The 113,467-nt window shown below is 59.3% G+C and carries 104 protein-coding genes (1 of these 104 cut by a window edge); 57 read left to right on the forward strand and 47 right to left on the reverse strand.

The window, feature by feature from the left end; all coding sequences use genetic code 11:
* Positions 1 to 192: 192 nt before the first annotated feature.
* Positions 193 to 726: a chalcone isomerase family protein gene (locus AC07OP_RS21980; protein WP_495101233.1), complete on the reverse strand. Its 534-nt coding sequence runs from the start codon at positions 724 to 726 to the stop codon at positions 193 to 195.
* A gap of 234 nt (positions 727 to 960) precedes the next feature.
* On the opposite strand from AC07OP_RS21980, the gene sthA reads away from it, so the two are divergent.
* The gene (gene sthA, locus AC07OP_RS21985) at positions 961 to 2,355 is read left to right on the forward strand and encodes a Si-specific NAD(P)(+) transhydrogenase (RefSeq protein WP_003189670.1); all 1,395 of its coding nucleotides are present in this window, start codon (positions 961 to 963) and stop codon (positions 2,353 to 2,355) included.
* A gap of 42 nt (positions 2,356 to 2,397) precedes the next feature.
* On the opposite strand, the gene AC07OP_RS21990 is transcribed toward sthA, so the two are convergent.
* Positions 2,398 to 3,120, reverse strand: coding sequence for a glycerophosphodiester phosphodiesterase (locus AC07OP_RS21990; protein ID WP_027604230.1), 723 nt, complete (start codon positions 3,118 to 3,120; stop codon positions 2,398 to 2,400).
* A gap of 44 nt (positions 3,121 to 3,164) precedes the next feature.
* Positions 3,165 to 3,749, reverse strand: a complete 585-nt coding sequence (locus AC07OP_RS21995; protein WP_027604229.1) for a PilZ domain-containing protein — start codon at positions 3,747 to 3,749, stop codon at positions 3,165 to 3,167.
* Positions 3,750 to 3,843: 94 nt separating this feature from the next.
* Between AC07OP_RS21995 and AC07OP_RS22000 the strand changes: the two genes are divergently transcribed.
* From AC07OP_RS22000 to AC07OP_RS22010, 3 genes are read left to right on the forward strand one after another with little or no spacing between them, the layout of a single operon-like run.
* Entirely contained in the window at positions 3,844 to 5,094 is a 1,251-nt protein-coding gene (locus AC07OP_RS22000; protein WP_027604228.1) for a lipoprotein-releasing ABC transporter permease subunit, read from the forward strand.
* Positions 5,095 to 5,101: 7 nt separating this feature from the next.
* Complete coding sequence (gene lolD, locus AC07OP_RS22005) at positions 5,102 to 5,785, forward strand: lipoprotein-releasing ABC transporter ATP-binding protein LolD (RefSeq protein ID WP_024074097.1); 684 nt, start codon at positions 5,102 to 5,104, stop codon at positions 5,783 to 5,785.
* Positions 5,786 to 5,843: 58 nt separating this feature from the next.
* On the forward strand, positions 5,844 to 7,088 hold the full coding sequence (locus AC07OP_RS22010; protein ID WP_092358983.1) for a lipoprotein-releasing ABC transporter permease subunit: 1,245 nt from the start codon (positions 5,844 to 5,846) through the stop codon (positions 7,086 to 7,088).
* Between the two features lie 104 nt (positions 7,089 to 7,192).
* Here the strand turns inward: AC07OP_RS22010 and AC07OP_RS22015 are convergent, their stop codons facing one another.
* A complete protein-coding gene (locus tag AC07OP_RS22015) occupies positions 7,193 to 8,548 on the reverse strand; it encodes a heavy metal sensor histidine kinase (protein WP_495101234.1) in 1,356 nt (451 codons plus the stop codon).
* On the reverse strand, positions 8,545 to 9,225 hold the full coding sequence (locus AC07OP_RS22020; protein WP_092490356.1) for a heavy metal response regulator transcription factor: 681 nt from the start codon (positions 9,223 to 9,225) through the stop codon (positions 8,545 to 8,547). The genes AC07OP_RS22015 and AC07OP_RS22020 overlap by 4 nt, the downstream gene beginning before the upstream one ends.
* A gap of 157 nt (positions 9,226 to 9,382) precedes the next feature.
* Between AC07OP_RS22020 and copI the strand changes: the two genes are divergently transcribed.
* Positions 9,383 to 9,904: a copper-resistant cuproprotein CopI gene (gene copI, locus AC07OP_RS22025; RefSeq protein ID WP_495101235.1), complete on the forward strand. Its 522-nt coding sequence runs from the start codon at positions 9,383 to 9,385 to the stop codon at positions 9,902 to 9,904.
* 66 nt (positions 9,905 to 9,970) lie between these two features.
* A complete protein-coding gene (queF, locus tag AC07OP_RS22030; protein WP_495101236.1) occupies positions 9,971 to 10,801 on the forward strand; it encodes an NADPH-dependent 7-cyano-7-deazaguanine reductase QueF in 831 nt (276 codons plus the stop codon).
* A 63-nt stretch (positions 10,802 to 10,864) separates the two neighbouring features.
* Here queF and AC07OP_RS22035 read toward each other — a convergent pair whose 3' ends face one another.
* A complete protein-coding gene (locus AC07OP_RS22035) occupies positions 10,865 to 11,131 on the reverse strand; it encodes a DUF4404 family protein (RefSeq protein WP_027604221.1) in 267 nt (88 codons plus the stop codon).
* A gap of 110 nt (positions 11,132 to 11,241) precedes the next feature.
* Positions 11,242 to 11,850 (reverse strand): HAD superfamily inactivated hydrolase PcrP, encoded by a 609-nt coding sequence (gene pcrP / locus AC07OP_RS22040; RefSeq protein WP_027604220.1) that lies wholly within the window; start codon positions 11,848 to 11,850, stop codon positions 11,242 to 11,244.
* A gap of 194 nt (positions 11,851 to 12,044) precedes the next feature.
* Between pcrP and AC07OP_RS22045 the strand changes: the two genes are divergently transcribed.
* Positions 12,045 to 12,734 (forward strand): MlaA family lipoprotein, encoded by a 690-nt coding sequence (locus tag AC07OP_RS22045; protein ID WP_027604219.1) that lies wholly within the window; start codon positions 12,045 to 12,047, stop codon positions 12,732 to 12,734.
* A gap of 62 nt (positions 12,735 to 12,796) precedes the next feature.
* Here AC07OP_RS22045 and AC07OP_RS22050 read toward each other — a convergent pair whose 3' ends face one another.
* Entirely contained in the window at positions 12,797 to 13,093 is a 297-nt protein-coding gene (locus AC07OP_RS22050; protein WP_115485935.1) for a PilZ domain-containing protein, read from the reverse strand.
* Between the two features lie 276 nt (positions 13,094 to 13,369).
* On the opposite strand from AC07OP_RS22050, the gene rssB reads away from it, so the two are divergent.
* Positions 13,370 to 14,551, forward strand: coding sequence for a two-component system response regulator RssB (rssB, locus tag AC07OP_RS22055; RefSeq protein ID WP_027604216.1), 1,182 nt, complete (start codon positions 13,370 to 13,372; stop codon positions 14,549 to 14,551).
* The gene (gene rssC / locus AC07OP_RS22060) at positions 14,551 to 15,033 is read left to right on the forward strand and encodes an anti-sigma factor antagonist RssC (protein ID WP_003172602.1); all 483 of its coding nucleotides are present in this window, start codon (positions 14,551 to 14,553) and stop codon (positions 15,031 to 15,033) included. The genes rssB and rssC overlap by 1 nt, the downstream gene beginning before the upstream one ends.
* An 88-nt stretch (positions 15,034 to 15,121) precedes the next feature.
* Here the strand turns inward: rssC and tal are convergent, their stop codons facing one another.
* Both tal and dusA read right to left on the reverse strand, forming a co-directional pair.
* Positions 15,122 to 16,048: a transaldolase gene (gene tal / locus AC07OP_RS22065; RefSeq protein ID WP_027604215.1), complete on the reverse strand. Its 927-nt coding sequence runs from the start codon at positions 16,046 to 16,048 to the stop codon at positions 15,122 to 15,124.
* A 187-nt stretch (positions 16,049 to 16,235) separates the two neighbouring features.
* Positions 16,236 to 17,222: a tRNA dihydrouridine(20/20a) synthase DusA gene (gene dusA, locus AC07OP_RS22070; protein WP_495101237.1), complete on the reverse strand. Its 987-nt coding sequence runs from the start codon at positions 17,220 to 17,222 to the stop codon at positions 16,236 to 16,238.
* Positions 17,223 to 17,556: 334 nt separating this feature from the next.
* Here dusA and AC07OP_RS22075 point away from each other — a divergent pair, with 334 nt between their 5' ends.
* Entirely contained in the window at positions 17,557 to 17,778 is a 222-nt protein-coding gene (locus AC07OP_RS22075; RefSeq protein ID WP_115485983.1) for a hypothetical protein, read from the forward strand.
* Positions 17,779 to 17,876: 98 nt separating this feature from the next.
* Here AC07OP_RS22075 and AC07OP_RS22080 read toward each other — a convergent pair whose 3' ends face one another.
* Positions 17,877 to 19,064 carry an MFS transporter gene (locus tag AC07OP_RS22080; RefSeq protein ID WP_065939319.1) on the reverse strand — a complete coding sequence of 396 codons (1,188 nt, stop codon included), beginning with the start codon at positions 19,062 to 19,064 and terminating at the stop codon, positions 17,877 to 17,879.
* A 479-nt stretch (positions 19,065 to 19,543) separates the two neighbouring features.
* On the opposite strand from AC07OP_RS22080, the gene mqo reads away from it, so the two are divergent.
* Positions 19,544 to 21,190, forward strand: a complete 1,647-nt coding sequence (gene mqo, locus AC07OP_RS22085; RefSeq protein ID WP_495101238.1) for a malate dehydrogenase (quinone) — start codon at positions 19,544 to 19,546, stop codon at positions 21,188 to 21,190.
* Positions 21,191 to 21,277: 87 nt separating this feature from the next.
* On the opposite strand, the gene AC07OP_RS22090 is transcribed toward mqo, so the two are convergent.
* Positions 21,278 to 21,943, reverse strand: a complete 666-nt coding sequence (locus tag AC07OP_RS22090; RefSeq protein ID WP_115485986.1) for an NADPH-dependent F420 reductase — start codon at positions 21,941 to 21,943, stop codon at positions 21,278 to 21,280.
* Between the two features lie 99 nt (positions 21,944 to 22,042).
* On the opposite strand from AC07OP_RS22090, the gene AC07OP_RS22095 reads away from it, so the two are divergent.
* Positions 22,043 to 22,939, forward strand: a complete 897-nt coding sequence (locus tag AC07OP_RS22095; RefSeq protein ID WP_115485987.1) for a LysR family transcriptional regulator — start codon at positions 22,043 to 22,045, stop codon at positions 22,937 to 22,939.
* A 131-nt stretch (positions 22,940 to 23,070) separates the two neighbouring features.
* Positions 23,071 to 23,400: a YXWGXW repeat-containing protein gene (locus tag AC07OP_RS22100; RefSeq protein WP_053132380.1), complete on the forward strand. Its 330-nt coding sequence runs from the start codon at positions 23,071 to 23,073 to the stop codon at positions 23,398 to 23,400.
* Between the two features lie 7 nt (positions 23,401 to 23,407).
* On the opposite strand, the gene AC07OP_RS22105 is transcribed toward AC07OP_RS22100, so the two are convergent.
* The 5 genes from AC07OP_RS22105 to AC07OP_RS22125 all read right to left on the reverse strand — a co-directional run bounded on the left by AC07OP_RS22105 (position 23,408) and on the right by AC07OP_RS22125 (position 27,052).
* Positions 23,408 to 23,779: a hypothetical protein gene (locus tag AC07OP_RS22105; protein ID WP_115485988.1), complete on the reverse strand. Its 372-nt coding sequence runs from the start codon at positions 23,777 to 23,779 to the stop codon at positions 23,408 to 23,410.
* Between the two features lie 69 nt (positions 23,780 to 23,848).
* Positions 23,849 to 24,244 carry a type II toxin-antitoxin system VapC family toxin gene (locus tag AC07OP_RS22110; protein WP_053132385.1) on the reverse strand — a complete coding sequence of 132 codons (396 nt, stop codon included), beginning with the start codon at positions 24,242 to 24,244 and terminating at the stop codon, positions 23,849 to 23,851.
* Entirely contained in the window at positions 24,241 to 24,498 is a 258-nt protein-coding gene (locus AC07OP_RS22115) for an AbrB/MazE/SpoVT family DNA-binding domain-containing protein (RefSeq protein ID WP_115486032.1), read from the reverse strand. Before AC07OP_RS22115 ends, AC07OP_RS22110 begins: the two co-directional genes overlap by 4 nt.
* A gap of 207 nt (positions 24,499 to 24,705) precedes the next feature.
* Positions 24,706 to 26,079 (reverse strand): nucleotide 5'-monophosphate nucleosidase PpnN, encoded by a 1,374-nt coding sequence (gene ppnN / locus AC07OP_RS22120; protein WP_027604203.1) that lies wholly within the window; start codon positions 26,077 to 26,079, stop codon positions 24,706 to 24,708.
* Between the two features lie 148 nt (positions 26,080 to 26,227).
* Positions 26,228 to 27,052 carry an aspartyl/asparaginyl beta-hydroxylase domain-containing protein gene (locus AC07OP_RS22125; protein WP_115485990.1) on the reverse strand — a complete coding sequence of 275 codons (825 nt, stop codon included), beginning with the start codon at positions 27,050 to 27,052 and terminating at the stop codon, positions 26,228 to 26,230.
* 309 nt (positions 27,053 to 27,361) lie between these two features.
* Here AC07OP_RS22125 and fabV point away from each other — a divergent pair, with 309 nt between their 5' ends.
* Positions 27,362 to 28,558: an enoyl-ACP reductase FabV gene (fabV, locus tag AC07OP_RS22130; RefSeq protein ID WP_065939312.1), complete on the forward strand. Its 1,197-nt coding sequence runs from the start codon at positions 27,362 to 27,364 to the stop codon at positions 28,556 to 28,558.
* A gap of 62 nt (positions 28,559 to 28,620) precedes the next feature.
* Here the strand turns inward: fabV and AC07OP_RS22135 are convergent, their stop codons facing one another.
* Positions 28,621 to 29,790, reverse strand: coding sequence for an anthrax toxin-like adenylyl cyclase domain-containing protein (locus AC07OP_RS22135; RefSeq protein WP_495101239.1), 1,170 nt, complete (start codon positions 29,788 to 29,790; stop codon positions 28,621 to 28,623).
* Between the two features lie 304 nt (positions 29,791 to 30,094).
* On the opposite strand from AC07OP_RS22135, the gene AC07OP_RS22140 reads away from it, so the two are divergent.
* A complete protein-coding gene (locus tag AC07OP_RS22140; RefSeq protein ID WP_115485992.1) occupies positions 30,095 to 30,718 on the forward strand; it encodes an HAD family hydrolase in 624 nt (207 codons plus the stop codon).
* On the opposite strand, the gene AC07OP_RS22145 is transcribed toward AC07OP_RS22140, so the two are convergent.
* Positions 30,715 to 31,620 carry a LysR family transcriptional regulator gene (locus tag AC07OP_RS22145; protein WP_115485993.1) on the reverse strand — a complete coding sequence of 302 codons (906 nt, stop codon included), beginning with the start codon at positions 31,618 to 31,620 and terminating at the stop codon, positions 30,715 to 30,717. The two genes, AC07OP_RS22140 and AC07OP_RS22145, sit on opposite strands and share 4 nt — an antisense overlap.
* Before the next feature lie 103 nt (positions 31,621 to 31,723).
* Between AC07OP_RS22145 and AC07OP_RS22150 the strand changes: the two genes are divergently transcribed.
* Positions 31,724 to 32,893, forward strand: coding sequence for an aspartate aminotransferase family protein (locus AC07OP_RS22150; protein WP_495101240.1), 1,170 nt, complete (start codon positions 31,724 to 31,726; stop codon positions 32,891 to 32,893).
* Here AC07OP_RS22150 and punR read toward each other — a convergent pair.
* Positions 32,882 to 33,802 carry a DNA-binding transcriptional activator PunR gene (gene punR, locus AC07OP_RS22155; protein ID WP_495101241.1) on the reverse strand — a complete coding sequence of 307 codons (921 nt, stop codon included), beginning with the start codon at positions 33,800 to 33,802 and terminating at the stop codon, positions 32,882 to 32,884. The two genes, AC07OP_RS22150 and punR, sit on opposite strands and share 12 nt — an antisense overlap.
* A 122-nt stretch (positions 33,803 to 33,924) precedes the next feature.
* Here punR and punC point away from each other — a divergent pair, with 122 nt between their 5' ends.
* Positions 33,925 to 35,109 carry a purine nucleoside transporter PunC gene (gene punC / locus AC07OP_RS22160; RefSeq protein WP_495101242.1) on the forward strand — a complete coding sequence of 395 codons (1,185 nt, stop codon included), beginning with the start codon at positions 33,925 to 33,927 and terminating at the stop codon, positions 35,107 to 35,109.
* Here the strand turns inward: punC and AC07OP_RS22165 are convergent.
* Positions 35,106 to 35,939, reverse strand: a complete 834-nt coding sequence (locus AC07OP_RS22165; RefSeq protein WP_027604195.1) for a hypothetical protein — start codon at positions 35,937 to 35,939, stop codon at positions 35,106 to 35,108. The genes punC and AC07OP_RS22165 overlap by 4 nt on opposite strands.
* Positions 35,940 to 36,098: 159 nt before the next feature.
* Here AC07OP_RS22165 and AC07OP_RS22170 point away from each other — a divergent pair, with 159 nt between their 5' ends.
* A complete protein-coding gene (locus tag AC07OP_RS22170) occupies positions 36,099 to 37,601 on the forward strand; it encodes a nucleobase:cation symporter-2 family protein (protein WP_495101243.1) in 1,503 nt (500 codons plus the stop codon).
* A gap of 96 nt (positions 37,602 to 37,697) precedes the next feature.
* Here AC07OP_RS22170 and AC07OP_RS22175 read toward each other — a convergent pair whose 3' ends face one another.
* Positions 37,698 to 38,630 (reverse strand): proline iminopeptidase-family hydrolase, encoded by a 933-nt coding sequence (locus AC07OP_RS22175; protein ID WP_065928127.1) that lies wholly within the window; start codon positions 38,628 to 38,630, stop codon positions 37,698 to 37,700.
* A gap of 92 nt (positions 38,631 to 38,722) precedes the next feature.
* Positions 38,723 to 39,487 carry a LuxR family transcriptional regulator gene (locus AC07OP_RS22180; protein WP_027604192.1) on the reverse strand — a complete coding sequence of 255 codons (765 nt, stop codon included), beginning with the start codon at positions 39,485 to 39,487 and terminating at the stop codon, positions 38,723 to 38,725.
* 183 nt (positions 39,488 to 39,670) lie between these two features.
* On the opposite strand from AC07OP_RS22180, the gene AC07OP_RS22185 reads away from it, so the two are divergent.
* From AC07OP_RS22185 to AC07OP_RS22210, 6 genes are read left to right on the forward strand one after another with little or no spacing between them, the layout of a single operon-like run.
* Positions 39,671 to 40,558 (forward strand): proline iminopeptidase-family hydrolase, encoded by an 888-nt coding sequence (locus AC07OP_RS22185; protein WP_115486000.1) that lies wholly within the window; start codon positions 39,671 to 39,673, stop codon positions 40,556 to 40,558.
* A gap of 3 nt (positions 40,559 to 40,561) precedes the next feature.
* Positions 40,562 to 41,509 (forward strand): ABC transporter permease, encoded by a 948-nt coding sequence (locus AC07OP_RS22190; RefSeq protein ID WP_027604190.1) that lies wholly within the window; start codon positions 40,562 to 40,564, stop codon positions 41,507 to 41,509.
* Complete coding sequence (locus tag AC07OP_RS22195) at positions 41,506 to 42,363, forward strand: ABC transporter permease (protein ID WP_065928124.1); 858 nt, start codon at positions 41,506 to 41,508, stop codon at positions 42,361 to 42,363. Before AC07OP_RS22190 ends, AC07OP_RS22195 begins: the two co-directional genes overlap by 4 nt.
* On the forward strand, positions 42,360 to 43,316 hold the full coding sequence (locus tag AC07OP_RS22200) for an ABC transporter ATP-binding protein (protein WP_115486001.1): 957 nt from the start codon (positions 42,360 to 42,362) through the stop codon (positions 43,314 to 43,316). Before AC07OP_RS22195 ends, AC07OP_RS22200 begins: the two co-directional genes overlap by 4 nt.
* Positions 43,313 to 44,332 (forward strand): ABC transporter ATP-binding protein, encoded by a 1,020-nt coding sequence (locus AC07OP_RS22205; RefSeq protein WP_495101244.1) that lies wholly within the window; start codon positions 43,313 to 43,315, stop codon positions 44,330 to 44,332. Before AC07OP_RS22200 ends, AC07OP_RS22205 begins: the two co-directional genes overlap by 4 nt.
* On the forward strand, positions 44,314 to 45,828 hold the full coding sequence (locus AC07OP_RS22210; protein WP_495101245.1) for an ABC transporter substrate-binding protein: 1,515 nt from the start codon (positions 44,314 to 44,316) through the stop codon (positions 45,826 to 45,828). The genes AC07OP_RS22205 and AC07OP_RS22210 overlap by 19 nt, the downstream gene beginning before the upstream one ends.
* 121 nt (positions 45,829 to 45,949) lie before the next feature.
* On the opposite strand, the gene AC07OP_RS22215 is transcribed toward AC07OP_RS22210, so the two are convergent.
* The 4 genes from AC07OP_RS22215 to AC07OP_RS22230 all read right to left on the reverse strand — a co-directional run bounded on the left by AC07OP_RS22215 (position 45,950) and on the right by AC07OP_RS22230 (position 49,558).
* On the reverse strand, positions 45,950 to 46,690 hold the full coding sequence (locus AC07OP_RS22215; RefSeq protein WP_495101246.1) for a YciK family oxidoreductase: 741 nt from the start codon (positions 46,688 to 46,690) through the stop codon (positions 45,950 to 45,952).
* A 97-nt stretch (positions 46,691 to 46,787) separates the two neighbouring features.
* On the reverse strand, positions 46,788 to 47,459 hold the full coding sequence (gene mupP / locus AC07OP_RS22220) for an N-acetylmuramic acid 6-phosphate phosphatase MupP (protein ID WP_065928119.1): 672 nt from the start codon (positions 47,457 to 47,459) through the stop codon (positions 46,788 to 46,790).
* A gap of 4 nt (positions 47,460 to 47,463) precedes the next feature.
* Positions 47,464 to 48,162, reverse strand: a complete 699-nt coding sequence (gene ubiG / locus AC07OP_RS22225) for a bifunctional 2-polyprenyl-6-hydroxyphenol methylase/3-demethylubiquinol 3-O-methyltransferase UbiG (RefSeq protein ID WP_003172645.1) — start codon at positions 48,160 to 48,162, stop codon at positions 47,464 to 47,466.
* Positions 48,163 to 48,226: 64 nt separating this feature from the next.
* On the reverse strand, positions 48,227 to 49,558 hold the full coding sequence (locus AC07OP_RS22230) for a TRZ/ATZ family hydrolase (protein WP_495101247.1): 1,332 nt from the start codon (positions 49,556 to 49,558) through the stop codon (positions 48,227 to 48,229).
* Positions 49,559 to 49,667: 109 nt separating this feature from the next.
* On the opposite strand from AC07OP_RS22230, the gene mtnA reads away from it, so the two are divergent.
* The 12 genes from mtnA to AC07OP_RS22290 all read left to right on the forward strand — a co-directional run bounded on the left by mtnA (position 49,668) and on the right by AC07OP_RS22290 (position 63,991).
* Complete coding sequence (gene mtnA, locus AC07OP_RS22235; protein WP_495101248.1) at positions 49,668 to 50,738, forward strand: S-methyl-5-thioribose-1-phosphate isomerase; 1,071 nt, start codon at positions 49,668 to 49,670, stop codon at positions 50,736 to 50,738.
* Between the two features lie 421 nt (positions 50,739 to 51,159).
* Positions 51,160 to 53,814: a DNA gyrase subunit A gene (gene gyrA / locus AC07OP_RS22240; RefSeq protein ID WP_495101249.1), complete on the forward strand. Its 2,655-nt coding sequence runs from the start codon at positions 51,160 to 51,162 to the stop codon at positions 53,812 to 53,814.
* Positions 53,815 to 54,026: 212 nt separating this feature from the next.
* Positions 54,027 to 55,112: a 3-phosphoserine/phosphohydroxythreonine transaminase gene (serC, locus tag AC07OP_RS22245; RefSeq protein ID WP_495101250.1), complete on the forward strand. Its 1,086-nt coding sequence runs from the start codon at positions 54,027 to 54,029 to the stop codon at positions 55,110 to 55,112.
* Positions 55,112 to 56,206: a prephenate dehydratase gene (pheA, locus tag AC07OP_RS22250; RefSeq protein WP_003172650.1), complete on the forward strand. Its 1,095-nt coding sequence runs from the start codon at positions 55,112 to 55,114 to the stop codon at positions 56,204 to 56,206. The genes serC and pheA overlap by 1 nt, the downstream gene beginning before the upstream one ends.
* A 9-nt stretch (positions 56,207 to 56,215) precedes the next feature.
* Positions 56,216 to 57,328, forward strand: coding sequence for a histidinol-phosphate transaminase (gene hisC, locus AC07OP_RS22255; protein WP_495101251.1), 1,113 nt, complete (start codon positions 56,216 to 56,218; stop codon positions 57,326 to 57,328).
* Between the two features lie 28 nt (positions 57,329 to 57,356).
* Positions 57,357 to 59,567, forward strand: coding sequence for a bifunctional prephenate dehydrogenase/3-phosphoshikimate 1-carboxyvinyltransferase (locus AC07OP_RS22260; protein ID WP_495101311.1), 2,211 nt, complete (start codon positions 57,357 to 57,359; stop codon positions 59,565 to 59,567).
* Positions 59,564 to 60,253, forward strand: a complete 690-nt coding sequence (gene cmk / locus AC07OP_RS22265) for a (d)CMP kinase (RefSeq protein WP_003172653.1) — start codon at positions 59,564 to 59,566, stop codon at positions 60,251 to 60,253. The genes AC07OP_RS22260 and cmk overlap by 4 nt, the downstream gene beginning before the upstream one ends.
* Positions 60,254 to 60,373: 120 nt before the next feature.
* Positions 60,374 to 62,059 carry a 30S ribosomal protein S1 gene (gene rpsA / locus AC07OP_RS22270; RefSeq protein WP_027604177.1) on the forward strand — a complete coding sequence of 562 codons (1,686 nt, stop codon included), beginning with the start codon at positions 60,374 to 60,376 and terminating at the stop codon, positions 62,057 to 62,059.
* Positions 62,060 to 62,218: 159 nt separating this feature from the next.
* On the forward strand, positions 62,219 to 62,500 hold the full coding sequence (locus tag AC07OP_RS22275) for a hypothetical protein (protein ID WP_115486007.1): 282 nt from the start codon (positions 62,219 to 62,221) through the stop codon (positions 62,498 to 62,500).
* A 128-nt stretch (positions 62,501 to 62,628) separates the two neighbouring features.
* A complete protein-coding gene (locus tag AC07OP_RS22280; protein WP_495101252.1) occupies positions 62,629 to 63,291 on the forward strand; it encodes an acetyltransferase in 663 nt (220 codons plus the stop codon).
* 148 nt (positions 63,292 to 63,439) lie between these two features.
* A complete protein-coding gene (ihfB, locus tag AC07OP_RS22285) occupies positions 63,440 to 63,733 on the forward strand; it encodes an integration host factor subunit beta (RefSeq protein WP_115486009.1) in 294 nt (97 codons plus the stop codon).
* 9 nt (positions 63,734 to 63,742) lie between these two features.
* Complete coding sequence (locus AC07OP_RS22290) at positions 63,743 to 63,991, forward strand: lipopolysaccharide assembly protein LapA domain-containing protein (protein ID WP_227451275.1); 249 nt, start codon at positions 63,743 to 63,745, stop codon at positions 63,989 to 63,991.
* 40 nt (positions 63,992 to 64,031) lie between these two features.
* On the opposite strand, the gene AC07OP_RS22295 is transcribed toward AC07OP_RS22290, so the two are convergent.
* From AC07OP_RS22295 to AC07OP_RS22320, 6 genes are read right to left on the reverse strand one after another with little or no spacing between them, the layout of a single operon-like run.
* Positions 64,032 to 65,156, reverse strand: coding sequence for a glycosyltransferase family 4 protein (locus tag AC07OP_RS22295; protein WP_495101253.1), 1,125 nt, complete (start codon positions 65,154 to 65,156; stop codon positions 64,032 to 64,034).
* On the reverse strand, positions 65,149 to 66,189 hold the full coding sequence (locus tag AC07OP_RS22300) for an NAD-dependent epimerase/dehydratase family protein (RefSeq protein WP_115486011.1): 1,041 nt from the start codon (positions 66,187 to 66,189) through the stop codon (positions 65,149 to 65,151). Before AC07OP_RS22300 ends, AC07OP_RS22295 begins: the two co-directional genes overlap by 8 nt.
* Positions 66,190 to 66,200: 11 nt before the next feature.
* Positions 66,201 to 67,484 (reverse strand): nucleotide sugar dehydrogenase, encoded by a 1,284-nt coding sequence (locus tag AC07OP_RS22305; RefSeq protein ID WP_495101254.1) that lies wholly within the window; start codon positions 67,482 to 67,484, stop codon positions 66,201 to 66,203.
* A 30-nt stretch (positions 67,485 to 67,514) separates the two neighbouring features.
* Positions 67,515 to 69,461 carry an asparagine synthase (glutamine-hydrolyzing) gene (gene asnB, locus AC07OP_RS22310; RefSeq protein WP_495101255.1) on the reverse strand — a complete coding sequence of 649 codons (1,947 nt, stop codon included), beginning with the start codon at positions 69,459 to 69,461 and terminating at the stop codon, positions 67,515 to 67,517.
* Positions 69,462 to 69,479: 18 nt separating this feature from the next.
* Positions 69,480 to 70,709, reverse strand: a complete 1,230-nt coding sequence (locus AC07OP_RS22315) for an O-antigen ligase family protein (RefSeq protein ID WP_495101256.1) — start codon at positions 70,707 to 70,709, stop codon at positions 69,480 to 69,482.
* 3 nt (positions 70,710 to 70,712) lie between these two features.
* Positions 70,713 to 72,125, reverse strand: a complete 1,413-nt coding sequence (locus AC07OP_RS22320; protein WP_495101257.1) for an oligosaccharide flippase family protein — start codon at positions 72,123 to 72,125, stop codon at positions 70,713 to 70,715.
* 665 nt (positions 72,126 to 72,790) lie between these two features.
* Between AC07OP_RS22320 and AC07OP_RS22325 the strand changes: the two genes are divergently transcribed.
* From AC07OP_RS22325 to AC07OP_RS22345, 5 genes are all read left to right on the forward strand, one after another.
* Positions 72,791 to 73,387, forward strand: a complete 597-nt coding sequence (locus tag AC07OP_RS22325) for a sugar transferase (RefSeq protein WP_115486016.1) — start codon at positions 72,791 to 72,793, stop codon at positions 73,385 to 73,387.
* Between the two features lie 183 nt (positions 73,388 to 73,570).
* Entirely contained in the window at positions 73,571 to 74,749 is a 1,179-nt protein-coding gene (locus AC07OP_RS22330; RefSeq protein ID WP_495101258.1) for a DegT/DnrJ/EryC1/StrS family aminotransferase, read from the forward strand.
* A 430-nt stretch (positions 74,750 to 75,179) separates the two neighbouring features.
* Positions 75,180 to 76,220 carry an MraY family glycosyltransferase gene (locus AC07OP_RS22335; protein ID WP_413770992.1) on the forward strand — a complete coding sequence of 347 codons (1,041 nt, stop codon included), beginning with the start codon at positions 75,180 to 75,182 and terminating at the stop codon, positions 76,218 to 76,220.
* Positions 76,221 to 76,296: 76 nt separating this feature from the next.
* Positions 76,297 to 78,291, forward strand: coding sequence for a polysaccharide biosynthesis protein (locus AC07OP_RS22340; RefSeq protein WP_115486034.1), 1,995 nt, complete (start codon positions 76,297 to 76,299; stop codon positions 78,289 to 78,291).
* Between the two features lie 111 nt (positions 78,292 to 78,402).
* On the forward strand, positions 78,403 to 78,735 hold the full coding sequence (locus tag AC07OP_RS22345; RefSeq protein WP_115486019.1) for a ComEA family DNA-binding protein: 333 nt from the start codon (positions 78,403 to 78,405) through the stop codon (positions 78,733 to 78,735).
* A 17-nt stretch (positions 78,736 to 78,752) separates the two neighbouring features.
* On the opposite strand, the gene AC07OP_RS22350 is transcribed toward AC07OP_RS22345, so the two are convergent.
* Positions 78,753 to 79,331: a TetR/AcrR family transcriptional regulator gene (locus AC07OP_RS22350; RefSeq protein WP_495101259.1), complete on the reverse strand. Its 579-nt coding sequence runs from the start codon at positions 79,329 to 79,331 to the stop codon at positions 78,753 to 78,755.
* A 131-nt stretch (positions 79,332 to 79,462) separates the two neighbouring features.
* On the opposite strand from AC07OP_RS22350, the gene AC07OP_RS22355 reads away from it, so the two are divergent.
* On the forward strand, positions 79,463 to 80,107 hold the full coding sequence (locus AC07OP_RS22355; protein ID WP_495101260.1) for a GntR family transcriptional regulator: 645 nt from the start codon (positions 79,463 to 79,465) through the stop codon (positions 80,105 to 80,107).
* 15 nt (positions 80,108 to 80,122) lie between these two features.
* Positions 80,123 to 80,971: an urea carboxylase-associated family protein gene (locus AC07OP_RS22360; RefSeq protein WP_027604148.1), complete on the forward strand. Its 849-nt coding sequence runs from the start codon at positions 80,123 to 80,125 to the stop codon at positions 80,969 to 80,971.
* A gap of 6 nt (positions 80,972 to 80,977) precedes the next feature.
* On the opposite strand, the gene AC07OP_RS22365 is transcribed toward AC07OP_RS22360, so the two are convergent.
* Both AC07OP_RS22365 and eat read right to left on the reverse strand, forming a co-directional pair.
* Entirely contained in the window at positions 80,978 to 81,145 is a 168-nt protein-coding gene (locus AC07OP_RS22365) for a DUF2897 family protein (RefSeq protein ID WP_003172675.1), read from the reverse strand.
* Between the two features lie 110 nt (positions 81,146 to 81,255).
* Entirely contained in the window at positions 81,256 to 82,620 is a 1,365-nt protein-coding gene (gene eat / locus AC07OP_RS22370; protein WP_027604147.1) for an ethanolamine permease, read from the reverse strand.
* Positions 82,621 to 83,032: 412 nt separating this feature from the next.
* Between eat and kdpF the strand changes: the two genes are divergently transcribed.
* From kdpF to AC07OP_RS22400, 6 genes are all read left to right on the forward strand, one after another.
* A complete protein-coding gene (gene kdpF, locus AC07OP_RS22375) occupies positions 83,033 to 83,122 on the forward strand; it encodes a K(+)-transporting ATPase subunit F (RefSeq protein ID WP_003218754.1) in 90 nt (29 codons plus the stop codon).
* A gap of 9 nt (positions 83,123 to 83,131) precedes the next feature.
* A complete protein-coding gene (kdpA, locus tag AC07OP_RS22380; RefSeq protein WP_065928096.1) occupies positions 83,132 to 84,826 on the forward strand; it encodes a potassium-transporting ATPase subunit KdpA in 1,695 nt (564 codons plus the stop codon).
* Between the two features lie 9 nt (positions 84,827 to 84,835).
* Entirely contained in the window at positions 84,836 to 86,899 is a 2,064-nt protein-coding gene (gene kdpB, locus AC07OP_RS22385) for a potassium-transporting ATPase subunit KdpB (protein ID WP_495101261.1), read from the forward strand.
* Between the two features lie 64 nt (positions 86,900 to 86,963).
* Positions 86,964 to 87,509: a potassium-transporting ATPase subunit KdpC gene (gene kdpC, locus AC07OP_RS22390; protein ID WP_495101262.1), complete on the forward strand. Its 546-nt coding sequence runs from the start codon at positions 86,964 to 86,966 to the stop codon at positions 87,507 to 87,509.
* 30 nt (positions 87,510 to 87,539) lie between these two features.
* Positions 87,540 to 90,191 carry a DUF4118 domain-containing protein gene (locus AC07OP_RS22395; RefSeq protein WP_092359063.1) on the forward strand — a complete coding sequence of 884 codons (2,652 nt, stop codon included), beginning with the start codon at positions 87,540 to 87,542 and terminating at the stop codon, positions 90,189 to 90,191.
* A gap of 37 nt (positions 90,192 to 90,228) precedes the next feature.
* Positions 90,229 to 90,918: a response regulator gene (locus AC07OP_RS22400; protein WP_027604142.1), complete on the forward strand. Its 690-nt coding sequence runs from the start codon at positions 90,229 to 90,231 to the stop codon at positions 90,916 to 90,918.
* Between the two features lie 216 nt (positions 90,919 to 91,134).
* Here AC07OP_RS22400 and AC07OP_RS22405 read toward each other — a convergent pair whose 3' ends face one another.
* Complete coding sequence (locus AC07OP_RS22405) at positions 91,135 to 92,172, reverse strand: patatin-like phospholipase family protein (protein WP_065947440.1); 1,038 nt, start codon at positions 92,170 to 92,172, stop codon at positions 91,135 to 91,137.
* Positions 92,173 to 92,388: 216 nt separating this feature from the next.
* Between AC07OP_RS22405 and AC07OP_RS22410 the strand changes: the two genes are divergently transcribed.
* The 3 genes from AC07OP_RS22410 to AC07OP_RS22420 all read left to right on the forward strand — a co-directional run bounded on the left by AC07OP_RS22410 (position 92,389) and on the right by AC07OP_RS22420 (position 94,362).
* Complete coding sequence (locus tag AC07OP_RS22410) at positions 92,389 to 92,667, forward strand: hypothetical protein (RefSeq protein WP_017848818.1); 279 nt, start codon at positions 92,389 to 92,391, stop codon at positions 92,665 to 92,667.
* 44 nt (positions 92,668 to 92,711) lie between these two features.
* Positions 92,712 to 93,473 (forward strand): CHAD domain-containing protein, encoded by a 762-nt coding sequence (locus AC07OP_RS22415; RefSeq protein ID WP_065928093.1) that lies wholly within the window; start codon positions 92,712 to 92,714, stop codon positions 93,471 to 93,473.
* Between the two features lie 91 nt (positions 93,474 to 93,564).
* Positions 93,565 to 94,362: an acyl-CoA thioesterase gene (locus AC07OP_RS22420; protein ID WP_495101263.1), complete on the forward strand. Its 798-nt coding sequence runs from the start codon at positions 93,565 to 93,567 to the stop codon at positions 94,360 to 94,362.
* Between the two features lie 3 nt (positions 94,363 to 94,365).
* Here AC07OP_RS22420 and AC07OP_RS22425 read toward each other — a convergent pair whose 3' ends face one another.
* The 5 genes from AC07OP_RS22425 to AC07OP_RS22445 form a co-directional block, all read right to left on the reverse strand.
* Positions 94,366 to 94,728 (reverse strand): Mpo1-like protein, encoded by a 363-nt coding sequence (locus AC07OP_RS22425; protein ID WP_027604139.1) that lies wholly within the window; start codon positions 94,726 to 94,728, stop codon positions 94,366 to 94,368.
* A gap of 143 nt (positions 94,729 to 94,871) precedes the next feature.
* On the reverse strand, positions 94,872 to 95,288 hold the full coding sequence (locus AC07OP_RS22430; protein WP_081744390.1) for an Imm50 family immunity protein: 417 nt from the start codon (positions 95,286 to 95,288) through the stop codon (positions 94,872 to 94,874).
* Positions 95,285 to 100,003, reverse strand: coding sequence for an RHS repeat-associated core domain-containing protein (locus AC07OP_RS22435; RefSeq protein ID WP_495101264.1), 4,719 nt, complete (start codon positions 100,001 to 100,003; stop codon positions 95,285 to 95,287). Before AC07OP_RS22435 ends, AC07OP_RS22430 begins: the two co-directional genes overlap by 4 nt.
* Before the next feature lie 198 nt (positions 100,004 to 100,201).
* Entirely contained in the window at positions 100,202 to 101,683 is a 1,482-nt protein-coding gene (locus AC07OP_RS22440) for a methyl-accepting chemotaxis protein (RefSeq protein ID WP_115488056.1), read from the reverse strand.
* Between the two features lie 96 nt (positions 101,684 to 101,779).
* Positions 101,780 to 102,586: a TatD family hydrolase gene (locus AC07OP_RS22445; protein ID WP_115488057.1), complete on the reverse strand. Its 807-nt coding sequence runs from the start codon at positions 102,584 to 102,586 to the stop codon at positions 101,780 to 101,782.
* 236 nt (positions 102,587 to 102,822) lie between these two features.
* Between AC07OP_RS22445 and AC07OP_RS22450 the strand changes: the two genes are divergently transcribed.
* The 3 genes from AC07OP_RS22450 to AC07OP_RS22460 all read left to right on the forward strand — a co-directional run bounded on the left by AC07OP_RS22450 (position 102,823) and on the right by AC07OP_RS22460 (position 105,352).
* Complete coding sequence (locus AC07OP_RS22450) at positions 102,823 to 104,244, forward strand: MltF family protein (protein ID WP_495101265.1); 1,422 nt, start codon at positions 102,823 to 102,825, stop codon at positions 104,242 to 104,244.
* Positions 104,245 to 104,347: 103 nt separating this feature from the next.
* Positions 104,348 to 104,782 (forward strand): DoxX family protein, encoded by a 435-nt coding sequence (locus AC07OP_RS22455; RefSeq protein WP_027606966.1) that lies wholly within the window; start codon positions 104,348 to 104,350, stop codon positions 104,780 to 104,782.
* A gap of 261 nt (positions 104,783 to 105,043) precedes the next feature.
* Entirely contained in the window at positions 105,044 to 105,352 is a 309-nt protein-coding gene (locus AC07OP_RS22460) for a hypothetical protein (protein WP_065924423.1), read from the forward strand.
* A 4-nt stretch (positions 105,353 to 105,356) separates the two neighbouring features.
* Here the strand turns inward: AC07OP_RS22460 and AC07OP_RS22465 are convergent, their stop codons facing one another.
* From AC07OP_RS22465 to AC07OP_RS22475, 3 genes are read right to left on the reverse strand one after another with little or no spacing between them, the layout of a single operon-like run.
* Positions 105,357 to 107,102, reverse strand: coding sequence for a Gldg family protein (locus AC07OP_RS22465; protein ID WP_495101266.1), 1,746 nt, complete (start codon positions 107,100 to 107,102; stop codon positions 105,357 to 105,359).
* A 15-nt stretch (positions 107,103 to 107,117) separates the two neighbouring features.
* The gene (locus tag AC07OP_RS22470) at positions 107,118 to 107,843 is read right to left on the reverse strand and encodes an ABC-2 transporter permease (protein ID WP_495101267.1); all 726 of its coding nucleotides are present in this window, start codon (positions 107,841 to 107,843) and stop codon (positions 107,118 to 107,120) included.
* Positions 107,840 to 108,766, reverse strand: a complete 927-nt coding sequence (locus tag AC07OP_RS22475; protein WP_495101268.1) for an ATP-binding cassette domain-containing protein — start codon at positions 108,764 to 108,766, stop codon at positions 107,840 to 107,842. The genes AC07OP_RS22470 and AC07OP_RS22475 overlap by 4 nt, the downstream gene beginning before the upstream one ends.
* Positions 108,767 to 108,978: 212 nt before the next feature.
* On the opposite strand from AC07OP_RS22475, the gene AC07OP_RS22480 reads away from it, so the two are divergent.
* Together AC07OP_RS22480 and greB are read left to right on the forward strand one after the other, a co-directional pair.
* Positions 108,979 to 109,941 (forward strand): hypothetical protein, encoded by a 963-nt coding sequence (locus AC07OP_RS22480; RefSeq protein ID WP_495101269.1) that lies wholly within the window; start codon positions 108,979 to 108,981, stop codon positions 109,939 to 109,941.
* A 111-nt stretch (positions 109,942 to 110,052) separates the two neighbouring features.
* Positions 110,053 to 110,526, forward strand: coding sequence for a transcription elongation factor GreB (gene greB, locus AC07OP_RS22485; protein ID WP_027606972.1), 474 nt, complete (start codon positions 110,053 to 110,055; stop codon positions 110,524 to 110,526).
* Between the two features lie 46 nt (positions 110,527 to 110,572).
* Here the strand turns inward: greB and AC07OP_RS22490 are convergent, their stop codons facing one another.
* Together AC07OP_RS22490 and AC07OP_RS22495 are read right to left on the reverse strand one after the other, a co-directional pair.
* Positions 110,573 to 113,083 carry an ABC transporter permease gene (locus AC07OP_RS22490; RefSeq protein WP_495101270.1) on the reverse strand — a complete coding sequence of 837 codons (2,511 nt, stop codon included), beginning with the start codon at positions 113,081 to 113,083 and terminating at the stop codon, positions 110,573 to 110,575.
* Positions 113,083 to 113,467 carry the 3' portion of an ABC transporter ATP-binding protein gene (locus tag AC07OP_RS22495; RefSeq protein WP_005786391.1) on the reverse strand. Its footprint extends 299 nt past the window's final position, so 385 of the gene's 684 nt are visible here — the last part of the coding sequence; its start codon lies off the right edge, out of view; its stop codon occupies positions 113,083 to 113,085. The genes AC07OP_RS22490 and AC07OP_RS22495 overlap by 1 nt, the downstream gene beginning before the upstream one ends.

Genomic DNA, 113,467 nt, shown 5'->3' on the forward strand with positions numbered 1-113,467 from the left:
TGCCAGTCAGTTAAGGCTTTTTGTAGGAGCGAGCTTGCTCGCGAAAAACTCACAGGCGCCGCGTTCATTCAGGAAGCATGCGTTATCGTTGACGTTTTTCGCGAGCAAGCTCGCTCCTACAGGAGGCAATGTACGCTTAACTGACTGGCGTTAGGGCTTGCCCCCGATAGTGATCGTTCAGTGGATGCATACTCATTTCAGCAGTTTGCCGCGCAAGTCATCGGACAAGCCCTTGGGCGCCAGCCAAATGCCCAGGTAGGCCCTTGCCAGCGCGTCATTGCGGCTGCTGAACACCACCTGCCCATTGATCTCCAGATTCAGGCCACGGCCGGGGTGAAAGTCCAGGGCGTAGCGATCACCGCTGCGGATGTTACGAAAGCTGGCGTGCAACTGGTCGACTTCAAGCCTCAGGCGAGGGCTGGCTTGCTGGCGCTCCAAGGTGGCCATCGCCGCCTTGATCACATCGTTGCGGCCGATGTCGCGAAAGTAATACAGCACAAGGCGCAGCGGCTGTTGCGAGTCCCATGCCTGCCTGGCGCTCACAGTCTGCGGGGTATACAGCGCAGCCGCGTACACATCCGCCCAGAGGTAGGTGAACACCGTCTGGTTTTTCAGCGCCAGTCCGGGGGCTTGCGCAGGAAAATCGGCTTGCCGGAGGCGGTCTGCTTCATTCGCATGCACCACAACCGAAAAAATCATCATTAAACAGAAAACGACATGCCGCATAATGGCCCGTCCTGCAAAGGTGCGTGTCAGCAGTGTAATGCCGGTTTCCTGTTCCTGTAGTAAAGGCAAAACTGGCCTACGACGCGACCAAGGGTTAATGTGCGCGGCGTTGAGCCTTATATAGACTGTGCCCCGGTTCACACACTTGAGCCAAATTGTCCTTCATGACCGCTGGCCGCGGCATGATTTAGCCAGGCGTCCAACCGTGCGCCTGGCCTGTTCTGAGGAGTACGCATGGCTGTCTACAACTACGACGTGGTGGTACTGGGTTCCGGCCCGGCTGGAGAAGGTGCGGCGATGAACGCCGCGAAGGCAGGGCGCAAGGTGGCGATGGTCGATAGCCGTCGCCAGGTCGGCGGTAACTGCACCCACCTGGGCACCATCCCGTCCAAGGCTTTGCGTCACTCGGTGCGCCAGATCATGCAGTTCAACACCAACCCGATGTTCCGGGCCATTGGTGAGCCGCGCTGGTTCTCGTTCCCGGACGTGCTGAAAAGCGCCGAGAAGGTCATCTCCAAGCAAGTCGCTTCGCGCACCGGCTACTACGCCCGTAACCGTGTCGACCTGTTCTTCGGCACCGGCAGCTTCGCCGACGAGCAAACCGTCGAAGTGGTGTGCGCCAACGGCGTGGTCGAGAAGCTGGTGGCCAAGCACATCATCATCGCCACCGGTTCGCGCCCGTATCGCCCGGCGGATATCGATTTCCACCACCCGCGTATCTACGATAGCGACACCATCCTCAGCCTGGGCCACACCCCGCGCAAGCTGATCATCTACGGCGCCGGCGTGATCGGCTGTGAATACGCCTCGATCTTCAGTGGCCTGGGCGTGCTGGTGGAGCTGGTGGACAACCGCGACCAGTTGCTGAGCTTCCTCGACTCGGAAATTTCCCAGGCGTTGAGCTACCACTTCAGCAACAACAACATCACCGTGCGTCACAACGAAGAATATGAGCGGGTCGAAGGCCTGGACAACGGCGTGATCCTGCACCTCAAGTCCGGCAAGAAGATCAAGGCCGATGCCTTGCTGTGGTGCAACGGCCGCACCGGCAACACCGACAAGCTCGGCATGGAAAACATCGGGGTCAAGGTCAACAGCCGTGGCCAGATCGAAGTCGACGAGAACTATCGTACCTGCGTGCCGAACATCTACGGCGCCGGCGACGTGATCGGCTGGCCAAGCCTGGCCAGTGCGGCGCATGACCAGGGCCGTTCGGCGGCCGGCAGCATTGTCGACAACGGCAGCTGGCGTTATGTGAACGACGTGCCGACCGGGATCTACACGATTCCCGAGATCAGCTCGATCGGCAAGAACGAGCACGAACTGACCAAGGCCAAGGTGCCTTACGAAGTGGGCAAGGCGTTCTTCAAGAGCATGGCGCGTGCGCAGATCGCCGGTGAGCCGCAAGGCATGCTCAAGATCCTGTTCCACCGCGAAACCCTGGAAGTCCTCGGCGTGCATTGCTTCGGCTACCAGGCTTCGGAGATCGTGCACATCGGCCAGGCGATCATGAACCAGCCGGGTGAGCAAAATACCCTCAAGTATTTCGTCAACACCACGTTCAACTACCCGACCATGGCCGAAGCCTATCGGGTAGCGGCCTACGACGGCCTCAACCGGCTTTTTTGAGCGGCTCCGGCCGGTGGCCTGAGCCGGCCGGGGAGACCGATTTCAGTAATTCTCGAGGGTGGCAGTGGCCAAACCGGGAAAGTCTGTAATCAGGCTATCTACGCCGAAGTCGGCGAGCCTGCGCATCAGCGCAGGTTCGTTGACCGTCCACACGGACACGTGCAGGCCCTGGCGCTGGGCTTTTTCCAGGCGTTCGGGGGTGCACAACGTCCAGTTCAACGCCAGCATCTCACAGCCGTAGTTCTGCGCGACCTTCAGCGGGTCGAGCCAGGCATATTCGGCGACCAGGCCGCGTGACAGGTCGGGGGTGAGTTCAACCGCCGCCTTCAACACTTCCCGCGAGCTTGAGGTCACGGTGACCTTGTCCATCAGGCCGAAACGCACGGCCATCTCACGAATGGCCAGCACGGTGGTCGCGGCGCGGGTGCGCGAGGCGCTTTTGACTTCCAGTTGCCAGTGATCGAAGTCGCACTGTTCGAACAGCTCTTCCAGGCGCGGAATCGGGCAAGGCTTGACCCAGCCCGGGCCGCCTTTGCGCGCGTCCATCTTCACCAGGTCTGCCGCCGAATACTCGACGACTTTGCCGCGCCGGTCGGTGGTGCGCTTGAGGGTTGGGTCGTGGATGACCATCAGCTCGCCGTCCATGGACAGGTGCAAATCCAGTTCGCAGCGGCGTACACCGTGCTTGAGACACGCCTGGAAGCTGGTCAGGGTGTTTTCCGGTGCTTCGCCTTTGGCACCGCGGTGGCCGTAGATCAGGGTCACAGTTGCTCCTTTACGCCAGCTTGTCTGGCGGGGTAAATACGAATTCAGGTGTCTTGGGCGTCGCTCTGTTCCCGTGCCAGGCGCCGTTCCTGCGCCTGTTTCTGCAGGATGTAGCGCGCCAGTAGCTGGCGTTGGGCATCGGTCATGGCTTCGAATTCCGTGCCGACGTCGAAGCCTGTGCCCTTGGGATCGCAATGGGTGACCCGCGCGCGCAGCAGCAGGCCGAGCGCCTGGGGCATCAGCACCAGCTTGACCGCCAGGTGCGCACCCACCGTCAGGGGGGAGGGGTGTTGGAAATCGATGCCGCCTTCGGAAATGATCACCGGCTGCGGAGCGCCGACCTCATCCAGCAGGCCGCGGGCCATGATTTGGCTGAGCAAATCCAGGCGTTTGTTCTGCACCCGGAGAAAGGCCACGAGGGTGCGATCCTTCTCGCTGAGCTGGCGCAGCAGGTGCTGGGCTTCAAATTCGCTCAGGTGCAGTTCACTGAGCAGATTGAACAGCGGTGAATCATCCAGCAACACTTCCTTGCTCGCCGCTTCGGGGGCAGACAGGCTTTTGATTTGGAGTGCGATCATGTCGTCGATACGGTAGTATTCGCGGCGCTCTTCTTCATCTAATGTCGACATGGCGAACCCCAGGTAACGGTAATGGTCTGAGTGTAAAGCTGCTTACCAGACCCCGCCACCGGGACGTCTTCTTTTCCTCCGAACAAGCCCCGACATGTTCAGACCTCTCTTCGTATTTATTGGCACGCGTTATACCCGTGCAAAGCGTCGCAATCATTTTGTGTCGTTCATTTCCTTGACCTCGATGATCGGTCTCGCCCTTGGCGTGGTCGTGATGATCGTGGTGCTGTCGGTGATGAACGGCTTCGATCATGAGATGCGCACCCGCGTGCTGGGCATGGTGCCCCACGCGACCATCGAGGGCGATGCGCCCATCAGCGACTGGCAAAGCCTGGCCGCCAAGGTCAAGCAGAACCCCAAGGTAGTGGCCGTGGCGCCGTTTACCCAGATGCAGGGGCTGCTGACCAACGACGGCAAGGTGCAGAAAATCCTGCTCAATGCCATCGACCCGGCCCAGGAACGCAACGTCTCGATCATCGACAAGTTCATGTTGCAGGGCAAACTCGACGATCTGGCCCCCGGCAGTTTTGGCATTGTCATCGGTGACAAGGCGGCGGCCAAGCTCGGCGTCGGCATCGGCGACAAGCTGACCTTCGTCGCGCCGGAAGTCACCGTGACGCCGGCCGGCATGTTCCCGCGCATGAAGCGCTTTACCGTGGTCGGCACCTTCCACGTCGGCGCCGGCGAGATCGACGGCTACCTCGGCCTGACCAACCTCACCGACCTGGCCCGCCTGCATCGCTGGCAGCCGGACCAGGTGCAAGGCCTGCGCCTGAAGTTCAACGACTTGTTCGATGCCCCGCGCGGCGCCTGGGAAATCGCCCAGCACCTGGGTGAAAGCCAGTACTACGCCCGCGACTGGACCCGCACCCACGGCAACCTGTACCAGGCCATCCGCATGGAAAAAGCCATGATCGGCCTGCTGTTGCTGCTGATCGTCGCGGTCGCGGCCTTCAACATCATCTCCACGCTGGTGATGGTGGTGAATGACAAGAAGGGCGACATCGCCATCCTGCGTACCCTGGGTGCTACGCCGGGGCAGATCATGGCGATTTTCATGGTGCAGGGCACCGTGATTGGCGTGGTCGGCACCTTGATCGGCACCGCGGTAGGCATCTTGGCCGCGCTGAACGTCAGCGCCGCCATCGCCTTGCTTGAAAAGGTGATCGGCCACAAGTTCCTCAACGCCGACGTCTACTTCATCGATTACCTGCCGTCCCAGGTGCAAGCCCAGGACGTGCTGATGGTGGGCGGCGCCGCGTTGGTCCTGAGTTTCCTTGCCACCCTGTATCCAGCCTGGCGCGCGGCACGTACCCAGCCAGCACAGGCCTTACGTTATGAGTGAATCGGGCATGAGTGAAAAAGCAATCCTGAGCTGCCGCAACCTGGGCAAATCCTACGAGGAAGGCCCGGAATCGGTCGTGGTGCTGTCCAACCTGCAACTGGAACTGCATCCCGGCGAGCGCGTGGCGATCGTCGGCAGTTCCGGTTCCGGCAAAAGTACCTTGCTCAACCTGTTGGGCGGCCTCGATACGCCGTCCCAGGGCAGCGTATGGCTGGCCGGTGAAGAACTGTCGGCCCTGAATGAAAAGGCCCGAGGCCAGTTGCGCAACCGCTCGTTGGGCTTTGTGTACCAGTTCCACCACCTGTTGCCGGAATTCACCGCCCTGGAAAACGTGTGCATGCCGTTGCTGATCGGCAAGACCGCGATCCCGGAAGCGCGCCAGCGCGCCAAGGCGTTGCTCGAGCGCGTCGGCCTTGGCCATCGCCTGGAACACAAGCCGGCCGAACTGTCCGGCGGTGAGCGCCAACGTGTGGCGATTGCCCGTGCCCTGGTGAACAACCCGGGGCTGGTGATGCTCGACGAGCCCACCGGCAACCTCGACTCCCACACGGCCCAGGGCATCAAGGACTTGATGCTGGAACTGAGCACCCAGATGCGCACTGCGTTCCTGGTGGTGACCCATGACATGAGCATGGCCCGCCAGATGGACCGTGTGCTGCACCTGCAGGAAGGTCATCTGGTCGCCATCTGACCTGTTTCAAGCCCGGTGCCTGACGCCGGGTTTTCTATTTTTCCAACGGTGCCCGCGAATGTTCAGACCGTTATCGATTTTCATCGGCACGCGCTATACCCGCGCCAAGCGCCGCAACCGTTTTGTTTCGTTCATCTCGATGACCTCGATGATCGGCCTCGCCTTGGGCGTGCTGGCGATGATCGTGGTGCTATCGGTGATGAACGGCTTCCAGCGTGAAATGAGCTCGCGCATCCTTGGCATGGTGCCGCACGCCACTGTCGTCGGGGTGAATCCGATCGACGATTGGCAGCCGGTGGCCGCTGCGGCGATGAAGAATCCGCAAGTGACTGCCGCCGTACCGTTCACGCAGATGGACGGGATGTTCTCCTACAAGGGCGCGATGCAGCCGATTGAGATCAGCGGCGTCGACCCGGCCCAGGAAGGCAAGGTGTCGATCGTGGCCCAGCATATCGTGCAGGGCAAACTGGAAGACCTGAAGCCCGGCGAGTTCGGCGTGGTGGTCGGCGAAATCACCGCCCGGCGTTTTCGCCTGAATGTGGGCGACAAATTGACCCTGATCGTCCCGGAAATCAGCAGTGCGCCCGGTGGTATCACCCCGCGCATGCAGCGTCTGAACGTAGTGGGTATCTTCAAGGTCGGCGCCGAGCTGGATGGCTCCATGGCCCTCATCCACATGGCTGACGCTGCCGAGATACAGCATTGGCAGCCGAACCAGGTGCAGAGCGTGCGCCTGGCGTTGAAAGACCTGTACGCAGCGCCCAAGGTCTCGGCGGACATCGCCGCCAGCCTCGGCAGCGGCTACAAGCCCGATGACTGGACCCACACCCAGGGCAGCCTGTTCAGTGCGATGAAGATGGAAAAGACCATGATCGGCCTGTTGTTGCTGATGATCGTCGCTGTTGCGGCGTTCAACATCATCGCCACGCTGATCATGGTGGTGAACGACAAGGGCGCGGACATCGCGATCCTGCGCACCATCGGCGCCACGCCACGGCAGATCATGGCGATCTTCATGGTGCAGGGCACGGTGATCGGCATTGTCGGCACCTTGATTGGCGGCGTGCTGGGGGTGATTGCGGCGCTGAACGTGAGTGAGCTGGTGGGCTGGCTGGAGCGGGTGAGCGGGCAGCATATCTTCAGTTCGGATGTGTACTTCGTCAGCAACCTGCCTTCGGAGCTGCAAAGTGGCGATGTGGTGCTGATTTGTACGGCCGGGTTTGTGTTGAGCTTCCTGGCGACGATTTACCCGGCGTATCGGGCGGCGAAGATTGAGCCGGCGCATGCCCTTAGGTATTCGTAGTCTTTAAGACCGCTATCGGGGGCAAGCCCCTCCCACATTTGAATGTATTCACGGATCAACGTGTGGGAGGGGGCTTGCCCCCGATAGGGCCGGCCTGGCTTGCATCAATTTCCCCTGGGCAACTCAATCACAAACCTCGTCCACCCCGCCGCGGATTCACAAAAAATCCTCCCCCCGTGTGCCCGCACAATCGACTGGGTAATCGCCAATCCCAGGCCCGCATGCTCGCTGCTGCCTTCATGGCGCGCCGGGTCGGCTCGGTAGAACCGGTCGAACAGCCTCGGCACCACGTCCGCTGGAATACCTTCCCCGCTGTTTTCTACCGTCAGTGTCACGCCCCGTGCGCCTTCAACCATCCGCACGCGCACTTGGCCGCCGGCCGGGGTAAACCTGAGGGCGTTATCCAGCAGGTTCGACAGGGCCCGGCGCAGCATGCCGCGATCGCCGACGGTTTGCGCGCCGCCTTCGCGTACCAGCGAGACCTGTGCGTCTTCTGCCAGCAACGCGAAAAACTCCAGCAACGTCTCCACTTCATCCGCCAGTACCAACGGCTCGCGCTTGGGCACCAGCAAACCGTGGTCCGCCTTGGCCAGGTACAGCATGTCATTCACCAACTGCGCCATCCATTGCAGCTCTTCCAGATTGCTGTGCAGCGCTTCGCGGTAATCCTCCAAGGGGCGCGGTTGGGTCAGGATGACCTGGGTCTGGGTCAGCAGGTTCGACAGGGGCGTGCGCAGTTCATGGGCAATGTCGGCGGAGAAGGCCGACAGGCGTTGGAAGGCGTCGTCCAATCGCCCGAGCATGGCATTGAAGGCCTGGGCCAGTTCGGCCAATTCCGCCGGCATTTGCTGTTGAGGCAGGCGCTGGGTCAAGGAGTGGGCCGATACACTGGCAGCCACTTCGCCCATGCGCCGCAACGGCCGCAAGCCGCTGCGTGCAGCCCAGGCGCCCAGCAGCGCGGTGGCCAGGGCCGACAGGCCGACGGTGAGCCAGATCAAGTGTTGCATGCGTTGCAGGAAGTGCTGGTGATGGGTGATGTCGAGCATCAGGGTCAGTTGCGGTGAGGCGGGCTGGCCGGGCCTCAAGGGGGCGTTGTACACGCGGTAGTCGGTGCCGGCGTTTTGCAGGGTGTGCAGGCCAGGCGCCTCGGGCAGACTGACGCTTGGCGCATCGTCCAGCCAGCGCTGGCCGGCGGCGGTGATGCGCAATGTCAGGTCAGGCTGGCGATTGAGTTCGGCTCGCAGCTGCGCTTCGCGTTGGGCGAATGAGTCCAGTGATTCGACGCCCTGCAAGGTACTGCGCAGCGCCACCAGCTTGCTGTCGAGTTGCTGTTGGTCCAGCTCAATGAAGTGCGCCTCGCTGGCACGGTTGAACAGCACGCCGGCGAGCAACGAGACCACCGCGGTGCACGCCGCAAACAGCAGGGCCAGGCGGCTGGCCAGGGACAGACGCTGGATCAATGGCTCCGCTCCTCCAGCACATAACCCATGCCGCGCACGGTATGGATCAGCTTGGTGGGGAAGGGATCGTCGACTTTCAGGCGCAGGCGCCGGATCGCGACTTCGATGATGTTGGTGTCACTGTCGAAATTCATGTCCCACACCTGGGAGGCAATCAGCGACTTGGGCAGGACTTCGCCCTGGCGGCGCAGCAGCAGTTCCAGCAGGGAGAACTCCTTGGCGGTGAGGTCGATGCGCTGGCCGTCCCGTTCGACGCGGCGGCGGATCAGGTCCAGGCGCAGGTCGGCCAGTTGCAGGGCGGTTTCCTGCGGCGTGCTGCTGCCACGGCGCAACAGGCTGCGTACCCGCGCCAGCAGTTCGGAGAAGGCAAAGGGCTTGACCAGGTAATCGTCGGCACCCAGTTCCAGGCCGTGCACCCGGTCTTCCACGGCATCCCGGGCGGTCAGAAACAGCACCGGGATTTCCAGGCCGGCACTGCGCACCGCTTGCAGGATTTGCCAGCCGTCGCGACCGGGCAGCATCACATCCAGGATCAACAGGTCATAATCGCCGGTCAGCGCCAGGTGCTGGCCGCTGGTACCGTCGGCCACCAGTTCGGTGGTGAAGCCCGCCTCGGCCAGGCCTTGGCGCAGATAGTGGCCGGTTTTCGGTTGGTCTTCGACGATCAGCAATTTCATGGGCGGCTCTTGGCAACAGTTCACGAGGGGCTTTATACCCTGGGTGCCAGGGGAAGGGCGCAACCTGACAAAGTTGTAATCTAGCAGTCAGCTGGCTGGCAGCGGCGCACTCTTAGAGTGCTGTCCAAGCAGGTTGCACACTTTTTGGAGAATCGAGATGGCATTGCGTACACCCCTGTTGTTGGCGGGCTGCCTGTTGGCGTTGAGTTTCAATGCAATGGCGGATGCGGCCCATACCTATGCGTTCGGCCAGCCGGCATCGGCGGATAAGGCCACACGCACCGTGGAAGTGACGCTGCAGGATATTTCTTTTTCGCCCACGTCCCTGGACGTCAAGGCCGGTGAGACGGTGCGCTTTGTACTGGTCAACAAAGGCCAGTTGCTGCATGAATTCAACCTCGGTGACGCGGCGATGCACGCCGAACACCAGAAGGAAATGCTGCAGATGCAGGCCAGCGGCATGCTCACTTCCACGGGAATGGGCAAGATGGATCATAGTGCCATGGGCCACGGTGAAATGGGCGGCATGAAACACGACGATCCCAACAGCGTGCTGGTGGAGCCCGGCAAGACCGCTGAGCTGACCTGGACGTTCACCAAGGCCACCGGCCTGGAGTTTGCCTGCAACCTCCCCGGGCATTACCAGGCGGGCATGGTCGGCAAGCTGACCGTCGAGTAAGGCGTTTCTTAAGGGCGGGGGCAAAGGCTGGTAGACTGGCGCGGTTTATTTAGCCAGGTTTCCGCCATGCATCCCGCAGCCGAACATTCGCCGCTGGGCAAGTCCAGTGAATACATTTCCACCTACACCCCTTCGTTGCTGTTCCCGATTCCACGCGCCGCCAAATGGGCCGAGCTGGGCCTGAGCGCCGAGACCCTGCCGTACAAGGGCGTGGATTTCTGGAACTGCTTCGAGTTGTCCTGGCTGCTGCCGTCGGGCAAGCCGGTGGTGGCCATCGGTGAGTTCAGCATCCCCGCCGACTCGCCGAACATCATCGAGTCCAAGTCGTTCAAGCTGTACCTCAACTCGCTGAACCAGACCGCGTTCACCGATACACCAAGCCTGGAAGCGACCCTGCGCACCGACCTCAGCGCCGCCGCCGGCAAGCCTGTTACCGTGCGTATCCGCAGCTTGGCCGACATTGAGGCCGAAGGCGTGATGGCGTTGCCGGGCACGTGCATTGACGAACTGGATATCAGTGTCAGCAACTACGAACACCCGCGCCCGGAGCTGCTGCGTTGCGATGACTCGCGCATTGTCGAGGAGAGCGTGCACAGCCACCTGCTCAAGTCCAACTGCCCGGTGACCAGCCAGCCCGACTGGGGCAGCGTGGTGGTGGAGTACCGTGGTTCGGCGTTGGATCACGGGAGTTTGCTGGAATACCTGGTGAGCTTTCGCCAGCACTCGGATTTCCATGAACAGTGCGTGGAGCGCATTTTCCTCGACCTGCAGCGTTTGCTGAAGCCGGAGAAGTTAACGGTGTATGCGCGCTATGTGCGGCGCGGCGGGTTGGATATCAACCCTTACCGCAGTACTGAGGATGTGGCGTTCCAGAACGTGCGCCTGGCCCGTCAGTAAGCAAAGGTGGGAGGGGGCAAGCCCTCTCCTACCTTTTGGTTCTGCGCCTGGCTTGGGCTCGGGTCAGATCCCCATATTGCCCAAGGTGATCATGATATTGCGCAGTGTCCCGGAAATCACCGGGTGCTCAGCGTCGAACTCTATGGCAGCTTGGCTCACATCGTCGGAAATACTCGGCGTTTGAGTGGCTGGTTCAAGTTCAAGTTGCAATTCAAACTTGGCAATCAAGGCTTGCAGAGCATCACGTTTTTCTTCCGACAGCGGCGGCTCCTGTTCCAGCTGCCCGCGCAGGATCTCGACCTGTTCTTCCAGTTTTTTGCGATCAGGCATGACGTTCTTCCTTTTATCGATAGGCACTGGCATAGACCACGGCACGCCGTGAAAGGTCTACGGACTGACCTGTAGATTAATCCACGGGCGCCGACTGTGCATGATCTCGATCAGGGCTTCTCGCCTTTGAGCTGGCGCAGGCTGATGTCGGCCAGGCAGGTGCCGAGTTCACCGAGGTGATCGATCACCGAGTGGACCCCCAGGCCATAGAGCTCAACGGTGGCTTTGCCGCGCCTGTGCTCGCGTTCCTTGTCGCTCAGCGCCTGCCACTGCTCAGGCGCCAGGCCGCACAATGAACCACAGGAGGCCAGGCCAATGGTCCACAAGCCGGCATTCAGGCCCGATTGCAACAGGCGCGGCTCGCCGCTGACCAGTACGCAACCTTCCAGGCGTTCAATGTTGAGTTCCATCAAGGCTTGCCAGCAGGCATGAGGGGCGGGCCAGCGGATGGAGGAGGGGGATGCGGCCTTGAGCCAGTTGGGCAGTACGGCGGCCAGTGGTGTGGTTACCGAAGGCGGCAGTTCATCCAGCCAGGCACAGGGGACGCCTTGTTCCTTGAGGCTGCGCAGGATTTTCAGGGCGCCGGGTGTGGCTTGGGAGTCCGGGGAGGGGGAATCGGTGCGTGCCCGGGAACCAAAGTCCACCAGGCAACCACTCAGGCCAAACAGAACAGCAGTCAAGGCGGGCGCGTTGGCGATGGCTATCTCGGCGTGAGGCATGTCGACATCCCTGAAATAGCTGTGACGCTATCGGGGCAGGATGACAAGCAGATGACAGGCGGCTAATTGTAGGAAAATTGTCCATTTGTGTTAGGACGATTCCTGGCAGCTGCCTAATTGGACACTTCCGTCATATACTGACGGCCTTATTCAGGGCATAGCGCCCATGACAGACCATTCAAGGAGCAAAAGCTATGCGCTGGAGCCACTACTTCGCTCAGCTATCGGTGTGTGCCACTGTCCTACTGGCGCCTTTCGCTGCACAGGCTGCATCGGAAGATGATCCATGGGAAAGCGTCAACCGCCCGATCTTCACCTTCAACGACACCGTTGATACCTACGCCCTCAAGCCATTGGCCCAAGGCTATCAGTGGATCACCCCGCAATTTGTCGAAGACGGTATCCATAACTTCTTCCGCAATATCGGCGATGTCGGCAACCTGGCCAATAACGTGCTGCAGCTCAAGCCCCACAATGCTGGGGTCGACACTGCGCGCTTGCTGGTTAACACCACGTTCGGCGTGCTGGGCTTTATCGACGTCGGCACCAAAATGGGGCTGCAACGCAGTGATGAAGACTTCGGCCAGACCCTCGGTTACTGGGGCGTGGGCAGCGGTCCCTACGTGATGATCCCGCTGCTGGGACCGAGCACCTTGCGTGATGCACCGTCCAAATACGTGGACAGCTACACCCAACCGTACCGCTATATGAACGATATCGGCTGGCGCAACAGCACCATGGGCCTGAACATCGTTGACACCCGTGCCAGCCTGCTCGACAGCGAGAAATTGATCACCGGCGACAAGTACACCTTTATCCGCAATGCCTACCTGCAGAACCGCGAGTTCAAGGTCAAGGATGGCAAGGTCGTCGACGACTTTTAAGCTGTGATGTTTTGAAATGAAAAAAAGGCGACCCTGGCGGTCGCCTTTTTTATGCGCGGGTTTCAGCGCATTTTCAGGATCCTAAGCCCGAGTTGTTGCTCGTCGCCCGTGGTTTTGGTCCAGACCACTTTCGTGTCAGCCTCCAGGCCCTTGAGCGCCGCGTGCTCTGAATCAATGCGCACGGTGAGCAGGTCTCCCACGGCGAACTGGCGCGGTGCCTGCACCTGCATCCCGGAGCTGGAAAGGTCCACGCAAACCCCGGCAAACTCCTGGCCTTCGTGGAGCAAAGATACTTCGGCATCCACCCGCATGCGGATGAAATCGCGTTTTTCGGCGTAGTCGCGCTCGTGTTCGCCCATCGGTTCCATCCTTACTTTGTCTTGTGGTCTTGGCTGTTCTTATAACTCTCGGTGATTTGCGATGTAAAGACGCCCGGCGACCATCGGCATGAGCTTGAAACCCCTGGCGGATGGGAGTACCGTCTGCGCCTTAGAAGGGCACCTCTGCTTTACAGTTGTGCATGGGGAAAATCCCATTGCGTTGTAGTACAGAGAGGCTAGAAAGCGAATCCAGTACGTGAGCCCGGCCATTGCCGAGCCACCTACGCCAACCTAATTCTGGCGCCGTTTGCCCACATGCAAAAAACCAGTGCCACGCTGCTGATAATCGATGACGACGAAGTAGTGCGCGCGAGCCTTGCGGCCTATTTGGAAGACAGTGGCTTCAGCGTCCTGCAGGCCAGTAATGGCCAACAGGGTCTCCAGGTATTCGAGCGCGACCAGCCCGACCTCGTGATCTGCGACCTGCGCATGCCCCAGATGGGCGGCCTGGAGCTGATTCGCCAGGTGACCGAGCTTGCCCCGCAGACGCCGGTGATTGTCGTGTCCGGTGCCGGCGTCATGAACGATGCCGTCGAAGCGTTGCGCCTGGGCGCTGCCGACTACCTGATCAAGCCCCTCGAAGACCTGGCGGTACTGGAGCACTCTGTGCGCCGCGCCTTGGATCGTGCGCGCCTGCTGGTCGAGAACCAGCGCTACCGCGAAAAGCTCGAAACCGCCAACCGCGAACTCGAAGCCAGCCTTAACCTGCTTCAGGAAGACCAGAACGCCGGTCGCCAGGTGCAGATGAACATGCTGCCGGTCAGCCCCTGGACCATCGACGAATTCCAGTTTGCCCACCAAATCATCCCGTCGTTGTACCTGTCGGGCGATTTTGTCGATTATTTCCGCGTAGACGAGCGGCGTGTCGCGTTCTACCTGGCCGATGTCTCCGGCCATGGTGCTTCCTCTGCTTTTGTCACCGTGCTGTTGAAGTTCATGACCACACGGCTGTTGTTCGAATCCAAGCGTAATGGCACCTTGCCGGAGTTCACCCCCTCCGAGGTGCTGGGCCACATCAACCGAGGCCTGATCAGCTGCAAGCTGGGCAAGCACGTGACGATGGTGGGCGGCGTGATTGATGAAGAAACCGGTCTTTTGACCTACAGCATCGGCGGCCATCTGCCGATGCCTGTTTTATACACTCCCGACAGTGTGCGTTACCTGGAAGGGCGTGGTCTGCCCGTAGGCTTGTTCAATGAAGCTACTTACGAAGACCACATCCTGGAGCTGCCGCCGACGTTCAGCCTGACGCTGATGTCCGATGGCATCCTGGATCTTCTTCCAGAGCCTACACTCAAAGAGAAAGAAGCCGCCTTGCCCCAGAAGGTCAAGTCGGCGGGCGGCAGCCTGGATGGCCTGCGGCAGGTTTTTGGATTGGCCACGCTAGGGGAGATGCCGGATGATATCGCCCTATTGGTGTTGAGCAGGAATCTTTGATGAGTACCGGAAGAATCCAATTCGCCGAGCAAGACGGGACCTTCGTCCTGAAGTTTGTCGGTGAAGTGCGCCTGACCTTGTGTTCGGCGCTGGATGCGACGATTGAGCGGATTTTCACGGCGTTGAATTTCTCGGCGATCGTGATCGATCTGACCGAAACCCGCAGCATCGATAGCACCACCCTTGGGCTGTTGGCCAAGTTGTCCATTCTGTCCCGGCAGAAGGTCGGCCTGTTGCCGACCGTCGTCACCACCCACGAAGACATCACCCGTCTGTTGCAGTCCATGGGCTTCGACCAGGTGTTCAACATCGTTGATCGCCCGATCCCTTGCCCGGAATGCCTCACCGACCTGCCGTCCCAGGATCAGTCCGAGGAAGTGGTGCGGGTCAAGGTGCTTGAAGCGCACAAGATCCTGATGGGCCTGAACGAGTCCAACCGCGAAGCCTTCCACGACCTCGTCAACGCCCTCGAGCGGCACTGATCCCGGGGATCGCCTGCTACTTAGGGACAACAGAGCAAAAAAAGGGCGGTACCCTCACAGGTACCGCCCTTTTTGCCGCCTGCGCCGTTTACAGCTTGGCGGACAACAGTGCCTCAAGCTTCTCCTGGTCCCGGGCAAACTGACGAATCCCCTCCGCCAGCTTCTCAGTCGCCATCGCATCCTCGTTGGACTCCCAACGGAACTGCGCTTCAGTCAGATGCACTCGCGCTTCTCCGGCGTGCCCTGGTGACAACTTGCGTTCCAGCTTGCCGTCATCCGCCGCCAGCTTCTCCAGCAGGTCCGGGCTGATGGTCAAGCGATCACAGCCAGCCAGCTCTTCAATCTGGCTCAGATTGCGGAAACTCGCACCCATCACCACGGTCTTGTAGCCATTAGCCTTGTAGTAGTTGTAGATGCGCGTCACCGACTGCACGCCCGGATCATCAGCGCCAGTGTAGTCGTTGCCATTGGCTTTCTTGTACCAGTCGTAGATACGGCCTACGAACGGTGAAATCAGGAACACGCCGGCCTCTGCACACGCCACCGCCTGGGCAAACGAGAACAGCAGGGTCAGGTTGGTCTGGATGCCTTCTTTTTCCAGCTTCTCCGCCGCGCGGATGCCTTCCCAGGTGGATGCGATCTTGATCAGTACGCGGTCACGGCTAACCCCGGCTTTGTCGTACAGGTCGATCAGACGGTGCGCACGCTTGAGTACGGCGTCAGTGTCGAACGACAGGCGCGCGTCTACCTCGGTGGAGATGCGTCCCGGCACGACTTTAAGGATCTCTTGGCCCACGGCCACCGCAAACCGGTCGCTGGCCAGGCCGACATCACCGTTGCAGTCCTGCACGCACTCATCCAGCAGCTTGGCATAGCCCGGAATCGACGCGGCCTTGAGCAGCAGGGAAGGGTTGGTAGTGGCGTCTTGGGGCTTGAGCTTGGCGAGGGTAGAAAAATCGCCGGTATCGGCTACGACAGTGGTGAATTGCTTGAGTTGTTCCAGCTTGGAAGTCATGGGCGTGCTCTGTCCTATGGGTCTGATGACATTACCCGAGCGCTGGCAGGCGCTCAAGGGCGCAAATGCGTTCGATCGTTTGCGAGGGCAACAACCTGAAAACAGCCGTTTGAATGCCCGGCGGTACTGCTGAATAGGAGGCCAAAACCGCCAGCAGGTTCAACCCAATTGCCCCATGACTGGATACTCAGCGTCCTTCTAACAAAGCGCCGGCTTGATCCAGCAACGCCAGCGGATCACTGGCCTTGTGAATATCCACCGACAATAACTGCCGAAACTTCCTCGCCCCCGGAAACCCCGTCCCCAATCCCAGCACGTGGCGGGTTATATGGTGCATCGTCCCGCCGTTCGCCAAATGTTCCGCAATATAGGGTCGCAACTGCGCCAACGCCTCCGCCCGACTGATCACAGGCTGCGCACTATCAAACAACTGCTGATCCACCTCCGCCAGCAGATACGGATTGTGATAAGCCTCACGGCCCAGCATCACCCCGTCAAACGTCTGTAAATGCTCATGGCATTGCTCCAACGTCTTGATCCCGCCGTTGAGAATAATCTCCAGCTCCGGGAAATCCTGCTTCAACTGCGCCGCCACGTCATACCGCAACGGCGGAATGTCGCGATTTTCCTTCGGCGACAAGCCCTCAAGAATCGCAATCCGCGCATGCACGGTGAAACTGGTGCAGCCGGCGTCCTTCACCGTCCCGACGAAATCACACAATTGGGCATAACTGTCCCTGCCGTTGATGCCGATACGGTGCTTCACCGTCACCGGAATCGACACCGCATCACGCATCGCCTTCACACAATCGGCTACCAGGGCCGGGTGAGCCATCAGGATCGCGCCGATCATGTTGTTCTGGACGCGGTCGCTGGGGCAGCCGACGTTCAGATTCACTTCGTCATAACCGGCAGCCTCGGCCATACGGGCGCAGGCTGCCAGGTCAGCGGGGACACTGCCACCGAGCTGGAGCGCCAGAGGGTGCTCGGCTTCGTTATGGCGCAGGAAACGGTCGTGGTCGCCGTGGAGGATTGCGCCAGTAGTGACCATCTCGGTGTAGAGCAGGGCGTGCTTGGAGAGCAGGCGCAGGAAGAACCGGCAGTGGCGGTCGGTCCAATCCATCATCGGGGCGACGGAAAAGCGGCGGGATAGAGGAGCGGTTTGTAGGGGCATTGGGCATCTGAATCAACGTGGCGAATGGCGCGCAGTTTATCAGGGATGGATCCAGGGTGTGGGAGAGGCGTGTTTTGTGGCATTCACCACTTCGAACGCGGGCGTTGCCGTGTGTGGAATATGCCGAGGATTTGCAGACGATCTCCGCGAACCCGATACGGGATCGGGTAGCGAGTATCGGGGGCAGCCCACTAACCCCGCCGCCTTATCCTCAAGGCGACAACCTGAACCCACCCTGTCACCCAGCAAAGTTTCATAATTTCCTTTGCCGTTGAGGTCTACGATCTTACTCAAGAGAGGCCCCCACGCCTCCAGCCCACAGGGAACTGAAAAAATGATTTCGAACCTCGTCAAAGTCGTGATGATTGCTGGCACATTGCTGTTGGGCGCTTGTTCTTCGGGTTCGTCCGGTGTGAGCGGGGACCCTTGCTTTTCAGGCGGATGCCAGGCGTTTGGGGACCACAGCCCCAGCAAGGCCGCGAAGATGAATTTTGGCGGCAGTGGGCTGGGGAGTAGTTATGGGGAGTACGGGTCGGGTTTGTTGCATGATGATTGATGGGGTGGTGGGTCAGCCATTGGTGTGTTGACTGACCCACAGCGATCGGGGGCAAGCCCCTCCCATATTCGATCTGTAGGGGGGCAACATTGTGGGTGTCAATGGCCGCCCTTCATGCGGCGGGCGATCAGGTAGATACCCAGGCCGACCAGTGCCGTCGCCGCGCCGATGTAGCCGGTGCTGGTCCAGCCAAACCCCGCCGTAATCGCCATGCCGCCAAACCATGGCCCCAGCGCATTGGCCAGGTTGAACGCTGCATGGTTGGAGGCTGCCGCCAGGCTCGGGGCTTCGTGGGCAATGTCCATCAGGCGGATCTGCAGCGGCGCAGCCAGCGACACCATGGTGCCGACCAGGCCCATGCTCAGCAACACGCCCCATAGCGAGGACGCCGCGAGGGGGAAGAACAGCAACACGGCGATCGACCACACCAGAATCCAACCCACCGCACGAAACTGCAGGCGATCAAACAGCTTGCCGCCGGCGATGTTGCCGATAATCCCGCCCACGCCAAACGCTGCCAGACCAAATGGAATCCACTGCGGCGATACCTTGGTCACTTCCAGCATGGTCGGCGCCAGGTAGCTGAACACGCAGAACATTCCGGCAAAGCCAATGGCGCCAATGGACAGCGCCATCCACACCTGGGGTTTGGTGAAGGCGCGCAGTTCCTTGCGTGGGTCGCTGCGTTGTTCGTCATGGCGATGGGGCACGAATTGCCAGACCAGGGCGATGGTGCACAGGGCGATCACGCTCACCAGCGCGAACGCCGAGCGCCAGCCCAGGTGCTGGCCGAGGAAGGTGGCGATGGGGTTGCCCAGCAGCATGGCCAGGGTCAGGCCCATCATTACCCGCGCCACGGCGCCGGCACGTTTGTCGTTGGGCACCATGCTCGAGGCGACCACGGCAGCAATGCCGAAGTAGGCGCCGTGGGGCAGGCCGCTGATAAAGCGGAACGCCACCAACGAGCCGAAGGTCGGGGTGAACGCGGTGGCGAGGTTGCCCAGGGCATACAGGCCCATCAGCAACAGCAACATATGTTTGCGCAGCAACTTGGCGCCGAGGATGGCCAGCAGTGGGGCGCCGACCATCACGCCGAGGGCGTAGGCGCTGATGGCGTGGCCGACCTGGGGTTCGCTTAAACCCAGGTTTTGCGCGATGTCGGGCATCAGGCCCATGATGGCGAATTCGCCGGTACCGATCGCGAAGGCGCCCACGGCCATGGCAGCTTCCATTTTGGCGGCGCTGCGCGCGGGCAGTACGTGCCCGGGAGTTTGGTGGATAGACATGGATCGCTCTGTATTGAAGGGGTACGAGGGAAAACCGTCGATGCTACGCAAGCAGCGACGAAGGAGTCTAGAACAGCCTTTTGCCTGAGAGTTCCTGCCCTGTGACCTCAGGTCGCGTTTGCCACACTTGACACTCGCGCGTTAAAACCGGCGATTTAGAGTTGTCAATTGGCCAAACGACGCATAAACGCCGTGTGGCGTGATATTCTGCGCGCCGTCTTGGTCTGGTCTTTCCCGGTACGTACACCCGTATACGTTCCGGCGTTTGGCTGTCGCCCAGGTAGCTGAAGCCAATAATGATAAGAAGTCAGCGCAGAAGGGACATAAAAGTGAGGTCGATACGTCGGCCTTGTGTGCCCACCCTGCGGTCCCCGAGTGAATGTGTAAACCTCGCGGTGCGTTGCCTGGCGCAGCGTGATTGAGGGTTGCCCATGACCAGGGGCGGTGGGGCGGATGGCGTTTTATCATAGGTGCTACTGATGTTTAAAAAAGTAAACACTGCCCTGCTGGGGCTGGCTTTGTCGATGGGGATCACGTCCGTTCACGCGGAAGAGGCAAAGAAAGTCGATGTGCTGCTGATCGGCGGCGGCATCATGAGTGCCACCCTGGGTGTCTGGCTCAACGAGCTGGAACCGGGCTGGTCGATGGAAATGGTCGAGCGCCTCGATGGCGTCGCCGAAGAAAGCTCCAACGGCTGGAACAACGCAGGTACCGGTCACTCGGCCCTGGCTGAGCTGAACTACACCCCGGAAGACAAGAACGGCAACGTTGAGATCCCGAAAGCGGTCGAGATCAACGAAGCGTTCCAGATCTCCCGTCAGTTCTGGTCCTGGCAGGTCCAGCAGGGCGTGCTGAAGAACCCACGTTCGTTCATCAACTCCACACCGCACATGAGCTTTGTGTGGGGCGATGACAACATCAAGTTCCTCAAGAAGCGCTACGAAGCCCTGCAAGCAAGTCCGCTGTTCGCCGGCATGCAGTACTCCGAAGACCCGGCGCAGATCGCCAAGTGGGTTCCGTTGATGATGGAAGGGCGTGACCCGAACCAGAAAATCGCGGCCACCTGGAGCCCGCTGGGTACCGACATGAACTTCGGCGAGATCACCCGCCAGTTCGTCGCTCACCTGCAAACCACGCCAAAGTTCGACCTGAAACTGTCGAGCGAAGTGCAGGACATCACCAAGAACGCCGACGGTTCGTGGCGTGTCAGCTACAAAAACCTGAAAGACGGCACCAAGACTGAAACCGACGCCAAGTTCGTGTTCATCGGCGCCGGTGGCGGCGCACTGCACCTGCTGCAAAAGTCGGGCATTCCTGAAGCCAAGGAATACGCCGGCTTCCCGGTCGGCGGCTCGTTCCTGGTGACCGATAACCCAACCGTCGCCGAGCAGCACCTGGCCAAGGCCTACGGCAAGGCTTCGGTTGGCGCGCCACCGATGTCGGTTCCGCACCTGGACACCCGCGTGCTGGATGGCAAGCGCGTGATTCTGTTTGGCCCATTCGCCACCTTCTCGACCAAGTTCCTGAAAGAAGGCTCGTACCTGGACCTGCTGACCAGCACCACTACCCACAACATCTGGCCAATGACCAAAGTCGGTATTCGTGAATACCCACTGGTCGAGTACCTAGCAGGCCAACTGATGCTGTCGGATGACGATCGCTTCAAGGCGCTGCAGGAGTACTTCCCGAACGCCAAGCAATCCGACTGGCGCCTGTGGCGGGCCGGCCAGCGCGTGCAGATCATCAAGCGTGACGAAGAGCAGGGCGGCGTCCTGAAACTCGGTACCGAAGTGGTCAGCTCCGCCGACAACACCATTGCAGGTCTGTTGGGTGCATCGCCAGGCGCGTCCACCGCGGCTCCGATCATGCTGACCGTGCTGCAGAAAGTGTTCAAGGACAAGGTTGCGACCCCTGAGTGGCAGGCAAAACTGCACCAGATCGTGCCAAGCTACGGCACCAAGCTGAACGACAGTCCTGAGGCTGTTGCCAAGGAATGGGCCTACACCGCCAATATCCTGCAACTGCCTACACCGCCTGCGATTCCGCAACAGGCTGCTGTCAAGGCGCCCGAGGCTGCCAAGCCTGCGGCTGAGCCGAGCAAACCGGCGTCTGACCTGGCGCTGTAAGCCGCTGGCGAGGTCCTGGGTAAGGACCTTACCGGTAACAAAAAGCCCGCTGAACCGGTAACGGCCAGCGGGCTTTTTTGTGCGTGTCTAACGGCGGGTGCGTTCGACAGGCGGCAGTTCAACCGTACGCTCTGCGGCGGCCAGCGCTGCCTTCAAGCCAGCCTGGTCCAGCGGCACGCAATAGGCCGGCTTACCGCGTTCCAGCCGCCAGCTGTCATCCAGGCTGCCGGCATCCACGGCGTCGAACCCCAGTTCGTCGAGTAACGTGATGACGCGTGCCTTCGCTGCGGCGTCATCCGCTGCCACCGGCAACGCCCGGCGGTCGGGGGCACCGTGGGGGCGGGCGTCCTGCGTCAGGTCGGGAGCGAAGATCGCGTTGAACACTTTGACTACATGTGAATGGGGCAAATGCTCGGCGAGCAACCGGCTGGTGGTGGTTTCGAAGCGATCCAGTACCGGTATATGGCCGTCGCGGTTCGGGTAGTAATTATTTGCGTCCATCACGGTCTTGCCCTCCAGCCATTGCGCCGGGACGCTGCGGTAATGCTCCAGGGGGATCGCCACGAGCACCAAATCGCCGAATTTGGCGGCGTCGTCGGCACTGCCCACCTGTACGCCGAGTATGCCGCTCACGACGCTGCTCATGGTGTGGGGGCCACGGGAGTTGCTCAACATCACTTCGTGCCCGGCCGCCAGCGCCAGTTGGGCCACGGCGCGCCCGATAAAGCCTGCTCCAATAACACCAATCTTCATGGTCTTGCTCCGATGCATGGGGGGAGCGGTTATGATGATTGGCAACCCATTGGCGATAAATTGTCGTTTTGGCGTGGATGTTGTTATTGGGAGTAGGGAATGATGGATCGCCTGTCGAGCATGAATGCTTTTGTGATGGCTGCAGAGTTGGGCTCGTACGCGAGGGCTGCCGAGCGCTTGGGGATGTCGCCGCAGATGGTGGCCAAACATGTCACCGCGCTGGAGCAGCGTCTGGGCGCTCGCTTGCTTAACCGCACCACACGAAGGCAAAGCCTGACGGAGTTGGGGAGCGCGTACTACGAGCGTTGCAAACATATCCTGGTAGAAGCCGAGGCTGCCGATTCATTGGCGCAGATCATGAACGACACGCCGCGCGGCAAGCTGAAAATCACCGCGCCCGTCACCTTCGGCTCCTACAGCCTGATGCCGTTGATTACCGGGTTCCTGCGCGACAACCCGGATGTGGAAATCGACCTGCACCTGACCGACCGTTTCGTGGACCTGGTGGAGGAGGGCTATGAAGCCGCTTTTCGTATCGGCCCCCTGGCGACCACCGGCCTGACAGCCAGGCCACTGGCACCTTACCGCCTGGTGGTCTGCGCGTCGCCGGAGTACCTGGCGGCACGTGGTACCCCACAGGCCCCGGCGGACCTTGAGCGTCATGAATGCCTCGGCTACGCCTTCTGGTCGCGGCCGGCGGATCGCGAGTGGGTGTTCTACCAGGCTTCGACGCCTTACAAGGTGCAGGTTGCCAGTCGCTTGCAGATCAATGAAAGCAGGGCCTTGATGTCCGCCGCGCTGGATGGTTTTGGCATCGTGCTCGGTCCGGAAGACTTCTTGCGTGGGGCATTGGCCAGGGGCGAATTGGTGAGAGTGCTGCCGGACTTTGAAGCGCCGAGCCGGCCGATGCACCTTGTCTACACGGCGAACCGCCAGCGTACGGCCAAGCTGAAACGCTTTGTCGAAGCGGTGTTGGGACGCTTCGGTCACCCTTGATGTGTGCTGCTTCAGCAATCCGACAGACACAACCTGTTAAAAAAGTACCCAGGCCTGAGCAGGAGCACGGCTGAAACACGGGGGCATTTTTACCGGTGCAGGTGGTGGGCGATAACGCCCGAGGGGGTTGTATGTTGTTACGTTACGCGGCATTAGCGGCAGTTGTGGTCGCGGCGTCCGGGTGTGTGCAGGAGCGCGTGGTGCATGAGCGCCGGCCTGTACAACGTGAATATGTCGAGGTGGTCGCACCACAACCGCCGCCGGCCCAGGTCATCGAAGTCGAGCCTGCCGTACGTGAAGGTTACATATGGTCACGTGGTTACTGGCGCTGGGAGGGCGGGCGCTACGTTGCCGTACACGGCCATTGGGAGCCGGTGCGCGAAGGCTATCGTTATGTGCATCCGCATTGGGTGCAGCGCAATGATGGCTACCACTGGCAGGTGGGTGGCTGGGTTCGTTGAACCCCGACTAGGAGGGCTTCTTTGTACCCAGGAGCCGTACTTCCCGCAGCAGCGCGGCACCGAGTTGATCGGTGCCCAGTTCCTTGTATCCCACGGCCTTGACCTCTCCGTTCTCTTCGGCCTGGATGATGATCACCGGTGTCTCTTTGCCGCTGGCTTCGTCGATGTGAAAAGCGTATTGGGGAATATCCACCTTGATCGGCGTACCTGCGGCCTTGCCTTGCACATTGATCAGGAACGCTGCGCAGCCGGTGTCGACATCCACACTGGTGGCAGAACGCCCGCTGACGAAGCAGCTCTTTGGCAGGTCGGGCCAGATGATCTCGGCCAGTGCGAGGGGCGGCGTCAGGGCCAGGGCAGCAAGAAGAAGCGTGCGCACGTGGGGCGTTCTCTCGTTCAGGGATTAGCGACTTTTACCAAAGCCTGCCCCTTGCCGCAATGTTGCCGCTCAGCCCAGACGCTTCATACCCGCTGCCTTGGCCGCACCGAGGTCAAAGGTAGCGGTGTATTCGCACCCGGCCGCGTGGGCGCAGCGCTCTATCAGGCAATCGGCAAAATCGGCGTTGTTGGCCGTGAACCGTCGAAGCGCCTGCCAGATGACCTCGGCATGTTCGACGGTCAATTCACGGGTGCGCAGCAGTGTTTCCAGAACGACGACAATGTCATTTTTGGCACATTGGTAGCAGCTCTGTAATACCCATACCAGCTCCACCACGGACACCAGGCTGACAAACCCTGGCGAAAGCGTGGTGAGGGATTCGATCAATTCGCACGCCTTGGGGGATTGAACGGGATCATCCTGGGTGACGTAGCGCACCAGCACATTGGTATCCAGCCCGATCATCCAGCCTTCGCTCCCTGTGCTGCGATAGCGTGGTTCATGTCGTCAATGGACACGGCCCTGGCAGGCTTCCGGATCAGCCCCTTGAGATCATGGACAGTCTTGCTCGCTGCAATGATGGAAAACTTGCCATCTTCCGTTTCGACGAACTCGACGCGGTCGCCTGTTTCCAGGCCAAGTGCGGTCCTGACTTGGACGGGGATGGTGATTTGCCCTTTTGAGGTAAGTGTGGCGGTCGCCATGGTAAAGATCTCCAGCATGATGCTCCTTACCTTAGGGTAAGGAGTGATGGAGGACAATATCCGTTGGTCCATAGGTCGCTCTTCAGGTGGAGGATGAGTCGGGGTCATGAAAACCTAGTCCGAACTCAGCCCTCCCGCACGCTTACCCATGCTGCAAAGAAATACAAACTATGACCGACCGCCAGTAAAGCCTGGCGGCTGTAAGCAAATTACCTGACGAGCTCACTGCACTACGCGATAACACGGCACATACGCCGCGCCACCCGGCAACTTCATGCGATGCTGGGCAACGAACGCCTGCAACAGCTCATCCAGTGGCTTCATGATGGCCGGGTCGCCGTGGATCTCGTACGGGCCATGTTCTTCGATCAGGCGAATGCCCTTGTCCTTCACGTTACCCGCCACGATCCCCGAAAACGCACGGCGCAGGTTGGCTGCCAGTTCATGGGGCGGCAGTGCGTGGCTCAGTTGCAGGCTGGCCATGTTTTCGTGGGTCGGGTCGAACGGGCGCTGGAAGCCTTCGTCGATCTTCAGCAGCCAGTTGAAGTGAAACGCGTCGTTGCGCTCACGGCGGAACTGTTTCACCGCCTTGAGGCCGGCAGTCATCTGGCGGGCCACTTCGGCCGGGTCGTCGATGATGATCTGGTAGTGTGCCTGCGCGGCTTCGCCGAGGGTGGCGCCGACGAAGGCATGCAACTGTTGCAGGTACGGCGCGGCTTGTTTCGGCCCGGTGAGAATGACCGGGAAGGGCACGTCGCGGTTGTCCGGGTGCATCAGGATGCCCAGCAGGTACAGGAACTCTTCGGCCGTACCGGCGCCGCCGGGGAAGATGATGATGCCGTGGCCCACGCGCACGAAGGCTTCAAGGCGTTTTTCGATGTCCGGCAGGATCACCAGTTCGTTGACGATGGGGTTCGGCGCTTCGGCGGCGATGATGCCCGGCTCGGTCAGGCCCAGGTAGCGCCCGCCGGTAATGCGTTGCTTGGCGTGGGAAATGGTCGCGCCCTTCATCGGGCCTTTCATCACGCCCGGGCCGCAACCGGTGCACACGTCGAGGCTGCGCAGGCCGAGTTCGTGGCCGACTTTCTTGGTGTATTTGTACTCTTCGGTATTGATCGAATGCCCGCCCCAGCACACCACGATCTTCGGTTCCACGCCGGGACGCAGCGTGCGGGCGTTGCGCAGCAGGTGGAACACGTAGTCGGTAATGCCCTGGGAGTTGCTCAGGTCGATGCGCTGGCTGTCGAGCTCGTTCTCGGTGTAGACGATGTCGCGCAGGGCGCTGAACAGCATTTCGCGGGTGCTGGCGATCATTTCGCCATCGACGAACGCATCGGCGGGGGCGTTCAACAGCTCCAGGCGCACGCCACGGTCCTGCTGGTGGATGCGCACTTCAAAGTTTTTGTAGGCGTCGAGGATGGTCTTGGCGTTATCGATATGGGCGCCGGTGTTGAGGATCGCCAGGGCGCACTGGCGAAACAGGGTGTAGATGCTGCCGGTACCGGCTTCGCTCAGTTGCTGGACTTCACGTTGGGACAGGGTTTCGAGGCTGCCCTTGGGGCTGACGGAGGCATTGATGACTTGGCGTTGGGGCATTCTGATTCCTTGAAAAACGCAGCCATCGCACCTGTCGAGGTGCGATGACGTGAGAATGGTGGGCGCAGGTTAAGGCGCACGAGCCGGATATTTACCTCAGGCGCAGGGCTGAGCGCAAATACCGTCCAACACCATCATGCCGCAGAACTTACTCAATCAGCTTCCAGTTTTTGTAGAAAACCCGACGCAGGGTAAAGACCAGCCCGGCAAATCCCGCGATGACGGCGTTAAGTACCGACGGCAGCGGCGTCGGCCGTACGATGTCGATGAACAGGCAGTAGCGCTTGGCGTCGTTCTTGTTGAAGGACGCATGCATCAGCGTGTCATCAAAGATAAACAGCGGGTCGTCATGCCAATAGTGCTTGTGCTTGCCGACCTGGATGTACACGCCATCGTGATGGGGCGCCGGTGCCATGTTGTAGAGCACGCGGAACATCATGCGCAGGGGGCCGAAGTGAAAGGACGTCGAGCGGTTCTCGTTGAACACCGACACGCCGATGGTTTTCACGAACGGCAGTTTTTTGCGCAGTTCAGGAATATCCAGCCTGGTTTCGATCGGTCGCCCGTACCACTGGAAGAACAACATGCCGCGCTTCTTCTCGGCCATGCGTTCGTCCAGGTAGCCGATGATTTCATCCTTGTGGGCCATGGCGTCATCAAGCACCTGTTGCAGGTCTGTGCGCCAGGCCGGTGGCAGGTCGCCCATCGTGTAGACGTGACGGTTACGCGCGCTCAGCAGGTCGAACAGGGTGTTGAACGGCGCCAGCAGCCAAGTGTTGCGACCGCTGCCGATAAAGTATTTCTTGAAGGTCGGCTTGTCATACAGGCCGTTTCGCAGGAAGTCGTAAACGCCGCACACCAGTACCAGGCAGAGGAACACCAGCGTGGTTTCGGGGAACACATCGATAATCAGCAACACGCCGAGTACCCAGGCGACTGATACCGCTTTCTTACGCAAAGCAGACTTGTTCATGCAACTCAGCTCCAGGAGGACGCCATTCGACAGGTCCGGATCCGTGGCCGCGAGTGGTGGGGTTTTGAAACATAATGAAACATCTTCGTCATGATAAGGCGTCCAGCAGCGGATTGGCGTTTTAAATAGTGCGAAATTGTGAACGCTCGACACAGTCTTTAACCCTGATGGGCTCGTGTGGATTGGATTTTGTAAACAGAAGATTTGCGACTATCGTGACGCTTCGGTTTTTCGGACGTCATAGACCGGTACGATTGAAGTTGAATGGCCACCATTGGCCTTCGGCACCTTGGAAGAGGCAGAAATTTTATGATCATCAAACCGCGGGTTCGTGGCTTTATCTGTGTGACCGCTCACCCTGTTGGCTGTGAAGCGAACGTCAAGGAACAGATCGACTACGTAACTGAGCACGGCGCCATCAAAAACGGCCCGAAAAAGGTGCTGGTTCTGGGCGCTTCCACCGGCTACGGCCTGGCCGCGCGCATCAGTGCTGCGTTTGGCTGCGGCGCCGACACCCTAGGCGTGTTTTTTGAGAAAGAAGGCGAAGAAGGCAAGCTGAGCTCCGCCGGCTGGTACAACAGCGCTGCGTTCGAGAAGTTTGCCGTTGAAAAAGGCCTGTACGCCAAGAGCATCAATGGCGACGCGTTTTCCGACGAGATCAAGCGCCTGACCATCGAAACCATCAAGAAAGACCTGGGCAAGATCGACCTGGTCGTCTACAGCCTGGCCGCGCCACGCCGCACCGATCCCAAGACCGGTGAAGTCTACAACTCCACCCTCAAGCCAATCGGCAAGGCTGTGACCCTGCGCGGTATCAATACCGACAAAGGCGTGGTGGTCGATACCACCCTCGAGCCTGCGACCCAGGAAGAAATCGACGGCACCGTCAATGTCATGGGTGGCGCCGACTGGCAACTGTGGATCGACGCCCTGCGTGACGCCGACGTACTGGCCGAAGGTGCCAAGACCACCGCGTTCACCTACCTCGGTGAGAAGCTGACCCAGGACATCTACTGGAACGGCTCCATCGGCGAAGCCAAGAAAGACCTGGACAAGAAAGTCCTGACCCTGCGCGACAACCTCGCTGCACTGAAGGGCGATGCCCGCGTATCGGTACTCAAGGCGGTGGTCACCCAGGCCAGCTCCGCGATCCCGATCATGCCGCTGTACTTGTCGTTGCTGTTCAAAGTGATGAAAGAGCAGGGTACCCACGAAGGCTGCATCGAGCAGGTCTACGGCCTGTTCAAGGACAGCCTGTACGGCAGCGAACCGAAGCTTGACGCCGACGGCCGCCTGCGTGCCGACCTGGCCGAACTGGAGCCGAAGGTCCAGGACGCCGTGGCGGCACTGTGGAACCAGGTTACCGACGAGAACGTCAACGAGATCAGTGATTTCGCCGGTTACAAGGCAGAGTTCCTGCGCTTGTTCGGCTTTGAAGTCGATGGCGTGGACTATGAGGCTGACGTCAATCCGACCGTGAAGATCAACGGCTTGGTCCAGGCGTAAATGATGTGACTGATAGCGGCCTGATCATCGGGTTATCAGGCCGCTGTCTTCGCTGTCATGATTCAGGCAAGGCGATTTTTTGCCTGGGTGAAGGCCGACCGCCTCACGTTGGTCACTTCTTTCTCCCACAGGGGATTCAGCGGCACGTGATAACCGCTGTCCTTGGCGGTCTTGATCAGTTCTGCCATTTCCCTGCTGTCGTGGATGATGCTGATTTCATCGAATCGACCCAGTTTTGCCGGTAGGAAAAACGTCGCCGGGTAATTGGCAGCCACTTCCGTGGCCGGGCTGCCCGAGTCCGCATTGTGATGAACCACTCTCTCGCCCTCGCCGACCAATTTTTGATTGATCAGCCCTATCATCTGCTCTATCCGTGGTGTTGCGTTGCCAAGGTGGGGATCTTCTTTCCGGTAAAAATGGCCGGGGCTGTCGAAGTCTGCGCGTAGCGCCTCAGGAACTTGCTTATAGCGTTCAACTCGACCCTTGAAGACACTGTGCGCGACGTCCGGTACGGGGAGTTTGTCCTGGGGGCCGACGTCGCTGATATGGGGCGCGATCAGGTGCAGGTCGTAATCGGCAGTCAACGGTTTGCCTGCTGCCTGCTTGGCCAGGACTTCCAGGGGCTTGCCCTGATGGGTAATGAAGTAGCTGTCGCTTGAAGGTGACGTGCGATGGCCTTCGAATGTATAGGTTTGCTGACTGGGCCCGCGGGCGCTTAATTGCAATGTGCCTTCAGCACCTTGAACGGCCAGTTGGGTTATGTGGCCGAGCTTGACCAATACATCAAGGCGCTGGCTCGACAGCTGCAGGGGCGTTGCAACGGCATGGCCTTCCTGGATGCACGCCTGGATTTGCTCATTGGCCTTGGCCACTTTGGCCGGTGTTTTTCCGGCGACTTGTTCAAGTTTGCTGAACGCCTGGTCTGTACAGATCAGACCTGCCTGAGGCCCCCAGTTGGCGCTCTTGCCTTTGATATGGAAGTCCTTGGTGGGATGCCCGGCTTCTATCAGGCCTGTTGCGATGGATTCGACCGGGCGTATGCCTATGATGGAGTTGGTGGTCAGTGCGATGTCTTGTAAGGGGGCAAGATGGCTTGGCACGATGCCTGTTTCGTACTTGACCCGATCGACCAGCACTGCTGTGGGAGTATTTGCGCCTTGGGCCAGGTAGTTTTGCAGCGCAGCAAGGCTGTAGGCGGAAGGGGAGGTCACTGAAGAGGTCATGCTTGTCATTGAAGTTTCTCCAAGTCATATCTACAGCGAAATTCGATGATTCCCTTCAGGCGCCAGCTCCTTGAGTTGTACGCCCGAGATTAAAGTGAGGGCATCTTCAAACGGGAGGAACAAGTGTGACCATCTATGTGAGATAGAATCCGTGCATTAAAGCTAAAGGCTTGTATTCACAAGGGACGCTGCTGGTTCTCAGCGCAAGTCTTGTTTGAATCTCAGAACAATCCTACTCGTGCTTACTTGCTGCCAGGGGCCGGGTACATGCCAAACTGTCCTGACTCTGGCGTTGCACAAAAGGGAGGCGCCCATGGAGATCCGCGCAGTAGTATTTGACTTTGGCGGTGTACTGTTCGACTGGAGCCCGCAGCATCTGTACCGCAAACTGATTGCCGACGATCAAGAGCGGCAATGGTTCCTCGATAACATCTGTACCCAGGCCTGGAACACCGAGCAGGATGCGGGGCGGCCGCTGGCCGAAGCCACGCAGGTCCTGCTCGATCAATACCCCGAGCATGAACCCTTGATCACGGCCTATTACGGCCGCTGGCACGAAATGCTGCGTGGCCCGTTGCCCGAAGGCGTGGCGATTCTCAACGCGCTGCATCAGGCCAACATGCCATTGTTTGGGCTCACAAACTGGTCGGCCGAGACCTTTCCCTATGCGCTTGCCCATTACCCCTTCCTTCGGAAATTCCGCAACATCGTGGTGTCCGGCGAGTTGAAGTTGATCAAACCCGATGCGGCGATCTACCACGCCAGCCTCAGCCAGGTACGGGTGTACCTGCCGGATATCCAGCCGGGGGAAGTGGTATTTATCGATGATGTCGCCGGCAATATCGAAGCGGCCATCGCCCTCGGCTGGCAAGGCATTCACCATGTGTCTGCGGAACAGACGGCGGCGCGATTGCGCGAGTTGGGCGTGGGCTTCTAGCGCGCCCACTTTTCCATGGCGAAATCCACAAAGGCGCGCAGCTTCGGCAAGCGATAACGGTCCTGGCCGTACAGTAAATGCATGGGTCGGCTGGGCAGTTGATAGGTGGTCAGCAAGGCCACCAGCTTGCCGGTTTGCAGGTCGGGCTGCACCAGGGCATCCGGCAGCATGACGATCCCCATGCCTTGCACGGCGGCCTGGCGCAAGGCCTGGGAGCTATTGATGGTCAGCGAGCCGGACACCGGGATTTCCACTTCGCCTTCTGCGCCGGTCATGCGCCACAGCTTGTCGGCGTTGCGCCAGTCATCGGTGGAAGGGTAGGCGAACGCCAGGCAGTCGTGCTGTTGCAGGTCCTCGGGCGTCTGGGGTGTACCACGTCGCGCCAGGTAGTCCGGTGAGGCGCACAGGGTGATGGTGTAGTCCTGCATCGGTCGGGCGATCAGGCTTGAGGGTTCCAGCTCGCCCAGGCGGATAGCCACGTCAAAGCCGCTGTCGACCATGTCCATGCGCTGGTTGCTGAGTACCACGTACAGCTTGATCAGCGGGTAGCGCTGGGAAAACTCGCTCAGGGCCGGCGACAGGCGTTCAGTGCCGAACGCCGGTGGCGCGGTGATGCGCAGTGTGCCTTTGGGGACGTCGCCGTGGGCCTGTTCGGCCCATTGCTCGGAGTCTGCCACCAGTCCGAGTACTTCCAGGCAACGCTGGTAATACTGGCCGCCGAACTCCGTGAGGCTCTGTTTGCGGGTAGTGCGCTTGAGCAGGCTGACGCCCAGGCGTTGTTCGAGGGCGCGCAAGTGGTTGCCGACCATGGTGGTCGACATCCCGCAGGCGTGGGCGGCGGCGGTCATGCTGCCGCTCTCCACCACTTTCACGTACACCGACATCGCTTGGAACAGGTCCATTATCAATTCCTGGTTTAAAGTCATTGCAGGAGGGCGCAGTTTATCCAGCTGGGATGGCTAACGATACTGTTGCTATCTCAACGATGCACTGGAGTCCGCCGCCATGACCGCCGCCTGCCTGATGACCACCTATCAACCCCTGGCCCTGAGCTTCACCCGTGGCCTCGGCACGCGCCTGTGGGACCAGCAGGGGCGCGAATACCTGGACGCTGTGGCGGGTGTGGCGGTGACCAACGTCGGGCATTCCCACCCAAAACTGGTAACGGCCATCAGCGAGCAGGCCGGCCTGTTGTTGCACACCTCCAACCTCTACAGCATCGACTGGCAACAACGCTTGGCCCAGCGCCTGACGCGGCTGTCCGGCCTGGACCGTGCCTTCTTCAACAACTCCGGCGCCGAAGCCAACGAGACGGCGCTGAAACTGGCGCGGTTGCATGGCTGGAAAAAAGGCATCGAAGAGCCCTTGGTGGTGGTGATGGAGAATGCCTTTCATGGTCGTACGCTGGGCACCATGGCGGCCAGCGATGGCCCCTCGGTGCGCTTGGGTTTCCAACGTTTGCCGGGGGATTTTCTCAAGGTCAGGTTTGGTGATCTGGCGGCGATCGAGGCAATCACCCAGGCGTTTGGCACACGTATCGCGGCGGTCTTGCTGGAGCCCATCCAGGGTGAAAGTGGTGTACTGCCCGCGCCGTCGGGTTACCTGCACGCCCTGCGTGACCACTGCACACGGCACGGCTGGCTGATAATGCTCGATGAAATCCAGACCGGCATCGGCCGCACCGGCGCCTGGTTTGCCTTCCAGCATGAAGGCATTGTCCCGGATGTGATGACCCTGGCCAAAGGCCTCGGCAATGGCGTGCCCATCGGTGCGTGCCTGGCCAGGGCAGCGGTAGCCGCGCTTTTCACGCCCGGCAGTCACGGCAGCACCTTTGGCGGCAACCCGCTGGCGTGCCGGGTGGGCTGCACGGTGTTGGACATTATCGAAGAGCAAGGCTTGTTGCAGAACGCTGCACAACAGGGCGAGCGCTTGCTGGCGCGGTTACGCATGGAATTGGAAGAGCACCCGCAGGTGCTGGCGATTCGCGGGCAGGGCCTGATGATCGGTATTGAACTGGCCAGCCCCTATCGCGACCTGGCGCAGCGCGCTGCCCAGGAGCATGGGCTGCTGATCAACGTGACGCGGGGCAAGGTCATTCGCCTGCTGCCGCCGCTGACCCTGGATGCCAAGGAGGTGGAGATGATCGTGCGGGCCATCACTCGGCTATTGAGCTAGGTCCTTTCCGTTGAGCCACTCCTGGTTCATGGTTTCGGTATCCCCCAGGTACTCCAGCAACCACGCCATGGCCGGGGACAGTTTGCTCTGTGCCCAGGCCACGCACGAGGGGCTGGCCGGGAAGGGGCGCGTCAGTTGCAGCGCCACCAATTCACCGCGTTCGATCCAGGGCAATACCTGATGCGCCGGTGCCATGCCGACGCACAGGCCATCGCGCAGGCAATCGATGGCGGAGGCCCAGTTCGGCACCACCAGCCGCCGTTGGTTATCCAGGGTCCAGGTGTCGCGCTTGGGTAGGTTGCGCGAGGTGTCGGTCATGCACAGCGAGGCGAAGGGGCGCAGTTGGTCGTCATTGAGCAACCCGTCCACGGCCGCCAACGGGTGCTGGGCGCTGACCACGCACAGCCAGTTCAATAAGCCCATATCGCGAAAGGTGAAGTGACTGGCCACCGGCACCGCACTGGTGGCACCGATGACAATATCGGTGCGCTCATCCGCCAAGGCATCCCACACGCCGTTGTACACCTCGTATTCCAGCAGCAATTCCACCTCGGGAAACTGTCGATAGAAATCCAGCACCAACTGTCGGCAGCGCTGGGGTTTGACGATGGAATCCACGGCCACCTTCAACTGGCCACTCCAGCCATTGGCCACCTGCTGGCACAGGCGCCGTGTGCCGAGCATTTTTTTCATTACCCCGCGGGCCTCGTCGATAAACAGACGGCCGGCGGGTGTCAGTTCCACATCACGATGCCGGCGCACAAACAGCGGCACTGCGAGCCACTCTTCAAGTTGACGTACGGTGTAACTGATGGCTGACGGCACGCGGTGCAATTCCTGGGCGGCGGCGCTGAAGCTGCCATGGCGCGCTACCGCATCGACGACATCCAGGGAGTATTCGGACCACATGAGGGTTGCCTTCAAAATTATTGATAATATTCGCCAATTATTATCGCTTCACACAAAAACTGTCAGCTTCATAATGGGCGGCAGTCAGCAAATAGTTTGATGGCAAGATTAACAAGGCTTCAATGAAAAATTCTTTTGGTTTCACCTGGTATCTGGCGGGGCTGAGCATGCTCGGTTATCTCGCCATGGACATGTATTTGCCGGCGTTCGGCGCCATGGGCGAGCAGTTGCAGATTGGTGCGGGCGCGGTGGGCGCCAGTTTGAGTATTTTCCTCGCGGGCTTTGCGGTGGGGCAGTTGCTGTGGGGGCCGTTGTCCGACCGCCTGGGTCGCAAGCCGATCCTGCTCGCGGGCTTGAGCCTGTTTGTCGTGGGCTGCGCGGGAATGTTTTGGGTCGAGACCGCGCCGCAGTTGCTGGCCTTGCGCTTTATGCAGGCGATTGGCGTGTGTTCTGCGGCCGTGAGCTGGCAGGCGCTGGTGATCGACCGCTACCCGGCCGACAAGGCCCACCGTGTGTTCGCCAGTATCATGCCGTTGATGTCGTTGTCACCGGCGCTGGCGCCGCTGCTGGGCGCGATGGTGCTGAACCACTTCGGTTGGCAGGCCATCTTCGGTGTATTGCTGGGGGTGTCGTTGCTGTTGCTGCTGCCGACGTTGTTCCTGCGCCGTGTACCGAAACCTCAGACGCGGGCAGACGAACCTTCGCGCCTTGGCTATTGGCAGTTGCTCACCTCCCGGGTGTTTACCGGCAATGTGATGATCTTCGCCGCCTGCTCGGCCAGTTTCTTCGCCTGGCTGACCGCTTCACCCTTCATCCTCGGCGACATGGGCTATAGCCCGAATGACATCGGCCTTAGCTACGTGCTGCCAACCTTGGCGTTTCTGGTGGGTGGCTACAGTTGCCGTAGCGCCTTGCAGCGTTTCCAGGGCAAGACGCTGTTGCCGTGGCTGCTGCTGGCCTATTGCATCAGCATGGTGGCGTTGTACCTGGTCGCCACCTTGACCGTGCCGACGCTCACCACCTTGCTGATTCCGTTCTGCCTGATGGCGCTGGTCAACGGCGCGAGTTATCCGATCGTGGTGGCGAATGCGCTGATGCCGTTTGCAGAACATTCCGGCAAGGCGGCGGCACTGCAAAACACCCTGCAATTGGGTCTGTGCTTTCTCAGCAGCCTGTTGGTGTCGTCGATGATCGAACAGCCCTTGCTGATTACTGTGATGGTGATGCTGGCGACCGCGCCCTTGGCCGTCTTGGGCTATTGGCTGGCGCGGCCGAAAGCAGACAAGTCGGAACTGGCCGCCGCCTAGAACGTCACTTCCATGTTCACCGTCGGCGTTGACGTACGGCTGCCCCGGCCGCCGTCCACGCCGAACTTGTTGTGCCAGTACTCGTAACCCACCCCGAGGTACAGGTTCGGCTTCACGCTCTTGCCCGGTCGCACCGCGACCATCAGCGCGCTGCGCATCAGGGTTTCCGGTGCCGTGTCACGGCCATGGTAGTCCGCGCCTTTTTCCCCGACGTAGTTCACAAAGCCCTGGAATTTCGCCGCATGGTTGGCGATCTCGAAAGGGCGCATCCACGTCAGGTTGAGCATGTAGGTGTCGTCAAACGTGTGGTTTGACTCACGTGCACCGGGGATGCCGGTGTGGTTGCGCTCCTTGTAGTACAGAAGGCTCAGGTCCAGCACGCCCACGGTGTTGAACTTCAATGTCGGGCCGAGCACCAGTGCGCGTTTTTTCGCCGAAGCGACGTTGTTGTTGCGGTTGGCATCAAAGCCCAGGGTCAGTGCGTAATCCTTGACCAGCCCGGTGCCCAGGGGCACATCCAGCACCCGTGATGCATACAACTGATGCCGGTATACCGCGTACACCTCGCTGCCGCCGTGGTCGGTGCCCTTGCGCGGGTCGCGGTTGTCGGACAGGAACACGTCCAGGTTCAGGAAGTTGCTGCCATACCGGTAGCCGCTGGCGTGGGTAACGCTGTAGATGCGCTTGCTGAATTCGTCGGGGTTATTCGGATTGGTGAACTGCTGGCCGTAGCGAAAACCTACGCTGTTGTTCATCCATTCCACCGCGACGGCCTCCCCGCCGCCGAGGAGGGTGAGTGCAACGGTTGCCCCCTGTAATGCCTTTTTCATGGTTTCTGCGTCCTTTGGCGTTCTGGCTCATCACGGCCGGGTTGTTTTTGTAACGCCGATGGAGGGTATCTTGTTCGAGTGATTGTATACAACTCTATGGACATCCAGTCTAAACATTGCATACAGTGTCCCCACAACAAAAACAGAGAACCCCTCACCATGACTATCCCGAAGGCGTCACCGCAGCGGCCGGAAGATGAGAATCTAGGCGTCGCCGCCAACATGGCTTACGGCCTGCAGCATGTGCTCACCATGTACGGCGGCATCGTCGCGGTACCGTTGATCGTGGGCCAGGCGGCCGGGTTGTCACCGGCAGATATCGGCCTGTTGATCGCCGCGTCGCTGTTTGCCGGTGGCCTTGCCACCCTGTTGCAAACCCTTGGCCTGCCGTTTTTTGGCTGTCAGTTGCCGCTGGTGCAGGGCGTGTCGTTTGCCGGTGTGGCAACCATGGTGGCGATTGTCGGCAGCGATGGCGCCGGCGGGGTATCGGCGATTCTCGGCGCGGTGATGGCCGCGTCGTTTATCGGGCTGTTGATCACCCCGGTGTTCTCGCGGATCACCCAGTTCTTCCCGCCGTTGGTGACCGGTATTGTGATCACCACCATCGGTCTGACCCTGATGCCCGTGGCGGCGCGCTGGGCCATGGGCGGTAACAGCCGCGCGGCGGATTTCGGCAGCATGCCCAATATCGGCCTGGCGGCGTTGACCCTGGTGCTGGTGCTGCTATTGAGCAAGATCGGCAGCGCGACTATCTCGCGCCTGTCGATCCTGCTGGCGATGGTGATCGGCACGGTGATCGCGGTGTTCCTCGGCATGGCGGATTTTTCCGGGGTCAGCCAGGGGCCTATGTTCGGTTTCCCTGCGCCGTTCCATTTCGGTATGCCGACCTTTCACATCGCGGCGATCATTTCCATGTGCATCGTGGTGATGGTGACATTGGTGGAAACCTCGGCCGACATCCTGGCGGTGGGGGAAATCATCGATACCAAGGTCGACTCCAAGCGTCTGGGTAATGGCCTGCGCGCCGATATGCTGTCGAGCATGTTCGCGCCGATCTTCGGTTCGTTCACCCAGAGTGCCTTCGCCCAGAACGTTGGCCTGGTGGCGGTGACCGGAGTGAAGAGTCGTTTTGTGGTGGCAACCGGTGGCTTGTTCCTGGTAATCCTCGGCTTGCTGCCATTCATGGGGCGCGTGATCGCGGCGGTGCCGACCTCGGTACTGGGCGGTGCCGGGATTGTGCTGTTCGGCACCGTGGCGGCCAGTGGTATTCGCACCTTGTCCAAGGTGGATTACCGCAACAACATGAACCTGATCATCGTCGCCACGTCCATCGGGTTTGGCATGATCCCGATTGCCGCACCGAGTTTCTATGACCAGTTCCCCAGCTGGTTCGCGACCATTTTCCATTCGGGTATCAGTTCATCGGCGATCATGGCGATCCTGTTGAATCTGGCGTTCAACCATTTCACCGTAGGCAATTCGGACCAGCAGTCGGTGTTTGTGGCGGGGACTGAGCGCAGTTTGTGTTTCCACGACGTAGCGGCGTTGCGTGATGGGGACTATTTCAGGGGGGGCAAGTTATTTGATGCCGAGGGCAAGGAAATTCCATTGGTGGCGCAGGAGCCAAGGAAAGCCCCACACGCAGAAACCACAGAGGTCTAAAAATGTGGGGGCTTGCTCCCGATAGCGGTGGGTCAGTCACAAATACAGTGGCTGACACTCTGCTATCGGGAGTAAGCCCCCTTCCACATTTGGAACTCAACCAGCCTTGCGGACTGTGTGCGGAACAGAGCACGCCTCATCCAGAAACTTCACCACGGTGCCCATGCACGCCTGGCGTTCTTCCACGTGGGGCATGTGGCTGGAGTCTTCGAACAGCGCCCAGCGCACATCCGCGATTTCATCCAGGAACGGCTTGACCACCAGTGGCGTGGCCTCGTCATGCCGGCCGGAAATCACCAGGGTCGGCACCTTGATGGCCGACAGGCGGCCAATGGATTTCCAGTCCTTCAGGCTGCCGATCACGTGGAACTCGGTCGGGCCGCTCATGGCGTGATACACCGTGGGGTCCGAGTCGACCTGGGCGAAGGTGCGCGCCACTTCTTCCGGCCATGGGTTCACCCGGCACACATGCTGGTCATAGAACACCCGCGAGGCGGCGAGGTATTCCGGGTCGAGGTAAGTGCCGGCGGCTTCATGCTTGAGCAGGGTTTCATGTACGCCTTGGGGCAGCAGCTTGCGCAGGCGGTTGGCTTCGCTGACCCAGGTGCGCATGCAGGTCGGTGAGTTGGCCGGGATAAACGCACGCAGGCCCTTGGGTTGCAGGATGGCGTGCTCGCTGCCGAGCATGCCGCCCCAGGACTGACCAAGGATCGCGTAGTTATCGCTGATCTGCAGGTGGTCCAGCAGGTTGTCCAATTCTTTAAGGAACAGATCGACGGTCCAGAAGGACGGGTCTTTCTCAGGCAAGTGCGTGGAGCGGCCGTTGCCCAGTTGGTCGTAGTGGATGACCGCATGACCGCTGGCCGCGACGTCCTTGAACGCGTCGACATAATCATGGGTGCAGCCCGGGCCGCCGTGGATGACCACCAGCGGCGTGCGGCCGCTGGCCAGGTCGCCAGTGACGCGGTACCAGGTCTGGTAGTCGCCAAACGCGGCATACCCTTCGCGGATTTTTTCGATGAAGTCCATTTCCTACCCTGCCCTGAAAAAATGATCAGGAACACGATAGTCTGCGGGCGAGATTTAGGTAACTAGCAAAACAGCTAGGTTTTGCCGGGGGATCAGTCTTCCAGCAGGCGGTAATGGGTGGCGCGGACCACCGCCTGCACGCGGTTCTTGGCGCCCAGTTTGTGCATCGCCGAGGCCAGGTGCAGGGTGACGACGGCCAGTGAGCGGCTCAGTTGCGTGGCGATTTCGGCGGCGGTCAGGCCGTCGGCGGCCCATTTGAGGCATTCGCGTTCACGTTTGGTCAGGTGAATGTGCGGATAGGTGCGCAGCTCCTTGCCGAACAGCGGGTAGGCCGCTTCCTGCAACGCGTGGGAAATCAGGCTGAAGTCCGACAAGGTCTGCTGCGCGTCCTGCAGCACGGTAGGCGTTTTGCCGGTGCGCAAGCCGGTCAGTGAGGCAAAGCCGCCACGGGGCAGATGCATCGGCACGCTGACGCCGCAGGTCAGTTGCTGGTCGTGCAGGTAGGACGAGACGGGGGCGTGGCAGGGGTCGATGATGGTTTGCAGGGCCGTGTCAGCCTTGGCTTCGTAGGACCACACGAACGGCGATACCGTGCGCAGGGCCAGGTGTTGCACCGGGTCGATCTGGTAGAAACCCTTGCTGCACCATAGTGCATGCCAATCGGTCGGCGTGTTACGCAGCTCCAGCACCGAGGGGGTGATCAACGCACCATTCTGGTCGATCGGCACCGGGGTGTAGTCGTATACCAGTGCATCGAAGCCCAACTGCTGGGCGAGGATAAAAGTGTTGTCCATCTGCTCATCCAGGCTCCTGCCCGGCATCAGACGATTATTGAAGGCAGTTAGCTTGGCCAGCATCCGTTCTGCTCCCGAATTCATTTGAATCTCCACTTCCTGCAAGTAGAATGCCACGCCCCGGCGAAGGACTGCCAGGCCAAACCTATAAGAAATACCAGGTTATGGACGCGCGGCATCCTCGGTAGTGTTGGCCTGATAAACGGCCGCTGCCCGCCAGGCCGATACAACACAAGGAATGTATGCATGTGGCGTGAAATTGCCCCCGACCAGCAGTACAACGTGCAAGTCGATGGCCACAACCTCGTGGTCTACAGCTTCGGCGAAGGCGATGAGGTGCTCTTGTGTCTCAACGGCGGGCCGGGCCTGCCGTGTGACTACTTGCGCGACGCCCATGGCTGGCTCAAGGACCATGACCTGCGAGTGGTTGCATTCGACCAGCTTGGCACAGGCGCATCAGCCAGACCGACCGATGTTTCCCTGTGGGAAATCCGCCGTTATGTCGAAGAAGTCGAAACCGTACGCCAAACCCTTGGCCTCGGCCGCGTGCACCTGCTCGGGCATTCCTGGGGTGGCTGGCTGGGCATCGAATACGCCATCCATTACCCCGACAGGCTGAAAAGCCTGATCCTCGAGAACACCGTCGGCGACATTCCGCATCTTTCTCAAGAACTCGAACGCCTGCGCGGCGCCCTGGGCAGTGAGACCGTGGCGATGATGCAACGCCACGAAGCCATGGGTACCCTGGATCACCCGCAATACCAGGCCGCGATCACCTTGCTCAACTATCGCCATGTCTGCCGCCTGGACGAATGGCCCGAGCCGGTCAAGCGCTCCCTCGGCGACTGGAACATGGGCCCCTACGAAACCATGCAGGGCCCCAACGAATTTCTCTACGTCGGCAACCTCAAGGACTGGAACCGCATCCCCGAGATGGCCGCTTTCAACATGCCGATCCTGATCACCACCGGCCAGCACGACGAACTCACCCCAGCCTGCGCCATGCGCATGAAGATGGCGGCCAGACACGCCGAACTGCATGTATTTCCCAACAGTAGCCATATGCCGTTCTATGAAGAGCCACAGGCTTATTTTCCGGTACTGTTGGACTTTCTCGCTCGCCACCGAGGCTGACAGATGAACCTGGCGCGCTACCGTTTTGTACTGTCCCGGCCGCTGCAATTGCTGCCGGTACTGTTTGGCATCAGCCTGATCACGTTTGTGCTGGTGCGCTCGATTCCTGGCGACCCGGCACGGGCCCTGCTGGGCTCGCGCAGCACGCCGGACGCCTTGCTGAAAATCCGCGCCCAGTACGGCCTCGACCAGCCTTTGTGGCAGCAGTATTTCTATTTCCTGAAGAACCTGCTCAAGGGCGATCTCGGCCAATCACTGCTGTACAAAGTCGACGCCTTGAAATTGATCGTCACCCGCATCGAACCCACCCTGGTGCTGGTGCTCGGCAGCGTGGTGCTGGCACTGCTGATTGCGGTGCCGCTGGCGACGTGGGCCGCGCGCAATAAAGGCGGGTGGGCGGACAACCTGATCCGCGTGTTCACCACCGTGGGCCTGGGCATGCCGGCGTTCTGGCTGGGCCTGATGCTGATCCTGCTGCTCAGTGTGCAATGGGGCCTGTTCCCGGTCTCCGGCTACGGCCGTACCTGGCTGGACAAGGCGCACCATATGGTCTTGCCGTGCCTGACCATCGCCCTGGCGCTGTCGGCGGTGCTGGTCCGCAACCTGCGGGCGAGCATGTTGATGGAGCTGCAGGCCGACCACGTCACTGCCGCGCGGGCCCGCGGGCTGTCGGAAGCGGCGGTGTTCCGTCGCCATGTGTTGCCCAATTCCCTGGTGCCGGCGGTCAACCTGCTGGCGGTGAATATTGGCTGGCTGATCAGCGGCACCGTCGTGATCGAAAGCTTGTTCGCCATTCCCGGCATCGGCCAGTTGCTAGTGCGCGGCATTTTTACCCGCGACTACATGGTGGTGCAGGGCGTGGCGATGGTGCTGGCGTGCGCGACGGTGGTGGTCAACTTTATCGCCGACGTGGTCACGGTGGCCCTCGACCCTCGGGTGAAAATGCAATGAGCAGCCGTCCTCTGATTGCTCCATGGCGCCTGCGTCTGCGTTTTGGCTTTCGCAATGGCCGCCTGACGGCCGCGTGGGGGCTGTTGATCCTGCTGGTGTGGTTGGTCCTGGCGCTGTGTGCGCCGTGGATCGCGCCCTATGACCCGATTGCGCAGAACACCGACATCAGCTTGCTGGGGCCGAGCCTTGCCCATCCATTTGGTACGGATAACTACGGTCGAGACATCCTTTCGAGGGTGATCTGGGGCGCACGCGTCGACCTGCAGCTTGCCATCATCGGGGTGATTTTCCCGTTCATGATCGGCACGTTTGTCGGCGCGGTTTCCGGCTATATCGGCGGGCGCTTCGACAGTTTCTGCATGCGCGTGATCGATGTGATCCTGGCGTTCCCGTTCCTGGTGTTGATGCTGGCGATCATGGCTATCCTCGGTCCGGGCTTGAAGAGTTTTTATATCGCCATGGCGCTGGTGGGCTGGGTGTCGTATGCACGGCTGATCCGTTCACAGATCCTGGTGCTCAAGGAAAGCGACTTCGCCCTCGCGGCCAAGAGCCTGGGCTTTGGCCATGGGCGCATCCTGTTCCGGCATTTGCTGCCGAATGCAATGTTTGGCTCGATTGTGTTTTCCATGTCTGACGCGGTGCTGGTATTGCTCAACGGTGCCGCCGTGAGCTACCTGGGCCTGGGCGTGCAACCGCCGACGGCGGAGTGGGGGACGATGATTGCCGAAGGGCAGGCGTTTATCACCACGGCCTGGTGGATCTGCACCTTTCCGGGGCTGGCCATCGTGACCCTAGCCATGGGCTTCAGCCTGCTGGCCGATGGTGTGGCGCAAGTGCTGGGGGATCGCTCATGAGTCTGCTTCAAGTGCGGGATCTTAGTGTGATCGCCAATAACAGCGGGCGCGATGTGACCCTGGTCGACCGCGTGTCCTTCGACCTGGCCGAAGGCGAGATCCTCGGCCTGGTGGGTGAAAGCGGCTCGGGCAAGACCATGGCCTGCCGTGGCCTGATGCGCTTGTTGCCGTCACCCAACCTGCGCGTGCAGGGCGGTGCGGTACGCCTGGCGGGCCAGGACCTGCTGCAACTGGATGACACCGGCATGCGCGCGGTGCGTGGCGGGCAGTTGGGCATGATTTTCCAGAACCCCAGCAGCCACCTTGACCCCTTGATGCGCATCGGCGATCAGATCGCCGAAGGCATCCGCCTGCATCAGGGCGCGTCGAAAAAACACGCGCGCCGACAAGCCATTGAAGTGTTGCGCCAGGTGGGCATTCCCGATCCCCAGGCACGGGTCGACAACTATCCCCATGAGTTTTCCGGTGGCATGCGCCAGCGCGCGATGATCGCCGTGGCCCTGGGCTGCAACCCGAAAGTGCTGATTGCCGACGAGCCGACCACGGCGTTGGACGTGACCGTGCAGGCGCAGATCCTGCGCCTGTTGCTGGACCTGCGTGACCAGCGCGGCCTGTCGCTCATCATGATCACCCACGACCTCGGCGTGGTTGCGCAAACCTGCGATTCCATCGCCGTGATGTATGCCGGGCGCCTGTGCGAGCACGGCAGCAAGTACGACGTGCTCGCCCATCCGCAACACCCCTACACAGCGGGCCTGATTGATTGCCAGCCGGCCCACGGCAGTGGCCCTGGGTTGCTGCGTACCATTCCCGGCCAGCCTCCCTTGCTCGATGCATTACCCGGCGGCTGCCGCTTCAACCCGCGTTGCCCGCAGGTCGGCGCGTTGTGCACCGAACGGTTGCCCGAAGGCGCGCGCGTGGCCTGTCACTACCCGTTGGGAGCGCGCCCATGAGCCTGTTGCAGATCAAGAACCTCGAGGTGCGGTTCGCCGCGTCCGGCACGGGGGTGTTCGGCCTGAACAAGCAGTGGGTGAAGGCGGTGAACGGCGTGTCGCTGAACCTTGCAGCCGGTGAAACCCTGGGGTTGGTGGGGGAGTCCGGCAGCGGCAAAAGCACCCTGGGCCGCGCGATCCTGCACCTCAACCCGATCAGTGCCGGGCAGGTGCTGTTCGATGGCATCGACATGGCCCATGGCAGCGCGATCGACATCGCGCGCCTGCGCCAGGAAACGGCGATGATCTTCCAGGACCCCTACGCCGCGTTGAACCCGCGCCACACCATCGGCGAAACCATCGCCGAGGTGCTGCGGGTGCAGCGCAAAGTCCCGGCAGAGCGTATTCCGGCTCGCGTCAACGAACTGCTTGACCTGGTCGGCCTGCGTCCCGAACTGGCCAGTCGCAAACCCGGCGCCCTCAGTGGCGGCCAATGCCAGCGTGTCGGTATTGCCCGGGCGCTGGCGGTGGAGCCGCGCTTGATCATCGCCGATGAATGCGTGGCGGCCCTGGATGTATCGATCCAGGGCCAGATCATCAACCTGCTGTTGGAACTGCAACAGCGCATGAACCTGGCGATTTTGTTTATCGCCCACGATTTGGCCATCGTGCGGCGCCTGTGCGACCGCGTGGCGGTGATGTACCTGGGCAAGATCGTCGAGGAAGGGCCGGTGGAAGCGGTCTTCACCGCGCCGCGCCATCCGTATACCGCGGCGTTGATCGAGGCGATTCCGGAGATCGATCCGCACCGGCCTTTGCCGACGCAGCCGTTACCTGGCGAGCCGCCGAGCCCACTGAATTTGCCCACGGGCTGTGCCTTTCACCCGCGTTGCCGGTACGCTCGGACGATGTGTTCCGTGGTATTGCCGCCTATCCATTCCCTGCACGAGCATCGATACAGTTGCGTGCTTGAAGAACCGTTGACCCTTCCTGCCCATCATGAACAAGGAGTTATGACATGCAATCGCGCCACTTGAAATTGCTCGCCGCTGCCACGCTGACCGCCTGGTCGTTGACCGCCGGCCTGGCCCATGCCGCCGGCGTCCTGACCATCGGTTGCCGTGAAGACAGCACCACGTTCGACCCGATCAAAAGCGCGCAAAACCGCGATACCTGGGTATTTGCCAACGTCTACGACACCCTGGTACGCGTGGACAACCTAGGGACCAAGATGGAGCCGGGCCTGGCTGAAAGCTGGGATATTTCCAAGGACGGCCTGACCTACACCTTCAAGCTGCGCGATGCGAAGTTCTCCGATGGCTCGGCGATCACCGCCGAGGATGCGGCGTTCAGCCTGCTGCGCATTCGCGACAACAAGGCGTCGCTGTGGGCTGACCCCTTCAACCTGATCAACACCGCCAAGGCAACGGACTCGAAAACCCTGGTTGTCACACTGAAGACTCCGGCGGTCGCCTTCCTGTCGCAACTGGCCTCGCCGACGGTGTCGATCCTGTCGGAAAAAGCCATGACCAAAATGGGGGAAGACGCCTATTCGGAGAATCCGGTGACCTCCGGCGCGTTTACCGTGGACGAATGGCGCAAGGGCGACCGGGTCATCCTGAAGAAGAACCCGAACTTCTGGCAGGCCAAGAAGGTCAGCCTGGATGGTGTGGAGTGGGTCTCCGTGACCGACGACAACACGCGGATGCGCATGGTGCAGAACAACGAGCTGGACACGGCGATCTTCGTACCGTTTTCCCGGGTTGAAGAGCTGAAGAAAGACAAGAACGTGGTGATCCACTCCGACCCGTCCACCCGTGAAGATCACCTGCTGATCAACCACGCCCACGGTCTGCTGGCCAAGCAGGAAGTACGCGAGGCGTTGGACATGGCGATCGACAAGCAGTCGCTGGTGAAAACCGCGACCTACGGTCAGGGCACGGTGGCCTATTCCTACATCCCGAAAGGCTCGTTGTTCCACTACGCCAACAACCTGCAACGCCCGTATGACCCGACCGCCGCCAAGAAACTGTTGGAAAAGGCTGGCGCGAAGGACTTGAAGCTCAACTATGTGGTCAACGCCGGCAACGAAGCCGACGAGCAGATCGCGGTGATCATCAAGGACCAGTTGGCCAAGGTCGGCGTGACCGCCAACCTGCAGAAGGTCGACCCGACCCAAAGCTGGCAGATGTTGGTGGACGGTGAGTACGATATTTCGGTGATGTACTGGACCAACGACATCCTCGACCCGGACCAGAAGACCACCTTCGTACTGGGTCACGACACCAACCAGAACTACATGACCCGCTACAAGAACGACAAGGTCAAGGAGCTGGTGGCGGCGGCGCGCATCGAGGCTGACCCGGTCAAGCGTGAGCAGATGTATGTCGAGTTGCAGAAACTGGCGAAACAGGATGTGAACTGGATCGACCTGTACTACAGCCCGTACATCAACATCTCACGCAAGAATGTGAGCAACTTCCTGCAAAACCCGTTGGGTCGTTTCACGCTTGAAGATGTCGTGAAAAACTAAGGCCCAGAGAACACCGCAATACAAATGTGGGAGGGGGCTTGCCCCCGATAGCGGTGGGTCAGTCACAGATACAGTGACTGACACCTTGCAATCGGGGGCAAGCCCCCTCCCACATTTGGTTTCACTGCGCGTCAAACGCCTGCCCATTGATGCCGGTACTGTCCGGGCCCATCAGGTACAGATACACCGGCATGATTTCTTCCGGCGTCGGGTTGTCGCTTGGGTTTTCACCTGGATACGCCTGGGCCCGCATGCTGGTACGCGTGGCGCCGGGGTTGATGCTGTTGGCGCGTACTGGTGCGACGGTGTCGAGCTCATCCGCCAGGGTTTGCATCAGGCCCTCAGTGGCGAATTTCGACACCCCATAAGCGCCCCAATACGCCCGACCCTTGCGCCCGACGCTGCTGGAGGTGAACACCACCGACGCATCCTGGGACAGCTTGAGCAGCGGCAACAACGTGCTGGTGAGCATGAACATCCCATTGACGTTGATGTGCATCACCCGCATGAAGTTCTCGCCGGACAACTGCTCGATCGGCGTACGTGGGCCGATGATCGAGGCGTTGTGCAGCAGGCCATCGAGGTGGCCGAATTCTTTTTCGATCATCGCTGCCAGCTCATCGTATTGATGGGGCAGGGCGGTCTCCAGGTTGAAGGGGATCACCACCGGCTGCGGGTGGCCGGCCGCTTCGATCTCGTCATACACCTGGGCCAGGTTGGCTTCGGTCTTGCCCAGCAACAGCACGGTCGCGCCATGGGCGGCGTAGGTTTTCGCCGCGGCCGCGCCAATCCCGCGCCCGGCGCCGGTCACCAGGATCACCCGGCCTTTGAGCAGTTCTGGACGTGCAGAGTAATCAAACATAAAAGCCTCGACAGAATTCAACATGTTTCAGCACAAAACTTGAGACCGGTGGAGATCCCCTGTGGGATCTTCATAGGTCAGCTGGGTTGGTGAGCCATCAGCAACTGCACAGTGCGTTATCCAGCACCTTGCGCAGTTCCAGCGGGTGATCCACCACCACATCCGCGCCCCAATGGCGCGGGTTGTCGTCCGGGTGGATATAGCCATAGGTGACCGCCGCCGTGCGGGTGCCGGCGTCGCGGCCGGACTCGATGTCGCGCAGGTCATCCCCCACGAACAACACACTGGCCGGGTCCAGGCCGAGCATCTTGCACGCCAGGATCATCGGCTCCGGGTCCGGCTTGCTGTTTTTCACATGGTCGGGGCAGATCAGCAGCGCCGAGCGCTCGGCCAGGCCCAGTTGCTGCATGATCGGCTCGGCAAAGCGCAGTGGCTTGTTGGTGACCACGCCCCAGATCAGCTTGGATTTCTCGATGTCTTCCAGCAGTTCCGCCATGCCGTCGAACAATGTGCTGTGGACCGCACAACCCTTCAGGTAACGCTCGAGGAATTCCAGGCGCAGCTCTTCAAAGCCGGGGGATTCCGGGTCCATCGAGAAGGTCACGGCCACCATCGCCCGCGCACCGCCGGAGATTTCATCGCGGATATGCTGTGGGTTGATCGGTGGCAGGTCGCGATCGGCGCGCATCGCCTGGCAGATGGCGATAAAGTCCGGCGCGGTGTCCAGCAGGGTACCGTCCATGTCGAAGAGAACCGCTCGCAACTTCACAGGCTTACTCCTCGCGCAGGGTCTGGATCATGTAGTTGACGTCAACGTCGCTGGCCAGTTTGTAGTGCTTGGTCAGCGGGTTGTAGGTCAGGCCGATGATGTCCTTGACGGTCAGCCCGGCCTGGCGGCTCCACGCACCCAGTTCGGACGGGCGGATGAATTTCTTGAAATCGTGGGTGCCGCGCGGCAGCAGCTTCATGATGTATTCGGCGCCGATGATCGCGAACAGGTAGGCCTTGGGGTTGCGGTTGATGGTGGAGAAGAACACCTGGCCGCCCGGCTTGACCATGCGGAAGCAGGCACGGATCACCGACGATGGGTCTGGTACGTGCTCCAGCATTTCCAGGCAGGTGACCACGTCGAACTGCTCAGGCATTTCCTCGGCCAGGGCTTCGGCGGTGATCTGGCGATATTCCACGCTCACGCCGGATTCCAGCTGGTGCAACTGGGCCACGGCCAGCGGCGCTTCGCCCATGTCGATCCCCATCACGGTGGCGCCGCGCTGGGCCATGGCTTCGCTGAGGATGCCGCCGCCGCAACCGACGTCCAGCACCTTCTTGCCGGCCAGGTTGACGCGTTCGTCAATCCAGTTGACCCGCAGCGGGTTGATGTCGTGCAGGGGTTTGAACTCGCTTTCGCGGTCCCACCAGCGGTGGGCCAGGGCTTCAAACTTGGCGATTTCGGCGTGGTCGACGTTGCTCATGGTGAATCCTCTAAATCTGATAAATCGGTTTGTCGGTCCTGAACACGCGGGTTCAGAGCCAGCGTTATTCGGTGTGCCCGCTGATGCGTTTTCCCCAGGCAATGGCCGTGGCGGTCAACTGTTGTTCATCCATGCGGGTGAGTTGCCGGTCGTCGAGCAACTGCTTGCCGGCGACCCAAAGGTGTTTCACGCAATCGCGTCCGGTGGCATATATAAGCTGTGAGACCGGATCGTAGATCGGTTGTTGCGCCAGCCCGGTCAGATCGAAGGCGACCATATCCGCCGCCTTGCCCACTTCCAGGGAGCCGATTTCACTTTCCAGGCCCATGGCACGTGCACCGTTGAGCGTAGCCATGCGCAGCGCGCGGTGGGCGTCCAGGGCGGTGGCTGAACCGGCGACGGCCTTGGCCAGCATCGCGGCGGTACGGGTTTCACCCAGCAGGTCCAGGTCGTTGTTGCTGGCGGCGCCATCGGTGCCGATGGCCACATTGACGCCCGCCTGCCATAGACGCTCCACCGGGCAGAAGCCACTGGCCAGTTTCAGGTTCGATTCCGGGCAATGGATCACGCTGGTGTTGCTTTCTACCAGCAAAGCCAGGTCGTCCTCGCTGATTTGGGTCATATGAACGGCCTGGAAGCGCGGCCCCAGCAAGCCCAGGCGTCCCAGGCGCGCCAACGGCCGCTCACCGGTCTGTTCGACGGACTGTTGTACCTCGAAAGCGGTTTCATGCACATGCATATGGATCGCGGCGTCCAGCTCTTCGGCGATGACCCGGATCTTTTCCAGGTTGGCATCGCACACGGTGTAGGGCGCGTGGGGGCCGAAGGTGATCTTGATGCGCGGATGGTGCTTGAGGTCGCCGAACAGTTCGATGCCCTGGCGGATCGCCTCATCGGCGGTGCCGGCACCGGGAATCGGGAAGTCGAGGATCGGAATCGCGATCTGCGCACGCATGCCGCTGTTGTGCACGCAATCGCTGGCGACCTTGGGGTAGAAGTACATGTCCGAGAAGCAGGTGATGCCGCCCTTGAGCTGCTCGGCAATGGCCAGGTCGGTGCCGTCCCGCACGAAGGCCTCGTCGACCCACTTGGCTTCGGCGGGCCAGATGTGTTTTTCCAGCCAGGTCATCAGGGGCAGATCATCGGCCAGGCCGCGAAACAGGCTCATCGCCGCATGCCCGTGGGCGTTGATCAGGCCCGGACTGAGCAACATGCCCGGCAGCTCGCGCACTTCAGTGGCCGACAGCTTCAATGCCGCAGCCCGTGGACCGATAAAGGCGATACGCCCATTGCGGATGCCCACGCCATGGTCCTTGAGCACCACGCCGGCGGGTTCGACAGGTACCAGCCAGGTTGGCAGTAGCAATAAGTCGAGCGGGGCGGCAGTGGAGGTCATCGCAGGCTTCTTCCCGGGCAGCTATAAAAGAAGCGCGAAGTATACCCGAGCGTCCTGGCTGGCGGATCGCTATAATCGGCGGCTTTTGTTGATGAGTATGGGGTGATGGATGCGCGATCGACTGTTGGCAGCGGAGAAAGTGAAGGCCATCGATTGGCGTGATGGCGCGCTGCACCTGCTCGATCAACGCGCCCTGCCGTCCCAGGAACGCTGGGTGGCCTGCTCCACGGTCGATGCAGTGGCTGCGGCCATTCGTGCCATGGTGGTGCGTGGCGCATCGGCCATCGGCATCAGCGCGGCCTATGGCCTGGTGCTCGCCGCTCGCGAGCGCATCGCCGAGGGCGGTGACTGGCAGGCCGCCTGGGAAGAGGACTACGCACTACTGGCCGATACCCGTCCGACCGCCTCGAACCTGTTCTGGGCGCTCAAGCGCATGCGCGATCGCCTGGATCGCGTCAAGAAGCACGCCGATCCGCTGGCGGTGCTGGAGGCCGAAGCGATCGCTATCCATGAAAGCGACCGGGAAGCCAACCTCGTCATGGCCCAGTTGGGCGTTGAGCGGATTCGCAAGCATCAGGGCAACGCCCAGGCGATCTTGACCCATGGCAACGCCGGCGCCTTGGCCACCGGCGGTGTCGGAACGGCCCTCGGGGTGATTCGCGCGGCCTTTCTGGAAGGCTTGGTCGAGCACGTCTACGCCAATGAAACCCGCCCATGGCTGCAAGGCTCGCGGCTGACCGCCTGGGAGCTGGCGGGCGAGGGGATCCCGGTCACCGTGAATGCCGACTCGGCCGGTGCGCATCTCCTCAAGACCAAAGGCATCACCTGGGTGATCGTCGGCGCCGATTGCATTGCCGCCAATGGCGATGTGATCAGCAAGATCGGCACTTATCAATTGGCAGTGTGCGCCATGCACCACGGCGTGCGTTTCATGGTGGTGGCGCCGAGTTCGAGCCTGGACCTGATGATGGCCACTGGTGACGATGTGGCCTTGGAGGAGCGCGATCCCGGTGAGCTGCTGGAGGTCATGGGGCAGCGCTTGGAGGTCAATGCGTTTAATCCGGTATTTGATGTGACTCCGGCCGACCTGATCGATGTGATCGTGACTGAGAAGGGCGTGGTTGAGCGGCCGGATACGGCGAAATTGGCCAAGCTGATGTGCCGTAAGCGGCTGCATTGAAGGCTTTGGTGTCTGTGAAGTGGCTATCGGGGGCAAGCCCCCTGCCACATTTTGACTGTTCACAATTAAAGTGTGGAATGGGCTTGCCCCCGATTGGCCCTGAAAGTCAATAAAACCCTCGGATCCACCCTCAAAAAAAAGCACCACCCCATCTCTGAGCCCCTCTCGGCCTCCTCAAGCCTGTCATCCGTCAAATTACTAGTCTCCATGCGCATCAGGGGGATAGGTGCGTGGCGGCGATTGTGATAACATCCGGCGGTTTCCAGGGCCGCCCCCAGGGGTTGCCCATAACGTGCAGATCCGTGTCATAACTCGTTGATTTGTCGTAAGTCGTTGTCAGGCAGTGTGCCGGCGACGGCGAGCTTCGTTCGTCCCATATGGATGCGACGAGGTTTCACCCGAAAAAGGAATCAGGCTTCTCATGGGCGAACTGGCCAAAGAAATCCTCCCGGTCAATATCGAAGACGAGCTGAAACAGTCCTACCTCGACTACGCGATGAGCGTAATTGTCGGTCGGGCACTGCCTGATGCGCGCGATGGCTTGAAGCCCGTGCACCGGCGTGTACTGTTCGCAATGAGCGAACTGGGTAACGACTGGAACAAGCCGTACAAGAAATCTGCCCGTGTTGTCGGTGACGTGATCGGTAAGTATCACCCTCACGGCGACACTGCGGTGTACGACACCATCGTTCGGATGGCCCAGCCGTTTTCCCTGCGCTACCTGCTGGTAGACGGCCAGGGCAACTTCGGTTCGGTCGACGGCGACAACGCCGCGGCCATGCGATACACCGAAGTGCGCATGACCAAGCTGGCGCACGAGCTGCTGGCCGACCTGCATAAAGAAACCGTGGACTGGGTGCCGAACTACGACGGCACCGAAATGATCCCGGCGGTCATGCCGACCAAGATTCCCAACCTGCTGGTCAATGGTTCCAGCGGTATCGCCGTGGGCATGGCCACCAACATCCCGCCGCACAACCTCGGTGAAGTCATCGACGGTTGCCTGGCCCTCATCGACAACCCTGAGCTGACCGTCGATGAGCTGATGCAATACATCCCGGGCCCGGACTTCCCGACCGCCGCGATCATCAACGGTCGCGCCGGCATCATCGAAGCCTATCGCACCGGTCGCGGGCGCATTTACATGCGCGCCCGCTCGATCATCGAGGACATCGACAAGGTCGGTGGCCGCCAGCAGATCGTCATCACCGAGCTCCCGTACCAGCTGAACAAAGCGCGTCTGATCGAGAAGATCGCCGAGCTGGTTAAAGAGAAGAAGCTCGAAGGCATCACCGAACTGCGCGACGAATCCGACAAAGACGGTATGCGCGTGGTGATCGAGCTGCGTCGTGGCGAAGTGCCTGAGGTGATCCTCAACAACCTCTACGCCCAGACCCAGCTGCAAAGCGTGTTTGGTATCAACGTGGTTGCACTGATCGACGGCCGCCCTCGCATTCTGAACCTCAAGGACCTGCTGGAAGCCTTCGTACGTCACCGTCGCGAAGTGGTTACCCGCCGTACCGTGTTCGAACTGCGTAAGGCCCGCGAGCGCGGCCACATCCTGGAAGGCCAGGCTGTAGCGCTGTCGAACATCGACCCGGTCATCGCCCTGATCAAGGCTTCGCCGACGCCGTCGGAAGCCAAGGAAGCGCTGATCAAGATGCCATGGGAATCCAGCGCCGTGGTGGCGATGGTTGAACGTGCCGGCGCCGACTCGTGCCGCCCGGAGACCCTGGACCCGCAATACGGCCTGCGTGACGGCAAGTACTTCCTGTCGCCGGAACAGGCCCAGGCCATCCTGGAGCTGCGCCTGCACCGCCTGACCGGCCTGGAACACGAGAAACTGCTGGCCGAGTACCAGGAGATTCTCAACCAGATCGGCGAGCTGATCCGCATCCTCAACAGCGCCGTGCGCCTGATGGAAGTGATCCGCGAAGAGCTGGAAGTGATCCGCGCCGAATACGGCGACGTGCGCCGCACCGAAATCCTCGATGCTCGCCTCGACCTGACCTTGGGTGACATGATCCCGGAAGAAGAGCGCGTGGTGACCATCTCCCACGGTGGCTATGCCAAGACCCAGCCATTGGCTGCGTACCAGGCCCAGCGCCGTGGCGGTAAAGGTAAATCGGCTACCGGCGTGAAGGATGAGGACTACATCGCCCACCTGCTGGTCGCCAACAGTCACACCACGCTGCTGCTGTTCTCCAGCAAGGGCAAGGTGTACTGGCTCAAGACCTATGAAATCCCGGAAGCTTCCCGTGCTGCCCGTGGTCGTCCGTTGGTCAACCTGCTGCCGCTGGACAGTGATGAGTACATCACCACCATGCTGCCGGTCGAGGAATACACCGAAGGTCACTTCATCTTCATGGCCACCGCCAAAGGCACCGTGAAGAAGACCCCGCTGGAATCCTTCAGCCGTCAGCGCAGCGTGGGCCTGATCGCCCTGGAGCTGGACGAAGGCGACGTGCTGATCAGCGCGGCCATCACCGATGGCGAGCGTGAAGTCATGCTGTTCTCCGACGGCGGCAAGGTCACTCGCTTCAAGGAATCCGACGTTCGCGCCATGGGCCGTACCGCCCGCGGTGTGCGCGGCATGCGCCTGCCGGAAGGGCAGAAGCTGATTTCGATGCTGATCCCGGAAGAAGGCAGCCAGATCCTCACCGCTTCCGAGCGTGGTTATGGCAAACGCACCGCCATCAGCGAGTTCCCGGAGTACAAGCGTGGCGGCCAGGGCGTTATCGCCATGGTCAGCAACGACCGCAACGGCCGTCTGGTTGGCGCGGTCCAGGTGCTCGATGGCGAGGAAATCATGCTGATTTCCGACCAGGGCACCCTGGTGCGTACCCGTGTGGCCGAAGTGTCGAGCCTGGGCCGTAACACCCAGGGCGTGACCTTGATCAAGCTGGCCAAGGACGAAAAACTGGTCGGCCTGGAGCGTGTCCAGGAACCGTCGGAAGTCGAAGGCGAAGAGCTGGAAGGTGAGGAGTTTGAAGGCGAGGTGATCGCAGCGGGCGATGACAACGTCGACGAGCCAACCCTCGATGCTGCCGCAGACGAAGAAGAACCGCAGGAATAAGCGGACACACAGGGGGCGGATGAAGATTCGCCCCCTTGTTGTTTGTCCCCTTTGAAAGAACAACGCCGCCCCCTGTAGGAGCGAGCTTGCTCGCGAAAATCGTCAACGATAACGCGAGCTGCCTGATGCGCCCTTGCGCTCTCGGGTTTTTCGCGAGCAAGCTCGCTCCTACCGTGTTTGATTTCAGTCCCACCAGATCAGAGAGATTGGATGTGAGCAAGAGAGCCTATAACTTCTGTGCCGGTCCCGCGGCGCTTCCTGAAGCAGTCCTGCAGCGCGCGCAGGGTGAACTCCTCGACTGGCATGGAAAAGGCCTCTCCGTGATGGAAATGAGCCATCGCAGTGATGAGTTCGTGTCCATTGCCACCAAGGCCGAGCAGGATCTGCGCGACTTGCTCGACATTCCATCCAACTACAAAGTGCTGTTCCTGCAAGGCGGCGCGAGCCAGCAGTTCGCCCAGATCCCGCTGAACCTGCTGCCGGAAGACGGCACGGCCGACTACATCGACACCGGCATCTGGGGGCAGAAGGCCATTGAAGAGGCCTCGCGCTACGGTCATGTCAATGTGGCCAGCACCGCCAAGCCCTACGACTACTTCGCCATTCCCGGTCAGAACGAATGGAAGTTGTCCAAGGACGCGGCCTACGTGCACTACGTCGCGAACGAAACCATTGGCGGCCTGGAGTTCGACTGGGTGCCGGAAGTCGGCGACGTTCCGCTGGTGTGCGACATGTCCTCGGACATCCTCTCGCGGCCTATCGATGTATCGCGCTACGGCATGATCTACGCCGGTGCGCAGAAGAACATCGGTCCGAGTGGCATCCTGGTCAATATCGTCCGTGAGGACCTGCTGGGTCGCGCCCGTTCACTGTGCCCGACCATGCTCAACTACAAGGTCGCGGCCGACAACGGCTCGATGTACAACACCCCGCCGGCCTTCGCCTGGTACCTGTCTGGCCTGGTGTTCGAGTGGCTGAAAGAGCAGGGCGGCGTGGCGGCCATGGGCAAGCTCAACGAAGAGAAGAAGCGCACCCTGTACGACTTCATCGACGCCAGCGGCCTGTACAGCAACCCCATCAACCTCACCGACCGCTCGTGGATGAACGTGCCGTTCCGCCTGGCTGACGACCGCCTGGACAAGCCCTTCCTGGCCGGTGCCGACGCCCGTGGCCTGCTGAACCTCAAGGGCCACCGTTCGGTGGGTGGCATGCGCGCCTCCATCTACAACGCTGTCGACATCCACGCGATCAACGCGCTGGTTGCCTACATGGCAGAGTTCGAAAAGGAACACGGCTAATGTCTGAACAAGAACTCAAGGCCCTGCGTGTACGCATTGACAGCCTGGACGAGAAAGTCCTGGAACTGATCAGTGAGCGTGCGCGCTGCGCCCAGGAAGTGGCACGGGTGAAGATGGCGTCCCTGGCGGAGGGCGAAGTGCCGGTGTTCTACCGGCCGGAGCGTGAAGCCCAGGTGCTCAAGCGCGTCATGGAGCGTAATAAGGGCCCGCTGGGCAACGAAGAGATGGCGCGGTTGTTCCGTGAAATCATGTCGTCGTGCCTGGCGCTCGAGCAGCCGCTGAAAGTGGCCTACCTCGGCCCGGAAGGCACCTTCACCCAGGCGGCGGCCATGAAGCACTTCGGCCACGCGGTGATCAGCAAGCCCATGGCGGCCATCGACGAGGTGTTCCGTGAAGTGGCGGCCGGCGCGGTGAACTTTGGCGTGGTACCGGTGGAAAACTCCACCGAAGGCGCGGTCAACCACACGCTGGACAGCTTCCTTGAACACGACATGGTGATCTGCGGCGAAGTCGAGCTGCGCATCCACCACCATCTGCTGGTGGGTGAGAACACCAAGACCGACAGCATCAGCCGCATCTATTCCCACGCCCAGTCCCTGGCCCAGTGCCGCAAGTGGCTGGATGCGCATTACCCGAATGTGGAGCGCGTGGCGGTGTCCAGCAACGCCGAAGCGGCCAAGCGGGTCAAGGGTGAATGGAATTCGGCGGCGATCGCCGGTGATATGGCGGCAGGCCTGTATGGCCTGACGCGCCTGGCCGAGAAAATCGAGGACCGCCCGGACAACTCCACGCGCTTCCTGATGATCGGCAGCCAGGAAGTGCCGCCGACCGGCGACGACAAGACTTCGATCATCGTCTCCATGAGCAACAAGCCCGGCGCGCTGCATGAGCTGCTGGTGCCGTTCCACGACAACGGGATTGACCTGACGCGCATCGAGACGCGTCCTTCGCGCAGCGGTAAATGGACTTACGTGTTCTTTATCGACTTCATCGGCCATCACCGCGATCCGCTGGTCAAGGGCGTGCTGGAGAAGATCAGTCAGGAAGCCGTGGCACTCAAGGTGCTGGGCTCTTACCCGAAAGCGGTTTTGTGAGGCTTTAACATGAGTGGCAACTTCCTCGCCCTGGCCCAGCCGGGCGTGCAACAACTGTCGCCTTACGTTCCGGGCAAGCCTGTGGACGAACTGGCGCGTGAGTTGAACCTGGACCCCTCCAAGGTCGTCAAGCTGGCGAGTAACGAGAATCCACTGGGCCCAAGCCCCAAGGTATTGGCGGCGATTCGCGAAGAATTGGCCGAGCTGACCCGTTACCCGGACGGCAATGGCTTCGCCCTCAAGTCCCTGCTGGCAGAAACATGCCGGGTCGAACTGAACCAGGTCACCCTGGGCAACGGTTCCAACGACATCCTCGAACTGGTTGGGCGTGCCTACCTGGCGCCGGGCCTGAACGCCGTGTTCAGCGAGCACGCGTTTGCGGTCTACCCGATCGTGACCCAGGCGGTCGGTGCCGACGCCCGCGTGATTCCCGCCAAGGACTGGGGCCACGACCTGCCGGCCATGCTGGCCGCCATCGATGCCCAGACCCGCGTTGTGTTTATCGCCAACCCGAACAACCCGACCGGCACCTGGTTCGATGCACAGGCGCTGAACGACTTCCTGCAGGACGTGCCTGAGCATGTGCTGGTGGTGTTGGACGAGGCCTACATCGAGTACGCCGAAGGCAGCGACCTGCCGAACGGCCTGGATTTCCTGGCGGCCTACCCGAACCTGCTGGTGTCGCGCACCTTCTCCAAGGCCTATGGCCTGGCGTCGCTGCGGGTTGGCTATGGTCTGTCGACTGCGGTGGTTGCCGATGTACTGAACCGCGTACGCCAGCCGTTCAACGTCAACAGCCTCGCCCTGGCGGCAGCCTGTGCGGCGGTGAAGGATGCCGAGTACCTGGAAGAAGGTCGCCGCATCAACGCCAGCGGCATGCTGCAGTTGCAGGATGGTTTCCGTGCGTTGGGCCTGGGTTGGATTCCCTCCAAGGGCAACTTCATCTGTGTCGACCTTGGTCAAGTGGCCGCCCCGGTATTCCAGGGGCTGCTGCGTGAAGGTGTGATCGTGCGGCCGGTGGCCAACTACGGCATGCCGAACCACCTGCGGATTACCATCGGCTTGCCGGCTGAAAACAGCCGCTTCCTGGAGGCGCTGGCCAAGGTCCTGGCTCGTGGTTGATGTCACTGCATTGCAACCTGCCGTGCCTATGATCGGTCGCCTGGTGGTGGTCGGCCTGGGCTTGATCGGTGGCTCCTTCGCCAAAGGCCTGCGCGAAAGCGGGCTGTGCGGCGAAGTGGTTGGTGTGGACCTTGACCCGCAATCGCGCAAGCTGGCGGTGGAGTTGGGCGTGGTGGATCGTTGCGAGGCGGACCTGGCGCTGGCGTGCCAGGGGGCTGACGTCATCCAGCTCGCTGTGCCGATCCTGGCCATGGAGAAACTGCTGGCGGTATTGGCCGGCATGGACCTGGGCCAGGCGATTCTTACGGACGTCGGCAGTGCCAAGGGCAATGTGGTGCGGGCGGCGCAGCAGGCCTTTGGCGGCATGCCGTCGCGCTTTGTGCCGGGCCATCCGATTGCCGGTTCCGAGCAGAGCGGGGTGGAAGCGTCCAACGCGCAGCTGTTCCGTCGCCATAAAGTGATCCTGACGCCGCTGGAGCAAACCGATCCGGCCGCGCTGGCGGTGGTGGATCGTCTCTGGCGTGAGCTGGGGGCGGATGTGGAACATATGCAGGTCGAGCGCCACGACGAAGTGCTGGCGGCGACCAGCCATTTGCCCCATCTGTTGGCATTCGGCCTGGTGGACTCCCTGGCCAAGCGTAACGAAAACCTCGAGATTTTCCGTTATGCCGCCGGTGGCTTCCGCGACTTCACGCGGATTGCCGGCAGCGATCCGGTGATGTGGCACGACATCTTTCTCGCCAATCGCGAAGCGGTGTTGCGCACCCTGGACACCTTCCGCAGTGACCTCGACGCCTTGCGCGACGCGGTCGATGCCGGGGATGGCCATCAATTATTGGGCGTGTTCACCCGTGCGCGGGTGGCGCGTGAGCATTTCAGCAAGATCCTGGCTCGCCGGGCCTATATGGAAACCGCTGTGAACGCCGATGACCTGACATTCCTCGCCAACCCGGGCGGCCGCTTGAGCGGGCGTATCCGGGTGCCGGGTGACAAGTCGATCTCCCATCGCTCGATCATGCTCGGCTCGTTGGCCGAGGGCGTGACGGAGGTGGAAGGGTTCCTTGAGGGTGAAGACGCCCTGGCGACCCTGCAGGCGTTTCGCGACATGGGCGTGGTGATTGAAGGGCCGCACCATGGGCGCGTGACCATTCACGGTGTGGGCTTGCACGGCCTGAAGCCGGCGCCGGGGCCGATCTACCTGGGCAATTCCGGTACGTCCATGCGCCTGCTGTCCGGTTTGTTGGCGGCACAACGCTTTGACAGCGTGTTGACCGGCGATGCTTCCCTGTCCAAGCGCCCGATGAACCGCGTGGCCAAGCCATTGCGGGACATGGGCGCGGTGATCGAGACCGGGCCGGAAGGGCGTCCGCCACTGACCATTCGTGGCGGCCAGGCGCTCAAAGGCATGAGCTATGCAATGCCGATGGCCAGTGCCCAGGTCAAATCCTGCCTGTTGCTGGCGGGGCTGTATGCCGAAGGTCAAACCGCAGTGACCGAGCCTGCGCCGACCCGTGACCATACCGAGCGTATGTTGCGCGGTTTTGGTTACCCGGTTGCGGTGGAAGGCGCTACCGCATCGGTGGAATCGGGCCATGTACTGACGGCTGCCCATATTGAAGTGCCGGGGGACATCTCCTCTTCGGCATTCTTCCTGGTGGCGGCTTCGATTGCCGCGGGCTCCGAGTTATTGCTGGAGCATGTCGGCGTCAACCCGACCCGCACCGGGGTGATCGATATCCTGCGGTTGATGGGGGCCGATATCACCTTGGAAAACCCGCGCGAAGTGGGTGGCGAGCCTGTCGCTGACCTGCGGGTGCGGGCAGCTGTATTGAAGGGGATCGAGATTCCGGAAGCGCTGGTGCCCCTGGCTATTGATGAATTCCCGGTGTTGTTCGTCGCGGCCGCCTGCGCTGAAGGCCGGACCATTTTGCGGGGCGCCGAAGAGTTGCGTGTTAAGGAGTCCGACCGTATCCAGGTCATGGCCGACGGTCTGCAGGTGTTGGGGGTGAAGTGTGAACCGACCGCCGATGGGATTATCATTGACGGTGGCCTGATGGGTGGTGGTGAAGTCCATGCCCATGGCGATCACCGGATTGCCATGGCCTTCAGTGTGGCTTCCCTGCGGGCGGCTGCGCCGATTCGTATCCATGACTGCGCCAATGTTGCTACGTCTTTTCCGAACTTTCTTACACTGTGTGCCCAAGTCGGCATCCGTGTTGCCCAAGAGGCTCAATTGTGAATATCAAAGCACCGGTGATTACCATCGACGGGCCAAGCGGCTCGGGCAAAGGCACGATCGCCGGCATCCTGGCCAAGCGCCTGGGCTGGTGCCTGTTGGATTCCGGCGCGTTGTACCGCCTGCTGGCGTTTGCCGCACGCAACCATGGCGTCGACCTGACCAACGAAGAATCCCTGAAGCTGCTGGCGGCGCACCTCGATGTGCAGTTCGTCGGCGCAACGGAAGGTCACCCCCAGCGCATCATCCTGGAAGGGGACGATGTGACCGATGATCTGCGTAACGAGCAGGTCGGCTCCTGGGCCTCCCAGGTTGCCGCGCTGCCGGCGGTGCGTGATGCGCTGTTGCAGCGTCAGCGGGCTTTCCAGGAGCCGCCGGGGCTGGTGGCCGATGGCCGCGACATGGGCACGGTGGTGTTTCCCGAGGCGCCGCTGAAGATTTTCCTGACCGCCAGCGCCGAGGAGCGGGCTCGCCGCCGCTACTTGCAGTTGAAGGGCAAAGTCGATGGTGTTAGTCTGTCGAGTCTGCTAGATGAGATCCGTGCACGCGATGAGCGTGATACCCAGCGCGCAGTAGCCCCGCTCAAGCCGGCGGCTGATGCCATACAACTGGATTCCACGGAGTTGTCCATCGAGCAGGTGCTGGAACGCATCTTGAGTGAAATCGCCATTCGCGATATCGCCGGGTGATCAAGAAGGCCGCAGGGGACCAGTCATAGTCCTGCGGTGGCTTCTTTTAACTGAAACTGACCCACACCGTCTGGGGTGTGGAGATGGGCGTATTCTTCGCCCTTATCAACAGGAATTAAAATGAGCGAAAGCTTTGCGGAACTCTTTGAAGAAAGCCTAAAAACCCTGAACCTTCAGGCAGGCTCCATCATCACCGGTGTTATCGTTGATATCGATTACCAAGCTCGCTGGGTAACCGTTCACGCTGGTCTGAAGTCTGAAGCTCTGATCCCGCTGGAACAGTTCTACAACGATGCTGGTGATCTGACAATCAATGTCGGTGACGAAGTTCACGTTGCTCTGGACTCGGTTGAAGACGGTTTCGGTGAAACCAAGCTGTCCCGTGAAAAAGCCAAGCGCGCTGAATGCTGGATTGTTCTCGAAGCAGCCTTCGCAGCTGAAGAAGTGGTCAAGGGCGTTATCAACGGTAAGGTTAAAGGCGGCTTCACTGTCGACGTTAACGGCATCCGTGCGTTCCTGCCAGGTTCTTTGGTCGACGTTCGTCCTGTGCGCGACACCACGCACCTGGAAGGCAAAGAACTCGAATTCAAGGTCATCAAGCTCGACCAGAAGCGCAACAACGTTGTCGTTTCCCGTCGCAGCGTCCTGGAAGCAGAGAACTCCGCCGAGCGTGAAGCTCTGCTGGAATCCCTGCAGGAAGGCCAACAAGTCAAAGGTATCGTCAAGAACCTCACCGATTACGGCGCATTCGTCGATCTGGGTGGCGTCGATGGCCTGCTGCACATTACCGACATGGCTTGGAAGCGTATCAAGCATCCTTCTGAAATCGTCAATGTTGGCGACGAGATCGATGTCAAGGTTCTGAAATACGATCGCGAGCGCAACCGTGTTTCCCTGGGCCTGAAGCAACTGGGTGAAGATCCATGGGTTGCTATCAAAGCCCGTTACCCAGAAAGCACTCGCGTCACCGCACGTGTTACCAACCTGACCGACTACGGCTGCTTCGCTGAGCTGGAAGAAGGCGTTGAAGGCCTGGTACACGTTTCCGAAATGGACTGGACCAACAAGAACATCCACCCTTCGAAAGTCGTACAAGTCGGCGACGAAGTGGAAGTCATGGTTCTGGACATCGACGAAGAGCGTCGTCGTATCTCCCTGGGCATCAAGCAGTGCAAATCTAACCCATGGGAAGATTTCTCTGGTCAGTTCAACAAGGGCGATAAAATCTCCGGCACCATCAAGTCGATCACCGATTTCGGTATCTTCATTGGTCTGGACGGCGGCATCGACGGCCTGGTTCACCTGTCCGACATCTCCTGGAACGAAGTTGGCGAAGAGGCTGTTCGTCGTTTCAAGAAGGGCGACGAGCTGGACACCGTTATCCTGTCGGTTGACCCAGAGCGCGAGCGCATCTCCCTGGGTATCAAGCAACTGGAAAGCGATCCGTTCTCCGAGTACGTTCAAGAGAACGACAAAGGCGCAATCGTTAAAGGCACTGTGAAAGAAGTTGACGCCAAAGGCGCCATCATCGTTCTGGCCGATGATATCGAAGCGACTCTGAAAGCCTCCGAAATCAGCCGTGACCGCGTTGAAGACGCGCGCAACGTTCTGAAAGAAGGCCAGGAAGTAGAAGCCAAGATCATCAGCGTCGATCGCAAGAGCCGCGTGATCCAACTCTCCATCAAGTCGAAAGACGAAGTGGAAGAGAAAGAAGCCATCCAGAGCCTGAAATCGGCTCCGGAAGCTGCAACAGGCGAGACCACCATGGCCTCCCTGCTGCGCGAAGCAATGGCTAAACAGAACTAAGTTCTGTAAGGCTGTAAAAAAGGGCGACTTCGGTCGCCCTTTTTTTTGCCTTAAATTTGTTGAATCAACGAGCAAGAACCAAGGCTTACGGGGCGCTGTCAGAACTGGCTATAGTCTTTGGGCGATTGTTCCCGCATTGCTGATTTAGTAAGGATTTGAATGAACAGGCTTTTTCTAATTCTCGTATTGTCGATATTTGCAGGGTGCGCTGCCAGCGCCAAAACACATGTGCGGCATGGAATCAGTGGTGTCGAAATAGACTGCTCAGGGTTAGGTTCGAGCTGGGAGAAGTGTGAGAGACGTGCGGCTCGTGAGTGCAGGATGCAAGGCTACAAGGTGATGACAAGGTCCAGTGATGCCAAGGAGGAGGGAGGTGACTTCCTGTTTGGTTGGAATCCGGCGGGTGCGGTGACTAGGACAATGTTGGTGATTTGTAATTGAGTGGGACGGTAATCGTTGGTCAAGGACGGTAATTGGAGAGTGGAAAGGAGTGCTAAATGCTCTCGGGCAGCGCCAGACTTAGTGATAAGGTGTGCTTGGTAGCGGTGTTGAGTCTTGAGTGAGCTAGTATGCAAAAGATTGTGATAATAGGTTCTTCGGGCCATGCCAAGGTCATTTTGGACATAGTTGAAAAGCAGGCTCTGTACTCGGTAGTGGGGCTGATTGATTCTTTCAGGGCTGTGGGTGAGGAGAGCCTTGGTTACCCTATTATCGGGCGCGAATCGGACCTTCCGAGGCTTCTGGTTGAGCACTCCATTGAGGGAGCCATTATTGCTATTGGGGATAATAGCGTTCGTGAGAGGGTATATAACACTCTCTCGGAGTTATGCCCGAAGTTACCCTTTGTTTGTGCTATTCATCCCGGCGCCAGTATTGGTAAGTGTGTGACCATCGGGGCTGGCACCGTCGTTATGGCCGGTGCGGTGGTGAATCCCTGCTGTGAGGTAGGCCGGTTTTGTATTGTCAACACCCAGGCTTCACTGGATCACGACTCGGTGATGGAGGATTTTTCTAGCTTGGCTCCAGCCGCGACAACAGGGGGGAACTGCCGAATAGGGAGGCACTCAGCTATTGGCATCGGTGCGAATTTGCGCCACGGGGTCACTGTTGGTGAGCATGCCGTGATCGGCGGGAGCTCGATGGTTTTGAGCGACATTGATCCTTTTGTGGTTGCCTATGGGGTTCCGGCAAAAAAAATCAGGTCAAGGCAGAAGGCCGACAAGTATCTCTGAAGAAGTTTTGATTCAACTGTTAAGGGGGAGTGGGGCTTGAAGGCGGGCTTGTGCAAGATTAGTGGGTTCTTGGGCTGTTCAAAATCTGCAGGTCATGCTAAAACCTTCAAAGCGCTTTTCCTAGCTGCTTGAAAAAGAAGGGAAAAATATGACGAAGTCGGAGTTGATCGAACGAATTGTCACCCATCAAGGGCTGCTTTCATCCAAGGATGTAGAGCTGGCTATCAAGACCATGCTTGAACAGATGTCTCAGTGTTTAGCTACTGGGGATCGGATTGAGATTCGCGGGTTTGGCAGCTTTTCGCTGCATTATCGGGCGCCGCGTGTGGGGCGTAATCCAAAAACAGGTCAGTCTGTTAGCCTTGATGGAAAATTTGTGCCTCACTTCAAGCCTGGCAAGGAGCTGCGGGATCGCGTCAATGAGGATGAGGAGCCGATTTAATAGAGCTGGATGAGGAGTAATCTTTTGCATTTAATTAAGAAGTTATCTCTGCTTCTGGTCGTTTTGACAGTGCTGGTGGTTACCCTGTTGTTCTCGCTTGAGAATCAGCAGTCTGTTTCTTTAACGTTTGCAGGGTGGTCTGCGCCGTCAATACCCGTATCATTTTATATTGTGGCGGCCTTCTTGCTGGGGTTGCTGTTAGGGCCTTTGTGGGGCTTTATGATTGTTCATCGTAATAACAAGCGCCTTCGCAAGTAGTTTGCCTACCTGCAAAGGCTAATTTTAGAATGGACGTTGTCTAACAGCGCAGTTCCATTGCTGAAATCATGATTGAATTTACACGATGGACATCATACTTCTGTTCCGCAAGTTCACGGCTCGTTTTGCCCATTCGTTCGCGCAACTCCCTCGAGCCTGCCAGGCGTCCCATGGCCTTGGCAAGATCGGCTGAATCGCGAGGTTTAACGAGATAGCCGTTTTCACCATCTATTACGGTTTCGCGGCATCCAGGCGCGTCGGTAGTGACAATCGCTCGTGCGCAGGACATAGCCTCCAATACCGAACGTGGCGTGCCCTCACGGTAGGATGGCAGTACAAACACGCTGCAGGCGGCAATATAGGGTTTCACATCACTGACAGCGCCGTGGTATTGAATCAGGCCCTCTTTCTCCCAAGATGAAACCATCTCTTCGCTTATACCGGATGGATTTGAGTCCATCGGTCCGACCAAGTGAAAAGTAGCGTGCGGATAGATGGGTTTGAGCATCCTTGCTGCTTCGGCGTACTCGACCACCCCTTTATCTCGTAGTACTCGGCCTACAAACAGAAAACTTGGCTGCTCCGGCAGTGGTGCTACCGGAAAGCTATCCGTATCCACGCCCGAACCATTAACAACCAAAGTCGGAAGGTTTTTGCTGGATAGTCCTCGGTCCTTGAACAGTTTTTGATCATCCGGATTTTGGAAGAACAAACCTGTCGCAAAGCTCAACCCAAATTTATACAGACCTGACGCGACCCGTTTGATGAGGTTGCGACTCAAGCTTGCTTCGGCATCCGTGAATGCATATCCCAGACCTGTAATAAGTGCATAACGGCGTTTTACGCCTGCTAAGCGAGCGGCGGGCAGGCCGTAAACCACTGGTTTAATTGTATAGGCTAGCACCACATCAGGCTTTATCTTGCGCAGGCATTGGCTGAGTTGCAGCAAATAGCGCAGGTCGGCAAAGGGATTCAGTCCCGCACGGGCCATCGGTACGACGTGGTACTCCACCCCTTTTTCGGCGAGTCGTTTGCGTACGGAGTCATCGTCTTCCGGCGCGATGGCGGCAACTTCATGGCCGTTCGTTTGCATCGCGGCCAGAAGATCACCGCGAAACCGAATCAGTGATTCGGCAAAACCGGCGATTACCACAATTTTAGACATGCTTACCTACGTGCGCTGTGTAATAGGTAGCGGAGTCCTGTAGGCCAGCGGCAATACGATGCGTCGGCGCATAACCCAACAGGTTTTGGGCTTTGCTGATGTCTGCCTGTGAATGGCGTACATCGGCCGCCCTGAAATCACCATAGACAGGAGTCGCACTTTTAATTGCTGGGTGGATTGCGCCAGCCAGTTGCCGGATATGAGCGAAGAGATCATTCAGCGTAGTGCGGTCACCTACGGCTACGTTGAAGACCTGATTCACGGCATCGGTATTTTGTGTTGTAGCAGCGAGCAAATTGGCCTGGACGGTATTGGCGATGTAGCAAAAGTCACGGCTGGTTTCGCCGTCACCATTGATGTGAATAGACTCGCCGCGTAGTAATGCTCCGAACCATTTTGGAATCACGGCTGCGTATGCGCCGTCAGGATCCTGTCTTGGACCAAATACGTTGAAGTACCGTAGACCTATGGTTTGCAGTCCATAGCAGCGTGCAAATACATCCGCATACAGCTCGTTGACGTACTTGGTGACAGCGTAAGGGGAGAGTGGACGACCAATGTGCTCCTCGACCTTGGGCAGGGCGGGGTGGTCGCCATAGGTTGAGCTTGATGCTGCGTATACGAAACGCTTTACCTTGGCGTCTCGGCTTGCTACCAGCATGTTCAGGAAACCGTCAATGTTGGTGCCATTGGTTCGAATGGGGTCTTCAAGTGAGCGCGGTACGCTGCCTAATGCTGCCTGGTGAAGGACGAAGTCAGCACCATGTTCCAAGGCTCGCTGGCAGTCTTCCAGCTTGCGTATATCGCCTTCTACAAACTTGAACCGCGCCCATGCAGACTCGGAAACCGTGTCTTGAACCAAATCAAGGTTACGTTGGTGGCCCGTTTCGAAGTTGTCCAGGCCGATTACGCGTTGATTCAGTTTGAGGAGGGTTTCCAGTAAGTTTGAACCGATGAAGCCCGCAACGCCGGTGATAAGCCAATTGCGTGGCGAAGATGCCAGCTCCTGACGCAGTGTCTCGTACGCGTTCATTTTATTCTCCATTACAGACGCCAGAAGCGTGCACCAGCACGTTCTAGGGCTGGGCCGTCGCAAACGCCTTTCACGTCTATGACGACGGGCGCATTTTGCATCAACTTCAAGTAGTCTTCAGGCGACCACCTGGCATATGCGTCATGCGCAACAGCAACTACGACGGCTGCGGCTGGCTTGAGGTCGTTGAGCGGAAGCAGCGTGACGCCATATTCATGCAGTGCTTCTACTGAGTCGGCCTGAGGATCAAAGACTTGTACCTTGATGCCGAATTCTTCCAGCTCACGAATGATATCGATGACCCGAGAGTTACGTAGATCAGGGCAGTTTTCTTTAAAGGTCAGGCCAAGTATTGTAACAACGGCGCCCGCAATTGGATGACCAGCATGGATCATCTGCTTGATGGCCTGTTGTGCAATAAAGGCGCCCATACTATCGTTGATGCGACGACCTGCCAGAATCACTTGGGGAATGTAGCCAAGTTTTTCAGCCTTGTGCGTCAGGTAGTAAGGATCGACGCCGATGCAGTGACCGCCGACCAGGCCAGGTTTGAACTTCAGGAAGTTCCACTTGGTTCCGGCGGCCTCCAAGACATCGAGGGTATCGATACCCATGCGGTCGAAAATCAATGCCAGCTCGTTCATGAGTGCGATATTAAGGTCGCGCTGAGTGTTTTCGATCACTTTGGCGGCTTCGGCCACTTTGATGGAGGCTGCTTTGTAAACGCCGGCGGTTACTACGGAGCCGTATACGTCGGCGACAATTTCAAGGGTGGCAGCGTCTTGCCCGGATACCACTTTTTTAATCTTGGTGAATGTGTGTTCTTTATCGCCCGGATTGATTCGTTCTGGGCTGTAGCCCACTGTGAAGTCGGTGCCGCACTTCAAGCCTGATATGCGCTCAAGAATTGGCACGCAGATATCTTCGGTCACACCTGGGTAGACGGTAGACTCATAGACGACGATGTCGCCCTGCTTGAGTGCTTTGCCTACGCTTTCCGACGCTTTCACTACCGGCGTCAAGTCCGGCTGGTGAGCGTCGTCTATCGGTGTGGGTACGGCAACGATATGGAAATCCGCTTTGGCGAGAACACCTGGCTTGCTGGTGAATTCGATTTGCGCTTCACCTAATTCGTCGTGGCTCACTTCATTGGTACGATCATTTCCGGCGCGAAGCTCTTCCAGCCGACTTTCGTTGATATCGAAACCGATTACCGGGCCGTGTTTGCCGAACGCTACGGCCACAGGTAGGCCTACATAGCCCAGTCCGACCACTGATACCTTTCTCGGATACATGGGTTTTCCTTTAATAAATGAAATCTGTTTTCAGATAGCTCGTTTTTGATCGAGCCACGCCTGGAACATGAGCACCGGCCATAGCTGGTGCTGGTAGTTTCCTTGGCCTTGTAAGTGTTTTTTCCACACGGCTTGGATCATTCCAGGTACAAAATAGCCTTCACTGGCCAGTCTTTGCGGATCCAGCAAAGCGTCAGCCCATTCACGCAACGGGCCTCGCAGCCATTCGTGCAGTGGAATACCAAAGCCCATTTTCGGGCGTTCAATCATTTCTCGCGGCACATAGCGATAAAGTAACTGGCGCAATATCCATTTGGTGCTGCCATTACGGATTTTCAGTGACATTGGCAACGCCGAAGCAAATTCGACGATCCGGTGATCCAGAAAAGGCACGCGGGTTTCTAGGCTTACCGCCATCGCGGCCCGGTCTACCTTGGCAAGAATGTCATCTGGCAGATAAGTCATCGTGTCTTGGCGCATCATCCAGGATGCAAAATCGCTGTCTCCCACAGGCGCCGGGCTGGGAAGCTGGGAGGCACCTATCACTGCTTCAGATGCATTTTGCCATTGCGATACGACTCGGTCATACATTTGGCTGGGCGAGTCATGCCGCATGACGCTGGCAAGCTTGTGAAGTTTATCTCCGGGTAGCCTTACACGTAGGCGGGCCGGAGTGAATGGGCTTAATGTGGTGGCAATGGAGTTCCAGCGGTCCGGAGAAGTGGACTCTATCATTCGGGCTGCCAGCCTGCGTGCGGGGCCCGGTACGCGACCCAGTTTGTTCCATACGCCAGGTAAATATTGGTAACGATTGTACCCCCCGAACAATTCGTCGCCCGCATCGCCGGACAGGCTGACCGTGACATGGTTGCGTGCTAATTGAGAAACCAGGTAAGTCGGAATCTGTGACGAATCGGCAAAAGGTTCGCTGTAGATCTCCGGCAGCTTTGATATAACTGCCAGTGCATCCGCTCCGGACACGTAGAGTTCAGTGTGGTCGGTGCCCAAGTGGCGAGCGACTGCTTTCGCGTGCTCAGCCTCGTTGTAGCCTGGGTTGTCAAAACCGATCGTGTAGGTCTTGACCTGCTGGGAGGACAGCGACTGCATCAGGCTGACAATCAGGGTCGAGTCGATGCCGCCAGACAAGAACGCCCCCAGTGGGACATCGGCAACCATCTGGTCACGTATTGTTGCACTCATCAATTCTTGAAGTTGGTCAACTGCTTCTGTATCGGAAAGAGAGAAATGGCCTTCGGTTTGTGCGCTCGGGAGTTCCCAATAGGCTTGTGGTGTGCCGGCGCTGCCATTTTCAAGGTCGATTGACTTGAGCTCCAGATAAGTCCCGGCGGGCAGTTTGAAAATGCCTTCGTAAATGGAGTGTGGTGCAGGCACATATGCATATTTAAGGAGTAGCGCAAGGCTGTTGCGTGAAACAACTGCGCCAAAATTTGGATGCGCTTCAAGCGCCTGCAACTCTGAGCCGAAGAGCAGCGCGCCTTGGCTCAGCCCGTAATAGAGAGGTTTTTCACCGATTCGATCGCGCGCCAGTGTGAGGGTTTCTTGGGTCTGATCCCATACCACTATCGCGAACATGCCAACCAGTTTGCGCAGGGAAGCCTGAATGCCCCACTGCTCGAATGCCGCCAATATGACCTCGGTGTCTGAGTGGCCACGCCAAGGCACAGGAGTCGAGCGTGCGGCATCAATTTCCCGACGCAGTGCCTCGAAGTTGTAGATCTCACCGTTGAAAATAATAATGTAGCGCCCTTGTGCCGACTCCATTGGCTGATGCCCGGCCGATGTGAGGTCGACAATCGCAAGGCGGCGATGTCCCAGGAACAAACCCGCGTTATTGTCCCAAGCCCCCGCGTCATCGGGGCCACGGTGAAGAATAGCGTTGGTCATGCGGGTCAGGGCTGATGAGCCGTCATACCTGCCTTGGCTATTAGGGTGCCAGAACCCGGCGATACCGCACATGGAGCAATCTCGTTGTAATCAAATGGGTTGATTTTTCTCGCGCAGCGTCGTGAAGCAGCCGTTCCTGACGGCCATCGCGCAAATGATCATGTAGAGGCTGAATGTCGGTTGTCGGAGCATGAAGTGGGCTCCCGAAAAAATCATTAAAACAATCAGTATGACGAGCGAGTAAGGGTCCCTGGCTTGATAAGCCCTGATGATCAGCCACAGGTATAGCGCGCCGAACAGCAGTGCGCCCACCAGTCCGGCCTGGGTCAGTATATCGAGAGCCAGGTTATGTGCTTCTTGCTTGACTTCCGGGTCATCCAGATAGGAATAGGCGCCTGGGCCGTTCCCTATAATCGGGGATTCGAGCCAGGCTACAGTGGCATTGTCGCGCAATGTCTTGCGTACACCGCCCTTGTTTTTATCAAAGCCGACACCCAATACGGAGTCCGACTTCGCGGTGCCGGACAAGTACTCCCTGCCGGGTCCGTCGGCCATGAATTTGAAGGTACCGAATGCCAGGAAAAAAGCCGCAACCAGCGCTGCAAACATCTTCCACTTGAAGGGTTTCTGCCAGAAGTAAGCGATGAGTGTGAGGCTAAGCAAACCCACGCACCAGGAGATTAACAGTGCGTCACTGCGTACGCTTATTCCAAAGAGAAAAATGACCCACAGAAGCAGGAAGTTGCCAAGCAGGCGTGCGCCTCTCCAGTCACTCTCACGGTTGATCGCCATGAGCCAGATCGGAAGCGGCAGCAGAAACATGGCGAGCTGATTGGGGTTTATGGACCATCCGGAAAGACGTGGCACGGAGTAGGAGACGATCCCTAGGGTTTCTGCGAGGCCGCTAGCTTGGGTTACAAAACAAAAGAACGGAAAAGCGAGTAGTGCGATCGGTACTATGATCAGGGCCTTAATGAACCGGTTAAGGTCCGACTGCGAAGCTTGTCCGATACATGCCAGCGCAACGAGTGAGCAGCAAGCCGCATAAACATACGCTATGGCAGTATGGATAGAGCTTCCGCCCTTAAGGGGGCTGACCCATGCCGCTAACCCAGCGATCAGGATGAAACCAATCCAGAAGAGCATGATTGGGTGCTTGAGATACTGCAGTGCCTGTTTGTAGCGCAGCGACCACAAAAATAATAGCGCGACGGCAACCTCGCCAACGCCAAAGGGTAGGTTTGCGAAACGCAGCGCCGTAGCCACAGAGGCAAAGACTATAAGTGCTGCGCCGACGGATATGATATTCAACTTGAGCATTTCCTACCTCGGGTCACGCAAACGCCTTGCCAACAAAGCGAGGCTGCTCATGAAAATAGCCAGCAGGAGCAGTGAGGTGGCTACGCCTGCCAGTCTATCGGTGGAGGTGGTGATTAAAACTGCTGTGACTACTCCTAGCCATGGTAATAATCCGATAAGTGACTTTCGAAGTGGGGAAGACAATAGTATCCCGTTGCGAATGTCGACAAAAAATACGGCTAGCAGTTGAGATATGAACCATGCCCACCCTATTTCTCTTGCGTTATTTGTTTCAAACGCGAGCAATGTAGCGGCCCCAGCGCCCAGTGAGGCCAGGTTAATGACTAATGCCGTGCCTGCATCCTTCTGTGCTTGCAGAAACTCATAACCGAGCCGGACATGCCCGGACATACAAATTCCGGCAAGCAGCCCGGCAGCAAACGGTGCAGCCGCATTCAAGGCCGGTAACCACTGGCTCAGCAGTGGGTAAAGTGCAAGTCCTGCGGTTGTGAGGGCGCCGTAAATCAGTGCGCTTGCCAGGTTCAGACTGGAAATATTTTTGCTGAGCCATGCTTTTTGTTCTTTATCGGCCAGCCATTGGCAAATTTTCGGGTATACCAATACGGGATAGAGTGTGGCAACGAACCAGATCTTGTTCAGCACATCGTAAACGGACCTGTACTTGCCCAGCGTCTCGGCTCCATAGGCATGGCTGATATAGATAGAAATGAATTCGGTCGCGAGCACCTGCAGAAGTGCTACTCCGATAATGGGTGCCGCGTGACGATAAAGCATAGCCACAAGTGGCCATTTGACTGGCGTGCGCCGCTCCGACATTTGATTGCGCCAGAACAGCCACAGGATCAAGTAGTCAGGAATTTTCCTCAATACAACGGCTGCAAGCACCCACTCGATCTGTTGGGTGGTTGCAGCGACAGCTGCAACTGTGACAAAACGACTCAGTTGGATGCACAGTTGGTATTGTGCGTAAGCAAAATGCCGGGCCTGCAACACATTCAGCATTTGGAAGTACTGGCCAGGCAGGGCAAGTACGTATTCAGCGACTGCCGCGACACCAATCCAGTACGCCAAATTAAGGTGGCCGGTCTGCAGCGGAAACAGGATGGAGGTGCCTTCGGCTATCAGAGGGGTTGCCAGCAATAGTAGGACACCTGTCGCAATATAGCCGACTCTGCAAGCGTTGACGAACTGGGCACGTTGATCTTGCCCGCCAGAATAGATAGCGGCAACAGCGGATTTAGAGAGTGCCGAATCTAGAAACAGCAGTGTGCTGGAGAGAATGATGTAAACCGAATAAAAACCGTAGCCTTGAAAGCCAATAAAATGAACAAGGATCGGAATGATCAGGATATTAAGTAAAAAGTTTAGGCCATTGGCTGAGTACAGTGCGAGGGATTTCTTTAGCAAGCTATTCAATTCGAACTCCCTGTACCGTATACGGAATTTTCTCAACGTCCCGTCTCCATAGGGCAATGGTCTGGATCGAGAAGCGTGTTTTGGTCTGTGGTGAGCCGAAAAATCGTTTTCTCAGTTACCTGCCCCCTCCAATGCAGGCCCAGGCCGCGGCGCAATTGGATGGACGTGCTGTTAAAACGGACTGATCCGCAGAGTCGAGAATGATACTGGATAGAGCGTTTCTGGCAAGTAAAACGAGTTGGTTGCATATTTACGGACATACTAAGTATGTTAAGGGACTCCATTCATTGCTTGGTTGGAAAAATTATGATCGTCAAGGTTTCGTATCTTTTATAAGGTCAATTTCAGATCTTCTGCCTGAGCGATGCCGGGGGGTGGTATAACTACGTCCGTACTTGGCAAGCGCCCTGCTTGAGACCGTTGGTAAAAATGAAATTTTTTTGACTAGATCTTATTTTTCCATTGCGGGCGCCATGAGCTGGACTTTTTCTGTGGGATGATGTTGTCTTCCGAGGCGGGGCGCTGTGTCCTTGGCTTGCGGTGTCGCCGTCTACAGTCGTCAGTAGTTCATTAGCGCGCAGGCCTTCATCCCGGCAGGCGCCTCGAGCGTAGGTCCATGGCAGCAATGAGTTCACACGTTTTATAGTCAACATTCAGGTCAGCAAATGTTTAAACGGCTCTTCGATATCATCGCTTCTTTGTGCGCCCTCGTTCTCCTCGCTCCGGTCATTGCCGTAGTAGCTTGGAACATTCGGAAAAAGCTTGGCTCTCCGGTCCTGTTTAGACAAATCCGCCCAGGACTGGCCGGCAGGCCTTTTGAGATGATCAAATTTCGAACGATGCGTGACGCGCTCGATGGTGAGGGGAATCCTTTGGCTGATGCGGAGCGAATGACAGCGTTCGGTAGCTTCCTTCGGGCGAGCAGTCTGGATGAGCTTCCGGAGTTATGGAATGTGCTTAAGGGCGATATGAGTCTGGTAGGGCCGCGGCCGCTATTGATGGAGTATCTCCCACTTTATAGCGCAGAACAAAATCGTCGCCATCATACTCGCCCCGGAGTGACAGGTTGGGCGCAGGTGAATGGTCGAAATGCACTCAGTTGGGATGAGAAATTCAAGCTGGACGTCTGGTATGTCGATAACCGTTCCTTTCGCCTGGACCTCAAGATTATTTTCATGACAATCAAGAAAGTGGTCGTCAAAGAGGGTATCAGCGCGGATGGGGAGGTCACGATGTCCAAATTTACCGGGAATAACAGTTGAGGCGAGCGTTATCATCGGGCGTGGTCACTGAAGCGATTGACTTCATCGCTGAATCCAATCTCGTGGCAGGAGCAGTGGATTAGCTATATCTGTAGCAGGGTCGCGGGTGAGCTGTCGGCAAGCAGAGATATCGCTGCAAGCATTTATTTTTTATAAGATTTTTAAATTGGTAGGGTCTGGACTGTGTTGAACTCCCCTTTTTCTCCCTGGCCTTCTTTTTCCGAAGAAGAGGCTACCGCGGTACGCGACGTCATTTTGTCCAACAAAGTCAATTATTGGACCGGGCAAGAGTGTCGTGAATTCGAGAAAGAGTTTGCAGCGTGGAGCGGCACCCAACACGCTGTCGCGCTAGCGAACGGAACCGTTGCTCTGGATTTGGCGTTCAAGGCCTTGAGGATCGGCGCGGGGGATGAGGTCATCGTGACCCCTAGGACGTTCCTTGCCTCGGTGTCCAGCATCATCAATGCTGGCGCTGTCCCCGTGTTTGCAGACGTTGACCCCGACTCGCAGAACATTACAGCTCAGACGATCGCCGCAGTATTGACGCCGCGCACGCGAGCGATTGTCTGTGTCCACCTTGCAGGATTGGCCTGTGATATGGATCCAATCATGGCTTTGGCGCAGGAGTATGATCTCAAGGTAATTGAAGATTGTGCTCAGGCCCATGGTGCGCAGTACAAGGGCCGATCGGTCGGTTCCATAGGTCATATCGGCGCATGGTCCTTTTGTCAGGACAAGATCATGACCACCGGGGGCGAGGGTGGAATGATAACGACCAATGACCGCAATTTGTGGTTGGATATGTGGGCCTATAAAGATCATGGCAAAAGCTGGGAGGCTGTCTATGAGCGCCAGCACGCCCCTGGTTTTCGTTGGGTGCACGATAGTTTCGGGACAAACTGGCGCATGTTGGAAGCCCAAGGCGTACTGGGCCGTATTCAATTGCGGCGGATGCCGGGCTGGCATGAAGCTCGCTTGAGCAACGCCCATAGAATCTGGTCTACGGCTGAGCAGTTGAGGGGGTTGAGAGTTCCAGGTATCACGCAGGGGTACGTGCATGCAGCCTATAAATGCTACGTATTTGTCGAGCCTCAATTGCTCAAGCCCGATTGGTCGCGTGACCGTATTCTTAACGAAATTGTTGCTCGTGGCGTTCCTTGTTTCTCGGGCTCCTGTTCGGAGGTCTATCTGGAAAAGGCTTTCGACGGTACGCCATGGCGCCCTTTGGAGCGTCTGCCGATTGCAAGGCAGTTGGGAGATACGAGTTTGATGTTCATGGTGCATCCGACGCTTACACCCCATGAGATCGACAAGACCTGCCAGGTATTGGCCGAAGTCATGAGTGAGGCACAAGACGTTTGATCTGTAAAAGAACGTACAGGACATCGCTGGCCAGGTCGTTTCTTGAGCGATCTGCTCAGCATCGGTGTGTTCTTGTGGCTACGTCGCCTGCTGAGCCCAAACAAAGCGGGTCAACCATTGGATGAGGCAAATCCCCCTGCGTCTCATCTGAATCTGAGAGTAACGCAAGTGAAAGCATATGGCCGCTATTGGGTCAATGCCGTGAAATCTATTGCGTTCAATACGAATTTTTCTCGAAACGCCCGATGAAAGGCGAGCTTCTGGAATTTTTAGCGGACAGATATCTCTCTGGTGGTTTTTTATTTCACCGCGCAACACCTTATGCAGGGTAGTAGGGTGAACTAACGGTGATATTAAAGTGTCTCTCAACTGTTGGTGAGTTGGCTTAATTAGTGATCGTAGCACTTTCTCTAAGTTTATACGGAAACAGATAATGTTCTGGTGTCTTACCCTCATCGTTGCAGTGGCCTCATTCATATTTACGGGGATAATGCGCCGCTATGCTGTCTCGCGATCGCTCATTGATATGCCTGGTGCCAGAAGCTCACACATCATTCCAACTCCCAGGGGGGGCGGCGTTGCCATTGTGCTTGCCTTCCTCTTGGCGTTGCCTGGTTTGGCCTATGGGCAGGTGATATCGACTGCGGAGCTCCTGGGCATAGGGGGCGCCGGTATCCTTGTGGCCATTGTTGGTTTTTTTGATGACCACAATCCGGTTTCCGTGCGCTGCCGCCTGACGGGGCATTTTGCCGCTGCTGTCTGGGCATTGTTCTGGCTCGGTGGCCTACCGCCGCTTCATATCTTTGGCATGCTCGTTGCCGGTGAGTGGTTAGGTTATGTAGTGGGAGCCGTATATTTGGTATGGATGCTCAACTTATACAATTTCATGGACGGTATTGATGGAATTGCGAGCGTCGAAGCGATTTGCGCCTGTCTTGGCGCAATCCTGCTGTATTGGGTCATGGGGTTTGAGCAACTGATTTGGTTGCCGCTAGTGTTGTCCATGGCCGTATCAGGGTTTTTGTTTTGGAATTTCCCGCCGGCCCGGATTTTCATGGGAGATGCAGGCAGTGGTTTTCTCGGCATTATTCTGGGAGTTCTCTCCATTCAGGCAGGTTGGGCGTCCTCTAATCTGCTATGGGCATGGTTGGTACTGTTGGGTGTATTTATAGTCGATGCGACCTTCACCCTGATTCGGCGAGTCTCGCTGGGCGAGAAGTTCTATGTGGCGCATAGAACCCACGCTTATCAGTATGCATCCAGGCACTTTGGTAGACATCTTCCGGTGACGCTGGCAGTGGTAGCCATCAACGTGTTTTGGTTGCTACCCATTGCGTTGTCAATCGTACTGTTTCAGTTGGATGGTTTTTCTTGCGTTGCGCTGGCGTATGCACCACTCGTGCTGCTGGTCATCAAGCAGGGGGCGGGGAAGCCTGAAAGGGAAGTCAAGGCTACCCAGGAAGATTTTTGAGCCAGGATCGGCTTAGGGACTTAGAATGATAGTTGGCATGATGACATCAGGAGCGGTTTGAGTGGACGAAGGGGTGATGGATAAGTTTCGGGCAGTGCTGCTGGGGTTGCCTAGACGAAAGAAACGACTTATGCAGGTATCTGCTGACGTCGTAGTTCTTTGGGCTGCGCTTTGGCTGGCTTTCATCGTGAGATTGGGAACGGAAGACATGATCAATCCGTTGATCTATCACTTCTGGTTGTTCTTGGCCGCGCCTGTGGTTGCCATTCCTTTGTTCATCCGCTTCGGTATGTACCGGGCAGTAATGCGTTACTTTGGTAACGACGCATTGATAGCCATTATCAAGGCAGCCAGCCTCTCGTCCCTGGTTTTGGGCGTCCTGGTGTATTGGTACAGCAATCATCAGCATGTAGTGCCGCGTTCAATTATCTTTAACTACTGGTGGCTCAGCATAATCATGGTCGGCGGCTTGCGGTTGGCCATGCGTCAATTTTTTATGGGAGACTGGTTTTCAGCGTCTCAGCACATGCCATTTACCAACCGGGAAGATGGTTTGCTGCGTGTTGCCGTCTATGGAGCAGGCTCCGCAGGTAATCAATTGGTCGCCGCGCTGCGCATGGGCCGTGTCATGCGCCCGGTTGCGTTTATCGATGACGATTCGAGTATTACCGACCGTGTCATTTCAGGACTGCAGGTCTATAAGCCCAGAAATATCCAACGGATGATTGAGGCCACGGGTGCCCAAGAGATACTTCTGGCAATCCCCTCTTCCAATCGTGGACGTCGGCGCGAAATCCTCAGCTTCCTGGAAAGCTTTCCGCTTCATGTGCGTAGCGTTCCTGGGTTCACGGATTTGGCCAGCGGGCGCGTCAAGGTGGACGATATTCAAGAGGTCGATATTGCAGACTTGCTTGGACGTGACGCGGTTCCAGCTCAGGATGAGTTGCTGGAGCACTGCATCAAGGGCCAAAGCGTTCTTGTCACGGGGGCGGGCGGCTCCATCGGCTCCGAGTTGTGCCGGCAGATATTATTGCTGCGTCCAACCTCGCTGATTTTGTTCGATCACAGTGAGTTCAACCTTTACAGTATTCTTTCGGAACTGGAGCAGCGTGTTACTCGTGAGTCCTTACCAATAAAGCTGTTGCCAATCCTGGGGTCGGTACGTGACCCAGCAAAGCTGTTGGATGTGATGAAGACTTGGAAGGTTAATACGGTCTATCACGCTGCGGCTTACAAACATGTGCCCATGGTCGAACACAACATCGCCGAAGGTGTCCTGAACAATGTCTTAGGCACGTTGAATACTGCCCAGGCAGCGCTTCAATCCGGTGTAGCAAACTTCGTTCTGATTTCCACCGACAAGGCGGTGCGACCTACCAATGTTATGGGGAGTACCAAGCGCCTGGCAGAGTTGACTCTGCAGGCACTCAGTCGTGAGGTGGCACCGGTCCTGTTCGGCGACAGGTCCAACGTTTCGCATGTTAACAAAACACGCTTCACCATGGTCCGCTTCGGTAATGTGCTGGGATCCTCTGGGTCAGTAATTCCTCTTTTTCACAAACAGATCAAATCTGGCGGTCCGCTGACGGTCACACACCCTAAGATTACTCGCTATTTCATGACGATCCCGGAAGCGGCTCAGTTGGTGATCCAGGCTGGCTCGATGGGCCTTGGGGGGGATGTTTTTGTGCTGGACATGGGCGAGCCTGTGAGGATTGTCGAGCTTGCGGAAAAGATGATTCATCTCTCGGGTTTGAGCCTTCGTTCGGACAGTAACCCGCAGGGTGACATCGCAATAGAGTTCTCTGGCCTGCGCCCCGGTGAAAAGCTTTACGAGGAGTTACTGATTGGTGACAACGTCGTAGGAACCCAACACCCTATGATCATGAGTGCCAATGAAGATCACCTCGCTTGGGACCCTCTCAAGGCTAAGCTGAAAGAGCTGCTCGCTGCCGTGGATCAAGACGATTACAGCCGTGTCCGTCAGCTCCTGCGCGATACCGTCAGCGGCTACTCTCCGGACGGTGAAATTGTTGACTGGATCTACCAGCAACGTCGTTTGGATCCATGAGTTAACACCCTGTTACTCACCCATTTTTGACGTCCTCTCAACATCGCCTAAGTTTGAAAAGCAGCTTCGGAAAAGCTGCTTTTCTCTTACCAATGTCATGGAGCGTCACCAATGCAAAACACCTACCTCACCTCCCTAATCTTCGCCTTCCTCACCACCCTCTCCGTCGCCACCAACGCAGCCCCGTCCATCAAACCCGAAGCCCCAACCCCGATCACCGCCCAGATGACCCAGGGCGAGCAATCTACCAAGGTCAACCTGAACGCCGCCGACGCCGAAACCCTGCGCCGTGACCTCTTCGGTATCGGTGCCGCTAAAGCCAAGGCGATCATCGCCTATCGCGATAGCAATGGTCCGTTCACGGCGGTGGATGAGTTGTTGGAAGTGAAGGGGATCGGCAAGGCGTTGTTGGAGAAAAATCGCGATAGGTTGGTCATCAACTGATCTATCCAGGAGGCCGGTCATTGATCGGCCTTTTTAGTCTCCGGGTTCTGCGTTTTCAGGCGTTCGCGCACCACGGCCATGATCCTTGTTGCCAATTGAGGGTCTTCAACACTCCTGGCCAGTACCAATGCACCCACCAGTGTCGACATCATCACCAGGCTCTCTGCATCACACCGCTCCTCTCCCAATGCTGTTTCTATTTGCTTGAGCCTTGCGTCGAGCACCTTATCCGTTGTCGCGCTGGGTTGACCTCTCAGTCCCAGCTCTGAAGACATCGTTGGCAACGGGCAGCCCTGATCCGGGGAGGTCAGGTGCCATTCCGACAGGTAACTGTCGATAAACGCGCCCAGCGGCTGCTCCTGGCTGAACAGCATGTCGCAATGGGCGTCCAGGTCTGCAGCGGCCGCCTGCAGGGCTATCTCCACCAGTTCGCCCTTGGATTTGAAATGCGCGTAAAAGCCGCCATGGGTCAGGTTCAAGGCTTTCATCAGTGGCTGCAGGCCGGTGGCGTCGATGCCGTCGCGGCGAAAGCGCGCAGAGGGTTCCTTGATGATGCGTTGGTGGGTTTGGGCTTTGTGGTTTTGTGAATAACGCATGGGGCAGCCTCGGTTACAGGCGGGCATTTTAACCAACTTGACCTTTTTTACACACTCGTCGGCATGCAGGGCGTTGGCATGAAATGTGATTACATCTAGACGGAAGATTGTTCAACAATCGTGAGGTGGTCATGACGCTCAGTTTGTCTTTAGCCGACCAGATTGCCCTGGAGCTGCGTGCCGACATCATTGCGGGGCGGTTATTGCCAGGCATGGCATTGGTCGAGGTGGATCTGGTCAAGGCCTACAGTGCGTCGCGCAATACGATTCGCGAAGCCTTGCACCGTCTGGGGCAGGAGGGGTTGACCCGTTATGTGCGCAACAAGGGCGTTATGGTGCGGCGGTTGGAGCGGGAGGAAGTCCGCGACCTGTTTGTCGTCCGCCGCACCCTGGAGTTGCAGGCCATCGCCGGAAGCAGCACCTTGACGCACGAGCAATCCGAGCGCCTGCAAAACGCCATTGACGCCACCACCCTGGCCCGTGAGCGCGAGGATTGGCGTGCAGTGGCCACCCACAGTTTGCTGTTCCATCAGCACATCGTCGGGTTGATGGGCAGCCCGTTGTTCGATGAGTTTTTTGCCCAGGTCATCGCCCAGTTGCGCCTGGTGTTTTGCGCCGCGCCTGATGAGCAACGTTTCCAGTCGCCCTGGCTGGAGCGTGATCGTGAGATTTATCAATGGCTGGTCAAGCACGACAAATTGGCTGCAGGGGAGGCAATGAGCCTGTACCTGGATGATTCGGAACGCCTGTCCTTGGCCCTGTTTACCCACTCCTGATCGAGGATCTGCACCATGTACAAAGACTATCCGGCCGCTTATCAGGTCAGCAAGGGTTCGGCGTTGCAGGTCGACGCGGCATTTTACGAGCGCATTCGTGACCGAAAAGATCAGCGCAGCTTGATCGAGCAGTTCGAGGTACCGATTCGCACGGGCAGGGCGTGGAAGGTGCCCGCCGGGCATGTGTTTCGTGTCACCACGCCCGTGGGCCCGCAGGTGGGGGACTTCAATGTGTGGAACGCCAATGACCCCCGAGAACGTCTTTGGGCGGCACGTACCCGTCAGTTGCAGGGGGCGCATGTGAGCACTCATGACCGGCTATGGTCGAATCTGCCATTTCTAAGGCCACTGGTGACCATCACCGATGACAGCCTGGCCAGTTACGGCATCGATGAGCACGGCGGGCGTCTGCATGACTTGCTCGGTACGCGCTGCGATCCCTATGTGAACCGCATGCTCACCGGCGAGGACTTCCATCACCATTGCCACTCCAACCTGACCCGCGCGGTATTACCCCATGGTCTGACGGAATTCGACGTGCATGACGTACTGAATATTTTCCAGTGCACGGGCCTCAATCACGACGACATGTATTTCATGAAAGCCTGCCCGGCGCAGAAGGGTGATTACCTGGAGTTCTTTGCCGAGATTGATTTGCTCTGCGCGCTGTCGACGTGCCCGGGCGGGGACTTGTCGCTGCCGATGTGGGGGCCGGATGCGCAGGATCCGCTGACGGTGTGCCGTCCGTTGGGGGTTGAGATTTATCGGTTGGAGGACGAGTTGCTGGACGGCTGGAGCCAGCCGGAGCGTGCTGCCTATAAAGGGCAGCACGGGTTGCAGATTGCCAAGGCGGATTGGGAGTAAACGGTCCTAGCGATCCTGCGCGTCCTTGGCGTCCGCCTGGGCGTTGCGCTCGGCCACGCGTTTGCGTTGTTCGTCGGTGAGTTCCACCTTGTTGGCGCTGTCACGCAGCATCATCAGCCCTCCGACGATCGACCCGATCGCAACTACCATAATCAACCACGCATACCACGGCATAAGGCTCTCCTTGAGGCAGATTACCGTCGGAGAATTTTCCCACGGCAATAACTACTTTGAGTGACGGGCTTTCTGAGTAGTTCAGTGTAGGCCCGTTCTGCCTCGAAACCTTAGAGCCCGGTCAACATTGCGTCTGCCGGTGCATCGGCACGATCCTGTGCGGTCATTTGGAAGTAGATGAAACCCACGGCCATAAAGCCGAGGAAGATCAGCCCGATCAGCGTGTTGAACCACGCCATGGCCACCAGGCAGACCACGGCCAGCGCCAGCGCAATGCCGGGCACGATCGGATAACCCGGCGCGCGGAAGGTACGTTCCAGCAGCGGTTCGGTCTTACGCAGTTTGAACAGGCTGAGCATGCTCATGATGTACATCACGATGGCACCGAACACCGCCATGGTGATCATCGCCGCGGTCAATGTCATGCCGCCCAGGTTGATCAGGCCATCGCTGTAGATGGCGGCGATGCCGACCACGCCACCGGCGATGATTGCCCGGTGTGGTGTCTGAAAACGCGATAATTTGGCGAGGAAGGAGGGCAGGTAACCGGCGCGGGCCAGGGCGAAGAACTGGCGCGAGTAGCCCAGGATAATGCCGTGGAAGCTCGCCACCAGGCCGAACAGGCCGATCCAGACCAGCATGTGCAGCCAGCCGGAGTTGTCGCCCACCACGGTTTTCATCGCCTGCGGCAGTGGATCGTTGATGTTCGACAGGGTGCGCCAGTCGCCCACGCCGCCGGCGAAGAACATCACGCCCATGGCCAGGATCACCAGGGTCAGGATGCCGCTGATGTAGGCCTTTGGAATGGTGCGCTTCGGATCTTTTGCTTCCTCAGCCGCCATGGCTGCGCCTTCGATGGCCAGGAAGAACCAGATGGCAAACGGAATCGCCGCAAACATCCCGGCAATCGCCGGGGCGCCGAAGGTATCGGAACCGGCCCAGCCGTTCAGGGCAAAGTTGCTGAAGCTGAATGCGGGCGCGACCACGCCCATGAACACCAGCAGCTCGGCGACGGCGAGCACGCACACCACCAGCTCGAAGGTCGCGGCCAGTTTCACGCCGAGAATATTCAGCCCCATGAACACGATGTAGGCACCGACGGCCGCATGCTTGGGGTCCAGGGCCGGGAACTGCACATTCAGATACGCGCCGATCGCCAGGGCGATGGCAGGCGGGGCGAAGACAAATTCGATCAGGGTGGCGAGGCCTGCGATCAAGCCGCCTTTCTCACCAAAGGCGCGACGACTGTAGGCAAACGGCCCGCCTGCGTGAGGAATGGCGGTAGTCAGCTCGGTGAAACTGAAGATAAAGCAGGTGTACATCGCGGCGACCATCAGCGAGGTCACCAGGAAGCCCAAGGTCCCGGCCACGCCCCAGCCGTAGCTCCAGCCAAAGTATTCCCCGGAAATCACCAGCCCGACGGCAATGCCCCATAAATGCAGGGTGCCCAAGGTGGGTTTGAGTTGTGTGTTCATCGTGCTGCGCTCCCTGAACGGTTTGGAATGATTCAAGGTGTTGCAGCGGCCATGCCAGCCCGAGAATGATTGTCGTAAAGCGGCGCAACTGTCGTGTGGGGGATGGTTTGGCGTTTGAAATTTGCCGGCGTCGCACCAGATAGGTGCGGCGGTGACGGTGTCGGCGCTATCGGGAGCAAGCCCCCTGCCACAGGGTGACTGGCACTCGGCATGACAACGCGGTCAAGTGTGGGAGGGGGCTTGCCCCCGATAGCGCCCGCCCAGACACCAAATACCCCCCTGTAAACCCCGCATAAACCCACTCTTTACGCCATCTTTACGCCCCGCCCACCCCGTCGCTCTCGTTCCTTTACGCCACTCCTGCGGACAATTGCCCCACACGCGGCACTCGCCGCTAAACGGAGAGACTTCCATGAGCGTTCTGGACGGGGTGTCACTGCTATTGGCCGTGGCGCTGTTCATTTATCTGCTGGTTGCGCTGTTACGCGCGGATCGGAACTAGGAGCTGGCCATGCACAGTTATGACTATTGGCTGATCATTGCCTTCTTTGCCGTGGTACTGGTGCCGGCGCCGTTCCTGGGGCGGTTCTACTACAAGGTGATGGAAGGCCAGCGCACGTGGCTGAGTCCGGTGCTGGGGCCTGTCGAAAAAGCCTGTTATCGCCTGTCGGGGGTGGATGAACATCAGGAACAAAGCTGGCAGAAATACATGCTGGCCTTGCTCGCGTTCAACCTCGCGGGTTTTTTGCTGTTGTTCGCGATCCTGCTGTTCCAGGACTATCTCCCACTGAACCCGCAGAAATTGCCGGGCCAGGAATGGACCCTGGCCTTTAATACCGCGGTCAGTTTCATGACTAACACCAACTGGCAGTCCTACAGCGGTGAGGCGTCCCTGAGCTACCTCAGCCAGATGGCTGGCCTGACCGTGCAGAACTTCGTCAGTGCGGCCACCGGCCTGGCCGTCCTGGTCGCGCTGTGCCGTGGGATCGGGCGCAAATCCGCCAGGACCCTGGGTAACTTCTGGGTCGACATGACCCGCGCCACGCTCTACGGCCTGCTGCCGTTGTGCCTGGTGCTGGCGCTGTTCCTGGTATGGCAGGGCGTACCGCAAACCTTCGCGCACTATGTGGATGCCGTGACCCTGCAAGGCGTGGATCAAGTGATCCCCCTGGGTCCGGCAGCCAGCCAGATTGCGATCAAGCAACTGGGCACCAACGGCGGCGGCTTCTTCGGCGTCAACTCGGCGCACCCGTTTGAAGACCCGACCGCCTGGGCCAACCTGTTCGAAGTGGCCTCGATCATCCTGATCCCGGTGGCGTTGGTATTCACCTTCGGTCACTACGTGAAAGACCTGCGCCAGAGCCGCGCGATCCTCGGCTGCATGCTGGCGCTGTTCCTGATCGGCGGCGCCACTTCCCTGTGGTCCGAATACCAGCCCAACCCGACCTTGAACAACCCGGCCGTCGAGCAGACCGCGCCGCTGGAAGGCAAGGAAGCGCGCTTCGGCACCACCGGCACGGTGTTGTGGTCGGTGACCACCACCGCGGCGTCCAACGGTTCGGTGAACGGCATGCAAGACAGCCTCAACCCCCTCAGCGGGATGGTGGCGCTGGTCAACATGATGGTCGGCGAAGTGATCTTCGGCGGCGTCGGCGCCGGTATGTACGGCATGTTGCTCAACGTGTTGATCGCGGTGTTCCTGGCCGGCCTGATGATCGGCCGCACCCCGGAATACCTGGGCAAGAAACTCCAGGCCAAGGAAGTGCAGCTGCTGGTCGTGACCCTGCTGGTGATGCCGGTGGGCGTGCTGGTATTGGGTGCCATCGCCGCGAGCCTGCCCGGCCCAGCCGGCGCGATCAGCAACCCTGGCCCTCACGGTTTCAGCCAGTTGCTGTACGCCTACACCTCGGCCAGCGCCAACAACGGCTCGGCGTTCGGCGGTTTCAGTGCCAACACGCCGTTCCACAACCTGATGCTGGGCCTGGGCATGTTGATCGGCCGCTTCGGCTACATCCTCCCGGTACTGGCCCTGGCCGGCAGCCTGGCGATGAAGAAGACCGCACCGATTGGCCAGAACAGCTTCCCGACCCATGGTCCGCTGTTCGTGACCCTGTTGACCGTGACTATTTTGCTGGTGGGCGGCCTGACTTTCCTGCCGACGCTGGCGCTGGGGCCCATCGCTGAACACTTGAGCATGGGCTTCTAAAAAGGGGATATGAACATGAATATGCCTGCAAAAAACGCGGCCCCGGTCAAAACCCAGGAACCCGCCAAAACCGCCGTCTCGGCCCTGTGGCGCCCGGCGCTGGTCCAGGCGTTCGTCAAGCTGGACCCGCGCCAGCTGCAACGCTCGCCGGTGATGCTGGTGGTCGAGCTGACCGCCATCCTCACCACCGTGCTGTGCTTTGTGCCCGACACCGCCGTACCGACGTATGTGGCCGTGCAAATCGCGGTGTGGCTGTGGTTCACCGTGCTGTTCGCCAACTTCGCCGAAGCCTTGGCCGAAGGACGCGGCAAGGCCCGTGCCGACAGCCTCAAGGCCGGCAGCGAAGGCCTGAGCGCGCGGCGTAAGGAAGCCGATGGCAGCTTCAAGGTCGTGCCGGCCACCAGTCTGCGTAAAGGTGATGTGGTGCGTGTGGCCGCCGGGGAAATGATCCCCGGCGATGGCGAGGTCGTCGAAGGCATCGCAGCGGTCAACGAAGCGGCGATCACCGGTGAATCCGCACCGGTGATCCGCGAGTCCGGCGGCGATCGCTCGGCCGTCACCGGCAACACGCGGCTGGTGTCGGACTGGCTGCTGATCCGCATCACCGCCAATCCCGGCGAGTCCACCCTGGACCGCATGATCGCCCTGGTCGAAGGCGCCAAGCGTCAGAAAACCCCCAACGAAGTCGCGCTGGATATCCTGCTGATCGGCCTGACCCTGATCTTCCTGCTGGTGGTCGTGACCTTGCAGCCGTTCGCCCACTTCGCCAATGGCAGCTTGCCCCTGGTGTTTTTGGTCGCACTGCTGGTGACGCTGATTCCTACCACCATCGGCGGCTTGTTGTCGGCCATCGGTATTGCCGGCATGGACCGTCTGGTGCGCCTTAATGTGATCGCGAAGTCTGGTCGTGCCGTGGAGGCGGCCGGTGACGTGCATGTGTTGCTGCTGGACAAGACCGGCACCATCACTTTTGGTAACCGTCGGTGTGCGGCGGTGGTTGCGGCGCCTGGCGTCAGCGGCAAGGAAGTGGCCGAAGGTGCGTTGTTTGCCTCTTTGGCCGATGACACGGCAGAAGGCAAATCCATCGTCGAATACCTACGGGCTCTGCACCCGCAGGCCGAGCCATCCCTGGATGAACTGACCGCGGTACCGTTCAGCGCCGAAACCCGCTTGTCCGGTGTCGACTACCAGGGCCGCGTGTTCCGCAAAGGCGCAGTGGATTCGTTGCTGGCGTTTATCGGCCAGCCACGTGGCGACCTGCAACCGGCATTGGCACGGGAAATCGACAAGATCGCCCAGAGCGGCGGCACACCCTTGCTGGTGTGTGCCGACGGCAAATTGCTCGGTGCGATCCACCTCAAGGACGTGGTCAAGCCCGGTATCCGCGAACGTTTCGCCGAGCTGCGCAAGCTGGGCATTCGCACGGTGATGGTCACCGGTGACAACCCGCTGACGGCCGCTGCGATTGCTGCCGAAGCCGGTGTGGATGACGTGCTGGCCGAAGCGACCCCGGAGAAAAAACTCGCGCGCATCCGTCACGAGCAAAACGACGGCCGCCTGGTGGCGATGTGCGGCGACGGTGCCAACGACGCCCCGGCACTGGCCCAGGCGGACGTCGGCATGGCGATGAACGACGGCACCCAGGCCGCCCGCGAGGCCGCCAATATGGTCGACCTCGACAGCGACCCCACCAAGCTGCTGGACGTGGTGCAGATCGGCAAGGAGTTGCTGGTGACCCGTGGCGCGTTGACCACCTTTTCCATCGCCAACGACGTGGCCAAGTACTTCGCGATCCTGCCGGCGTTGTTCGCCTCGATCTACCCGCAGTTGGGCGTGCTCAACGTGATGCACTTGCAGAGCCCCCAGAGCGCGATCCTTTCGGCCATCGTCTTCAACGCGCTGATCATCGTGGTGCTGATTCCCCTGGCGCTGCGTGGTGTGCGTGTGCAGGCCGCGAGTGCGGCGGCGTTGCTGCGGCGCAACCTGCTGATCTATGGCCTGGGCGGGTTGCTGGTGCCGTTCGTGGGCATCAAGGCGATCGACCTGCTGCTGACCGCGCTGCACCTGGTGTGACCCGATGCCTGTGGGCACCACCCCGGTGCCCACAGGTTGCAAAGACCGAATTGAGGAATTTGAAATGTCCAACATAATCCGCCCGGCCCTGAGCCTGCTGGTGCTCATGACCCTGATCACCGGCGTGGCCTACCCACTGGTGGTGACCGGCGTCGCCCAAGTCGCTTTCCCGGACCAGGCCAACGGCAGCCTGGTGCGCGATGCCAGCGGCAAGGTGCGTGGCTCCAGCCTGATCGCCCAGGAGTTTACCGGTGACAGCTGGTTCCATCCGCGCCCTTCGGCGGGGGCCTTTGCGACGGTTTCCAGCAGCGCCAGTAACCTCGGCCCCAGCAACCCGGCCTTGGCCACCCGCGTGTTCGATGACGCGAACAAGCAATTGGTGCCCGGCCAGGGCCCGGTGCCTTTGGTGTCGCTGACTACCTCCGGCAGCGGTCTTGATCCACACTTGCCACCCCAGGCGATTGCCTATCAACTGGCACGGGTGGCTGCCGCACGAAATGTGCCGGTGTCGACCCTGCAACGGTTGCTGGATGAACACATCGAAAGCCCGCTGGTGGGGCCGCCGGTGGTGAATGTGCTGGCGCTGAACATGGCGTTGGAAAAGCTGTAACCCGATCAATACCTGAAGGACACTGCCCGCATGAGCGACTCCGGCCGCGCCGATGCCCTGCTAGCCGATCTACCCCGGGACGGCCGTGGCCGGCTCAAAGTTTTCCTCGGCGCTGCGCCGGGTGTGGGCAAGACCTACGCCATGCTTCAGGCTGCCCACACCCAACTGCGCCAGGGCGTCAAACTGATCGCCGGCGTGGTTGAAACCCACGGCCGCGCCGAGACCGAAGCCTTGCTCAGCGGACTGCCGCAACAACCGCTGTTGCGCAGCGAATACCGTGGCGTGATGCTCGAAGAAATGGACCTCGACGGCCTGCTCGCCGCCAAGCCCAAGCTGGTGCTGGTGGACGAACTGGCCCACAGCAACGCCCCCGGCAGCCGCCATGAAAAGCGCTGGCAAGATATTCAGGAACTGCTCGCCGCCGGCATCAACGTGTTTACCACGGTCAACGTCCAGCACCTGGAAAGCCTGAATGACCAGGTCCGCGGTATCACCGGTGTGCAGGTCCGCGAAACCTTGCCGGATTGGGTGCTGCAGGAAGCCGACGAACTGCTGCTGATCGACCTGCCGTCCCGCGAACTGCTTGAGCGTCTGCGCGACGGCAAGGTGTATGTGCCGGAGCAGGCCCGCGCCGCCATCGATGCGTTCTTCACCCAGACCAACCTGATGGCCCTGCGCGAGCTGGCGATGCAGACCGCCGCCGCCCATGTCGACGACGATTTGGCCCAGGGCTATCGCCAGCTCGGCCAGGCGGCGCCGGCGGTGCGCGGTCGTCTGTTGGTGGGCGTGGATGGCGATGCGCAGGCCGAACGCCTGGTGCGCCATGCCAGTCGCGTCGCCCAGCGCCGGCATTTGCCGTGGAGCCTGGTGCATATCGACAACGGCCGTGCGCGGGATGAGCAGGCCCGCCTGCGCCTGCAAAACGCCCAGCAACTGGCCGAGCGCCTTGGCGGCGAAGTGGTGCTGCTGCGGGCGGGGGAGGTGGCCAAGACCTTGATCCAGCATGCCGCCGAACGCCGTGCCAGCCTGCTGTTGGTGGGGCAGTCGCGAATGCGTTGGCGGCGTCGCCTGTTCGGTGGCGGCTTGGCGGCGCGCCTGTTGCGTAATGCCCGTGGCTTGGAAATCAACGTCCTCGACAGCGACGATGTGCCCGCAGCCCCACGCTTGCCGGATGTGCGCGGCCTGGTGTGGTTCGATTACGCCTTGGCCGTGGTTGCGACCCTCGTCGCCGCCGCTGTGGCCTGGGCCGTGGCAAGCGCACTGCCGTTGCCGAATATCTCGCTGGTGTTTCTTGCCGCCGTGTTGCTGGTGGCGGTGCGCAGCAGCCTGGGGCCGTCCCTGGTGTGTGCGGCGTTGTCGTTCCTGACCTATGACTTCCTGTTTATCCCGCCGAATTTCTCCTTCGCCATCCAGCGCGAAGAGGACGTGCTGACGCTGTTGTTCTTCCTGCTGATGGCGGCGCTCACCGGCAATCTTGCCGCACGCCAGCGCCGTCAGTTGCAGGCATTGCGCGACACCCAGGAAGAAACCGGCGAACTGCTCGACCTGTCGCGCAAACTCACCGCCGCCACCGACCGCCAGGCGGTGATCAGTGCCGCCGCCCACCATCTGGAAGGCTGGAGCGACCTGGATCTGTGCCTGGTCAATCGCGACGGCCAGGGTGGCTGGAAAGTCGAGACCGGCGGCCCGCTGACCTTCACCGAAGCCGAGCGTGCTGCGGCCGATTGGGCCTGGCAGCATGACCAGCCGGCAGGTATGGGCACCGGCACCCTACCGTTCGGGCGCTGGTGGTGGTGGCCGTTGTCGGGCGAAGAAGGCCCGCTCGGGTTGCTCGGCGTCAGTGCCAAGCCGGGCCTGGAATTGAGCGGCCAACGCCGTCGCTTGCTCACCGCCTTGAGCCAGCCCCTGGCCCAGGCCCTGGCGCGGGCGCAGTTGGCCCAGGAGCTGGAATCCGCCCGTTTGCATGGCGAAACCGAGCAACTGCGCAGCGCCTTGCTGGCGTCGGTGTCCCACGATTTGCGCACACCGTTGACCTCCATGCGCGGCAGTATCGACAGCCTGCTGGCGCTCGGCGAAGCCATCCCCCTGGAGGATCGCCGCGAGTTGCTCGAAGGTACTCGTGATGAAGCCGAGCGCCTGGACCGCTATATCCAGAACCTGCTGGACATGACGCGACTGGGCCATGGCGCGCTGAAGCTGGCGCGGGACTGGGTGTCGCCCGGCGATATTGTCGGCAGTGCGCTCGGGCGCTTGCGCGCGGTGCTGGCACCGCTGCAGGTGAGCACCGATGTGCCGGCGGAGTTGCCGCTGCTCTATGTCCATGCTGCGTTGATCGAACAGGCACTGGTCAATGTGCTGGAAAATGCCGCGCGCTTTTCACCGCCCCACGGTCGATTGCAACTGAGCGCCGGCGTCTCGGATAACCGATTGTTTTTCGCCGTGGCGGATGAGGGGCCCGGTATTCCTGAGGATGAGCGGGCGAAGATCTTCGACATGTTCTACACCGCCGCACGCGGTGATCGAGGCGGGCAGGGCACCGGCCTCGGCCTGGCGATCTGCCAGGGCATGGTCGGCGCCCATGGTGGGCATATCAGCGTGGCCGATGGCATTGAGGGGCGCGGTACCTGCATCACGCTGTTCCTGCCGTTGCCGACACAGCCTGGCCTGGAAGGCGAGGCGTGAGCTACCCTGTTTTCTCTTCGGATGTTGATTGGACGCCATGAGCCAGACCGCGACGATTTTAGTCATTGATGACGAACCGCAGATCCGCAAATTCCTGCGCATCAGCCTGGCCTCCCAGGGCTACAAAGTGATCGAGGCCGGTACCGGCAACGAAGGCCTGGCCCAGGCGGCGTTGAGCAAACCCGACTTGCTGGTGCTCGACCTGGGCCTGCCGGACATGGACGGCCAGCAGGTGTTGCGCGAGTTTCGTGAGTGGTCGACGGTGCCGGTACTGGTGCTGTCGGTGCGGGCCAGCGAAGGGCAGAAGGTCGAAGCCCTCGACGGTGGCGCCAATGACTATGTCACCAAGCCCTTCGGCATCCAGGAGTTCCTGGCCCGCGTGCGCGCCTTGTTGCGCCAGGCGCCGGTGGGCGAGACCCAGGAAGCGGCGCTGCAGTTTGGCCCGTTGACGGTGGACCTGGCCTATCGCCGCGTGCTGCTGGACGGCGCCGAGGTGGCACTGACCCGCAAGGAATACGCGGTGCTGGCACAACTGGCGCGGCATCCGGGACGGGTGATCACCCAACAGCAACTGCTCAAAGACATCTGGGGCCCGACCCACACCGACGACAGTCACTACCTGCGGATTGTGGTGGGGCATCTGCGCCAGAAGCTGGCGGATGATCCGACCCAGCCGAGGTTTATCGTGACCGAGGCTGGAGTGGGGTATCGATTGTTGAGCGCCTGAGGCGATCTGTCAGTCTCTCTGTGGCTCTGTGGCTCTGTGGCTCTGTGGTTCTGTGGGTTCTGTGGTGAGCGGGCTTGCCCCGCGCTGGGCTGCGTAGCAGCCCCAAAACCAGGCCCAAAGGAGTACCTGACACTGCGCGCTCCTCATTGAGTGGGGCCGCTGCGCAGCCCAGCGCGGGGCAAGCCCGCTCACCACGGCTCTAGCGACACGGCTGTCTCAGCGCTGCTCACTCTCATAGCGATCCAGGGTATCACTGGCAATTTCCCGCCCAAGTGCGATCAACTCCGGCGCCTTGTAGAACTCGAAAAACCGGCACACCCGCTTCGGCACGTTGATCAGTACATCCGGCGGGTAGCCCGCGATCTTGTATTGCGCCAGCGAGGTTTGCATCACCTCGAAACTCTGGTTGATCAGATCCAGCAATGATGCAGGCCCGACGTTATCGATGATGAATGAACCGGTGGCCGACTTCGGCGCCCCCGGCTTTTCCGGAGCGGCGGCAGGTTGCTGGGATTCGGGTTCGGCCGACTCCAGCCACGGATTGATCTCGGCCGCCTGGGCCTGCAAGGCTTCCTGCTCAAGTTTCATCAACTGCTCGGCCTGCTTGCGGCGAAACGGCAGGTGCGAACCCAGTGATTTCGCCAGGCTGTTGAAGCGGCTCTTGAATGCCGGCGGGCGCTGGATCACCGGCAACTGGTAGTGTTTCTGGTTGGTGGCGTTGAGGTTGACCGCGATGATCAAGTCACAATGGCTCGACACCACCGGCACGATCGGCAGCGGGTTGAGCAGGCCGCCGTCCACCAGCATGCGGTTGCCTTGCATCACCGGGGTGAACAGGCTGGGAATCGCCGCCGAGGCGCGCATGGCCTGGTGCAGGCAGCCTTCCTGGAACCAGATTTCCTGTTGGTTGGTCAGGTCGGTGGCAACGGCGGTGTAGGGGATGCGCAGCTCTTCGATATTGATCTCGCCGACGATCTTGCGGATTTGCCCGAAGACCTTTTCGCCACGAATCGCCCCAAGGCGGAAACTCACGTCCACCAGGCGCAGCACGTCGAGGTAGTCGAGGCTTTCAATCCAGTTTCGATACTCGTCCAGTTTGCCCGCGGCGTAGATCCCGCCCACCACGGCACCCATGGAGCAACCGGCGATACAGGCGATGTCGTAGCCGCGCCGTTCGATTTCCTCGATCACCCCGATATGGGCGTAGCCCCGGGCCCCGCCGGAACCCAACACCAAGGCAACACGTTTCTTCATGGTCGATGTCCTTCATAAACGGGGGCCCACAATGCGCCTATTGTGGGGGCCGCTTCAATCTTCGTTGCGCCTGGCAATATTTTTCAAGAATAGCGCCCAGGCTCGGGTATGCTCTGGCAATAGGTACTACCGATTTCAGGCTAAGGACAAGGCACTTTTTCTTGTAGGCAACGTCTACAGCGTACGACTGTTTTTCTTTATTTTGAGGTGTCATCGATGAAAGCCTGGATGTGTGTGCCTGTGATCATGTTGGCCCTGGCGGGTTGTGCCGGGAAAACCGCATACCGCGACAGCTGTGGCTCGCAATTGGATGCCGCCTGGAAAGAGCTCGACCTGGCCAAGGCCGAAGGTTTTGCCGGCACCGTCAGCTACTCCAAGGCTTTGTCGTTGTTGACTGGCGCCAAGACCCAGCAGCAATTCGAGGCGTTTGAAGGCTGCGCCAACAAGGCCGAAAAAGCGCGGTTCTATATTCGTGAGTCGCGCGCCGGGCGTTAACGTGTAGCGCAGTGTGGGATTTTTCATCTGAGAGTGAGGGCAGGATGTCAGCTTTGGTCGATCAGTTAGTCGCTCAGGTCATTGGCCTGGAAGTAGGGTTACTGAGCTGCCAGGCTCGCCTCGCTGCCGTCACCGATGATGAAGCCCTGCATGATCTGCGCACCACCGTGCGCCGCCTGCGCAGTCTGTTGCGTCCTTTGCGCGGGCTGCCGGGTGTGGAACAGCTTGAATTGGCCGCCGGCACGGTCGGCCAGTTGACGACGCCGCTACGCGACCGAGAGGTGCTGGCGGCGTATTTGCATCAGCATGGTTATCACGAGGCCGCTGATCGACGCCTGCGCCTGCAACCCGACGCCTATCGCCAGGTGGCACAGGGCCCGGAAGTTGCCCATCTGCTGCTGATCCTTGATGCATTCCCGCGCTTTATCCGCGCCTCGGAGCACCAGAAATTGCTCAAGGGTTTGCGACCGCGCATTGAGAAGCGCCTGGCCAGGCAATGGCAGAAACTCGATCAAGCGCTGAAAGATCCAGACCATGATCGCCACCGTTTGCGCTTGTTGATCAAGCGTGTGCGCTATGCCGCCGAGGCTTACCCCCAGCTGGATAAGTTGCCCGCCAATGCCCTGCCACGCCTGAAGAAAGCCCAAGCGGCACTGGGTGATTGGCATGACTGCTGGCAATGGTTGGCCCAGGCCGAACATCAAGCTGATCTGCAGCCCTGTGTTGCGATTTGGCATCGCACCATGGCCAAGGCCGAAGGGCAGGCGGATCGCGTGCTGGACAAACTCAGCGCGGATTGTTTCTAAAACGGTCCGGCTTTCGGCCGGAATGAGCGCTGTACCTTGCCCGCGCGCTGGTTAAGATCGCCCATCTGTTTTTTTTTGATGTGAGGTCGCCATGCGCTTTAGTGATTTGCTCGACGCCGCCCGAAGCAACCCGCTGGATGTCACCATTCCCGCTGAATGGGCCCAGGGCCGCGCCACGTTCGGTGGCCTGGTTGCTGCGTTGCAATACGAAGCCTTGCGCGCCGAGGTGCCGACGGACCGCCCATTGCGCTCGCTCGCGATCACCTTCGTTGGCCCGGTCGCGCCCGATGTACCCGCCAGCTATCAAGTCGAAGTGTTGCGTGAAGGCAAGGCGGTCAGCCAGTTGCTCGGCCGTGTTGTGCAGAACGGTGATGTGGCGACCCTGGTACAGGCGAGTTTTGGCGCATCCCGCGAGTCGGAAATCGATGTGGCCAGCGAGCCGCCGCCGACGTTCAAGCACTGGGATGAATGCCAGGAACTGCCCTATATCAAAGGCGTCACGCCTGAATTCATGCGCCACCTGGCGATGCGCTGGAGCGTTGGCGGTTTGCCGTTTACCGGGAATAAATCCCGCGAGATGGGCGGGTGGGTTCGCTTGCGCGGGGATGTGAAGGAAGAACCGCTGACCGAAGCGCATATCCTCGCCCTGGTCGACGCCTGGCCACCGGCGTTACTGCCGCACCTGAAAAAGCCCGCTCCGGGCAGCACCCTGACCTGGACCATCGAATTCATCCAGCCCTTGCAGGATCTGACGACCCTGGACTGGTGCCAGTACCACGTCAGCATCGAGCATGCGCGCGACGGCTATGGTCACGCCGCCGCCGCGCTGTGGAGTCCAACGGGCGCGTTGATCGCCCTCAGCCGCCAGACCGTGGTGGTCTTCGCCTGATCGTCAGTGGCGGTGGCGCAGCCGCCAGGCACGCCACCAGCCACCGCTCAACACAAAGCGCGGGAACGTCAGGAACTGCTCGACCACCAGGCGCTGTACCGCGTCTTTACGATCACTGAACGGCTCACCGGCCTCGGCTTCCAGGCTATGGCCATGACGCTGCAACGCCAGGCCTGCGAGGATGCCGACTACGCCAATGGCGAAACTGGCCAGGCTCAGGCTGAACACACCGGACACAATCAACAGAAACCCGATGATAAACAGCGGCACGGCAATCAGGTGCAACGCCAGGTTGGTCGGGTGCTGATGGTTTTGCGGGTAGTTACGCCATTGCCAGGCGGGGAGATTGGGATGACGTTTGCCCATGATGGTGAACCCTCTGTCCGTTGAAATAACATGGGGAGAGTTTAGGTCGGGGTGGGCGGGTGGGCGAATTGGGGTTGGCTATAGCGCTCATAGTTTCTGTTATGTAAATCATCTAACCCTTTCTCCCATCTATTCTACAAAACTTATGCTGGCCAGCTATGATCTCCTGGTTCAGGACAATTTATATAAACTGACGGCCCAGCCATAGACAGCCACTTTGATTTAAATTCAATAGAGGCATTTTCTGATTTTGCGTTGAAAATAAAGTGCTCGTTTTCTCGCGTTATTTTCGCAATGAAAATTTCCCGGCGAGGAAGATTGGTTATCTGCAGGTTACTTATTGCGTTACAGGTTAGTCCAATCCTGCATGTATTGTATCCTTTGTTCTCCCATTTTGGAGGTAAAAAATCTGGAAAGTCTGGTATGTCAAAACCAATGCTGAGAGAAGGTTGGTCGTTTTCTATCGTCAGAGAGTGTATATAAATCTCGCGAATTTCAATTGGACGACTGAATAATTTATTAAAAAATATGGTTCCTTCAAGATCATTCCAATGCTTCATTTTTTATCCTTAAATGGGTAGTGGTCTTTTGTCCCCGGGACTTTGCCGGTTCGCGGTGTATCAATTGGGCGTAGGTTGAAGTGAGAGCCTTGATCGCCTGCTCCGTTTTGAGCACCGAAATTATGCCCTGCTGAATGGTCTTGTATTAGTATTTTGGAACCATCGGCTCTCGTATATTGGTAGACCCTCGTCTTAATCGGTTTTCCAGAATTATCTAAAATTGTTTTTTCATTCATATCTGACATTTTCACAGTGTTGTATTGTTTTTTTGCGCCAGAACCCGCGTCGATAAATACATCGGGTTGTTGCGATGTCGGTATATTGGCGTCTCTTTTTGCTTCGCGGAATGCTCCTTTACGAGATACATAAGGTGCGTGAGGCTCAACAGGTATTGCGCAGGTTGGATTTTTCTTTACTACGCCGGTGCAACGGGCATTCAGTCCGAGTGGATCTACCCAACCCGTAGGGTTAGGCACGTACTGGTACGCGTTGATCCCACCCGCCAACTTCACCGGATCCGGCGTCAGGTAACACCCAATATCTGGATTGTAGTAGCGATGGCGGTTGTAGTGCAGTCCGCTTTCCTGATCGAAGTACTGACCCTGGAAACGCAGCGGGTTGTCGATTGTGCCTTTGTCGAGTCGGCTGATCTGGCCGTAGGCGCGGTAGTGCGCGGACCAGACGATTTCGCCGTCGGGGTCGGTGAGTTCCTGCGGCGTGCCGAGGTGGTCGAGTTGGTAGTGGAAGGCTTTGGTGTCTTGCGGCCCAAAGCCTTCCAACAGAACCAGAGGGCGGAAACTGTCCGGTTCATAGAGATAACTGCGATGGCGATCCGCATGGTGCTCGGCAATCAGCCTGTCGCCTTGCCAGAAAAACTCCGTGGTGATGCCGTCCACGGTTTTGCTGATTCGTCGCCCAAACGGGTCATAGCGATAGCTGGCGGTTTGGCCGTTGGGTTGGGTGATGCCGATCAGCCGATGCTGGCAGTCGTAGCGGTATTCGGTGACGAGTTGATGGCCTTTGCCACGCTGCTCGCGGATGAGGTTGCCGAAAGCGTCATAGTCGTAGTGGCGGTCGCCCTGGATCATCAGGCGGTTGCCGGCGACGATGTCGGGGCCGGGGCGGTCTTGCATGAGCAGGTTGCCGGCGGGGGTGTGGCCGAAGCGTTCCTGCAGGTCTTGGGAGTGGTCGGCGCGGGTGAGGCGGCCTAGCGGGTCGTAGTGGTAGTGGTGTTCGCCTTTGCGCGTATCGAGCAGGCGGGTGAGGTTGCCGGTTTTGTCGTAGTCGTATTGGCGTTGGTAGAGGTGGTCTTGTTGCTGGGTGATTGCGTGGGCATGCAGGCGGTGTTGGTCGTCGTAGTGGTAGTGGCTGAGGAGTTGGCCTTGTTGGCGCTGATGTTCCTGGCCGGCCTTGAATAGGTGAGACGTCAGCAGCGTGCCATTTAACGCGACGCTGGCGAGGTGGCCGCCTTTCGCATGATTAAAAACCAGCCGGTTGTTATCGGGCAGGCGCAGGTGTTGAAGCTGGCCGCAGGCGTCGTAGCCGTAGCGCAAGGTGCCCCAGCCCTGGTGTTCTGCGGTGAGGCGGTTTTGGCGGTCGTATTCGTAGGCTAGCGCCCAGTGGCCGTCGTCGACGCTGAGGAGGTTGCCCTGGCGGTCGTAGGCGTAATCGACGGTATTGCCATCAGGCAGGGTTTTTCGTACGAGGCGCCCGGCGTGATCGCGCTCGTAACGGGTAACGAGCTGACTGCCATCGTCACCGTGTTCGGTTTTTTCCTGCAGGTTGCCGTTGAGGTCGTAGACGTATGCCGTACGCTGCCCATCAAACCCGGTTTCCTGCTGGATCAGGCCATTGGGGTGGTAATCAAGTCGGTAGGTCTCGCCAACTTCGTTTTCGATCTCGGTCAGCAGTAACCGCACGTTGTCGTAGCGGTACTTGACCTGACTACCGTCGGCGTTGATACGGCGGCTGATCAGGTGCAGGCCGTTGGCGTATTCGTAGCGGGTGACATGCCCCAGCTCATCGCGTTCGGCGGTGATTTTGCCGTAGGGGTTGTAGCTGTATTCCCGACACGCCCCACCGGACAGCACCACGCGAACCAAGCGACCCACGCTGTCCCACTGATACTGGGTCAGCGCGCCATGCTCATCCTCGCGTGCAATCTGGCGCCCCAGGTCGTCATAGCGATAACGCTTGATCCCGCCATTTGGCAGTTGCTCTTCAAGCAACTGTCCGCGCTCATTCCACACCAGCCGATGGCAACTATGATCCGGGTACCAAACCCCAGCCAGTTGCCCGTATTTGTCGTAGCTGTAGTCGGTGACATGACCATCGGGATCGATCTTGCGGATGACATCGCCCTGGTCATTGCGCTCGTACTTCCAGACCGCCTCACCACGGCGCATAACCCGTACGAAGCCACTGTCATGCTCGTAGGTTGTCGGCTCATCATCCCCGGGAAACAACGCCACCAAGCGTCCGGCTTCGTCATACTGATACGCCGTCACCGCCCCCATCGGGTCCTGCTCAACCGTCAGCCGGCCTTTGGCATCGTAGGATTTGAAATGCTGGGCACCGTCCGGATCAATCCGCTGCACCAGCCGCGCCCGGTCGTCATGGACGTACACTTCCTGACTGCCATCGGCGTTGTGCAGCGTGACACGGCCGTCGTCCCCCCAGGCATACCGCGTGTCCATCTGGGAAAAACTGGCCCAATGCCGGACACATCGCGCGGCCTTGCCCGTCCGTTCCCATTCCCAAAAGAAACTCGCCCCACCGGCCAAGCCCCGCTCAAGAATGACGTGCTGATCGTCGTAGCGATAAACCTCGCTTTCACCGACCGCATTGGTCGCCGAAACCAACCGTCCCAGGTCGTCATAGGCGTAGGAAACAACGGTCTGCTCGGTCACCCACTCGAAGGGTTCATGCCCCTTGGCGCGCTGGACCTGATAGTCCACCGCCACGATGTGGCCAAATGCATAGCGCAGGAACAGCGAACGCCCGACACCGTTATCCAGCCGCTCAATCCGCCCCAGAAAATCCCGAGAAATCCGCAGCCGGTTGTCGTACGCATCACTGATCGAGACCAGCACACCGTCGCGAAAGTGATAAAACCGCGACGCCTGGGCCAACACCAACTCATCCGGCGACGTACCTAAATAGATCGCGGCTTCCGCGAGGCTATTGGTGATGGCGGGTCGAGCAACAGTCGGCAGTGGAAACCCAATCGAGCGGTTCTCATGGTCCGTCCACACCACCGAATCGCCCGACACCACCAGCCGATGCGCCAGCGAATGACTCCAGCCAAACCCCAACCCGCCATCCACTTCCACCGCACTGGTGCGATACAGCCGGGTCCACTCGAACGGCAAGATCCCATCCAACGTGCCGTCGGTGAGGGTGAGCAATTCCTCCCCGGTAACCATCGACACGGGGCAACCGTTGGTGACGGTCTTATCCGAAGCCGCCGCCGCATCCCCGTTCGGGTTCTTCCCTGAAACAGGCACATCATCGACAGGTTCCTGCCTGACCAACACCGTCTGCCGAGTCTTCCTGCGAGCCGCCGACACCGGGTTCGAAACCACATGCTCCCCAACCTTCAACGGCGCAACCGGCACAGTCTTGATCGCTGTCGCCGGGCCACCGAGCAGCAAAGGCTTCACTGCCTCGACATGCGCGTCCAACGTCGGTCCCACCAACTGATCAGCCAGCCTCTCCAGCCACTGGCGCGCTCGTCCGGATTTGATATGTCCCAGCACCTGAGCGCCCAGGCGAATCTGCACGCCCATGCCGCGGGTCGCCCAGATCAGGAACAGATTGATCAACACCTCACCGCTGATCTCGCCCAGCACTTCATACAGCTCGGGCGGTGGCAGCAGGCGTAGCCAACTGACCATGGCCGACACGTAGATAAACAGCAGCGGCTCATCGCTGAGCACCAACAGCCCCTTTGCAATGGCGTCCTTGCCGAGCTTCAGCAGTTCATCAAGTTCGGCCTGGGAGATGTATTGCAGCAACTTTTCGCTGTTGGCCTTGAGGTCCGCCAGCAAGTCATACAGTTGCGTAACGTTGTCCCACAGGTTGTAGAACGCCTTGGCAATCCCGGTGGAAAAGGCCAAGCCCTGCATCGCGCTGCGCTCGAGCGGCGGGGCGTTGGCGAAGTCGTCCCATTGGGGCTGGAAGGTCCTGGTCCATTCGTCACGCAGGCGAGCCTCCAACCCCGCGATCACCGACTGATAAGACCCATACAGCGCCTTGACGTGATCCCTGGAAACGTTGGGGTAGAAACTGATTCGGTACGGCTGGTTGCGATCACACTCGGTGATTTCGAGGAGGCCGCTGGGGCCGATGGTCTTGTGGATCGGCTCGCCCAACGGGCCGCCATTGGGATCGACGCGCTGCAGCATCACCGGCGTGTTGCCGATGGGCACGAAGCGCGTGCTTTCAAACATATGCACCAGGGTCAGGGTGCCGTTGGCCGGGCACGTGGCGACGGTGCTGCTGGGGATGATTGAGCGATTGATCGGCGCGACCAGCGCTACCTCATCGCCGACCTTGAAGACCTGCTCAACCTCCAGCGCCGAAGCGCTCCAGAAGCTTCCGGCCCACTCATCAAAGGTATTCAGGCAACCGCGAAAGTCACGAAAGACGCGCTCAACGTCCGGCGCCTCAGTATCCATGGGGGCCAGGACAAAGCTGGCAATCACGGGAATCAAGAGGCCGCCCCGACGACCAGGGCATTAACGGGTAGGTGCATCGGCGGTCCCTCGCACTGAATGATCAGGCGAGAGACTTTGGAGAGGTTCGTCAGGTAAAGAAGTCGGCGCTATTCGCCAAGACGGCTAGGAGGGTTCGCCAAAACTTCGGGTAAACGCAGAGTCGATCGTAGGAGTCGGATTACAGATGGAGAAGCCCTACAGCTTCAGTTGCCCAATCGCCTTGCTCAACTCCCCAGCCAACGTTGCCAGCTCATTGCTGGTGGTCGCCGAATCCACCGTCTGTTGCACGGTGTTCTCGGTCACATCACGAATGCTCACCACTGCGCGGTTCATCTCTTCGGCCACGTGGCTTTGCTGTTCGGCGGCGACGGCGATCTGGGTGTTGCTTTCACGCATTTGCGCCACGGCGCTGGTGATTTCGGCGAGTGCTGTGCCGGCTTCCAGGGCTTGTTGTACGCAGTCGTCGGCCTTGAACGAGCTTTCCTGCATGAAGTCCACCGCGTCGCGGGTGCCGGCCTGCAGCGCCGAGACCATGCGGGTGATTTCGTCGGTGGAGCTTTGCACGCGCTTGGCCAGGTTGCGCACTTCGTCGGCGACCACGGCAAACCCACGGCCCATTTCCCCGGCGCGAGCAGCTTCGATAGCGGCGTTGAGGGCGAGCAGGTTGGTCTGTTCGGCGATGCTGTGGATCACACTGACCACGCTGTTGATTTTCTGGCTGTCCTCGGCCAGTTTCTGGATCATTTCGGCGGTCTGTTGCACGCCGGAAGACAGGCCGGCGATTGAATGCTGTACGCGAGTGACCACGTCCTGACCGCTGCCAGCGAGGGTGTCGGCGGCCTGGGACAAGTCGCGGGTGGCACCGGCATGTTGGGCGATATGGTAGACGGTGGCGGTCATTTCGTTGATGGCGGTGGCGGCCTGGTCGGTCTCGCTTTGCTGGCCAAGCATGCCGTGTTGTACCTCGTTCATGCTGCTGGCCAATCGAGCGGCACCCTCGTCCAGAAGCTTGGCGGTGCGCGCCACGGTGCTGACCACGCGTTGATAACCGGCTTGCATGGCATTGAAGGCGCTGGCCATCTGGCCGACTTCATCCTTGCAGGCCAATGGCACGCGGGCCGACAGGTCGCCGGTTTTCTCCACGTGCAGCATCACGTCCTTGAGGGTGTTGAGTTGGCTGAGCAGGAAGCGGATCAGCAATTGCGAGGCGCAGAGCATCGCCAGCATCAGGATCAGCACCGCCACGGCGTAGTTGGCGAAGCGTTCGCTGAATACCTGGCTCAGGCTGGGGGCGTGGGCGAGCACGGCAATGTATTGCCCATCAGGGCGGGCGATCACTTCGGCACCCATCAGCGTGTTTTCGCCGAACAGCGGCATGGGGTTGAGTTCGACCCAACCCGTGTTGCTGCTCAGGGCTGACAGATCCTGATCGGCCAGCTGTGGGACCTGGCCGCGGGCAAACGTCAGCCAGTGCTCGCTCTTGGGCAGGGTCTTGTCGGCCGGCCAGGCTCCGAGCAATTGCGCCTGGGCCTGTGCCGAGGCCTGGGACGCATGGCTGCGCGATTGCTGTTCGAGATGCACGGCGTACAGCACGAGGAGCAGGGTCGTGATAAAGGCGACCGCGTTGACGGCCCAGAATTTGTATTTCAGCGAGATATTGCTAAGCCAGGCACCCATGGAAGGTTTTCTCTGATAGCGGAAACAGCATTGGCAAGGTGCCATTATTGTGCCGCTACTCAGAAAAGCGGTTTTGACATGGGTCAATGCACCGCATCAATCCACGGCAGGCAGCCCGAAAAACGCGCGGGCACAAGCGGTGCTGTGCTGAGCCAGGTCCTCGGCCGTTTCGTTGCGGTGCAGGGCGACTTCGCGCAGCACTTCCGGTAGGTAGCCGGGTTCGTTACGGCCGTTTTTCGGCTTTGGACGCAGGGTGCGCGGCAGCAGGTAGGGCGCATCGCTCTCCAGCATCAGACGACCACGGGGAATTTCCCTGACCAACGGATGCAGGTGTGTCCCACGGCGTTCATCACAGATCCAGCCGGTAATGCCGATGTGCAAATCGAGATCGAGGTAGCTGAACAGCGCCGGTTGTTCGCCGGTGAAGCAATGCACCACGGCGGCGCTCAGGTGGTCGCGGTAGTCCTTGAGGATCTCCAGCAGGCGCTGGTTGGCGTCGCGTTCGTGGAGAAACACCGGCAGTTTGAGCTCAACCGCCAGCGCCAAGTGCTCTTCGAGGACTTTTTCCTGTTGCGGGCGCGGAGAGAAATCCCGATTGAAATCCAGCCCGCATTCGCCCACTGCACGCACGCGGCTTTCGTTGAGCAAACCACGCAGGCGCCTGGCGCTATCGCCGTTCCAATCGCTGGCGGAGTGGGGGTGGATGCCGGCCGTGCTGAACAGGCGCTGGCCGCTGTCATCGAGGTTGACGCACAGTTCCAAGGCCTGTTCGCTGCCGTCGACGCTGGTGCCGGTGAGCACCAATTGTTGCACCCCGGCGGCATAGGCGCGGTCGAGAACAGCCTGGTGCTTCTCGTCGAAACTGGGGTTGGTCAGGTTGACGCCGATATCAATGAGTTGCATGGTGCTATCTCCGCCTGCGGCCGGAAAGCATATCAGAGCTGTAGATTTATAAGAAAAACTAAGAACTACAACGAGTTATAGCTGTCTTTGAACGTCGCAAGTGACATCGTGATTGGCTGCACGCCTTGCACTGTGCCACCGTTGCGCGTCTTGCCAGCGCTTAAAGCGCTCTGTTTCTGACCCCCAACACCTCGTTTTTCGCGAGGGTGTTGGCCAGTATTCTTTCCGGAGAGCGGATGATCCGACCCTCGGCGTTGCTTATGTTGTGCCTGACGCTGCTGCTGCCCGCAGCGGCGCTCGCACGTCTGGACGGGCCGCTGGAAGTGACCAAGCCCGGCAAGGTGCGCGATCTGGCGGAGATTCGCTCGAGTCGCACCCTGCGTGTACTGGTCAACCAGAGCCGTAACAGTTCCGGCGAGGTCCAGGGCCAGGCCATCGGTGTCGAATACCATCGCCTGCGTGCGTTCGAGCAATACCTCAATGGCCACGCCCGTGATGGCCAGGAAATCAACCTCAAGATCATTCCCAAGGCCAAGGACCAACTGCTCGGCGCACTCGCCCGTGGCGAAGGCGACCTGGTGGCCCCCGGTGAATTGCTGGATGTGAAGGCCGCACGCAAGATCAGCACCAGCGATCCGATCGCCAGCGGTGTGCCGTTATGGCTGGTGGGGGTGAAGGGTGAGCGGCGGTTTACCAAGCTGGAGCAACTGTCCGGGCGCACCCTGGCGCTGACCACCGGCAGCGCGGCGGCGGATGCCATCAGCCAGGTCAACCAGAAACTGGCCTTGCACAAACAGCCGCCGGTCAAGGTGGAATGGGTGGACCCGACCCTGGCGGTGGAGGATGTGCTGGAGATGGTCCAGGCGGGTATTTTTCACCTGACTATTGTCGAGAAGCCGATTGCTGAGCGCTGGTCAAAGATCCTGCCCAAGTTGCGCTTCGACAAGCAGGTGGCAATCAGCGAACCAGGCGACGAGTACTGGTTTGTGCGCCAGGATGCCTCGATGCTGCGGGCCAGTATTGATCGATTTCTCAAGACCTATCGCACGCCGTCCGACCAGGATGTGGCATTCCAGCGCATCTATCGGCGCCTCTACCAGGTGCGCAACCCGCTGGCCCGCGTCGACCGCCAGCGCCTGGAAAAACTGCGCCCGGTATTGCAAAAGCACGCCCGTGAGCAAGGCATGGACTGGCTGAACCTCGCGGCGCTGGCGTTCAAGGAGTCGGCTTTCGACCCGGGTGCGCGTAACAGCGGCGGCCCTACCGGCCTGATGCAGATCACCCCTTCGGCAGCGCAGCGGGTGGGCGTCAACAACATCGAAAATCTCGACAGCAATGTGCAGGCCGGCGCGCGTTACCTGGCGTTGATCCGTCGCAAATTCTTCGCCAGCCCCAAGCTCAACGAGCGCGAGCGCATGGCCTTCGTATTGGCCGCGTACAACATGGGGCCGGAGCGGGTGCAGGGCATGCGCGCCGAGGCCAGGCGCCGGGGACTGAACCCCAATCAGTGGTTCTTCCAGGTGGAACGCATCGCCATGGAGCAGGTGGGGATGGGGGCCGTCAGCTATGTGAACAGCGTCAACAAGTACTACTTGGCGTTTGATCGGGAGCGAGAGTCCCTGGAACCGTCGGCGCCGAAAATCGCCTCACGGAAATAATCTATTTTTTCGATGTTAATCAGGCAGTTTTTCGGCTTTTATCATTGTTTAAACTGATTAATATAGCGGCCAACCAACCCCTACTTCGAAAAGGATCCACCCCATGAGCCCAATGATCAAAAGCGTACTGTCCACTCGTGCCGGCTACGGCCTGACCATCCTGCGCATCGTCGTCGGCATCATCTTTGCCGCCCATGGTTCGCAAAAACTCTTCGGTTGGTTTGGCGGCTATGGCCTGGCGGGCACCGCCCAGTGGATGGAAAGCATTGGCCTGGCGCCGGGCACGCTGATGGCGCTGCTGTCTGGCGGAACCGAGTTCTTTGCCGGCCTGGCACTGATCATCGGTTTGCTGGTACGCCCGGCGGCATTGGGCCTGACCATTCTGTCGCTGGTGGCGATCTTCTCGGTGCATATCCATAATGGCTTGTTCATGGCCAACAACGGTTATGAGTTCGCACTGGCCCTGCTGGGCGGCTCCCTGGCGGTGCTGCTGGAAGGTGCTGGCAAACTGTCTGCCGACCGCGCCATCGCCAACTGACAGCGGCACCAAACTCTGAAAAGGCCCACCACTGTGTGGGCCTTTTCGTTGCTCGGGATTCTTGACACCGCCCCACCGGCTTCTCTAGGATGCTGCCCATGCGCCGATTTAAACAGCTAATTGCGGGGCGCCACAGGGTCTTGATAGAACCCGACAGAAGCCTGTTTTCCCCTGAGGAGGCAACTTCGAAATACCGCTAAAGCGCTGGTTCGGTGTTGCCTCTCACCTGCCCGCAGACTTTTGAGGCAGAGACACGACACGATGAATGCACTACGCCCCCTGATACGCCTGGCCCCGATCACTGCGGACCTCACCCAACGCAATCCAAAAATCCTACTGGGCGGCAAGCATCAGCCTACGCTCTTACGTTATCTGGACGGGTGGCCACGTCGCAGCGGGCGGCCATCGGCATTCTTGATTCAGTTTGTGGAAGATGGCGATTCTCTTGCCCGGTTTGCGAATAACAGCTTCGATCTTGCGGTTATCCAGGCCCCCAGCGCCAGCGACGCGCAGGAAGTCATCCGACAATTGACCCGCATTGCCCGGCAGGGCCTGATTGCCAGGCGTTGAACGCTCAGTAGAGCGCGACTCCCGCCTGTAGTCGACGCCGTCGATTGCAGCGAAAAACCACCCAGGCAACCAGGCATAGCGTCAGGGGGATCGCCAAGGTCACAACCATTTTTATGACGAACTCCAGGCGATGTACCTGCGCGTATGCCTCGGCCCTCAAGGCATGTAATTCCATTGGTAAGCGCAGGCGTTCCTTGTTGAGTGCAACCAATTGGGTGGTGGTGTCTACTGTCTGGGAGCCGAGTGTGATCTGCGTTGGGCGCAGCATTTGCCATTCCTGTTCCGTTCGTAGCAGGCGTTGTTCCAATTCAGTCGCCTTCTGCGCGTAAGCGTGTGCGGCGCTGTCGCGCATCTGGTCCAGCCTGTTCGGCGATCGTTGCGCCGGCGCGCGCGGGCGAATGGTGGTCAGTGCATCACCGGCGGACAAGTTATCCAGCGTATTCAAGATAAACAACGTGTTGCTGTCGGGCGCTGGGCTGTTGACTTGATCCGTGAGCAAATCGGTGTCGGCGACTACCACCACATGGATCTGCGCCGCTTTTTGCACACCTGCCGGCTGTCCTTCAATGCCATCGGGAAATGCTGAATAGGCAGGCCCCTCTATACGGGCTGCAATCACATGGCGTTGCGCTTGGCTGGAGGCCTCATCGGCCGCTGAATCGAACTCGGTTGCTGGGGCAAGCCGCTTGGTCTCCCGCAGCTCGGATTGCCCGGAGCTGTACAGAAGAGGGGTCAGGGTGGTGCGACCTTTCTGGCGGCGAAAGAGCGCGCCGCTGCTCGATACCGTCACGGTATTCAATTTCCAAGTGCTCGGGTCGTCTGTCTTCATCGCCTGCCGGGGCAGGGTCAACCGGCCCGGAAGCTGCACTGTGAGCTTCCCGTTCACAGGGGGGGGCGACGCCGCGTAGCGGTGGTCCAGCAGAAATTTGTCCGCTGGCATCTGTATCCCCCAAGCGGCAAGCAAATCAGGCAGTCGGTTGTTGGCGGAGGTGGTGTTCGAGCTTTGCTCGCTTAGGGGGTCGATAAATGCCATCAACTTACCGCCCTTCAAGACAAACTGTTCAATCTGATACATCGCTTGCTCAGGTAACGCCTGTGGATGCACGACCATGAGCGTCTTGACCTGTTCCGGTACGGGGTCGGTGGCCGCTCCCAGATTGACCAGATTGAAATGTCGCTGCAGTTGTTTCAACAATCGGCCAGAGGATTCTCCCATCGCCACCCCTGATAGCAGTCCGATAACGGGGCGCTCCGGATGCTGCAACTTGTAGATCAAATGACTGATTTCATATTCGAGCAATGGCTCACGGTCCAAGCTGAATGATTCGATACGTTGTGCCCCGTAGCCGGCTCGGGTACCGATCAGGCCCATGAATCCCTCATTGTTGTCGAGGCCAAACAACCTGGCTTTGTAGGCGTCTTCTGAAAAAGGCATGGGATCTATAAGGTGCAGGTTGATCATGCCTTTCGCTGCTTTTTCGTACTCCATCAACCGGTCTTCGATGCGTTTGCCATAGCGCTTCAAGGCGTAGCTTCGTTCAGGGGCGTCATGGGCATTGAAAAAATACAAATCCATAGGGCTTTCCAATGACGCGAGTAACTGTCGTACTTGAGGCGATAGGGTATGGGTTTTTCCTTGTGAGAAATCCCATCGAATATCCGGAATCTTTCCTACCCAAACTAAGTTAAACGCCAGGAATAGTAACAGGATGACAGTGAGTGTCATGCCGGTGCGCAGAGTAGGTCGCATGGAGGGCTTTCCTTCTCAGCTGTGTTTGTAGTTGAGAGTTACGGTCGTCGCTGCGAGAAACGCTAAGATCATGCTGATGAAGTAAAGCGTGTCGCGAAGTGTCAACTTCCCGTTGTCGATAGCGCTGTATCTCGAAAAAGGGCTGAGGGAAACCAAGCTGTCTACCGCCACAATTGGCGCTTGGTGTTCAAGTGTATCGAGTAAATAAGAGAGCGCGCTGACGATGAGCATTAAGACCACTGTCAGTATGAAAAGGACTGTGCGCTGGCGCACCAGTGTGAAAATAAAAAAACCGACGGCGAGATAACTGCCAGCCAGCAGCCAGCTCGACAAAAATTGCGAGGCAATAATGCTGTTGTCCGCCACGCCCAGGTAGTTGGCAATGATCACGAGAGGGAAGGTCAGCATTAGGGCGGTACCCGCCACGACCCAGGCTGCTAAAAATTTGCCAATAACCCATTCAAACGTGGTGATGGGCAATGTTTTCATCAGGTTGAGAAAGCCGGCATTGGACTCGTCCGCCCAGAGTTGTGCCGCCAGTACAGGAATCAGCAACAAATGGAGCCAGGGGTGTAGCTGGAAGAAAATCTGCAAGTGACTGCTGTCCTGTTCCGGCCACGCACTCATGTGCAACCCCAATGCCACGGACAGTACTGAAAAAATCGCAATGCTCAGATAAGTGCCGGGTGTTCCGGCATAGTGGGCGAGTTGACGCTTGAAAATGACGGGCAGCAGTTTCAACGGGGGATCTCTCGGCTCAGATGGTGAACTACGTCGCTGAGGCGACCAGGCTCCACGCTCAGTGAGTTGATTTTCCAGCGGCGATTGGCGATGAGCGTATTGATATGGGGATAGATGGTGTGCCCCGGCATAGCCAGGACCGTCACCGTGCCGGGCGCGTGTCGATGTTCTTCAATGCCTGCCACCCCTGGCAGTACGGCGAGAGCCAGCAGATCCAAGGGGGCATCTGCGGTGAGGGTGACCGCCTGGAAATGGCGAGAGTCGCGTTGCAAATCCGGCATGGGGGCATCGGCCACCAGACGATCGCCTGCGATAACCAGCGCGCGCGTACAGAATTCGGACAATTCATCGCTGCGTCGGGAAGCGACGATCACTGTCATTTCCTGCGTCAATGACTGGATGAGGCTTCTGAGTTTGTATTTCTGATCAGATGCCAGCCCTTCGGTCGGTTCATCCAGTAATAGCAAGGCCGGGGTGTGCAGGATGGCCTGGGCAATGGCGACTTTGCGTTCCAACCCCATGGAGAGAGCCTCGAGGGGCGTGTTGAGCACCGGCAACAACTCCAAACGTGTAGCGGCATATTCCACCTGAGCGCGTTTTTCGGTGCCGCGCAGTCCGCGAATGGCTGCGATGTAGTCAAGGAACTCTTTAACCGACATCGTAGGATGACTGACACTCCTATGCAGTTGATAGCCTATGAGTTTTTTTGTTTTAAATGGGTGGGTTTTAGTACTGAAGCCTTGAATGTTTATATGCCCGCTGGAAGGAGTGCTTGAGCCCGATATTACATCGAGAAGGGCTGTTTTAACTGTAGGATTTTCTCCGAATAGTCCCAGGCATTCCTGCTTATTTGCGCTGAATGAAAAATCGCTGATTATTTTTTTATTGTTTGAATGTTTTGTCAGGTTGATTATCTCGATCATTTAGCGTGGTGTGGTCGTAGAAGAGGAGAGTTTGAAAAGGGTACGAGTAATAGCTGTTTTTGGGAACGCCGCTCTGCATTAATAGGAAAACTCCTACGTGCGCGTCAGGCAGGTCGCTGAAACAATTGTTTTGTATTTTTAACCTTTAATTGTTGAGTGAATGTCTGAAAGTTATAGAGACTTTTCGAATTTTGTAAGGAGGCCCGATTACCATGATGCTTCTACGTACCCTTGTTCTTGAACGCGACGGTCAGGATGCTCCGGTCAACGGTGCATTGCTCTGTGGGTTTGCTGTAGGTCAGATCGCCTCCAACTTCCTTGTCTATAGCTTGGATGAAGAGGTTGAGCCGGCGAGTTCCAGAGTTTATATCGCAGCCTTGCGCAAAAAACTTGATCGGTATTTTCTGGGCGGTGTCGAGTCCAAGGAAGACCTGCATGTGGCAATGCATGTCTTCAAGCAGATTCTTACATCGGTGGCGGCAGGCGCCAAGGCGGGTGTTACCGAAACTCAGGTTCCATATCACTTTATTGATTTGAAAGGCTGCAAGCTGCCGCCTGCAAGGCCCGAAGAACATCACTCGGTGATCATCAAGAAGGCACTGGTGATGAAAGTGATCACCTGGGGAATGTCTGCGCCAGTGATGCCGGCAATCGAAAGTGCTTCATTGATTGTGCCTTCCATCCGTTTCTCGTCGAAAATGAGTTCACCTGTCAGGGGGAATTCACCCGAGCCTGTACATGAACCTGTTGTAGAAGAGCCCCGAGAGATGTCGTTTGACGCACCTGTGGCCATTGCTCAGGATGCACCTGTTGTCCCAAGCCCCGCGGCGCCGCAGCCGCAGCTTCCGGCACCCGCGGATGACGGTACTTTGTCCGAAGTGGGCAGTACGTTGAACAACCTCGCTCGTGTCGCTCAGGAGCTGACCCAACAGAAACTCGCTGCAGTGGAGAGGGAAGCGGCGCTTGATCAATGGCAGGCCCGATTGCAGCAGGAGCAAACCCAGTTGGATGAAAAGGCCCGGGATCTGGAGCAGCGCACCGCCCAACTGCATGACCAGTCCCTGGCAGTCAGTCAGCGAACCGAGGCCCTGAAGGTAATGACCTCGCAAGTATCGGGCTTGCGCCAGAGCCTGCGAGGTGTGCTGCTTGAACTGGATCAGGCCTTGGATGGTTAGACCGGCCTGGCTACTTTCTCGGGTTCATTTATCATCTGCCAGCGAACCGACGCCAGGGTGTGATTTCCTGGCCTATCGGCATCTATGGACATTGCCTGGGGATGCATGCGTTTGAGTACCAAGCTGATAACCAAAGAAGGTCATGAAGCGCTGAAGAAAGAGCTGGATTACCTGTGGCGCGAAAAGCGTCCGGATACCACGCGCAAGGTGACATGGGCTGCTTCCCTGGGGGATCGCAGCGAGAATGCCGACTATCAATACAACAAGAAGCTGCTGCGTGAAATCGACCGGCGGGTGCGTTACTTGCGCAAGCGCCTGGAAGACATGCGTGTGGTGGAATACATGCCCGAGCAGGAAGGGAAGGTGTTTTTTGGCGCCTGGGTCGAGATTGAAAACGAGCAGGGCGAGACCAAGCGTTTTCGTATCGTCGGCTATGACGAGATTTATGATCGGATGGACTATATCTCCATCGATTCACCGATGGCCCGTGCGCTGCTGCGCAAGGAAGTCGACGATGAGGCCATCGTGCAGACCCCTGGAGGTGAGGTGTGCTGGTGGATCACCGCTATCGAGTACGTGAAGTAAGCGACGTTGACCCACCCCCCCGTGAGGCAGGCGGGTCATGGACCGCTCAGCCCTCGCGCAATACCGTCAGCGGGCTGGCGTTCAGCGCACGGCGTGTGCCGAACACCCCGGCACCGCCGATCAATACGGCGCCGATCACAGGCAGCAGCAACAGCCAGGGGTGCGGTTGCCAGGCCAGGTCGAAGGCATAGCGGTACAGCACCCACGTCACTAACTCGGTACCCAGCGCCGCCAGCAAGCCGCTGACTGCGCCCAGCAAGCCGAACTCGATGCGCCGTGCCTTGACCAGCAGCTTGCGCTCCGCGCCCAGTGCTCGCAGCAGTGCACCTTGGCGAATGCGCTCATCCAAGGTGGCTTGCAGGCCGGAGAACAGCACCGCCATCCCAGCGGCCAGCACAAACAACAACACGTACTCCACCGCCAGGGTCACTTGGGCGAGGATGCTGCGCAGTTGCTCCAGCAGCGCCTCGACCTGCAGGATGGTCACCGCCGGAAAGGCGCGGGACAGATCAACGATCTGCTGATCATGCCCTGGCGCGAGGTAGAAGCTGGTCAGGTAGGTGGCCGGCAGGTCCGTCAGGGTTCCCGGTTGGAAAATCATGAAGAAGTTCGGCTGGAAGTTATCCCAGTTGATGGTTCGCAGGCTGGCAACCCGCGCCTCACGGTTTTCCCCGGCGATGGTGAACACCAGGTGATCGTTCAACTTGAGCTTGAGGCTCTGCGCGACCTTGGCCTCTACCGAGACTCCTGGAATTCCATCGGTGGGTTGTTGCGACCACCATGAGCCTTCGGTCAGGGTATTGCCCGGCGGCAGGTCGGCGGCCCAGGTCAGGCTCAAGTCCCGTTGTACGGCGCGGTCACCACTGGAGTCCTTGCTGACTATTTCCTGTACCGGCTCGCCATTGATACTGATCAACCGTCCTGGCACGACCGGGTACAGCGGCGCGGATTGCGCCTGCACTTCCAGCAGACGGGCGCCAAAGGCTTCCTTATCGGCCGGCAGGATATTCAGGGCGAAATAGTTGGGGGCGTCCTTGGGCAGCTGGTTTTGCCAGGTGTCCAGCAATTCGCCACGCAGCAAGGCGATCAAGCCCATGGACAACAGGATCAGGCCGAACGCCAGGGACTGGCCCGCCGCCGCCAGCGGGTGGCGCAGCAGTTGGCCCAGGCCCAGGCGCCACGGCAGGGACGCCCGGGCCAACAGGCGTCGCAGGCTCTGCAACAGCAGCAGAAGCAAGCCCCCCAGAACCAGCGCGGCAACCACGCCGCCGCCCAGCAGGGCGAAGGTCAGCACCAGGTCGAGGCTCAGGCGCCACATGATCAGGCCCAGGGCGAACAACGCGGCGCCGTAGACCATCCAGGTGCTGGACGGGATAGGCAGCAGGTCGCGCCTCAGCACTCGCAGCGGCGGTACGCGACCGAGGGCGGCCAACGGTGGCAGCGCGAAACCCGCGAGAGCAACCAGCCCGGTGCCGATCCCGGCAATGGCCGGCAACAGTCCACCCGGTGGAACGTCCGCCGGCAACAGGTCGTGCAGGAAATAGAACAGGCCAAACTGTGCCAACCAACCGAGGAGGGCGCCGGCCAGGCTCGCCAGTAACCCCAGTACGCTCAATTGCAGGCTGAACAGCAGCATGGCCTCGAGTCGCGATAACCCAAGGCAACGTAGCAACGCACTGGCGTCGAAACGGCGGGTGGCAAAGCGGTTGGCCGACAGGGCCACGGCCACGCCGGCCAACAGCACGGCCACCAGGCTGGCCATGTTCAGGTAGCGCTCGGCTTTGCCCAGGGCGCCGCCGATCTGCTGGTTGCCGTCCCGTGAGTCCTGAAGACGCTGGTTGGCGGCGAGCCCCGGCTTGATCAGGTCTCGATAGGTTTGCAGCGCGGTACTGGCCTGCGGGCCACGCCATAGCTCGCGGTAGCTGACGCGACTGCCCGGCTGGACCACACCGGTGGCGTCCAGGTCCGCCAGGTTGATCATTACCCTGGGCGTCAGGCTATAGAAGTTGCCGGCGCGATCCGGTTCGTAGGTCAGTACACGTGCCAGGCGCAAGGTCTTCATGCCCACATCGATACTGTCGCCGACGTTCAGGTCCAGTGCCGTCAGCAGCCGCGATTCGACCCAGGCTTCACCGGGTTTCGGCCCGCCGCCCGGGGTTTCATCCCCAAAGGGGGCTGCTGCGCTCTTGAGCTCACCGCGTAGCGGATACTGCTCGTTGACCGCCTTGATGCTGGAGAGCTGGATACCATTGTCGGTGGCAATGACGCTGGAAAACTCAACCACACGGGCGTGATCCAGGCCCAGTTCGGTCCCGGATCTGATTTGTTCGGGGCGTGCCGGTGAGCTGCCTTCGAGTACCAGGTCGGCGCCGAGGAACTCGGTGGCGCGCAACAGCATGGCGCCGTTGAGGCGGGCGCCGAAATATCCGATGGCGGTACTGGCGGCCACGGCCACCAACAGGGCGAAGAACAACACACGCAATTCGCCGGCGCGGGCATCGCGCAGTAATTGGCGCAGGGCAAGGCTGAACAGGCGCAACAGCGGCAAACGTGCCATCAAGGCTCCAGGGGGGCGACCATCAGGCCGGCTTCAAGGCGGATCAGGCGTCGGCAACGATGAGCCAGGCGCTCGTCATGGGTAACCAGCACCAGGGTCGTGCCGCTTTCTTTATTGAGCTCGAACAGCAGGTCGCTGATGCGCTCACCGGTGTGGCTGTCGAGGTTGCCGGTCGGCTCATCGGCAAACAGCACGTCCGGCTCGGCGGCAAAGGCGCGGGCAATCGCCACCCGTTGCTGTTCGCCTCCGGAAAGCTGGCGTGGTGAGTGGGTCAGGCGCTGGCCGAGGCCCACGCGCTCCAGCAGGTGTCTGGCGCGTTCGCGGGCGTCCTTGCGGCCATCCAGCTCCAACGGCAGCATGACGTTCTCCAGCGCATTGAGGCTG

This window comes from Pseudomonas sp. GW821-FHT09D08, from assembly GCF_059416305.1.

Bases quoted from the DNA above. Each gene is read 5' to 3' on its own strand.
- AC07OP_RS21980 (WP_495101233.1), bottom strand. From the start codon at position 726: ATGCGGCATGTCGTTTTCTGTTTAATGATGATTTTTTCGGTTGTGGTG.
- sthA (WP_003189670.1), top strand. From the start codon at position 961: ATGGCTGTCTACAACTACGACGTGGTGGTACTGGGTTCCGGCCCGGCT.
- AC07OP_RS21995 (WP_027604229.1), bottom strand. From the start codon at position 3,749: ATGTCGACATTAGATGAAGAAGAGCGCCGCGAATACTACCGTATCGAC.
- AC07OP_RS22000 (WP_027604228.1), top strand. From the start codon at position 3,844: ATGTTCAGACCTCTCTTCGTATTTATTGGCACGCGTTATACCCGTGCA.
- lolD (WP_024074097.1), top strand. From the start codon at position 5,102: ATGAGTGAAAAAGCAATCCTGAGCTGCCGCAACCTGGGCAAATCCTAC.
- AC07OP_RS22010 (WP_092358983.1), top strand. From the start codon at position 5,844: ATGTTCAGACCGTTATCGATTTTCATCGGCACGCGCTATACCCGCGCC.
- AC07OP_RS22020 (WP_092490356.1), bottom strand. From the start codon at position 9,225: ATGAAATTGCTGATCGTCGAAGACCAACCGAAAACCGGCCACTATCTG.
- copI (WP_495101235.1), top strand. From the start codon at position 9,383: ATGGCATTGCGTACACCCCTGTTGTTGGCGGGCTGCCTGTTGGCGTTG.
- queF (WP_495101236.1), top strand. From the start codon at position 9,971: ATGCATCCCGCAGCCGAACATTCGCCGCTGGGCAAGTCCAGTGAATAC.
- AC07OP_RS22035 (WP_027604221.1), bottom strand. From the start codon at position 11,131: ATGCCTGATCGCAAAAAACTGGAAGAACAGGTCGAGATCCTGCGCGGG.
- pcrP (WP_027604220.1), bottom strand. From the start codon at position 11,850: ATGCCTCACGCCGAGATAGCCATCGCCAACGCGCCCGCCTTGACTGCT.
- AC07OP_RS22045 (WP_027604219.1), top strand. From the start codon at position 12,045: ATGCGCTGGAGCCACTACTTCGCTCAGCTATCGGTGTGTGCCACTGTC.
- AC07OP_RS22050 (WP_115485935.1), bottom strand. From the start codon at position 13,093: ATGGGCGAACACGAGCGCGACTACGCCGAAAAACGCGATTTCATCCGC.
- rssB (WP_027604216.1), top strand. From the start codon at position 13,370: ATGCAAAAAACCAGTGCCACGCTGCTGATAATCGATGACGACGAAGTA.
- rssC (WP_003172602.1), top strand. From the start codon at position 14,551: ATGAGTACCGGAAGAATCCAATTCGCCGAGCAAGACGGGACCTTCGTC.
- tal (WP_027604215.1), bottom strand. From the start codon at position 16,048: ATGACTTCCAAGCTGGAACAACTCAAGCAATTCACCACTGTCGTAGCC.
- dusA (WP_495101237.1), bottom strand. From the start codon at position 17,222: ATGCCCCTACAAACCGCTCCTCTATCCCGCCGCTTTTCCGTCGCCCCG.
- AC07OP_RS22075 (WP_115485983.1), top strand. From the start codon at position 17,557: ATGATTTCGAACCTCGTCAAAGTCGTGATGATTGCTGGCACATTGCTG.
- AC07OP_RS22080 (WP_065939319.1), bottom strand. From the start codon at position 19,064: ATGTCTATCCACCAAACTCCCGGGCACGTACTGCCCGCGCGCAGCGCC.
- mqo (WP_495101238.1), top strand. From the start codon at position 19,544: ATGTTTAAAAAAGTAAACACTGCCCTGCTGGGGCTGGCTTTGTCGATG.
- AC07OP_RS22090 (WP_115485986.1), bottom strand. From the start codon at position 21,943: ATGAAGATTGGTGTTATTGGAGCAGGCTTTATCGGGCGCGCCGTGGCC.
- AC07OP_RS22095 (WP_115485987.1), top strand. From the start codon at position 22,043: ATGATGGATCGCCTGTCGAGCATGAATGCTTTTGTGATGGCTGCAGAG.
- AC07OP_RS22100 (WP_053132380.1), top strand. From the start codon at position 23,071: ATGTTGTTACGTTACGCGGCATTAGCGGCAGTTGTGGTCGCGGCGTCC.
- AC07OP_RS22110 (WP_053132385.1), bottom strand. From the start codon at position 24,244: ATGATCGGGCTGGATACCAATGTGCTGGTGCGCTACGTCACCCAGGAT.
- ppnN (WP_027604203.1), bottom strand. From the start codon at position 26,079: ATGCCCCAACGCCAAGTCATCAATGCCTCCGTCAGCCCCAAGGGCAGC.
- AC07OP_RS22125 (WP_115485990.1), bottom strand. From the start codon at position 27,052: ATGAACAAGTCTGCTTTGCGTAAGAAAGCGGTATCAGTCGCCTGGGTA.
- fabV (WP_065939312.1), top strand. From the start codon at position 27,362: ATGATCATCAAACCGCGGGTTCGTGGCTTTATCTGTGTGACCGCTCAC.
- AC07OP_RS22135 (WP_495101239.1), bottom strand. From the start codon at position 29,790: ATGACAAGCATGACCTCTTCAGTGACCTCCCCTTCCGCCTACAGCCTT.
- AC07OP_RS22140 (WP_115485992.1), top strand. From the start codon at position 30,095: ATGGAGATCCGCGCAGTAGTATTTGACTTTGGCGGTGTACTGTTCGAC.
- AC07OP_RS22145 (WP_115485993.1), bottom strand. From the start codon at position 31,620: ATGGACCTGTTCCAAGCGATGTCGGTGTACGTGAAAGTGGTGGAGAGC.
- AC07OP_RS22150 (WP_495101240.1), top strand. From the start codon at position 31,724: ATGACCGCCGCCTGCCTGATGACCACCTATCAACCCCTGGCCCTGAGC.
- punR (WP_495101241.1), bottom strand. From the start codon at position 33,802: ATGTGGTCCGAATACTCCCTGGATGTCGTCGATGCGGTAGCGCGCCAT.
- punC (WP_495101242.1), top strand. From the start codon at position 33,925: ATGAAAAATTCTTTTGGTTTCACCTGGTATCTGGCGGGGCTGAGCATG.
- AC07OP_RS22165 (WP_027604195.1), bottom strand. From the start codon at position 35,939: ATGAAAAAGGCATTACAGGGGGCAACCGTTGCACTCACCCTCCTCGGC.
- AC07OP_RS22170 (WP_495101243.1), top strand. From the start codon at position 36,099: ATGACTATCCCGAAGGCGTCACCGCAGCGGCCGGAAGATGAGAATCTA.
- AC07OP_RS22175 (WP_065928127.1), bottom strand. From the start codon at position 38,630: ATGGACTTCATCGAAAAAATCCGCGAAGGGTATGCCGCGTTTGGCGAC.
- AC07OP_RS22180 (WP_027604192.1), bottom strand. From the start codon at position 39,487: ATGCTGGCCAAGCTAACTGCCTTCAATAATCGTCTGATGCCGGGCAGG.
- AC07OP_RS22185 (WP_115486000.1), top strand. From the start codon at position 39,671: ATGTGGCGTGAAATTGCCCCCGACCAGCAGTACAACGTGCAAGTCGAT.
- AC07OP_RS22190 (WP_027604190.1), top strand. From the start codon at position 40,562: ATGAACCTGGCGCGCTACCGTTTTGTACTGTCCCGGCCGCTGCAATTG.
- AC07OP_RS22195 (WP_065928124.1), top strand. From the start codon at position 41,506: ATGAGCAGCCGTCCTCTGATTGCTCCATGGCGCCTGCGTCTGCGTTTT.
- AC07OP_RS22200 (WP_115486001.1), top strand. From the start codon at position 42,360: ATGAGTCTGCTTCAAGTGCGGGATCTTAGTGTGATCGCCAATAACAGC.
- AC07OP_RS22205 (WP_495101244.1), top strand. From the start codon at position 43,313: ATGAGCCTGTTGCAGATCAAGAACCTCGAGGTGCGGTTCGCCGCGTCC.
- AC07OP_RS22210 (WP_495101245.1), top strand. From the start codon at position 44,314: ATGCAATCGCGCCACTTGAAATTGCTCGCCGCTGCCACGCTGACCGCC.
- AC07OP_RS22215 (WP_495101246.1), bottom strand. From the start codon at position 46,690: ATGTTTGATTACTCTGCACGTCCAGAACTGCTCAAAGGCCGGGTGATC.
- ubiG (WP_003172645.1), bottom strand. From the start codon at position 48,162: ATGAGCAACGTCGACCACGCCGAAATCGCCAAGTTTGAAGCCCTGGCC.
- AC07OP_RS22230 (WP_495101247.1), bottom strand. From the start codon at position 49,558: ATGACCTCCACTGCCGCCCCGCTCGACTTATTGCTACTGCCAACCTGG.
- mtnA (WP_495101248.1), top strand. From the start codon at position 49,668: ATGCGCGATCGACTGTTGGCAGCGGAGAAAGTGAAGGCCATCGATTGG.
- gyrA (WP_495101249.1), top strand. From the start codon at position 51,160: ATGGGCGAACTGGCCAAAGAAATCCTCCCGGTCAATATCGAAGACGAG.
- pheA (WP_003172650.1), top strand. From the start codon at position 55,112: ATGTCTGAACAAGAACTCAAGGCCCTGCGTGTACGCATTGACAGCCTG.
- hisC (WP_495101251.1), top strand. From the start codon at position 56,216: ATGAGTGGCAACTTCCTCGCCCTGGCCCAGCCGGGCGTGCAACAACTG.
- AC07OP_RS22260 (WP_495101311.1), top strand. From the start codon at position 57,357: ATGATCGGTCGCCTGGTGGTGGTCGGCCTGGGCTTGATCGGTGGCTCC.
- rpsA (WP_027604177.1), top strand. From the start codon at position 60,374: ATGAGCGAAAGCTTTGCGGAACTCTTTGAAGAAAGCCTAAAAACCCTG.
- AC07OP_RS22275 (WP_115486007.1), top strand. From the start codon at position 62,219: ATGAACAGGCTTTTTCTAATTCTCGTATTGTCGATATTTGCAGGGTGC.
- AC07OP_RS22280 (WP_495101252.1), top strand. From the start codon at position 62,629: ATGCAAAAGATTGTGATAATAGGTTCTTCGGGCCATGCCAAGGTCATT.
- ihfB (WP_115486009.1), top strand. From the start codon at position 63,440: ATGACGAAGTCGGAGTTGATCGAACGAATTGTCACCCATCAAGGGCTG.
- AC07OP_RS22290 (WP_227451275.1), top strand. From the start codon at position 63,743: ATGAGGAGTAATCTTTTGCATTTAATTAAGAAGTTATCTCTGCTTCTG.
- AC07OP_RS22295 (WP_495101253.1), bottom strand. From the start codon at position 65,156: ATGTCTAAAATTGTGGTAATCGCCGGTTTTGCCGAATCACTGATTCGG.
- AC07OP_RS22300 (WP_115486011.1), bottom strand. From the start codon at position 66,189: ATGAACGCGTACGAGACACTGCGTCAGGAGCTGGCATCTTCGCCACGC.
- AC07OP_RS22305 (WP_495101254.1), bottom strand. From the start codon at position 67,484: ATGTATCCGAGAAAGGTATCAGTGGTCGGACTGGGCTATGTAGGCCTA.
- asnB (WP_495101255.1), bottom strand. From the start codon at position 69,461: ATGTGCGGTATCGCCGGGTTCTGGCACCCTAATAGCCAAGGCAGGTAT.
- AC07OP_RS22315 (WP_495101256.1), bottom strand. From the start codon at position 70,709: ATGCTCAAGTTGAATATCATATCCGTCGGCGCAGCACTTATAGTCTTT.
- AC07OP_RS22325 (WP_115486016.1), top strand. From the start codon at position 72,791: ATGTTTAAACGGCTCTTCGATATCATCGCTTCTTTGTGCGCCCTCGTT.
- AC07OP_RS22340 (WP_115486034.1), top strand. From the start codon at position 76,297: ATGGATAAGTTTCGGGCAGTGCTGCTGGGGTTGCCTAGACGAAAGAAA.
- AC07OP_RS22345 (WP_115486019.1), top strand. From the start codon at position 78,403: ATGCAAAACACCTACCTCACCTCCCTAATCTTCGCCTTCCTCACCACC.
- AC07OP_RS22350 (WP_495101259.1), bottom strand. From the start codon at position 79,331: ATGCGTTATTCACAAAACCACAAAGCCCAAACCCACCAACGCATCATC.
- AC07OP_RS22355 (WP_495101260.1), top strand. From the start codon at position 79,463: ATGACGCTCAGTTTGTCTTTAGCCGACCAGATTGCCCTGGAGCTGCGT.
- AC07OP_RS22360 (WP_027604148.1), top strand. From the start codon at position 80,123: ATGTACAAAGACTATCCGGCCGCTTATCAGGTCAGCAAGGGTTCGGCG.
- AC07OP_RS22365 (WP_003172675.1), bottom strand. From the start codon at position 81,145: ATGCCGTGGTATGCGTGGTTGATTATGGTAGTTGCGATCGGGTCGATC.
- eat (WP_027604147.1), bottom strand. From the start codon at position 82,620: ATGAACACACAACTCAAACCCACCTTGGGCACCCTGCATTTATGGGGC.
- kdpF (WP_003218754.1), top strand. From the start codon at position 83,033: ATGAGCGTTCTGGACGGGGTGTCACTGCTATTGGCCGTGGCGCTGTTC.
- kdpA (WP_065928096.1), top strand. From the start codon at position 83,132: ATGCACAGTTATGACTATTGGCTGATCATTGCCTTCTTTGCCGTGGTA.
- kdpB (WP_495101261.1), top strand. From the start codon at position 84,836: ATGAACATGAATATGCCTGCAAAAAACGCGGCCCCGGTCAAAACCCAG.
- kdpC (WP_495101262.1), top strand. From the start codon at position 86,964: ATGTCCAACATAATCCGCCCGGCCCTGAGCCTGCTGGTGCTCATGACC.
- AC07OP_RS22395 (WP_092359063.1), top strand. From the start codon at position 87,540: ATGAGCGACTCCGGCCGCGCCGATGCCCTGCTAGCCGATCTACCCCGG.
- AC07OP_RS22400 (WP_027604142.1), top strand. From the start codon at position 90,229: ATGAGCCAGACCGCGACGATTTTAGTCATTGATGACGAACCGCAGATC.
- AC07OP_RS22405 (WP_065947440.1), bottom strand. From the start codon at position 92,172: ATGAAGAAACGTGTTGCCTTGGTGTTGGGTTCCGGCGGGGCCCGGGGC.
- AC07OP_RS22410 (WP_017848818.1), top strand. From the start codon at position 92,389: ATGAAAGCCTGGATGTGTGTGCCTGTGATCATGTTGGCCCTGGCGGGT.
- AC07OP_RS22415 (WP_065928093.1), top strand. From the start codon at position 92,712: ATGTCAGCTTTGGTCGATCAGTTAGTCGCTCAGGTCATTGGCCTGGAA.
- AC07OP_RS22420 (WP_495101263.1), top strand. From the start codon at position 93,565: ATGCGCTTTAGTGATTTGCTCGACGCCGCCCGAAGCAACCCGCTGGAT.
- AC07OP_RS22425 (WP_027604139.1), bottom strand. From the start codon at position 94,728: ATGGGCAAACGTCATCCCAATCTCCCCGCCTGGCAATGGCGTAACTAC.
- AC07OP_RS22430 (WP_081744390.1), bottom strand. From the start codon at position 95,288: ATGAAGCATTGGAATGATCTTGAAGGAACCATATTTTTTAATAAATTA.
- AC07OP_RS22440 (WP_115488056.1), bottom strand. From the start codon at position 101,683: ATGGGTGCCTGGCTTAGCAATATCTCGCTGAAATACAAATTCTGGGCC.
- AC07OP_RS22445 (WP_115488057.1), bottom strand. From the start codon at position 102,586: ATGCAACTCATTGATATCGGCGTCAACCTGACCAACCCCAGTTTCGAC.
- AC07OP_RS22450 (WP_495101265.1), top strand. From the start codon at position 102,823: ATGATCCGACCCTCGGCGTTGCTTATGTTGTGCCTGACGCTGCTGCTG.
- AC07OP_RS22455 (WP_027606966.1), top strand. From the start codon at position 104,348: ATGAGCCCAATGATCAAAAGCGTACTGTCCACTCGTGCCGGCTACGGC.
- AC07OP_RS22460 (WP_065924423.1), top strand. From the start codon at position 105,044: ATGAATGCACTACGCCCCCTGATACGCCTGGCCCCGATCACTGCGGAC.
- AC07OP_RS22465 (WP_495101266.1), bottom strand. From the start codon at position 107,102: ATGCGACCTACTCTGCGCACCGGCATGACACTCACTGTCATCCTGTTA.
- AC07OP_RS22475 (WP_495101268.1), bottom strand. From the start codon at position 108,766: ATGATCGAGATAATCAACCTGACAAAACATTCAAACAATAAAAAAATA.
- AC07OP_RS22480 (WP_495101269.1), top strand. From the start codon at position 108,979: ATGATGCTTCTACGTACCCTTGTTCTTGAACGCGACGGTCAGGATGCT.
- AC07OP_RS22490 (WP_495101270.1), bottom strand. From the start codon at position 113,083: ATGGCACGTTTGCCGCTGTTGCGCCTGTTCAGCCTTGCCCTGCGCCAA.